102 protein-coding genes, 4 tRNA genes, 1 CRISPR repeat array and 1 riboswitch are annotated in these 115,343 nt (G+C 57.6%); of the genes, 70 read left to right on the top strand and 36 right to left on the bottom strand.

The features are described from left to right. Positions 1–3 precede the first annotated feature (3 nt). From nagB to G538_RS0100570, 3 genes are all read left to right on the top strand, one after another. Positions 4–786, top strand: coding sequence for a glucosamine-6-phosphate deaminase (gene nagB, locus G538_RS0100580; protein WP_029067781.1), 783 nt, complete (start codon positions 4–6; stop codon positions 784–786). Beyond that, positions 771–1,742, top strand: coding sequence for an ROK family protein (locus G538_RS0100575; RefSeq protein WP_029067780.1), 972 nt, complete (start codon positions 771–773; stop codon positions 1,740–1,742). Before nagB ends, G538_RS0100575 begins: the two co-directional genes overlap by 16 nt. A gap of 216 nt (positions 1,743–1,958) precedes the next feature. Continuing rightward, positions 1,959–2,432 (top strand): aminoacyl-tRNA deacylase, encoded by a 474-nt coding sequence (locus tag G538_RS0100570; RefSeq protein WP_029067779.1) that lies wholly within the window; start codon positions 1,959–1,961, stop codon positions 2,430–2,432. Positions 2,433–2,456: 24 nt separating this feature from the next. Here the strand turns inward: G538_RS0100570 and hrpA are convergent, their stop codons facing one another. Then, positions 2,457–7,022, bottom strand: a complete 4,566-nt coding sequence (gene hrpA, locus G538_RS14310) for an ATP-dependent RNA helicase HrpA (RefSeq protein ID WP_169514070.1) — start codon at positions 7,020–7,022, stop codon at positions 2,457–2,459. A 198-nt stretch (positions 7,023–7,220) separates the two neighbouring features. Between hrpA and G538_RS0100560 the strand changes: the two genes are divergently transcribed. From G538_RS0100560 to G538_RS17135, 6 genes are all read left to right on the top strand, one after another. After that, the gene (locus G538_RS0100560; protein ID WP_029067778.1) at positions 7,221–9,299 is read left to right on the top strand and encodes a COG1361 family protein; all 2,079 of its coding nucleotides are present in this window, start codon (positions 7,221–7,223) and stop codon (positions 9,297–9,299) included. 151 nt (positions 9,300–9,450) lie between these two features. Further along, positions 9,451–11,118, top strand: coding sequence for an ABC transporter substrate-binding protein (locus G538_RS0100555; RefSeq protein WP_029067777.1), 1,668 nt, complete (start codon positions 9,451–9,453; stop codon positions 11,116–11,118). Between the two features lie 9 nt (positions 11,119–11,127). Next, positions 11,128–12,081, top strand: coding sequence for an ABC transporter permease (locus tag G538_RS0100550; protein ID WP_035832710.1), 954 nt, complete (start codon positions 11,128–11,130; stop codon positions 12,079–12,081). Then, on the top strand, positions 12,074–12,883 hold the full coding sequence (locus G538_RS0100545; RefSeq protein ID WP_029067775.1) for an ABC transporter permease: 810 nt from the start codon (positions 12,074–12,076) through the stop codon (positions 12,881–12,883). Before G538_RS0100550 ends, G538_RS0100545 begins: the two co-directional genes overlap by 8 nt. After that, complete coding sequence (locus G538_RS0100540; protein ID WP_051196411.1) at positions 12,876–14,468, top strand: ATP-binding cassette domain-containing protein; 1,593 nt, start codon at positions 12,876–12,878, stop codon at positions 14,466–14,468. Before G538_RS0100545 ends, G538_RS0100540 begins: the two co-directional genes overlap by 8 nt. Before the next feature lie 102 nt (positions 14,469–14,570). Then, a complete protein-coding gene (locus tag G538_RS17135; protein WP_169514069.1) occupies positions 14,571–15,236 on the top strand; it encodes an SRPBCC family protein in 666 nt (221 codons plus the stop codon). 6 nt (positions 15,237–15,242) lie between these two features. Here G538_RS17135 and G538_RS0100530 read toward each other — a convergent pair whose 3' ends face one another. Together G538_RS0100530 and G538_RS0100525 are read right to left on the bottom strand one after the other, a co-directional pair. Then, positions 15,243–15,548, bottom strand: a complete 306-nt coding sequence (locus G538_RS0100530; RefSeq protein ID WP_029067773.1) for a DUF7882 family protein — start codon at positions 15,546–15,548, stop codon at positions 15,243–15,245. Beyond that, positions 15,548–15,940, bottom strand: coding sequence for a DUF7882 family protein (locus tag G538_RS0100525; RefSeq protein ID WP_029067772.1), 393 nt, complete (start codon positions 15,938–15,940; stop codon positions 15,548–15,550). The genes G538_RS0100530 and G538_RS0100525 overlap by 1 nt, the downstream gene beginning before the upstream one ends. A 79-nt stretch (positions 15,941–16,019) precedes the next feature. Between G538_RS0100525 and G538_RS0100520 the strand changes: the two genes are divergently transcribed. Next, the gene (locus G538_RS0100520; RefSeq protein WP_029067771.1) at positions 16,020–16,928 is read left to right on the top strand and encodes an SDR family oxidoreductase; all 909 of its coding nucleotides are present in this window, start codon (positions 16,020–16,022) and stop codon (positions 16,926–16,928) included. A gap of 142 nt (positions 16,929–17,070) precedes the next feature. Here G538_RS0100520 and G538_RS0100515 read toward each other — a convergent pair whose 3' ends face one another. Continuing rightward, positions 17,071–17,523 carry a hypothetical protein gene (locus G538_RS0100515; protein WP_029067770.1) on the bottom strand — a complete coding sequence of 151 codons (453 nt, stop codon included), beginning with the start codon at positions 17,521–17,523 and terminating at the stop codon, positions 17,071–17,073. Between the two features lie 197 nt (positions 17,524–17,720). On the opposite strand from G538_RS0100515, the gene G538_RS0100510 reads away from it, so the two are divergent. From G538_RS0100510 to G538_RS17620, 4 genes are all read left to right on the top strand, one after another. Continuing rightward, complete coding sequence (locus G538_RS0100510; protein WP_029067769.1) at positions 17,721–18,890, top strand: exonuclease SbcCD subunit D; 1,170 nt, start codon at positions 17,721–17,723, stop codon at positions 18,888–18,890. 2 nt (positions 18,891–18,892) lie between these two features. Further along, positions 18,893–21,973, top strand: a complete 3,081-nt coding sequence (locus G538_RS0100505) for an AAA family ATPase (RefSeq protein ID WP_029067768.1) — start codon at positions 18,893–18,895, stop codon at positions 21,971–21,973. A gap of 84 nt (positions 21,974–22,057) precedes the next feature. Next, on the top strand, positions 22,058–23,644 hold the full coding sequence (locus G538_RS0100500; protein ID WP_029067767.1) for a sodium-dependent transporter: 1,587 nt from the start codon (positions 22,058–22,060) through the stop codon (positions 23,642–23,644). Beyond that, positions 23,641–23,814: a methionine/alanine import family NSS transporter small subunit gene (locus tag G538_RS17620; RefSeq protein ID WP_084617924.1), complete on the top strand. Its 174-nt coding sequence runs from the start codon at positions 23,641–23,643 to the stop codon at positions 23,812–23,814. Before G538_RS0100500 ends, G538_RS17620 begins: the two co-directional genes overlap by 4 nt. 39 nt (positions 23,815–23,853) lie before the next feature. On the opposite strand, the gene G538_RS14300 is transcribed toward G538_RS17620, so the two are convergent. Continuing rightward, positions 23,854–24,279: a nucleotide pyrophosphohydrolase gene (locus G538_RS14300; RefSeq protein WP_245566755.1), complete on the bottom strand. Its 426-nt coding sequence runs from the start codon at positions 24,277–24,279 to the stop codon at positions 23,854–23,856. A gap of 62 nt (positions 24,280–24,341) precedes the next feature. On the opposite strand from G538_RS14300, the gene G538_RS0100485 reads away from it, so the two are divergent. Then, positions 24,342–25,442, top strand: coding sequence for a VIT1/CCC1 transporter family protein (locus tag G538_RS0100485; RefSeq protein WP_029067766.1), 1,101 nt, complete (start codon positions 24,342–24,344; stop codon positions 25,440–25,442). A 35-nt stretch (positions 25,443–25,477) separates the two neighbouring features. Here G538_RS0100485 and G538_RS0100480 read toward each other — a convergent pair whose 3' ends face one another. Next, positions 25,478–26,467 (bottom strand): hypothetical protein, encoded by a 990-nt coding sequence (locus tag G538_RS0100480; protein WP_029067765.1) that lies wholly within the window; start codon positions 26,465–26,467, stop codon positions 25,478–25,480. Between the two features lie 94 nt (positions 26,468–26,561). Then, the gene (locus tag G538_RS14295; RefSeq protein WP_051196409.1) at positions 26,562–27,842 is read right to left on the bottom strand and encodes an MFS transporter; all 1,281 of its coding nucleotides are present in this window, start codon (positions 27,840–27,842) and stop codon (positions 26,562–26,564) included. A gap of 90 nt (positions 27,843–27,932) precedes the next feature. Here G538_RS14295 and G538_RS0100470 point away from each other — a divergent pair, with 90 nt between their 5' ends. Beyond that, positions 27,933–28,247 (top strand): GNAT family N-acetyltransferase, encoded by a 315-nt coding sequence (locus G538_RS0100470; protein ID WP_029067764.1) that lies wholly within the window; start codon positions 27,933–27,935, stop codon positions 28,245–28,247. On the opposite strand, the gene G538_RS17130 is transcribed toward G538_RS0100470, so the two are convergent. Both G538_RS17130 and pgm read right to left on the bottom strand, forming a co-directional pair. Further along, positions 28,227–29,273 (bottom strand): phosphotransferase family protein, encoded by a 1,047-nt coding sequence (locus tag G538_RS17130; RefSeq protein WP_051196408.1) that lies wholly within the window; start codon positions 29,271–29,273, stop codon positions 28,227–28,229. The two genes, G538_RS0100470 and G538_RS17130, sit on opposite strands and share 21 nt — an antisense overlap. Before the next feature lie 428 nt (positions 29,274–29,701). After that, complete coding sequence (gene pgm / locus G538_RS0100460; protein WP_029067763.1) at positions 29,702–31,375, bottom strand: phosphoglucomutase (alpha-D-glucose-1,6-bisphosphate-dependent); 1,674 nt, start codon at positions 31,373–31,375, stop codon at positions 29,702–29,704. Between the two features lie 133 nt (positions 31,376–31,508). Here pgm and G538_RS0100455 point away from each other — a divergent pair, with 133 nt between their 5' ends. After that, positions 31,509–32,333: a DUF5926 family protein gene (locus G538_RS0100455; RefSeq protein ID WP_029067762.1), complete on the top strand. Its 825-nt coding sequence runs from the start codon at positions 31,509–31,511 to the stop codon at positions 32,331–32,333. Between the two features lie 183 nt (positions 32,334–32,516). Next, positions 32,517–33,284: a glycosyltransferase family 2 protein gene (locus G538_RS0100450; RefSeq protein WP_051196514.1), complete on the top strand. Its 768-nt coding sequence runs from the start codon at positions 32,517–32,519 to the stop codon at positions 33,282–33,284. Between the two features lie 75 nt (positions 33,285–33,359). On the opposite strand, the gene G538_RS0100445 is transcribed toward G538_RS0100450, so the two are convergent. The 3 genes from G538_RS0100445 to G538_RS0100435 form a co-directional block, all read right to left on the bottom strand. Next, positions 33,360–34,199: an alpha/beta fold hydrolase gene (locus G538_RS0100445; RefSeq protein ID WP_029067760.1), complete on the bottom strand. Its 840-nt coding sequence runs from the start codon at positions 34,197–34,199 to the stop codon at positions 33,360–33,362. A gap of 94 nt (positions 34,200–34,293) precedes the next feature. Beyond that, the gene (locus tag G538_RS0100440; RefSeq protein ID WP_029067759.1) at positions 34,294–36,705 is read right to left on the bottom strand and encodes a hypothetical protein; all 2,412 of its coding nucleotides are present in this window, start codon (positions 36,703–36,705) and stop codon (positions 34,294–34,296) included. Between the two features lie 24 nt (positions 36,706–36,729). Further along, positions 36,730–37,950, bottom strand: coding sequence for a diacylglycerol/lipid kinase family protein (locus tag G538_RS0100435; protein WP_029067758.1), 1,221 nt, complete (start codon positions 37,948–37,950; stop codon positions 36,730–36,732). Between the two features lie 55 nt (positions 37,951–38,005). Between G538_RS0100435 and serS the strand changes: the two genes are divergently transcribed. The 5 genes from serS (at position 38,006) to G538_RS0100410 (ending at position 43,805) form a co-directional block, all read left to right on the top strand. Then, positions 38,006–39,286: a serine--tRNA ligase gene (gene serS, locus G538_RS0100430; protein ID WP_029067757.1), complete on the top strand. Its 1,281-nt coding sequence runs from the start codon at positions 38,006–38,008 to the stop codon at positions 39,284–39,286. Further along, on the top strand, positions 39,283–40,089 hold the full coding sequence (locus tag G538_RS0100425) for an HAD family hydrolase (RefSeq protein WP_029067756.1): 807 nt from the start codon (positions 39,283–39,285) through the stop codon (positions 40,087–40,089). Before serS ends, G538_RS0100425 begins: the two co-directional genes overlap by 4 nt. 246 nt (positions 40,090–40,335) lie before the next feature. Further along, complete coding sequence (locus tag G538_RS0100420; protein WP_029067755.1) at positions 40,336–41,721, top strand: ABC transporter substrate-binding protein; 1,386 nt, start codon at positions 40,336–40,338, stop codon at positions 41,719–41,721. 159 nt (positions 41,722–41,880) lie between these two features. After that, entirely contained in the window at positions 41,881–42,885 is a 1,005-nt protein-coding gene (locus G538_RS0100415; RefSeq protein ID WP_029067754.1) for a carbohydrate ABC transporter permease, read from the top strand. Then, a complete protein-coding gene (locus G538_RS0100410) occupies positions 42,882–43,805 on the top strand; it encodes a carbohydrate ABC transporter permease (protein WP_029067753.1) in 924 nt (307 codons plus the stop codon). The genes G538_RS0100415 and G538_RS0100410 overlap by 4 nt, the downstream gene beginning before the upstream one ends. On the opposite strand, the gene G538_RS0100405 is transcribed toward G538_RS0100410, so the two are convergent. Continuing rightward, complete coding sequence (locus G538_RS0100405; RefSeq protein ID WP_029067752.1) at positions 43,806–44,834, bottom strand: NAD(P)H-quinone oxidoreductase; 1,029 nt, start codon at positions 44,832–44,834, stop codon at positions 43,806–43,808. It lies immediately after the preceding gene. Positions 44,835–45,005: 171 nt separating this feature from the next. Between G538_RS0100405 and G538_RS0100400 the strand changes: the two genes are divergently transcribed. The 6 genes from G538_RS0100400 (at position 45,006) to G538_RS0100375 (ending at position 51,966) form a co-directional block, all read left to right on the top strand. After that, positions 45,006–49,238: a HAMP domain-containing sensor histidine kinase gene (locus G538_RS0100400; protein WP_029067751.1), complete on the top strand. Its 4,233-nt coding sequence runs from the start codon at positions 45,006–45,008 to the stop codon at positions 49,236–49,238. 39 nt (positions 49,239–49,277) lie between these two features. Then, on the top strand, positions 49,278–49,727 hold the full coding sequence (locus G538_RS0100395; RefSeq protein WP_029067750.1) for a roadblock/LC7 domain-containing protein: 450 nt from the start codon (positions 49,278–49,280) through the stop codon (positions 49,725–49,727). 13 nt (positions 49,728–49,740) lie between these two features. Next, a complete protein-coding gene (locus tag G538_RS0100390) occupies positions 49,741–50,148 on the top strand; it encodes a DUF742 domain-containing protein (RefSeq protein WP_051196407.1) in 408 nt (135 codons plus the stop codon). Beyond that, positions 50,129–50,746: a GTP-binding protein gene (locus tag G538_RS0100385; RefSeq protein ID WP_029067748.1), complete on the top strand. Its 618-nt coding sequence runs from the start codon at positions 50,129–50,131 to the stop codon at positions 50,744–50,746. Before G538_RS0100390 ends, G538_RS0100385 begins: the two co-directional genes overlap by 20 nt. A gap of 94 nt (positions 50,747–50,840) precedes the next feature. Then, positions 50,841–50,928 (top strand) — tRNA-Ser (locus tag G538_RS0100380). 309 nt (positions 50,929–51,237) lie between these two features. Continuing rightward, on the top strand, positions 51,238–51,966 hold the full coding sequence (locus G538_RS0100375) for a class I SAM-dependent methyltransferase (RefSeq protein WP_029067747.1): 729 nt from the start codon (positions 51,238–51,240) through the stop codon (positions 51,964–51,966). Positions 51,967–52,121: 155 nt separating this feature from the next. Here G538_RS0100375 and G538_RS0100370 read toward each other — a convergent pair whose 3' ends face one another. The 3 genes from G538_RS0100370 to G538_RS0100360 form a co-directional block, all read right to left on the bottom strand. Continuing rightward, complete coding sequence (locus G538_RS0100370; protein WP_029067746.1) at positions 52,122–52,727, bottom strand: Clp protease N-terminal domain-containing protein; 606 nt, start codon at positions 52,725–52,727, stop codon at positions 52,122–52,124. 7 nt (positions 52,728–52,734) lie between these two features. Beyond that, a complete protein-coding gene (locus tag G538_RS0100365; protein WP_051196406.1) occupies positions 52,735–52,956 on the bottom strand; it encodes a hypothetical protein in 222 nt (73 codons plus the stop codon). Between the two features lie 204 nt (positions 52,957–53,160). Continuing rightward, a complete protein-coding gene (locus G538_RS0100360) occupies positions 53,161–55,440 on the bottom strand; it encodes an Ig-like domain repeat protein (RefSeq protein WP_029067744.1) in 2,280 nt (759 codons plus the stop codon). 227 nt (positions 55,441–55,667) lie between these two features. Between G538_RS0100360 and G538_RS0100350 the strand changes: the two genes are divergently transcribed. The 3 genes from G538_RS0100350 to G538_RS0100340 are packed head-to-tail and all read left to right on the top strand — an operon-like array spanning position 55,668 to position 57,022. Then, positions 55,668–56,396 (top strand): class E sortase, encoded by a 729-nt coding sequence (locus G538_RS0100350; RefSeq protein ID WP_029067743.1) that lies wholly within the window; start codon positions 55,668–55,670, stop codon positions 56,394–56,396. Next, a complete protein-coding gene (locus tag G538_RS18105) occupies positions 56,396–56,551 on the top strand; it encodes a hypothetical protein (protein WP_029067742.1) in 156 nt (51 codons plus the stop codon). Before G538_RS0100350 ends, G538_RS18105 begins: the two co-directional genes overlap by 1 nt. A 3-nt stretch (positions 56,552–56,554) precedes the next feature. Further along, positions 56,555–57,022, top strand: a complete 468-nt coding sequence (locus tag G538_RS0100340) for an MmcQ/YjbR family DNA-binding protein (protein WP_029067741.1) — start codon at positions 56,555–56,557, stop codon at positions 57,020–57,022. A gap of 247 nt (positions 57,023–57,269) precedes the next feature. Here the strand turns inward: G538_RS0100340 and G538_RS0100335 are convergent, their stop codons facing one another. Continuing rightward, complete coding sequence (locus G538_RS0100335; protein WP_084617920.1) at positions 57,270–58,610, bottom strand: FG-GAP-like repeat-containing protein; 1,341 nt, start codon at positions 58,608–58,610, stop codon at positions 57,270–57,272. 193 nt (positions 58,611–58,803) lie between these two features. On the opposite strand from G538_RS0100335, the gene G538_RS0100330 reads away from it, so the two are divergent. The 9 genes from G538_RS0100330 to G538_RS0100280 all read left to right on the top strand — a co-directional run bounded on the left by G538_RS0100330 (position 58,804) and on the right by G538_RS0100280 (position 67,926). Continuing rightward, positions 58,804–60,117, top strand: coding sequence for a threonine/serine exporter family protein (locus G538_RS0100330; RefSeq protein ID WP_029067739.1), 1,314 nt, complete (start codon positions 58,804–58,806; stop codon positions 60,115–60,117). 133 nt (positions 60,118–60,250) lie between these two features. Beyond that, positions 60,251–60,340: transfer RNA gene (locus G538_RS0100325), tRNA-Ser, on the top strand. A 617-nt stretch (positions 60,341–60,957) separates the two neighbouring features. Further along, positions 60,958–61,401, top strand: a complete 444-nt coding sequence (locus G538_RS0100315; RefSeq protein ID WP_029067738.1) for a site-specific integrase — start codon at positions 60,958–60,960, stop codon at positions 61,399–61,401. Positions 61,402–61,409: 8 nt separating this feature from the next. Next, positions 61,410–61,598, top strand: coding sequence for a tyrosine-type recombinase/integrase (locus G538_RS18495; protein WP_029067737.1), 189 nt, complete (start codon positions 61,410–61,412; stop codon positions 61,596–61,598). A gap of 418 nt (positions 61,599–62,016) precedes the next feature. Then, positions 62,017–62,637 carry a hypothetical protein gene (locus tag G538_RS0100305; protein ID WP_029067736.1) on the top strand — a complete coding sequence of 207 codons (621 nt, stop codon included), beginning with the start codon at positions 62,017–62,019 and terminating at the stop codon, positions 62,635–62,637. 1,041 nt (positions 62,638–63,678) lie between these two features. Next, entirely contained in the window at positions 63,679–64,602 is a 924-nt protein-coding gene (locus G538_RS0100295) for an abortive infection family protein (RefSeq protein WP_169514068.1), read from the top strand. 785 nt (positions 64,603–65,387) lie between these two features. Next, a complete protein-coding gene (locus G538_RS0100290; RefSeq protein WP_029067733.1) occupies positions 65,388–66,341 on the top strand; it encodes an Abi family protein in 954 nt (317 codons plus the stop codon). Positions 66,342–66,790: 449 nt separating this feature from the next. Continuing rightward, entirely contained in the window at positions 66,791–67,357 is a 567-nt protein-coding gene (locus G538_RS0100285; RefSeq protein ID WP_157544237.1) for a hypothetical protein, read from the top strand. 50 nt (positions 67,358–67,407) lie between these two features. Then, complete coding sequence (locus G538_RS0100280; RefSeq protein ID WP_029067731.1) at positions 67,408–67,926, top strand: hypothetical protein; 519 nt, start codon at positions 67,408–67,410, stop codon at positions 67,924–67,926. A 25-nt stretch (positions 67,927–67,951) separates the two neighbouring features. Here G538_RS0100280 and G538_RS0100275 read toward each other — a convergent pair whose 3' ends face one another. Both G538_RS0100275 and G538_RS0100270 read right to left on the bottom strand, forming a co-directional pair. Continuing rightward, a complete protein-coding gene (locus G538_RS0100275) occupies positions 67,952–68,362 on the bottom strand; it encodes a hypothetical protein (RefSeq protein ID WP_029067730.1) in 411 nt (136 codons plus the stop codon). Then, a complete protein-coding gene (locus G538_RS0100270) occupies positions 68,359–68,595 on the bottom strand; it encodes a hypothetical protein (RefSeq protein WP_029067729.1) in 237 nt (78 codons plus the stop codon). Before G538_RS0100270 ends, G538_RS0100275 begins: the two co-directional genes overlap by 4 nt. Positions 68,596–68,800: 205 nt before the next feature. Here G538_RS0100270 and G538_RS0100260 point away from each other — a divergent pair, with 205 nt between their 5' ends. Next, positions 68,801–69,184 carry a hypothetical protein gene (locus tag G538_RS0100260; RefSeq protein ID WP_157544236.1) on the top strand — a complete coding sequence of 128 codons (384 nt, stop codon included), beginning with the start codon at positions 68,801–68,803 and terminating at the stop codon, positions 69,182–69,184. Here the strand turns inward: G538_RS0100260 and G538_RS0100255 are convergent. Then, entirely contained in the window at positions 69,181–69,669 is a 489-nt protein-coding gene (locus tag G538_RS0100255; protein WP_029067726.1) for a hypothetical protein, read from the bottom strand. The two genes, G538_RS0100260 and G538_RS0100255, sit on opposite strands and share 4 nt — an antisense overlap. A 57-nt stretch (positions 69,670–69,726) precedes the next feature. Between G538_RS0100255 and G538_RS0100250 the strand changes: the two genes are divergently transcribed. Next, positions 69,727–70,650 carry an NADP-dependent oxidoreductase gene (locus G538_RS0100250; RefSeq protein ID WP_029067725.1) on the top strand — a complete coding sequence of 308 codons (924 nt, stop codon included), beginning with the start codon at positions 69,727–69,729 and terminating at the stop codon, positions 70,648–70,650. A gap of 113 nt (positions 70,651–70,763) precedes the next feature. On the opposite strand, the gene G538_RS14285 is transcribed toward G538_RS0100250, so the two are convergent. Continuing rightward, positions 70,764–71,333 carry a methylated-DNA--[protein]-cysteine S-methyltransferase gene (locus tag G538_RS14285; RefSeq protein WP_035832707.1) on the bottom strand — a complete coding sequence of 190 codons (570 nt, stop codon included), beginning with the start codon at positions 71,331–71,333 and terminating at the stop codon, positions 70,764–70,766. A gap of 408 nt (positions 71,334–71,741) precedes the next feature. On the opposite strand from G538_RS14285, the gene G538_RS0100240 reads away from it, so the two are divergent. Then, positions 71,742–71,814 (top strand) — tRNA-Arg (locus G538_RS0100240). A gap of 73 nt (positions 71,815–71,887) precedes the next feature. Here G538_RS0100240 and G538_RS14280 read toward each other — a convergent pair. Together G538_RS14280 and G538_RS14275 are read right to left on the bottom strand one after the other, a co-directional pair. Beyond that, on the bottom strand, positions 71,888–73,837 hold the full coding sequence (locus G538_RS14280; protein WP_084617915.1) for a BCCT family transporter: 1,950 nt from the start codon (positions 73,835–73,837) through the stop codon (positions 71,888–71,890). 349 nt (positions 73,838–74,186) lie between these two features. Further along, the gene (locus G538_RS14275; RefSeq protein ID WP_029067724.1) at positions 74,187–75,221 is read right to left on the bottom strand and encodes an immunoglobulin domain-containing protein; all 1,035 of its coding nucleotides are present in this window, start codon (positions 75,219–75,221) and stop codon (positions 74,187–74,189) included. 174 nt (positions 75,222–75,395) lie between these two features. On the opposite strand from G538_RS14275, the gene G538_RS0100225 reads away from it, so the two are divergent. From G538_RS0100225 to G538_RS0100215, 3 genes are all read left to right on the top strand, one after another. Next, positions 75,396–76,052, top strand: coding sequence for a hypothetical protein (locus tag G538_RS0100225; protein WP_029067723.1), 657 nt, complete (start codon positions 75,396–75,398; stop codon positions 76,050–76,052). An 80-nt stretch (positions 76,053–76,132) separates the two neighbouring features. Then, positions 76,133–76,205: transfer RNA gene (locus G538_RS0100220), tRNA-Arg, on the top strand. Between the two features lie 192 nt (positions 76,206–76,397). Then, the gene (locus tag G538_RS0100215; RefSeq protein ID WP_029067722.1) at positions 76,398–76,766 is read left to right on the top strand and encodes a winged helix-turn-helix transcriptional regulator; all 369 of its coding nucleotides are present in this window, start codon (positions 76,398–76,400) and stop codon (positions 76,764–76,766) included. 43 nt (positions 76,767–76,809) lie between these two features. On the opposite strand, the gene G538_RS0100210 is transcribed toward G538_RS0100215, so the two are convergent. Together G538_RS0100210 and G538_RS17125 are read right to left on the bottom strand one after the other, a co-directional pair. Beyond that, the gene (locus G538_RS0100210; protein ID WP_029067721.1) at positions 76,810–77,274 is read right to left on the bottom strand and encodes a hypothetical protein; all 465 of its coding nucleotides are present in this window, start codon (positions 77,272–77,274) and stop codon (positions 76,810–76,812) included. A gap of 45 nt (positions 77,275–77,319) precedes the next feature. Beyond that, positions 77,320–78,894, bottom strand: a complete 1,575-nt coding sequence (locus G538_RS17125; RefSeq protein WP_051196405.1) for a sigma-70 family RNA polymerase sigma factor — start codon at positions 78,892–78,894, stop codon at positions 77,320–77,322. Positions 78,895–78,930: 36 nt separating this feature from the next. Between G538_RS17125 and G538_RS0100200 the strand changes: the two genes are divergently transcribed. From G538_RS0100200 to G538_RS0100190, 3 genes are read left to right on the top strand one after another with little or no spacing between them, the layout of a single operon-like run. Continuing rightward, positions 78,931–79,944, top strand: a complete 1,014-nt coding sequence (locus G538_RS0100200; protein ID WP_084617911.1) for a metal ABC transporter substrate-binding protein — start codon at positions 78,931–78,933, stop codon at positions 79,942–79,944. Further along, entirely contained in the window at positions 79,937–80,743 is an 807-nt protein-coding gene (locus G538_RS0100195) for a metal ABC transporter ATP-binding protein (protein WP_035832701.1), read from the top strand. Before G538_RS0100200 ends, G538_RS0100195 begins: the two co-directional genes overlap by 8 nt. Beyond that, the gene (locus G538_RS0100190; protein ID WP_029067718.1) at positions 80,740–81,600 is read left to right on the top strand and encodes a metal ABC transporter permease; all 861 of its coding nucleotides are present in this window, start codon (positions 80,740–80,742) and stop codon (positions 81,598–81,600) included. The genes G538_RS0100195 and G538_RS0100190 overlap by 4 nt, the downstream gene beginning before the upstream one ends. A gap of 28 nt (positions 81,601–81,628) precedes the next feature. Here G538_RS0100190 and G538_RS0100185 read toward each other — a convergent pair whose 3' ends face one another. The 3 genes from G538_RS0100185 to G538_RS0100175 form a co-directional block, all read right to left on the bottom strand. After that, a complete protein-coding gene (locus tag G538_RS0100185; RefSeq protein ID WP_029067717.1) occupies positions 81,629–81,868 on the bottom strand; it encodes a hypothetical protein in 240 nt (79 codons plus the stop codon). A gap of 281 nt (positions 81,869–82,149) precedes the next feature. Beyond that, complete coding sequence (locus G538_RS0100180; protein ID WP_029067716.1) at positions 82,150–82,353, bottom strand: cold-shock protein; 204 nt, start codon at positions 82,351–82,353, stop codon at positions 82,150–82,152. A gap of 257 nt (positions 82,354–82,610) precedes the next feature. After that, positions 82,611–83,234, bottom strand: a complete 624-nt coding sequence (locus G538_RS0100175; protein ID WP_029067715.1) for a GNAT family N-acetyltransferase — start codon at positions 83,232–83,234, stop codon at positions 82,611–82,613. A gap of 569 nt (positions 83,235–83,803) precedes the next feature. Between G538_RS0100175 and G538_RS0100170 the strand changes: the two genes are divergently transcribed. Then, on the top strand, positions 83,804–85,153 hold the full coding sequence (locus G538_RS0100170; RefSeq protein ID WP_029067714.1) for an MFS transporter: 1,350 nt from the start codon (positions 83,804–83,806) through the stop codon (positions 85,151–85,153). Between the two features lie 22 nt (positions 85,154–85,175). On the opposite strand, the gene G538_RS0100165 is transcribed toward G538_RS0100170, so the two are convergent. After that, positions 85,176–85,391 (bottom strand): hypothetical protein, encoded by a 216-nt coding sequence (locus tag G538_RS0100165; protein ID WP_157544235.1) that lies wholly within the window; start codon positions 85,389–85,391, stop codon positions 85,176–85,178. A gap of 156 nt (positions 85,392–85,547) precedes the next feature. Between G538_RS0100165 and G538_RS0100160 the strand changes: the two genes are divergently transcribed. Further along, the gene (locus G538_RS0100160; protein ID WP_029067712.1) at positions 85,548–86,315 is read left to right on the top strand and encodes a DUF2510 domain-containing protein; all 768 of its coding nucleotides are present in this window, start codon (positions 85,548–85,550) and stop codon (positions 86,313–86,315) included. A 120-nt stretch (positions 86,316–86,435) separates the two neighbouring features. On the opposite strand, the gene G538_RS14260 is transcribed toward G538_RS0100160, so the two are convergent. Continuing rightward, positions 86,436–87,146 (bottom strand): DsbA family oxidoreductase, encoded by a 711-nt coding sequence (locus G538_RS14260; RefSeq protein WP_084617909.1) that lies wholly within the window; start codon positions 87,144–87,146, stop codon positions 86,436–86,438. A gap of 83 nt (positions 87,147–87,229) precedes the next feature. Between G538_RS14260 and G538_RS14255 the strand changes: the two genes are divergently transcribed. Continuing rightward, positions 87,230–88,186 (top strand): VOC family protein, encoded by a 957-nt coding sequence (locus G538_RS14255; RefSeq protein ID WP_084617907.1) that lies wholly within the window; start codon positions 87,230–87,232, stop codon positions 88,184–88,186. Here G538_RS14255 and G538_RS0100145 read toward each other — a convergent pair. The 4 genes from G538_RS0100145 to G538_RS0100130 form a co-directional block, all read right to left on the bottom strand. Further along, positions 88,164–89,177: a LacI family DNA-binding transcriptional regulator gene (locus tag G538_RS0100145; protein ID WP_029067711.1), complete on the bottom strand. Its 1,014-nt coding sequence runs from the start codon at positions 89,175–89,177 to the stop codon at positions 88,164–88,166. The genes G538_RS14255 and G538_RS0100145 overlap by 23 nt on opposite strands. Positions 89,178–89,307: 130 nt before the next feature. Continuing rightward, entirely contained in the window at positions 89,308–90,138 is an 831-nt protein-coding gene (locus G538_RS0100140; protein WP_029067710.1) for a carbohydrate ABC transporter permease, read from the bottom strand. Position 90,139: 1 nt separating this feature from the next. Beyond that, a complete protein-coding gene (locus G538_RS0100135) occupies positions 90,140–91,054 on the bottom strand; it encodes a carbohydrate ABC transporter permease (RefSeq protein ID WP_029067709.1) in 915 nt (304 codons plus the stop codon). Between the two features lie 93 nt (positions 91,055–91,147). Further along, on the bottom strand, positions 91,148–92,470 hold the full coding sequence (locus G538_RS0100130; protein ID WP_029067708.1) for an ABC transporter substrate-binding protein: 1,323 nt from the start codon (positions 92,468–92,470) through the stop codon (positions 91,148–91,150). A gap of 232 nt (positions 92,471–92,702) precedes the next feature. Here G538_RS0100130 and G538_RS0100125 point away from each other — a divergent pair, with 232 nt between their 5' ends. Together G538_RS0100125 and G538_RS0100120 are read left to right on the top strand one after the other, a co-directional pair. Then, on the top strand, positions 92,703–94,859 hold the full coding sequence (locus G538_RS0100125) for a beta-galactosidase (protein WP_029067707.1): 2,157 nt from the start codon (positions 92,703–92,705) through the stop codon (positions 94,857–94,859). Positions 94,860–94,966: 107 nt separating this feature from the next. Then, positions 94,967–95,935, top strand: a complete 969-nt coding sequence (locus tag G538_RS0100120; protein WP_084617905.1) for a nuclease-related domain-containing protein — start codon at positions 94,967–94,969, stop codon at positions 95,933–95,935. Here G538_RS0100120 and G538_RS18100 read toward each other — a convergent pair. Next, positions 95,932–96,192 carry a DUF4235 domain-containing protein gene (locus G538_RS18100; protein WP_169514067.1) on the bottom strand — a complete coding sequence of 87 codons (261 nt, stop codon included), beginning with the start codon at positions 96,190–96,192 and terminating at the stop codon, positions 95,932–95,934. The genes G538_RS0100120 and G538_RS18100 overlap by 4 nt on opposite strands. A gap of 185 nt (positions 96,193–96,377) precedes the next feature. Next, a riboswitch (TPP riboswitch) is annotated at positions 96,378–96,481 on the top strand. Positions 96,482–96,535: 54 nt separating this feature from the next. Between G538_RS18100 and G538_RS0100110 the strand changes: the two genes are divergently transcribed. Genes G538_RS0100110 through G538_RS14245 form a run of 3 tightly spaced genes read left to right on the top strand, consistent with a single transcriptional unit; the run spans position 96,536 to position 100,357 of the window. Beyond that, entirely contained in the window at positions 96,536–97,633 is a 1,098-nt protein-coding gene (locus G538_RS0100110) for a thiamine ABC transporter substrate-binding protein (protein WP_051196402.1), read from the top strand. Positions 97,634–97,682: 49 nt separating this feature from the next. Next, the gene (locus G538_RS0100105) at positions 97,683–99,365 is read left to right on the top strand and encodes an ABC transporter permease (RefSeq protein ID WP_245566774.1); all 1,683 of its coding nucleotides are present in this window, start codon (positions 97,683–97,685) and stop codon (positions 99,363–99,365) included. Next, positions 99,365–100,357: an ABC transporter ATP-binding protein gene (locus G538_RS14245; protein WP_051196401.1), complete on the top strand. Its 993-nt coding sequence runs from the start codon at positions 99,365–99,367 to the stop codon at positions 100,355–100,357. The genes G538_RS0100105 and G538_RS14245 overlap by 1 nt, the downstream gene beginning before the upstream one ends. Here G538_RS14245 and G538_RS0100095 read toward each other — a convergent pair. Then, positions 100,338–100,790: a MepB family protein gene (locus tag G538_RS0100095; RefSeq protein ID WP_029067703.1), complete on the bottom strand. Its 453-nt coding sequence runs from the start codon at positions 100,788–100,790 to the stop codon at positions 100,338–100,340. The two genes, G538_RS14245 and G538_RS0100095, sit on opposite strands and share 20 nt — an antisense overlap. A 143-nt stretch (positions 100,791–100,933) precedes the next feature. On the opposite strand from G538_RS0100095, the gene G538_RS17840 reads away from it, so the two are divergent. The 12 genes from G538_RS17840 to cas2e all read left to right on the top strand — a co-directional run bounded on the left by G538_RS17840 (position 100,934) and on the right by cas2e (position 113,566). After that, positions 100,934–101,080: a hypothetical protein gene (locus G538_RS17840; protein ID WP_157544233.1), complete on the top strand. Its 147-nt coding sequence runs from the start codon at positions 100,934–100,936 to the stop codon at positions 101,078–101,080. Then, the gene (locus G538_RS0100085; protein ID WP_029067702.1) at positions 101,080–102,453 is read left to right on the top strand and encodes a hemolysin family protein; all 1,374 of its coding nucleotides are present in this window, start codon (positions 101,080–101,082) and stop codon (positions 102,451–102,453) included. Before G538_RS17840 ends, G538_RS0100085 begins: the two co-directional genes overlap by 1 nt. Beyond that, positions 102,450–103,463: a CNNM domain-containing protein gene (locus tag G538_RS0100080; protein ID WP_029067701.1), complete on the top strand. Its 1,014-nt coding sequence runs from the start codon at positions 102,450–102,452 to the stop codon at positions 103,461–103,463. The genes G538_RS0100085 and G538_RS0100080 overlap by 4 nt, the downstream gene beginning before the upstream one ends. Before the next feature lie 85 nt (positions 103,464–103,548). After that, positions 103,549–104,133, top strand: coding sequence for a hypothetical protein (locus G538_RS0100075; RefSeq protein ID WP_029067700.1), 585 nt, complete (start codon positions 103,549–103,551; stop codon positions 104,131–104,133). Between the two features lie 395 nt (positions 104,134–104,528). Next, entirely contained in the window at positions 104,529–107,381 is a 2,853-nt protein-coding gene (gene cas3, locus G538_RS0100065) for a CRISPR-associated helicase Cas3' (protein WP_169514066.1), read from the top strand. After that, positions 107,378–109,051 (top strand): type I-E CRISPR-associated protein Cse1/CasA, encoded by a 1,674-nt coding sequence (gene casA / locus G538_RS14240; protein ID WP_084617903.1) that lies wholly within the window; start codon positions 107,378–107,380, stop codon positions 109,049–109,051. Before cas3 ends, casA begins: the two co-directional genes overlap by 4 nt. Then, the gene (gene casB / locus G538_RS14235; RefSeq protein ID WP_051196399.1) at positions 109,051–109,710 is read left to right on the top strand and encodes a type I-E CRISPR-associated protein Cse2/CasB; all 660 of its coding nucleotides are present in this window, start codon (positions 109,051–109,053) and stop codon (positions 109,708–109,710) included. Before casA ends, casB begins: the two co-directional genes overlap by 1 nt. After that, positions 109,707–110,843, top strand: coding sequence for a type I-E CRISPR-associated protein Cas7/Cse4/CasC (gene cas7e / locus G538_RS0100050; RefSeq protein ID WP_029067697.1), 1,137 nt, complete (start codon positions 109,707–109,709; stop codon positions 110,841–110,843). Before casB ends, cas7e begins: the two co-directional genes overlap by 4 nt. A gap of 3 nt (positions 110,844–110,846) precedes the next feature. Then, on the top strand, positions 110,847–111,566 hold the full coding sequence (gene cas5e / locus G538_RS0100045) for a type I-E CRISPR-associated protein Cas5/CasD (protein WP_029067696.1): 720 nt from the start codon (positions 110,847–110,849) through the stop codon (positions 111,564–111,566). After that, positions 111,566–112,255: a type I-E CRISPR-associated protein Cas6/Cse3/CasE gene (cas6e, locus tag G538_RS0100040; protein WP_029067695.1), complete on the top strand. Its 690-nt coding sequence runs from the start codon at positions 111,566–111,568 to the stop codon at positions 112,253–112,255. Before cas5e ends, cas6e begins: the two co-directional genes overlap by 1 nt. Positions 112,256–112,277: 22 nt before the next feature. After that, positions 112,278–113,210 (top strand): type I-E CRISPR-associated endonuclease Cas1e, encoded by a 933-nt coding sequence (gene cas1e / locus G538_RS0100035; RefSeq protein WP_029067694.1) that lies wholly within the window; start codon positions 112,278–112,280, stop codon positions 113,208–113,210. A 2-nt stretch (positions 113,211–113,212) separates the two neighbouring features. Continuing rightward, positions 113,213–113,566, top strand: coding sequence for a type I-E CRISPR-associated endoribonuclease Cas2e (gene cas2e, locus G538_RS0100030; protein ID WP_029067693.1), 354 nt, complete (start codon positions 113,213–113,215; stop codon positions 113,564–113,566). Positions 113,567–113,664: 98 nt separating this feature from the next. Beyond that, positions 113,665–115,340: direct repeats of the CRISPR family, unit length 29 nt; unit sequence ATGCTCCCCGCACTCGCGGGGATGAGCCC. Positions 115,341–115,343 lie beyond the last annotated feature (3 nt).

Below are 115,343 nucleotides of genomic sequence, written 5' to 3'. Positions count from 1 at the left end.
CCCGTGGAAATCGTCATTCACGAATCACCCGAACAACTCGCACGCCTCGCAGCCAGTGTCATCACCGACACCCTGCGCACCGAACCCCACCCCGTCCTCGGGTTAGCAACCGGCTCATCACCGCTCCCCATCTACGCTGAACTGATCCGCCTGCACCGCACCGACAACCTCAGCTTCGCCCACGCCACCGCATTCACCCTCGACGAATACGTTGGCCTACCCCCCGACCACCCCCAGTCCTACCACCAGGTCATCCGCGAAGAACTCACCACACACATCGACATCCCCGACACCGCCGTCCACTCACCAGACGGCGACCTCACCCGCATCACCACCGCAGGGGAACGCTACGAACAAGACATCACCGCAGCCGGGGGCATCGACGTGCAAATCCTGGGGATCGGAACAGACGGCCACATCGCCTTCAACGAACCCGGCTCATCACTGCGCTCACGCACCCGCATCAAAACCCTCACCAACCAAACCCGCCAAGACAACGCCAGGTTCTTCGACACCCTCAACGACGTGCCCATCCACGCACTCACCCAAGGGTTAGGGACCATCCTCGAAGCCCGCCACGTCGTCCTCATCGCCACCGGCCAAGCCAAAGCCGATGCCGTAGCCGCCATGATTGAAGGGCCACTGACCGCCGCCTGCCCCGGGTCCGTCCTGCAACTCCACAACCGGGCCACTATCCTCATCGATGAGGCGGCAGCAGCGAAACTGCAGCACGCCGACTACTACCGCACCTCCTACGAGCGGAAACCGTCATGGCAGAGGTTGTAACCGACACGCTTGTGGTAGCCCTCGACATAGGCGGCACAAACAGCCGCGGTGAAGTCCTGCGCTGGGGCAACGCCACCTTCTCCGCACCACTAGCCCAAGCATCACTGCCCACCCCCACCAACGACGGGGACGGGGCAGTCACCACCATCATCACCCTGTGCCACCACCTCCTCGATGCCCTACCCCCAGACCAACGCACCCTCGTCGCAGCCATCGGGCTAGGAGTGCCAGGGGTACTCGACACCGAGGCGGGCATCGTGCGCATGGCATCCAACCTCGGGTGGGTCAACCGGAATATCGCCGCAGAAATACACGCAGCAACCGGCATCCCCGTGTACCTCACCCACGACGTCACCGCAGCAGGCACCGCCGAACAACGCCTCGGCGCAGGGCGCGGAGCCGACGACGTCATCGCGATCTTCCTCGGCACCGGCATCGCCGCAACCATCACCACCGCCGGGCACCTCATCACCGGGGGGACCTTCCCCGACGGAACCCAACAACCCGCCGGAGAAATAGGGCACCTCCCCGTCAACCTCGACGGCCCCCCATGCGCCTGCGGGCAACGCGGATGCCTCGAACTGTACTGCTCCGCCCGCGCCATCGGACACCAATACAGCCGCGCCCTCGGCATCGACCCACACGGCGACCACGCAAAAACCTCACGAGACGTCGTCGCGAACCTCGGCACAGACCAACTCGCCCGCGACATTTGGGAATCAGCAACCCGCTACCTTGCCCACGGGCTACTCACCGTCACCGTAGCCGTCGGGGCAACCCGCATCATCATCGGTGGGGGACTATCCCAAGCCGGGCGGGTTCTCACCGACGCCGTACGCCGCCACCTCACCGAACAAACACGCGTCACCCACGTCCCCCACATCGTCACCGCTGAACTCGGCCAACGCGCAGGAGTGCTCGGCGTAGCACTGCTCACCCTGGACCGGCTTGTGTGATCTTCCCAGCCCAGCGCACATCGGGCACCCACACCCCAACAGGTGCGGGCACACAAGCACACAGCAGGTAGTGGGGTTGCAGATGTGCAAACCCCGCCGCCCGCCTATCGTAGACCTGCAGGTTTCGCCCGCCGCCACGAGGTGGGCGAACACCCGTAAGGCCGAGAAACACCACGAAACAACGGTGTTTCACGACACCAACGAGAGGCAAACACCGTGACAGACCCCCGCGAACGCGCCCGCCAAGCCTTCGAACAATCAGGGATCCCCGTGCAATTCACCGAGCACGGGCCAGTGTCCAGCCTCGAAGAAGCCGCACAAGCACGCGGCGTTGAACCCGCAGACATCGTCAAAACACTCGTTGTGCGGCGCGGAGAGGACGACTACCTGTTTGTGCTGGTGCCAGGGCACCGCCAAATTTCGTGGCCCAAACTCCGTGAGCACCTCGGGGTGTCCCGCCTCTCGATGCCCGACGCAGCCGTGGCCCGCGATGTCACCGGCTACGAACGCGGAACCATCACCCCCTTTGGTGCAACCCGCGCATGGCCAGTTATCGCAGACGCCACCATCGCCGGCCGCACCATTTCCATTGGTGCTGGAGCACACGGGGTCGCCGCCACCGTCGAAGCTGATGACATCATCATTCACCTCCACGCCGAGGTTATTGACGTCACCGAACCCGCGAACTAACCACCCTTCACCTGCAGCCGCCGGTCACGCGGAGGCAGCCGTGATGGCTTTCAAAATCCGCTTCTCTGACACGGTTTGATCGGTCCCTAAATGTTGGGCGAACATCGACACGCGTAGTTCCTCAATCATCCACCGCACCTGCGCTAACGCTGGGGGCACACCTGTTGGAGAAGCGGCTTTAGCCGCAACCGCACGCTCATATTGTTCAACAACGTTGGCGATCCGCCACGCAATTTCGTTATCTCGGTGCACAGAATCGGCGGCTTTCTCCAACCGGTGTACTTGTGCGCGGATAAACCGCACCAGGTGGCGAACCTGATCTGGTGGGGTCGCAGAAATGAACCCGTCATACACCAGTGCGTCACGCACCGAACGGATGTCCTTCAACGTTGCCAACATCGCCAGAGACGACTGTTTCTTGATCGCCACATCCAGTTCCCTGGTCGCGGCGAGGGCCGCAACAATGTCCTTCGCTACCCGGTACGTTTCGTCTTCTAATCCTTGCCGCACTGTGGCAAGAGCTTGCCGGTACGCATCGGCGTCGCGAATACCCCCAGCATCAGGTAACAACGCCTGTACTGCGGCCCGTTGCAAATCCATCACCAACACGTCGTTGGACGGGTACGGGCTGGTCGCGAACGTTAACGCTTGGGTGGGAGTCCACCGGGTAGTGATTCGCGAGGTACTCAACGAGGTTGCCTGCACAATCAACTCCACCACAGCCCGCCCATGCACGCTGCGCTGCTGGTCAGGGTGGGTTAACACATCCAACGTCACGGTGTTATCGCTACCCAAACTCAACGCAGGGTACCCGCGCACCGCGAAGCCGCCTGGCCCACTACCGTCCAAAACATCAGGCAACGTGGGGTAGTCCGCTGGCCAGGTTGTTAACGCGACCCCAGTCCCAGTGAACCCGCCCCCCGTCGTGGCACCAGCGGTGCTGGACGCCCCAGTTTCCCCCGCCGATGCCTGCTGTCCAGCCCCAGCCGTGGCATCGGCACCGGCTTGTTTGTCAGCGAGGTGGGCGGCGTTGGCGCGCGCTTCCGCGAGTGCTGTGCTGACCGCTGTGTGCACGGCGGAGGATACGGCTTCTTTGGATTGTGCGGCGAGGGTTTTCTTCAGGTGCGTCAAACTGGTCGATTGTTCGAGCACTTCTGTGACGCTGCGTTTACCCCGGTCAACGGTTGTTTCTACGGAGAACAGGATGTGCACGTGGGCAGGTAAAGCCGCTGGGTTGAACGCTTCGGGTGGGATGTCCACGTTGCGTAGCGCGTACGCGGCTTGGGTGAACACATCAGTGAACTGGGGGGCGCTGTCGCCTTGGTGGACGAGTGCTTCCCAATCGGGGTGCTGCTCGGTGATCCACGCGGCGATGGCACGCGCAGTATCAGGGGCGGGCACTAGTTCGCGCCGCCACGTTTTGGGCAGGGCTTTGATGGTTGCGGTACACAGCTCGGTGAGGAGGCCTGGGACGAGCCAGTCGAACCCGCCTTCTTCGACCCGGTTAAGTACTTGGATGGGGATGTGTACGGTCAGCCCGTCTGTGGCCGCCCCGGGTGTGTAGGAGTAGGTGATGGGGAACGTGAGGTCTTTTTGCCGCCACACGGTGGGGTAGAGCGCGTCGACGCGCTCGTCATCGACGGGTGGCAGGAGGTCGTCACGGTGCAGGTTGAGGAGGCCGGGGGTGTCGCGGCGTGCGCCTTTCCACCACCGGTCAAAGTGTGCGGCTGACACCACGGAGTCGGGGATGCGGGCGTCGTAGAACTCAAACAGGACGGTGTCGTCAACTTCGGTTTGGGTTGCCCGGGTGCGGGCGTAGAACTCTTCAACCTCGGCGATGATGTTTTTGTTGTGCCGCCAAAATCCGTGGTGGGTGGACCATTGCCCCTCCACCAGGGCGTGGCGAACGAACATGTCCCGGGCGGCGGTTTTGTCTACGTGGGAGTACAGGATCGGCCGGTCGGTGACGATCGGCACCCCGTAGAGCATCACTTTTTCACGGACCATCGCGGCGCCACGTTTTGTCGACCAGGCCGGGTCAGAGTAGGTGCGTTTCACGATGCCCGTGGCGAGTTCTTCCGCCCATTCGGGTTCGATTTTGGCGACGTCTCGCGCCCACAACCGTGAGGTTTCAACCAGTTGCGCTGACATCACCCATGCTGGTGGTTTCTTGGACAGGGGTGAGCCGGGGAAGATCGCGAAGCGGGTTCCTCGTGATCCGAGGTATTCGTTGCGGGCCATGCGTTTGGCGCGCCGATCCGAGGAGGTTTCCCGCCCTGTTTTGTGGGTGGCGACTTCGGTGGCTTCTTGCATACCGATCTGGGAGAGCAGCCCGGCCAGGATGGACCGGTGGATCGCTTCACCATTCCACACGTACCGGGTGTCTGGGCCGGTGGGCGCATCGGGCTCGTTCCGCTGCCCTATTCCCTGCGGTTCCCGCGCTCCCGTTCGCTGCGGTTCCCGCGCCTCCCCTCCATCGAAAGTGGGATTGTGCCCACTTTCCCTTTCGAAAGTGGGCACAATCCCACTTTCGTTTCGTGACGGGCTGGGGGAGGTGGCGATGGCCTCACGAACGGGTTGGGGTTGGTTCCCGCCGCCGTCGATGCCCATGCTGCGGGTCATGTCTCGTAGTTGGGACACGACGTCTTGCCATTCGCGGATGCGCAAAAAGTTGAGGTATTCGCTGCGGCACATGCGCCGGAACGCTGAGGAGGATAGCGCGCGTTGTTGGGCGCGCAAGTATTCCCACAGGTTGAGGTAGCTGAGGAAGTCCGAGTGCCCATCCACGAACCGGCGGTGGTAGGTGTCGGCGTCTTCGCGGGCTTCGCTGGGGCGCTCTCGGGGGTCTTGAATGGATAGGGCGGCGGTGACGATCATGACGTCGCGGGCGCATCCGCGGCGTTGCGCTTCGATGATCATGCGGGCCAGGCGCGGGTCAATGGGCAATTGGGCGAGTTGACGCCCCACGGGGGTCAGTTCGGTGCCGCGTTTGCCGGAGGTCAGTGCGGAGAGTTCTTGGAGTAACGCCACACCGTCACGGATGGCGCGGGTGTCTGGTTGGTCAACGAACGGGAACCCGGCGAGGTCGTTGGGGTTACGCACCACCCCAACGGACACCATGTGCAAGATCACGGAGGCCAGTGAGGTGCGCAAAATTTCTGGTTCAGTGAACGCTGGCCGTGATTCGAAGTCTTCTTCGGAGTACAGGCGGATCGCGATGCCTTCAGCGACACGACCACACCGCCCAGAGCGTTGGTTGGCGCTGGCTTGGGAGATGCGTTCAATGGGGAGGCGTTGAACTTTGGTGGCTTTTGAATACCGGGAGATGCGGGCCGTGCCGGGGTCGATGACGTACCGGATGCCGGGGACGGTCAGGGAGGTTTCGGCAATGTTGGTGGCCAGCACGATGCGCCGGTTGCTGTGTGCCTGGAATATGCGGTGTTGTTCCGCTGCGGATAGGCGCGAGAACAGGGGAACGATTTCGGTGTAGCCGGGTTGGCGGGGGTCTGTTGCTCGTGCACCGAGGTGTGATGCGAGGGCGTCGTGGGCGTCGTGGATGTCGCGTTCCCCAGAGAGGAACACCAAAATGTCCCCCGGGCCTTCTGCCATGAGTTCGTCGGCGGCGGCGCACAGGGACGTCATGAGGTCCGGGTCGTCGTTGCCTCGTTTACCGGTGCCGTCTTCGGTGCCCAATGATTCGCCGTCGAGGGGGCGGTAGCGCACTTCAACGGGGAAGGTGCGCCCAGAAACTTCAATCACCGGTGCGGGAGTGGATAACCCGGCGGCAACGGCTTCGGGGCCGCGTTCACCGTTGGGGCCAGGGGCCGCGAAGTGTTCAGCGAACCGTTGAGAGTCAATGGTCGCTGAGGTGATGATGACTTTCAGGTCTGGACGTTGGGGGAGCAGGTTTGTCAGATACCCCAACAGGAAATCAATGTTGAGGGAGCGTTCGTGGGCTTCGTCAATGATGAGAGTGTCATACGCCAAGAGTTGCGGGTCTCGCTGGATTTGTGCCAGCAAAATACCGTCAGTCATCACTTTGACGAGGGTGTCTTCACTGGACTCATCAGTGAACCGCACCTGATACCCCACGACCTTACCCAGCGTGGTGCCAAGTTCCTCAGCGATGCGTTCCGCGACGGACCGTGCCGCAATACGTCGTGGCTGGGTGTGCCCAATCTGCCCGGCACGCCCACGCCCCAACTCAAGCGCGATCTTCGGGATCTGCGTGGTCTTCCCTGACCCGGTTTCCCCAGCAACAATAATGACCTGATGCTCAGCCAGTGCGGTAGCGATCCGTGCGCGCTGCGCAGAAACAGGCAACGCCTCAGGGTAGGTGATTGTCCCAATATCAATACGCGCCCGATGCTCAGCTCGCCGCCGCAGAGCCGCAAGATTCACGTGCGGCGTACCAACAGAGTGCTGGTCACGCTGAGCGTTGCGGGCAGGACCACGCCGTGGACCACGGCGGCGGTTGCTGCTCTGAGAGCCAGCACCATTCTTGACGTTCTTCGCGTCGTTGGCAGTGGCAACTGGGGTGTCGCTACGCGGTTGGCGCTGCGAACGCTGGGGATCAGGCGGGGTGGACATCGTTTCCATTGTTGCAGGCTTGCCGGTGGCACCGCATGGCTTTATCGCACATCGCAGGGTTGTTGAGATCACACAGTAGGTGTGTGAAGGGCTCACCACGGAGCGACGTGCAGAAACACGGCAAACGTTTTACACCAGTGAACATACCGAGACTGACACCATATTCAGTCACGCACAAACAATGACGAAATCCAAATCATGAACATGCTGCACCGTCAACCAACCGCCACAGTCAGTGGCCACTACCAGCACACTGCAATGTCGCTCATCATTGCAGTTGTTGCTGCTCTCATCATCATGATGAACCCGGCGGTGCAGCATGCTCACGCCAACGAAAGCACCGCCGACTTCATCGCTGTCACCAAAACAGTGGACCAGGAAACCGTTGGTCCAGGTCAACCCTTCACCTACGAACTCACCGTGACCTGCGGTGACCTGGACTGTAGAAATGTGTGGCTCGTTGATGAGTTCCCCACAGAGTTGGAAGGCTTCGCGATCACCAACATCGACGTGCCCACACAAGGTGTGCCCTACGACATCCAATGGTTTGAAGACGGCGACCCACGTGAAACCACCCCCGAACGCATCGGCACCGCAACGACCCTGCAGGTAGCGTTCCCCACTAGCAGTGAAACAGAGGAACCCGGCGACGGTTCGACCAGTGACCCAGGTGATGGGTCAACCACCCCACCAGGCGACGACGATGAACCCCTGCTCCTGCGATCCACAATGTTCACCGACTCAGGGTCATCAGAACTAACCAGCGGGTTTTCCTTCACAATTGCCGTGACACTGGAAGTTCCCGTCAGCAGCGACATGTACAGCGACCAATTCACCGTCGTCACCAACACAGCTCACGCCAGCGCAAGCAGCAACTCCGACACCTACGAAGCTCACGACAGTGCGACCATCACCATCGGCAACACCACAGACCTCGCAGTAACCCTCGACGGAAACTGGTCCCGCAACACCCAACTCTTCGAACCCGGCCTGCAATCCACCATCACCATCACAGCGCAAAACACCTCACCTCGACCAGTCGACTACATCGGGATATCCCTCCCCGAAATCGACCTCGCCAAAGGCGCCCCCAGGCCCACCGCAGGACTATTCGACACCATGAACTTTGTCGACTTCGGTCCTGCCACCATGCCTGACGGGTGCATGACCTACAACCGCCTCGTCTCCGTTGACCCCACCGCACACGACCCATGGGAAGGCGGGCAAACCACACACCCAACCACCCTGCCCGAAGGCATCAACCCCCAAGACGTCGTAGCCCTCCACATTGAATGCATCGGTGTTATCGAACCCGGCGACACCATGACCCTGACCTACACCGTCGAACAACGCGCCACCACCCGCGACGGCACCCCCATCACCGCCACCGACCGAAACATCGAACTCACCGCAACCGCAGCAGTCGCCACCGACAACACCAGAGAAGTGCGATTCGCCCGCCTAGCCCGCACCACCACCGTGACCTACCCAGAACCACAGATCACACTGACCGGGAAACTAGCGCCACTGACTGTAGAACCCGGCAACAACATCACCGTGCCACTCGACATCACCAACGGTGAAGCCCCCGCACGCGCCATGACCATCACCGTCAACGACCCAGAGTTCTTCTCCACAGGACTCACCCTCGCAGGGTTCAACGACCCCATCACCTTCCCCACCGGCACCACCAACGCCGCACTGACCTACCACTACCGTGACGGCAGCGAACAAGACGTCACCATCGACAACGAACACACCACCCCAACACCGCCCCACACCCCTCAAGACACCACAGGCTTCACCCTCACCTTCACCGGCAACACCATCCCCACCGGCGCCACAGCAACGCTAGCCCCACGCATCTCCACCGAAGCAGTACGCACCACCGAAACACAAACCCGCACCACAAACATCACAGCCACGTCCACCACCCCAGCAGAACAAACAGCAAACACAACCCGCACACTCGAACTCGTCATCGCCCCCACACACACGCCGCCCCCAACACCCGCCACACCAGACACCACCACCCCAGACCCCATCGAAACAGCCAGCGGCAACAACGACTCAGAAACGACCAGCAACACCCCACGCGAAAAAACCACCCAACCCACTACCACCGGCACCACCCCACCATCGGCCGCCACAACGCCACTGGCCAACACCGGCACCACCCCCGCCGCCCTCATACCACTAGCCCTCGCCTTCACCCTCACCAGCATCGGCCTCATACTCACCACACGCCGCCGCCACACACCCCACCACCAGCGGTAAACCCCACCACAAAAAACATTTCGCACCCAACGACGTTGCGAGATCCTCATTACATCCGCTCCTGAAAAGCAGGTACCAGTCGCTAGGCTTGGCTACAGGCGCCCTGGCAGGACAGCCAGAACGCGCACTGAACAACACAAGGAGCCACCACATGGCGCGCACCCGTGCCCGCACCCTCAAGGTCGCAGCCCTCAGCACCGTCGTTGCACTCGCGCTCGCAGCCTGCTCATCCTCATCACAGGACACAGCAAACACAGAGCCACGTGACTCCGTGGTTTTCGCCATCGCTGGCGGAAACCTCGAAAACGGACACATGGACCCGCACTCCAGCCAACTGGACGTGTCTGCGTACGTGCAACGCAACGTGTTTGACTCCCTCGTTGCGATGAGCAGTGACGGCGAACTCATCCCATGGCTCGCCACCCAATGGACAGTCAGCGAAGACGGTCGCACCTACACGTTCACCCTGCGTGACGACGTCACCTTCCACGACGGTGAACACTTCGATGCAGCCGCGGCAGTGCGCAACTTTGAGCACATCCAAGCCGACGAAACCGCCTCAGCCCAAGCGCTAGCAATGATCGGCGGGGAGCTCTTTGACCGTGCCGAAGCAACCGGCGACTACGAACTCACTCTCCACCTCACCGAGCCGTTCGCCCCACTGCTGACAAACCTGACCACCGCCTTCACTGGGTTCTACTCACCAGCGGTCTTGGACGCACACAGCCAAGACGACATTAAAGCTGGTGGCCCAGAAGTATCGGTAGGAACCGGCCCATACAAACTCACCGAGTACACCCCCGCACAACAAATTGTGTACACGGCCAACGAGGACTACGCGTGGGGACCAGCACTCACCGACAACGCCGGCGAACCGCTGGCTGCAAACCCCGGAATCACCACGTTGACAGTGCGGATTCTCCCCGAAGAATCAGCCCGCATCGGGGCGCTTCAATCAGGCCAGGCTGACATTTCCGTTGACCTGACCGCCAATGCGCTCACCCAACTCGGTGATCTGAACTCTCAGAACGCACCAAGCCCAGGGATGCCATACTCGGCGATCCTCAACTGGTCACACGGCCACCTCAGCGACCAAAAAGTCCGCCAAGCCGTGCAAGTAGCCGTCAACCTTGATGAGGCTGTGCCCGCTGCCCTTGGTGATTCTTTCCAACGCTCTTGGTCAGTGCTCAGCCCCTCCACTGTGAACGCATTTGACGAATCAACGGTCGGATCATGGCCCTATGACCCAGAACAAGCCAACACCCTGCTCGACGAGGCAGGGTGGAGTGAACGCGACGCCGACGGCTACCGCGTCAAAGACGGCGAACGCCTGCGCCTTGAGTGGCTGAGTTGGCTGCCATTCTCCGATGAAAAACGCGCATTGGTGACGTTCCTCGTTGATGACCTGAAAAAGGTTGGTGTGGAACTCGTTCACGAGGCTGTGGAAGGACCGGACTATCAAGCCCGCTACTTCAGTGAAGAAGAAGGCATGATCCTCGACTTCGACATCACCGACTGGGGTTTTGCCTCGCTCGATGGTGACGTCATGCGTCAACACCTGCACTCTGCCGGGTACCAAAACGCCACCACCGTCGCTGACAGTGACCTAGACGCACTGCTCGAAGAAGCAGCCACCACAACCGACCCCACGCAGCGCCTCGCCTTGTACGGACAAGTACAACAGTGGAACGTGGAAAATGTTGCCATGATCCCGCTGTACTCACCGCAGTTCATCACCGCGTGGAGCGACTCCATTTCGGGTATCGCCTTCGACCGTTACGGGTGGCCACTCCTGCACGGAATCAGCGCAACCAACTAACATCACCGCATGACCCTGTCCGCCCGCACACGAACCGCCCTGCGCGGTGCAGCCCGCTTCCTTGGGGAAGCGGGCCTCGTGTTGTGGGCGGCAGTAACGTTAGCTTTCCTTGTCCTGAAAGCCGTGCCAGGTGACCCAGTAGATGTCATGCTGGGCCCACTGTCCTCAGCAACCCCTGAAGCGCGCGCAATGATTCGCGCGGACCTTGGGTTAGACAAACCTCTTCCCACCCAATACGCCAGCCACCTTGGTCGCATGGTCACCGGTGACCTTGGCATGTCCTACCAACAACAACGCCCAGTCAGTGACATCCTCACCGAGCAACTAGGTGCCACCATGGCGCTGGCCGCTGCGGCGATGGTGTTAGCGGTGGTGCTGGCGTGCGGGGCCGCGCTCGTGACCAGGCGCGGGTGGTTACGGGGGGTCGCAGATGCCACTGAACTCCTTGCCGTGTCTGCCCCCGTGTTTTGGACAGCTCTTGTTTTGGCATCGGTATTTAGCTACCAACTGGGGTGGTTTCCCATTGTGGGCGGCACCGCTGCGCAACGCGTCATCCTGCCCGCTATCGCCCTCGCTTTACCGGTTGCTGGGGTTTTGGCGCAAGTGCTCCGCCACGGCATGGACCAAGCAGAATCCCAACCCTTCGCAGTCACCGCCATGGCACGGGGAGCGTCACACCGCCGCCTCACCTCTCACCACCTGATGCGCCACGGGTTCGCCTCCACGTTGACCCTCAGCGGCTTCCTGTTTGGGTCCCTGCTGGGTGGTGCGGTCATCGTGGAAACAGTGTTCGCCCGCCCAGGGATTGGGCGCGTTGCCCTCGGTGCGATCACTAACCGTGACTTGCCTGTGGTGATGGGGGTTGTGGTGTTCTCCGGCATCGGGTTCCTCATCATCAATGCGGTTGTCGACGTCCTTGCACGTGCCGTTGACCCGCGCCTGCGAAAGGCCGCCGATGCGTAACGTGGCATTGGCCCTCGCGGCTGCGATTGTGCTGTGGCTAGGTGTCGCAATGCTCGCCCCCGCCTGGCTGACCTCGGGTGACCCGCTAGCCACCCAAACATCAGCGGTACTTCTGCCACCCAGCGCGGAGCACTGGTTTGGCACCGATCAGTCCGGGCGCGATGTCTACACCCGGGTTGTTTACGGCGCCCGCGATTCACTGCTGGTTGGTTTGCGTGCAGTTGCCATTGCCATGGTGTGCGGGGGGCTCATCGGCACGGTGGCAGGTGTTGCACCCCGATGGGTGGACCGGATAGTGAGTCGTCTGCTGGAAGTGACCATGGCTTTCCCCGAGTTCCTCCTCGCGCTCCTCGTTATTGCGGTGTTGGGAAAAGGTGCCAACTCAGTCGCATTGGGTGTCACTGTGGCGATCATCCCCGCCTATGTGCGTCTCGCTAGGGTTACCGCCCGGCAATTACGGTTCTCGGGAGCCGTGGATGCGGCAACAATCCTTGGTGTGAGTTACCCGCGTGCCGTGTGGCGGCATGTTGCACCCCAGGTCGCCGCAGGGTTACTGGGGTTGGGCATCGTCGGTTTTGGATCAGCCATTGTTACTGCAGCGGGTTTAAGTTTCCTCGGGTTGGGGATCAGCCCACCAGCCCCAGAATGGGGTGTCATGATGTCTGAGGGGAAAAACCAGTTAGCGCGCGCCTGGTGGATCACGTTCTTTCCCGGCTTGGCCCTAGCGGCCACTGTGGTCGCGGTGTCTACGCTTGCCCGCCCCCTGCAACGCCGCCTCGCAACAGGGAACGCCCATGATTGAGAACACCACACCGGGTGCGCCCACCGCTCATGTTGCTGATGAACCGTTGTTGAGCGTCACCGGCCTGCGCGTGACCGCTGGATCCCAGGCACTAGCTGCAGAGGTGTCCTTTGACCTGGACCCTGGCCACTGCATCGCGTTTGTTGGTGAGTCAGGGGGCGGAAAATCACTGACTGCCCGCGCCCTGATCAACCTGCTCCCACCCGGTGTGGCGGCTAGCGGGCAGATCACCTACGCTGGGCGACACCTCTACAGCCCGCGCCCCGCGCCGGCGCGCATCTGGCGTGCTGTGCGAGGAGCAGGGATCGCCTACATTGCGCAAGACGCCCTCGTGTCCTTAGACCCGCTGCGCACTGTAGGGGATGAGGTTATCGAAAGTGGGCTCATCCACCAGCAAGCACAACAACGCACAGACGCCATCCCTTTGCTGCGAAAAGTCGCTTTCCCCGAGCCAGAACGACACCTCACCCACCGCAGCCACCAACTGTCTGGTGGAATGCGACAACGTGCGCTCATCGCCTCGGGGCTTTCAGCTAACCCGCGCATCCTTATCGCTGATGAACCAACAACCGCTCTCGATCAAATCACCCAACAACGGATCGTGGAGTTGCTGCAGCAGATTAAACGTGAAGGTACCGCACTGATCTTGGTCAGTCACGACATCAATGTGGTGCGCCATGTTGCGGACACGGTACTCGTTTTTCGCCAAGGCAGCGTTGTGGAACAGGGGCCAACCTCCACGGTTCTTCAGCGACCATCAAGCCCCTACACTCAAGCCCTGATCGATGCCGCCCGCCTCCCCGGAGAACCCACACCCAAGCCCGTAATTGACCCAACTGCCACACCGCTCATACGGGTTGTTGGTGTCACGAAAACGTTCACTACCCGCAGCGCACTCACTACGACCACCACAACAGCCCTCGACAATGTCTCCCTTAACCTTCACGCGGGGCAAACGCTTGGGGTCCTCGGAGAGTCAGGGTCAGGGAAATCAACCCTGACTCGCATTATCCTCGGGTTAGATATCCCCACCGCAGGCGCAACAATCATGGGCCCTTCCCCTCACAACCCGGCCCACCGTGCAAAGGTCGGGTGGGTGCCACAAGACCCACTATCCGCCATGAACCCCCGCTGGCCAGTGGCCCGCATCATTGCTGAAGGTGTGAACCCTCGAGCTCCGCGGCAGGTCTCACAGCAGCACATTGATTCTCTAGCCGAACGGGTTGGCCTCAGCAGCAGCCTCCTGATGCGGCGTCCACACCAACTGTCAGGCGGGCAGCGTCAACGGGCTGTCATCGCTCGGGCACTGGCGGGCAATCCTGACATTCTTGTGTGCGACGAGGCGACATCGGCGTTGGACGTCACGGTGCAGGCCCGGATTCTTGACCTGATACATCAGGTTCAAAGCGACCTTGGGGTCGCGGTGTTGTTTGTTTCCCATGATGTGCGAGTGGTTCGCAGGATCGCGCATGACGTAGTTGTGATGCGCAATGGGCGGGTTGTGGAGGTTGGGCCAACGCGGCAGGTTTTCGATGCACCCACCCATCCGTATACGGTTGATCTCCTTCGCAGCGTGGCACCCTAGCCCACCTTGAGTGTGTGAGTCAATGCCCCACTGAGGTTTTGAATGTTGCCCACAATGTTGGAACAGTGGGTTCAGTCACGCCAGAACACGAAGGAGGGAACCATGACTACCATCGAAGCAACGATCAAGGTCGATGTTCCACTGACGCAGGCGTACAACCAGTGGACTCAGTTGGAGGATTTCTCAACGTTTATGCACAACGTTGAGGACGTCAACCAATTGGATGAAACACACAACGAATGGGTTGTCTCGGTTGCGGGAGTTGAACGCCGCTATCGCACAGAGGTGATCCAACAACAGCCAGACGAGCGGATCGTTTGGAAGTCACTCGATGAGCCCGTGCATATGGGCATTGCCGAGTTTGACGAGCTTTCACCAGAGTTAACACAAGTGCGTGTTGCACTCGATTGGGAGCCCGGCGGAGTCGTCGAAAGCCTCGGTGCCATGTTCGGTCGTGACCGTGCGGCAGTGCAGTCGGCATTGGAAGAGTTCAAGGAATTCATCGAGGGGCGTCACGATGCCACAGGAATGTGGCGAGGAACTGTGAACCCCAACGGAGAAGGCGCCATGTCAACGATGGAGCAGCAACCAACGAGCCCTGGCCCCGATTCCACTGAAGTCCACGAGGAGGAAACTCCTGAGACTCCAGTGAATCCGGGACCGTCGCACGAACCGAAGCACCGTCAGTTTGATCCTGAAACTGAGGAGGTGCTTCGTGCCCAACAGGAACGCCGCATTGATGAGTGGCGCGGTAACCAGCGGGTTTGAGTTGCTCTAGCGAGAAGCTGGCTTAGCTGGCGGTTCTGGAGTGATGATCAGGCCGCCAGCTGAGTTAGCTGTTTGAACGAGAAGAGCTATCCAGTCTCGATTGACATCAGTTGACGACAGTTGGTCGAATTCAAAGACCATCGGCACAGTGTGACTGATCCACACAGATTTCTCTTGGTCGCCTTCACGCCAACTCATGAGGAAATCCTCGTTGCGACGCATCTTTGCTGTGAGAACGATCCGCAGGTGCGTGAGCGTGCGGTCGTCGAATTCATAGCTATGTGGTGGTGTGCCGTAGTGAAAAAAAGCCATTAGTCGTCCTTTGAGGCAGCAGAAGGCACTGGGTTCAGCGGCGGCAGATCATGGTGGTCCGGCACGGGGATTTGTGATCGCCGTTGATGTATTTGCATGGCTTCGGCTTCAGAGATAACAACCAAGCCGCCTGGTGTGTGAGACTGCTCAGCCATAATCTCCAGCCACACCTGGTTGAGTTCTGGTGGCCGGGAACCTGAAAAACGAAAAGCAAGTGGTATTGCTGGTGATACCCACAATGAAAACCTTCCCGAACCTGAAGCCGGATCGGCTTTCCAGGTGAGAAAGAAGCTCTCATTGCGTCGGAGCTTAGATCCCATGGCGATCTTCACGTGAGCCAGTAACCGATCGTCGAACTCGTAGTCCTCACCGGCATAGATTAAATGACCCATGCGGTAATTAATACCTTACAGACTCGCAGAGCACAAATGTTCTGTGCAATTCCCATCCGAGAAGGAAGGTGTGAGAAACATGACGGCAGAACGAACCCACAATGGCCACCCACATTCCCAGCAGATCGAAGATCCTCGGACGCGTTTCCATTCTTCTTCCTTTCCACAGCAGGAACAAGAGCAACCTGCCACCACAGACGAGATGGCACCGCAACCGGACCATGGTGAGAAGACCTACCGGGGATCCGACAGGCTTGCTGGTCACGCGGCTCTGATTACTGGTGGCGACTCAGGCATCGGGCGGGCAGTAGCAATTGCTTATGCGCGTGAAGGCGCTGATGTTGCAATTGTCTATATGCCTGAAGAGCGTGAGGATGCGCGAGCAACTCATGAAGCAGTAACAGCTGCGGGGAGGAAATGCCTTCTCCTTGAAGGAGATGTGCGCAGTGAAGAGTTTTGCACCAACTCCGTTGAGGAAACGCTCAAAAAATTTGGAAAGCTTACAATTCTCGTTCTCAATGCCGGTTATCAAAAAGACCGCGATGGTATTGAAAACTTGCCAACGGAAGAATTTCAACGAGTATTTGAAACAAACATTTACTCGATGTTCTGGATAACGCGTGCAGCTGCTCCACACATGCCACCGGGGTCTTCAATCATTAGCACCACCTCTATTCAGGCGTTCAACCCGTCGCCGAACTTGGTCGACTATGCAATGACCAAGTCAGCGCAGGTAGGGTTCACAAAAGCGCTCGCCCAAGAGCTCGGCCCCAAGGGTATCCGAGTGAACGCTGTAGCCCCTGGACCTATTTGGACTCCACTTATTCCAGGAACTGAATGGGATGTCACCCAATTCGGTGCAGACACTCCGCTTGGGCGCGCTGGACAGCCCGCAGAGTTGGCAAGCGCATATGTATTTCTCGCGGAAAATAACGCGTCGTACGTCTCCGGCGCAGTCATCCCGGTGACCGGCGGTAAGGGGCTATAGCCGCCGAATAAACACCAATTTTTCGTGAAAAACTGAAGGGCACTGCCGCGCAATTCTCCACCGCGTACATGTGGAAATGAGGGAAGTGTGGCAGTGCCCTTGGTGGTGTCCAGCGCTCACGCCGAGAGCTAGCGTTATACGGCTATTGAGCCGATTCCAAGTCGCCTTTGAGGTCGGTGAGGAGTTGCGCAATCTGGTCGCGCTCAGCCTCTATCGTGGCGAGTTGATCGTCGCTGACTGAGTTCTTTAACTCATCGAGTTGTGCTTGGGCCTCGTCAAGGGCGGTACGCGCATCGGCAACGCGTTGTTCAGCGTTTTCCTGGCCACCTTCGAGGGCGGCTATAGCGTCGCGGGCCTGTTGGGCTGCGTCTTCTGCACCAGTTGTTGCGCCTTCAATAGCAGTTTGGGCTTCAGCGCCGAAGTTTTGCGCCTGACTCAAGAGGTCATCGCCGTGACTGGAAAGGTCAGAAGCGTGTTGTGACGCTTGGTCACGCAGATCGTCCAGATCTAAACCAACTTCAGCACACCCGGCAAGCAACACTGCGGCAAGGGCGGGCATAGTGAGGATTCCAGCGGCTTTCCAAGAACCTGCCATGGGACGTACTCCAATCGTGAGGACAGCTAGGCCGGGTTTCGAGAACGTGGCTCGCCGTGCGGCGGGGCGTCCTTGAAGCCGGTCCTTTTGATTATGACGTGACTTCCTAAGCCTTTGCTGGTTGGTATGCGGAAAATATCGTGACCACACACCACATGTTCACAGCGGGTGTCGCTCCTCCACATTACGGTGTACCTATGCGGATTCTGCACACCTCAGACTGGCACCTTGGGCGGACCTTGCACGGGGTTGACCTCACGGAGCACCACAGCACATACCTGGATCACCTCGTGGATGTGGTGGTGAGTGAACGCCCAGACGCAGTGTTGGTGGCTGGTGACGTATACGACCGGGCGATCCCCGCATTGCGTGCCGTGGAATTGCTGTCCGATGCGCTATCCCGCTTGGCCGCGCACACCCAGGTGATTCTCACTCCCGGTAATCATGACTCAGCAACCCGCTTGGGGTTCCTTTCCGATGCGTTGCATGAGCGTTTGGTGATCCAGTCGCAGGTATCGCGTTCGTGGCGCCCCATCACGATTACGGGGAGTGGAGGTGACAGCGCTCTGGTTTATGCGCTGCCGTATTTGGACCCTGACCATGCCCGCCCGGTGATGGCGGACGCCCTCGATGATGTGCACATTCACCGGTCCCATGAAGGGGTGATGACTGCTGCGTTGGACCTCATCACGCGAGACCGCACTACTCGGCCCGAGCACGCGGCGAGCATCGTGATGGCTCACGCTTTTGTGGTGGGTGGTGAACCGAGTGATTCGGAACGCGATATTACGGTCGGCGGTGTGCAATCTGTGCCCTCAGGTGTGTTCGCAGGGCATTCCTACGTGGCACTGGGCCACCTACACGGCCCACAGCGCATCTCCATGCCCGATGCCACGGTAGCCCGGTATTCCGGCTCACCGTTGGCGATGTCATTCTCAGAACGCAACCACGTGAAGTCCACGGTCCTTGTTGAGATCGAAAACGGGGTGACCCGCACTGAACTCCTTGATGCTCCCGTCCCACGCCCACTCACAGATGTGACCGGGACGTTAGAGGAACTATTGTCACCGCGATTCGCAGAACAACGTCACCACTGGGTCCGAGCCGCGGTAACTGACCCGCTGCGGCCACAGCAACTCAATCAGCGTATCCGTGAGGTTTTCCCTCATGCACTGGTCATCACGCATCAGCCACCAGCTACTACCCGCGCCGCAAACGGGCCGTTAGACATCGCAAAGGTGCGCAGCCCACACCAGGTGGCGCACAGTTTCATTACTGATGTCACTGATCACGCCCTCACCACCGCTGAAGACGCCGTGCTGGCAACCGCCATTGAACGCGCACAAGCCACAGAGGGAAGCCGATAACCATGCACATTCACCGGCTCGAATTTCAAGCAATCGGCCCCTTCGCCGGCCAACACGCCATCGACTTTCAAGCGCTCACAGCCTCAGGTTTGTACCTTCTCGAAGGGCCAACCGGGTCAGGCAAATCCACGATCATCGACATCATTGTGTTTGCTCTCTACGGGAAAGTAGCGTCCTCAGCGAGCAGCGATGACCGCATGCGATCGATGCACGCCCCAGACACACGTGACAGCTACGTGGACCTCATCATGGAAACCGGTGCAGGTATTTTCCGGGTCCGCCGCACCCCAGAACGAATGCGCCCCAAAAAACGCGGCGCAGGGCACACCAAACAGCAAGCAAGCATCCAACTGTGGCGGCTCAGCTCCGCTGACCTCGACACTCTGATGGCAGCAGCCCCAGGTGATGAACCACTCCCACCAGAGTGTGTACCAGGTGAGTTTGTCAGCAACCGTATTGATGAGGCCAGCCGCGAAATCGGTGACGCAGTAGGTCTCAACCGAGACCAATTCACCCAAACAATCGTGCTGCCACAAGGGGAGTTCGCACAGTTCCTCAAAGCCGACCCTGAGCAACGACAATCCTTGCTCCAAAAAGTGTTTGGCACCCACCTGTATGAGGAAACTCAACGACAACTCGCAGCAATGCGCAGAGAAGTGGGCACCGCCCGCGATGAAGCCAACCGGGCAGTGCGTGACGCAGCCACCCGCTTCATCACCGCAGCCCACCTCGACGACGACACCGCAACACTGTTAACAGCCGGGCTAGCAAACGCCGAAACCACCCGTGAAGCCGTGGCAACCTGCATCGAACACCTCGACGAGCAAAGTGCCACCGCGCACACTGCTTTGCAGGAGGCGCGCACAGCAGCAACGGCCGCAGACAAAAAGCTCGCCGATGCCCGCAACACAGTGGAGCGCATTAAACGCCGCCAAGTACTTACCACCCAGCACGGCGACCTCACCGACACGACGCCGCGCATCGAGAAACTACGCCACAACGTACGCACAGCGCACGCAGCAGCGCGGGTGACCCCTAGCATCACAGCGAAACACACAGCACAAGGCGCACTGACCGCAGAAATAGAGGCGCTACGTGCCCTCACCGGTGACCCAACACTTGATGCGGCATCACCGCGTGAAGAACTCGCCGCACACCGTGACGCGGCGTGGGAACAACGCGACACCCGTGCAGCAGAACGCGCCCGCCTCCAAGAGCTCCAACCATCTGGGGCGCACGTCACCACACTTTCTGAGCAACTGAGCACCACAACCACACTGCGCACACGATGCGTCGAAAACCTCACCCACGTCACCGCACAGGCAACTGAGCTACCACAACAGCGTAAGGAACTCGTTGACGCTCTCGCTGCCGCCCAACGTGCAGCAGCGTCCCTCCCTCTTCATGCCGCTGCCGTGCGTGAAACCCAAGAACTCCTCGACATTCACCAGCAGCACACCGCGCTGAATGAGGAATACGAACATGCGCGAACGAAGGTAGCCGCGTGCCTTGGACAAGTCAGGGAGGCAGCTGAGGCGGAGAAACAAGCCCGCGACGCACGCATCGCCGGTATCGCTGCGGAACTCGCCATCACCCTGCAACCCGGTGACCCATGCGCTGTGTGTGGATCCGTGGAACACCCCCACCCAGCCCAACCAGCACCGGGAGCCGTCACCCCGCAGAAGGTAGAACAGGCTGAACAGAAACGGCGAAGCGCAGAAGACGAACTCGCCACCGCCCGCAATGCGTTGACCAGCCGAGAAACCCGCATCGAACAACTCACCCAACGCCTCGCCGGGGCAACACTGCAGGACACCACGAAACGCCACAACGAAGCACTCGAGGCAGCCCACCTCGCAGGAATTGCAGAACAAGACACCACCAAGTTGCACAGCCAAATCGACGCACTGGATCAGCGTGCCCACGAGTTAAGCACTCAACGCGACACACTAGGGCAACAGATCGCAGCGCATGATGTCACCATCGCTCAGCTCACCGCTGACCTGACCTCAACGCAACAGCGACTCGATGCCGCACTTGCACCCCACCTCACGCACGAGGCGCAAACCCTTGATGCAGTCATCGACCTTGTCACGGACGCTGCCCACACAACACAAAAAATCGCCGATGCCTGGGACCGGTTGCTGCGTTGTGTCGACGACGTCGCCGGACGTACCGCAGAAGTAGCCTCGCTGGTGCACGAGGCTGGGTTCACCACTGAGGATGAAGCCACAGCTGCCGCACTCAGTGCGGAGGCTATTGACCAAGCTGAACGCGACATCTCAGAACACCAATCCGCGTTGCACGCTGTGAACCAAGCCCTCAAAGCCCCAGACCTGCAGAACCTCCCACCACTCGACACCATTGACGTAGCCGCCCTCGAACTAGCCGCAGAAACTGCGCGTGAAGCGCTATCCCAAGCACAAAACAACCACACAGGGGTAACAAACGTAGCCACCCATGCCAATTCAGCAGCCAAACTCCTTGACAGTGCACTGGTTCAACGAGACCAGGTAGGAGCAGACACCGCCGCCATTATCAGAATGGCTGATGTAGCTACAGGTAACTCCGCAGACAACCCCCGCTCCATCACGTTGCAAACCTACGTTCTGATGAAAAAGTTTGAAGACGTTGTTGCAGCGGCAAATGAACGCCTCATCACCATGTCTAACGGCCGGTATGAACTCCAACGTTCTGACACAAAGGAGGATGTCCGCACCCGTAAAACAGGGTTAGCACTCAAAGTGTTGGACCATGATGTTGAGGCAGCGCGGGACCCACGCACCCTGTCAGGTGGGGAAACGTTCTACGTGTCGTTGTGCCTGGCGTTAGGCCTAGCAGATATGGTCACCGCTGAGGCTGGTGGCATCGAGTTGGGCATGCTCTTCGTGGATGAGGGGTTTGGCACTCTTGACCCCCAAACTCTCGATGCGGTGCTCCACGTGTTGACGACCCTGCGGGATTCTGGGCGCACGGTGGGGGTGGTTTCCCATGTGGAAGCGATGAAGCAAAGCATCAGTGATCGCATCACGGTGGTGCCTTCTCCCCACGGTGGATCTACTGTTTCTGTGCGTTCCACGTGAGACAGCACTCGCAATACAACACATTCGGGCCTACCTTTGACCTAAGCAAAAATACGGAGAACCTGAAAAAGTCAAGGAGAGGCCATGGCGCGAGATGCAAAGGTCCACTCCCACAAACGAGAGCAGTGGTCGGGGCAGGCAGGGTTCATTCTTGCCGCGATCGGTTCTGCAGTGGGACTGGGCAATATCTGGAGATTTCCCGGAGTAGCCTACGAGAACGGTGGCGGCGCTTTCCTTCTGCCCTACCTGGTGGCTCTCATTACCGCTGGTATTCCTATCCTCTTCGTGGACTACGCCCTCGGGCACCGATTCCGTGGTTCACCGCCTGCGGTGTTCCGCCGTATCCGTAAACGAGCCGAGATGCTTGGATGGTTCCAAGTAGCCATCTGCTTTGTCATCATCTTGTACTACGCGGTCATTATCGCCTGGGCGGGCTCCTATGCGGTGTTTTCACTGACCACAGCGTGGGGTGATGACGCTGCCGGGTTCTTCGTCGGTGAATTCATCAAACTGCCTGAAAATCCTGACCTCCAGTTCAGTGTGGTGTCCAGTGTTGCGTTGCCTCTCGTTGCCGTATGGGCAGTGACGATCGTGATTTTGGCGCTCGGTGTGCAACGAGGGTTGGAAAAAGCGAACCTCTTCTTTATCCCACTCCTCGCGGTGCTATTCACCGCACTGGTTGTTCGTTCCCTGTTCCTCGATGGTGCTATTGATGGTCTCAACGCCTTCTTCACACCCAACTGGGGTGCGTTGGCTGACCCAGGGGTGTGGCTCGCAGCGTACGCCCAAATCTTCTTCTCGCTGTCGATCGCATTCGGCATCATGCTGACGTACTCCTCGTACTTGAAGAAAAAGTCGAACCTCACCGGCACCGGTCTGGTGGTGGCTTTCTCCAACTCATCCTTCGAAATCCTCGCCGGTATTGGTGTGTTCTCCGCACTAGGCTTCATGGCGCAAGCACAAGGTGTTGCCGTGGGAGAACTAGAAAACATCACAGGAGTGATGCTCTCCTTCGTCACCTTCCCAACCTTGGTTGCGTCAATGCCCGGTGGGCCAATCTTCGGTTTCCTCTTCTTCGCATCACTGACGGTAGCTGGCCTGACCTCACTGTTGTCACTACTGCAAGTAGTTTCTGGAGCTTTCCAGGACAAGTTTGGTTTCTCAGCCCGCCGCTCAGCGATCACCATCGGTGTTGTGGCAGCTGTGCTGTCCTTCACCTTCTTTGCCCGCCCAGACGGATTGCACACCCTGGATGTTGTGGACAAGTGGACCAACGAGGTGGGCATTGTTGGGTCCGCGATCGTCATGTTGGTCCTACTGCTGAGTTTGGGGCAACTGCGCACCCTCAGCCAGCACATCAACGCTCACTCGAGCTTCACTGTGGGGCGCATCTGGACGGTGCTTGTTGGTGTTGTTGTTCCAGCTGTTCTGCTGTGGATGTTCATCTCAGGTGTTATCAACCTGCTCTCTGAACCGTACGAGGGCTACCCCAACTGGTACAACAACCTCTTTGGGTGGGGATCGATCGCACTCATGCTGGTCTTGGCGGGAACTTTCAGCCTTATTCGTTGGCGGCGCCCCATTGATGAGTTCACCCCTGAACCAACCCTTCCTGGCGAAAAAATCTACGCACGTGCCGGTGGAGCCCACCGGGGAAAGGATGAGTCATGACAACCAGTGCCATTGTGCTGATGCTCGCCGCTTTCATCATTGTGTGGGGTGGGCTCATCGGCTCGATCATTCACCTACGTTCCGCTGACACCCCCGACGGCGATTTCGCACCTGAAGCGGGCGAGACAGCCAACCCAGAAGGGCCAATCATCGCGCCACGTGATTTGTAACCTCTAGCACCTGCGATGCATGAGGCCTTGCTGCGTAACCTAGCGGCCGATGCCCCGTGGATGCCGTGCATGTGACGGCGCGTTTCCCTGCCTCTGTGAGGTCGGGAAACGCGCCTCATTGCGTTCTAGCTTGGCGTGGGTTGCCTCAATGAGGTCAACGTCTACAGCATCTGCAAGCAACATCAGGTACATCAACACGTCCGCGAGCTCATCACTGATCTGTGCTTTGCCGTCGCCCTGGGACAGGTCAGCGCGAACATCAGCCTCACGGGTCCACTGCATCAGTTCAGCGACCTCACCGACTTCACCAACAAGAGCGAGCAGCAAAGATTTGGGGTCGTGGTACTGGCCCCAATCGCGGCGCCTTGTGAAGTCGTGCAGGGCAGCGTGCAGTTCCGTGAATCGATCCATAACAGGTAAGCCTGCCACAAGGTCACGGCTGGGGGATGGGAAAAGTTGGGACATGCGAATCACAAGGCCGTGAACCCCGGAAAACCGCTGGACACTGTCCGTGGCACACTGGCGGCATGACTTCGCCGTCTCACAACAGTGATGCCCCCGCAGCGCCTCCTACACCTCGACAGATCCGCCGTTGGCGCCGTTACCTCGCTGACGAACAGGCCGAAGGTGCGGTGTACCGCGAACTCGCTGGGCGCCGCACTGGTGAAGAGCGAGATATTCTCCTGGCTCTTGCTGAAGCCGAGCTACGCCATGAGCAGCACTGGCGTGACCTGTTGGGTGAGCACGTTGGCCGCCCTCGCAAAGGGTCGCGGCGCACCAGGTTTTTGGCTGTCCTTGCCCGCCGCCTTGGTGGGGTGTTTGTCCTAGCGCTTGCGCAACAAGCTGAGTCCCGCACCACGTATGACACTGATGCCGATGCCCCAGCACGTATGGCGGCAGACGAGCGTATCCACGGTGAAGTGGTGCGCGGGTTGGCAACGCGAGGGCGTCAGCGTCTTTCTGGCACCTTCCGGGCAGCGGTCTTTGGTGCAAATGATGGATTGGTCTCAAACCTCGCGCTGATTCTTGGGGTTGGGGCCTCAGGTGTCGCCCATTCATACGTTCTGCTTGCTGGGATGAGCGGTTTGTTAGCTGGTGCTTTGTCCATGGGAGCCGGCGAGTTTGTGTCGGTGCGGTCCCAACGAGAACTGTTGGAAGCGGAGAACCCCTCACCTCTCGCTTCACGGGCTATCGGCGACCTCGACGTGAACGCCAACGAACTGGCCTTGGTGTACCGGGCTCGGGGCATGGACGCTGATGAAGCACACACCCACGCGGCACATGTCATCGACACGTTTACTGAAACCACCCGGTTAGCAGAAGATCTAGACGCTGACCGCCATGAGGCAATCGGAACCGCGTGGGGCGCTGCTGTTTCTAGTTTCTTGTTCTTTGCTTCTGGGGCTTTGATCCCGCTGTTCCCCTATTTGTTGGGCGCTAGCGGCTTCACTGCAATGGTCATCGCGTTGACTCTCACTGGTGCGGCGTTGTGCCTCACGGGTGCCGCCGTGGGCATACTCTCAGGGGCGTCACCGTGGAAGCGGGCAATGCGCCAACTGGGTATTGGGCTTGGGGCGGCGCTTGCTACATACCTGCTGGGAACAGTCTTTGGTGTCGCGGTCGGCTAGTGCAGTGCTGAGCTGTGACCCCGCCGGTGGGGCGCTTAGTAGGTTTGCAACACAATCTGGCCATCAGCAGTAATGGACACACCAGTGATGGTTACTGTCCCATGCGGGGTGTTCGCTTTAATGCTGAGATCACGAGTCAGTTGATGCGGGGCAATATTCGCGATGTTCACGCGGGCGTGCAGTGCCCGGCCCAACTCGTGGGCGAGTTCTGCACCGCTTAAACCGCGCGGCCCAGCGTAAGTCGGAGCGATAGCTGGTGCTGTAGCCGCAGAGTGGTTGTGTGTTGACGGGATTTCTCCGGTCAGTGGCGCCAACGTGGGAATCTCAAATGGTACAGGGGTGACAGTTTGTGCCGCACTAACGTGACGGTGCCCGGTGGATTGCTGCTGTGCGGGAGCCTCATGCGGTGCGTGTGATGAGGGGCGAGGCCCTGTTAACGTGTGGATGTCCGAGGGCATATCGGAGGCTCCGGCTGGGCTCTGTGGCACTGGTTGAAGCCTGCGCTGCGGGGTTGGCTGTGCCTGCTCCGCATAACTGGGGGCGGGCATCGGCGATGAAGGAGTGATGGGCACAGCACTGTGGACCAGTATCGGAGCATTGTGGGCTGGAACGTGGGAGCTCACCGGTGCGGGAGCTTCTGAGCCACGCGCTTGACTGTGAGCAGCGTATGGGGTGTGAGCGGCAAGCTGTTCCACACGGTTAATGCGGGACTGCGGGAAACGCATCGCTGGCCCACCGGGGGCGCCCATGGAATTTTCGTAGTAGCGCAATGTGGCTTCAGCGCTGGCCCGCAACATTTCAACGGCGGTGCGAACATACCCTTGGCCAGAAGACGGCTTACGGAACGTAATGTTCAGAACTTCATCGGCAGTGTAGCCGTCCGCGTGGAGTCGCCCAGTCTGCTCATAGTGTTGGAGCGTCCCGATGAGACGGTTCATGAAGGCATCGACCTGCTCGATGCTGGTAGCGCTGCGCAGCGAAAGATCAAAGAACCGCGCGTTGGTTGCCTCCTGTGATGTCAACATGTTTTCAGAGTATGGCGGGCCAATTGCTCAATGAATGGGGAGCGATCCCCGTATCGGCAGTAACCTGCGGAAGCGTGATGTGGGATCAGTCACCTCACGGCGTGGTGAGGTCTCTTTCGGGGATTTCGTCAATGAGTCGCTCGGTCACTGTTGTGCTTTTACGAATAATCCCAATGGACGCTACCGCAACCACCACAGCCAATGCCGCAGAAGCAACAACAACACTGAAACCAGCGTGTGCTCCATGAGTATCGATTTGGGTGCCGGCAAGTGAGGACCCGGCTGCAACACCAACACCAAGAGCTGTGCCCACCCAGGTGAAACCTTCAGTGAGCTGGCGAGGTGACACCACAAGCTGGACCATGGCGTTGACGTTGATGAGGGTGGGGGAGATAGTCAGGCCAGTGACAAACATGACCCCGGCTAAAACCCACAGGTTCGTGGCAACAAAAAACAGTGATGCCCCAATAGCAAGCCCAATAATGCCAACAAGGTATCGCAACCACACCGCTGATGCCCATTGGCGTGCCCCATAGGCTAGCCCAGAGGCGCACGAACCTAACGCGAAGATCCCCAGGATGACCCCGCCCAGAGCTTTGTTTCCTTGTTCTTCAGCGAATGCGATGGTGGAAACATCTGTTGCACCGAAAAGCGACCCCACTCCGATGAACACGAGAATGAGTGACACCATAGCGGGGCTGCGCAGCACCGAGCGGTTTGTGTCTGCAACGTCGTAAACGTGCAGTGGTGGCTCAGTGTCACGTTGGCTGAGGAACCAGAACCCACCAATCACCATCAGAACAATAGGCACGATCAACCCCGCGTAGAACGCAACACTGGCAGCGAGCACAGTTGCTACGACGGGACCGATCACAAAAATCATCTCGTCGATAGCGGCCTCAAGCGAGTACGCAGTGTGTAGTTTTTTGGGGTCTTTCACAACGTGTGACCAGCGAGCACGTACCATGGCACCCACAGAGCCAATGGTCATGCCTGATGTGATCGCGAACAGGTAAAGCAACGGAATGGGCGCATGCATAACCGTTGCTGTGATCAGTGACGTCAGAGACAACGCAGTGGCGGCAACGGCGGGGCGCATCACACGCGCTTGACCATATCGGTCAACCAGGCGAGCTAACTGGGGTGAACACACCGCTTGAGCGATGATGTAGGCCGCTGAAATCCGGCCACCTAATTCATAAGAATCGAACGCTGACTGAATCATCAGCACAATCCCGATGCCCACCATCGACATCGGAGAACGCGCTAACGCACCAGCAACGGAAAAGCGGGCGGCACCAGGTACCGAATAGACGACCGCGTACGGGTTACGCGACGTGGCCACAGGGCCATCTTGAGGGTGTGAGTGTGTCACTATCTTAGTGTGCCATTGAGGTGAGACAAATATGCTCCGATTTGCGCGGGCATATCTGTGGTTTACGTCCCGTTGAGGCAAGATGGAGGCATGGCTGACTCTACTGACGAGATTGACGTTGTTCAGGTTCCCGAGAATAACCGTTTTGAAGCGCGTACTGCACAGGGCGTCACGGCGGGATACATCACCTACCAGGTGCGTGGTGAAGGCCTGTTCAACAAGGTTCTGGTGCTGCCTCACACCGTTGTTGACCCACAATTTGAGGGGCGTGGGATTGGTTCCCGGCTGGTCCGTGAAGCGTTTTCGTGGGCACGTAAAATTGGGGCGAAAGTTGACCCAGTGTGCCCCTTTGTTGCGACTTACATTGAACGCAACCCGGTGTATTCAGATCTCCTCGAGGCGTAACAGAATCTCAGCTAGTCCGCGCTGCACCGTTTCGCTGTACCCGGCCACCCAGTCGCCCTCATAGTGTCGGAACGATAGTTCTGTGGTGAGGAGAGAAAACATGTACAACCGGTAGAGCAAAAATCTCACTACTGCGCTGTGATGTTCTGATTCGCTGACCCCAGCAGGGCACTGTTCCGTTGCTGGTGCTAAAGCTTGACCACCGCTGAGGCGTGCTTGAGTACTGTAGCGTTGCCAAGTTGTGTTGGGGAGTAACTGAGTGCCAAGTTGGTCCATGCCCACAAACTCAAACAGCGGGTCACCGTAGAGGGCCCTTTCCGCATCGATGATCCCGGTGATATTGCCGCGCTCGTCCAAAAATACGTTCCCAGGCCACAGGTCAGCGTGAATGAGATGTGCGGTGGTTACCTTGTCGAGGTGAGGACTGTGACGCTCCCATACCTGCCCGATGCGTTCCGTGGGAACGAGGGCTTGGCTGCGGTTGGCATCGTCGAGTACTGCGGTCAACGCTAAACCGAAAGCTCGTGTCCAGGTTGTGGCGCTGAGGTCTGAGTGTGGGTATCCAAAGCGGTCGCCGGTCACCCTGTGTAAGGACGCTGCGTACCGGTGAAGTTGAGCGGTGATGTGCGGGGCGTCCCACGGGTGCTCGGGGCAAGACGCCCAAGGTTGGCCGGTGAGTTCTTCAGTGATGATCACATCGCCAGGAACGACGGTGTGGGTGGTGTCGCTGTGTAGTAATCGGGGGAACAACAACTGAGGGTGGGCTTCCCCAAGGTGGAACATATCGCGTTCGGTGCGCGTCGCTGCGCGTTCGTACGTTAAAACTCGGGTGGGGTCACTGGGGCCAATTTTCACGATCACCCGGGTAGGGGTGCCAGCGGTTGTGCGGGGTTGTTGTGTGGTTGGTTCTGGGGTGAGTGTCACCCGGAACGTGGTTGCAAACAGCCCGCCAGTCATTGGTTCAACGTCGATGGGTGAACCCAAAGTGTGGGTGAGTTCAGTAATCTGACGTGCGGTGATGCTCATGGAATCCATGATAGTGGACAGGGTATATGGCGTAGTGGTCACAGGGCTGGCCTTCGTCATTGAGGGCGATTAAGTTCATGTGTGGGCGGTGGTGAACATCGGCTGCAACCCCACCACGGTATGCGAGATCCCGTGGTGAGCAGAGTCAGCGTATGGGGCACTGTCTCTGCGTGGGAGAGCGAAGACCATCATTGGGCAGCCACAGCACACGTTTCTCACCGCCGCCCACCAAGCTGCTTCACCTCGACACACGTGAAGCGATGCCCATGCGCAGCGTCCAGCGCATGGGCATTTCCTTTTGTGTTGAGGCTTTTTCGCTCTAGCGCTTCGATGCGCGATAGCCCGCCGCGTCAATAACCTAGAGGCTTACAGCCACCGGCCTGCAGGAACCGGGTGAATTTCCCGCAGGCCGGAGCGTTATCTGGGTTTTAGTTCGCTAAAGCTGCACTGACGACAGCTTTAGCTTCGCTTTGCACAGTGGCCAAGTGATCTGCTGAGACAAATGATTCAGCGTAAATCTTGTACACGTTTTCTGTGCCGGAGGGGCGCGCTGCGAACCAAGCGTTCTTGGTGGAGACTTTCAAACCGCCAATTGACGCACCATTGCCTGGGGCGGTGGTGAGTTTCTCAGTGATAGCTTCACCGGCAAGGTCAGTAGCTGTGACCTGCTCAGGTGAGAGGCGTGCCAGTGTGGCTTTTTCCTCCAACGACGCAGGGGCATCTACCCGGGCGTACCAGGACTGGCCATACTGTTCGGTCAGGTCGCCGTGGTGTGCGGATGGGCTCTTGCCCGTCACAGCAGTGATTTCCGAAGCGAGCAGCGCTAGCAAGATGCCATCTTTATCGGTAGTCCACACAGTGCCGTCACCGCGTAAGAAGGAGGCACCTGCTGATTCTTCACCACCAAATCCGACTGAACCACCAATCAGACCGGGAACAAACCACTTAAAGCCCACAGGTACCTCAAGCATCTGGCGGCCCAACCCGGCGGCAACCCGGTCAATTAACGCTGAAGACACCAGGGTTTTGCCAATAGCAACATCAGTGCCCCACTGTGGCCGTGCACCGGAATACAAGTAATTAATAGCTACAGCAAGAAAGTGGTTAGGGTTCATCAAACCACCGTCAGGGGTGACAATCCCGTGCCGGTCAGCGTCAGCGTCGTTACCGGTAGCGATGTCATAGGGGCTGTCGCCGCGCATCGTCTCGACGAGAGAAGCCATGGCGTAGGGAGACGAGCAGTCCATGCGGATCTTGGCATCCCAGTCCAAGGTCATAAAGCCCCACCGTGGGTCTACCTGGGGGTTCACCACGGTCAAATCGAGACCGTAACGTTCGCCGATAGCTCCCCAATATTCCACTGCTGCCCCACCCAATGGGTCAGCGCCGATGCGCAACCCAGAGGCGCGAATCGCATCGAAATTCAGCATGTGTGACAAGTCATCAACGTACGCAGAGAGGTAGTCGTGACGCCCAACCACCGGGCGCTTCAACGCTTCGTCGAGTGACACGCGACGAACCTTGCCTACGCCCTGACGCAAAATGTCATTGGCGCGGTCGGCGATCCACCCTGTGGCGTCAGAGTCGGCTGGTCCACCATGCGGCGGGTTGTATTTAAAACCGCCATCACGGGGAGGGTTATGTGACGGTGTAACAACGATGCCATCAGCCAGCTCGGGGCCACTGGTCCGGACTCCCTGCGCTGTTGTTGCACCATTGTGCAACAAAATAGCGTGTGACACGGCTGGGGTGGGAGTGAAGGAATCACGGGCATCAATCATGACGTTAACGTCGGCGGCAACCAACACCTCAACCGCTGTTTGCCACGCTGGAAGAGAAAGCGCGTGAGTGTCGCGCCCAATGTACAGCGGGCCGTTTGTTCCCTGGCGGGTCCGGTACTCCACAATCGCTGCAGTTGTCGCAATGATGTGAGCCTCGTTGAAAGCCCGGTCGAGGGATGAACCCCGGTGACCTGAGGTGCCAAAAGTTACTTTCTCGGACACATTGTCAGGGTCTGGGGTGAGGTCATAATAGGCGCTGACCAGCGCGTCGACATCGATGAGATCTTCTAGGGTGGCGCGAGTGCCTGCACGGGGATCCATAGTCTTCATCTTGGCAGACTCTCGCGCCTGATGGGATAGGAAAAAGGGGGAGTTGCAGATAAATCTGGAGGAGGTTTTCTGAATGTCCACACATGAGGTGTGTACCGCCGCAGGCTGGCGGTAGGCTTGGGGTATGGCTAAGAACACCGTTGATTTTGTTGTGCGCCCACTTGAGGGCATCCCTGCTGAAGCTGACCTAGTAGCAATGCGTGAGGTAGTCCCCGCTGCTACCGTCACCGCGAAAACGACAGAGGAATACGGTTCGCGAGAGTTCGTGTTCACCACGTTCCTCCCCGATTCCTGGCCCGCGTTGCACCGTGAAGACGGAACCGTCCTGCTTGCGCTTCAAACGTTGGCGGGCTCCGGTGACCTCTCCCGCGACCTCGCAGCGAACCTGCTCGACGCTTTTGACCTCGAACCAGGCAGCCCCCTTGTGCGTTCTACCCTCCCTGGCCCAGGCCCGCGGTTGCAAGACATCGTGGATCTTACTGGCAACTGGACAGTAGAGATGCACAACAACGTGGACTACTGGGTTGACCCCGCTAAAGAGATCACCCCAGAGATCCGTAAGAGCCTCGATGAAGCAGCAGAGTCAATGATTGACACGGTACGTTTGCCGTCTGTGAATTCCGCATACTGGAGCCGTATGGGTTCCAAAGAGTTCCTGCGTTGGTCCATGCCATACAGCGAAGACCAAGTGATCAATGCGATTGCCCGCTTGCACGCACGCCGTGAGTCAGCAATCGGTGATGCCCGCTTCCTCGGCGCATTCCGCACCTGCGGCATCGTGATCCCAGTGTGGGAGTTGGCACGCGGTAGCGAAGCTGACGACATCGACAAGGATGTTGCGGCTTACTGGCCAACCCTCAAAGCAGAAATTGAGAACAACGAACCTCTCGATGCTGCACAGCGCCGCGCGAAGGCCGGCATCGTGTCACGGCAGGTCACTTTGCGCTAAAGCGCAACGCACACACTTGTGCATATTCCCTCAACGAACCGTGTGGGCTTGCCGATACAACTGGCAAGCCCACACGTTTGGAACTACCTTAGACAATTACCAAGGTTCTTTAATGATCAAGGCAAGGAATCACTAGTGTCAGGTAAGAAGTCGCCAGAGCTGCACACTGGGAACACCCCAGCGGTGCGGAAGAGGCGAGCAAAATCCGAATCCTCACAGGCCGACGAACGCGAACTCACCCGGCAGCGCGTCGCCGTTGTTATCCCAGCGAAGGATGAGTCGCGGCGCATCGCCCAAACAGTGCGCGCCGCGAAAGCGATCCCCCACGTGGATCTTGTTCTGGTTGTTGATGACGGCAGTGAAGACAACACCCAAGATGTTGCCCGTGAAGCGGGGGCCGTTGTTGTTCGCCATTCCCACAACCGTGGCAAAGCTGCAGCAATGGAAACCGGCGCCGCAGTTGTTGCCATGCGTGATGCACCCGGGCGCCTTCCACGACTGCTCCTCTTCATTGATGGGGATCTTGCCGAAACTGCCGTGAACACCGCTCCACTGGTGGATCCAGTGCTTGCCGGTGAAGCTGACGTCTCCATCGCTCTCCTGCCACCACAGCCAGGTGCTGGTGGGCGTGGGTTTGTTGTCGGAGCTGCACGCAAAGCCATCACAGCGATGACAGGGTGGACCCCCACACAACCACTGTCTGGGATGCGATGCCTCACCCGGGAAGCTTTCGAAGCGGCGACACCACTGGCACGCGGCTGGGGCGTCGAAACCGGAATGACCATTGATCTCCTCAGCCAGGGATATGTCGCTGTTGAAGTGCCATGCGACCTCAAGCACCGCCCTTCCGGTAAAGACTGGAAAGGTCAGATGCACCGTGCGGCACAATACCGTGACGTGAAGGTGGCTATTGGTTCCCGGCGTTTGCGTGGAGTGACAAAGAAGCGCTAATCGCCCTTGAATTTGTGACACGAAAAGGCGGCACACCACATGGTGTGCCGCCTTTTCGTCGTTGCGTGATGGGGGTTAACTACTCTGCAGGAACCCGAGGAGAGCCGAGTTCACCTCGTTGCTGTGCGTCCACAACAAACCGTGTGGGGCATCGGGAATCTCAACGTACTGGGCATCAGGCAGGGCCGCTGAGAACCTACGACCAGTAGCCTCAATCGGCAAAATACGGTCCCCAGTGCCGTGAATGATCTGGGTCGGAACATCAATGGCGGTGATGTCTTCGCGGAAGTCTTCAATCCACGTGTAGGGGGCAAGCGCCGATGCCTCAGCCCCTGATTGCCCCGCCAGCAGGTGGTGGTGGCGCAGAGCTTCCTCACTGAGCCGGTTGCCCAACGTTTCATCAGTGTTGAAGAAGTCGTTGAGGAACTCAGTGAAATGGGCGTACCGGTCCCGGCGCACAGACGCGGAAAACTCGTCAATGAACGCGGTGTCGATCGCCCCGTCAGGATTGTCATCAGTGATGAGCAAAAACGGTTCTAGGGAACCGATGAAAACGGCGCTATGCACTCGGGCGCTGCCGTACTGGTGGAGGTATCTCGCGATTTCGCCGGTCCCCATGGAGAAACCAACGAGGGTGACATCACTGAGTTCAAGCGTGGTCAACAGGGCATCCAAGTCAGCGGCAAACGTCGTGTAGTCATACCCGCGTGAAGGTTTGGTGGACTGCCCAAAGCCGCGGCGATCATAGGTAATAACCCGGTAGCCTGCGGCGAGTAGGGCAGTGGTTTGTTTTTCCCAACTGCTGCCATCAAGGGGGTAGCCGTGAATGAGAACTACGGGGTGGCCTTCGCCTATGTCGGTGTAGTGCAAGTTGATGGACTGGCTGTTTTCTTGCCCAACAGAAATGAAACTCATTGTTTCTCCTCGTTGTGTGGGAGTCAGTCGAAACTACCTGATGTTCCACCACGGTGGCCTACGGCATCATCCACGCTACGACGTACAGCAGGATTCAGCGCGGCGAACGTGCCTCTTGGCTGGTCAACCCGGCTTGCTGGATGCGCTTCGTGATGCTGAGAATCCACCGTGCATACGTGGCGATAAGCAGTGGCACAAGCACCGCTAACCCGATAGCGACAATGACCACACCTGAGTCATTGACCATGGTGCCAATGGCCAAGGCAACGTATACGGCGTTCACCGTGGGTAAGAACAGGGGAGTGTCTGTGGCGATTTGTTTTAAGGGCACCCCACCGGTAAGCCAGTGGTACGGAGCGAGTTGACCTGTTTCTTTTGCAGCAAGACGCACTGGCCGGCCAAGCACAATGAGCAGCACCAAGATCGCAGTGATCGCAACCAGCGATAGGGGGTTCGTGAAGGTGGAGAAGTTCGCACCAAGTTTGCGCCCTACGACGTCAAAGAACCCACCGGCAAGCACTGTGTCAACAAACATTCCCAGGTGGGTGCGGTCATCGGCGGGGCGTAGCCAGTCAATGATGGCGAAGGATGACACCACAACAACTGCGCTCACCATCACCATTGCCACGCGGCGGAAGTTCAACTTCACGCCACCTGCCCATAGAGTCAGCAGAGCGAACGCCGGGAAGAGCGCGGGCGGGCCACCAAAATCGGCGCCCAATGACGGTAAACCGTTGAGTAACGTCGCAGTGATCCCGATGATAGCGACCGTCAGCGCAGCGAGACGCCGCCGCCCAGCAACCACCAAACTGTTGGCCAGTGCCCCAGCCAGCAACAGGGTGCTGGTGGCAAATAGGGCGAATGCTTGGTTGTTGAAACCGTAGAATCGGCCACCCACCATGGGCTGCACGCCCATGAGCGCTGACATTTGCAAACGAGCGCCGGTAGCAACATCAATAGCCAATACCGCAACAGTTATAGCTGACACCACTGCGATAGGGCCAAACCGCCAGCCACGCCACAAGGGCGCTAGGGCAAGGGCGACAACCCCTGCAATGATCGTGAGAGTTATCGCAGTGAGGGTCAGTGTCGGTGTTGGTGTCCGCCACCAAGGAACGAGGTTAGCCAGAAGAGTCGCTACTGGAATAGTCGCGATTGCTATGCCTGCGATTTGGCACCCAATGAGTAGTCCTCGGGAGTGGGAGGTGACCCAGTTAGCGCCTTTAGAGATTCGGCGCAGTGACCGCCCAGAGAAGATGTAAGAAACCACAGCAAACAGTGCGATATTGACAACGCAGAACAGTAAGAAGAACGGTTCCACTATGGGGCGGGTTGCCAGTGTGTGGGTTTCTTCATCAACCAGAGAAGCGATTCGGTCTTCGGTTGTTCCGGCAACAGTGTGGGAACTGATGGTTGATCCCACGAAAGTTGATGACCGGTTAGCCCCAAGCAGCGAATGCACCGTAACCGGGAGATCGCTGGACTGGTTGAACCCATCCTGCTTTGTGGAGGGAGAAGTTAGTAAATTCCCCTCAACACCTCGCCCAGCCATAGCCAACACTGACAACCGTGGGGCGCCCGTTGGGTCAGACAACGACCCCAGAATAACTGTCGTGTGGTCAAGCTCGGGGTCAGCTGCACGGATTGCCTGCAAAGCAACGTCAACCCGTGAGTCAATCTCAGTTAACTGAGCCATCACAGATGGGTCAGTTGCAGAAGTGCTCCGCCCGATGCGCAAGTGACCAACATCAGCAACGACAAGACGCTGATCCCCGTCAACACTGTTCAGTGCACTACGCATCTGCCCGTACAAGGCATCAGTTGTCGACAAACGCGAGAAGAACGTGCCCCTCACGGTGCCCTCGCTGTCCGCAAGAGCAATAGCAGCCCCCGGACCAACAGCGGCTGTCGAAACACCAGCATCAGACAAACTTTGCCCGAACGTCCCCAACTGTGCGCTGTACTTTTGCTCTGCAACGGCATCTGTGTAGGTGTCCCAGGTGGGGACTGTTGCATTTTCCACTCCAGTAGGTGACCCTGCCGACTCTGCTGGTTCTTCCAAGTAACGGCATGGCCCCCCCGCGCCATTCAGGGCGTCACCAGCACGGTTACCAGCGCTCAACGCCAACCAGCCATCTGCTGGGCATGTGGAGGGGCGCACATTGCGGACAACGAGGTTGCCAATGGCGCCAGATCGAGCGAACTGATACAACGACGGTGTGGAGTCCTCAGAGACATCAGCCCACCGAATACCACCAGTTCCCAGGAACACTACCTGGTGGTAATCCTGCGTGGAATCCTCGCTTGCGCTCCCTTCGGCACGGACGCCATCAGTAGCTAACCCTGTGTGAAGAGAGCCAGCTGAAGGCGCTGCAACACCGGCAACCCCGCTCATCAGGACAAACGCGATGGCGAGAAGCATCGCGCCGGCACTGACACTCAGACGCATCAGTGATGTCAGGGCATAGGGGCGTTCGGACTTGAGGCCGTGTGGGGAGTGCTGCACCAGACCAGCCTAGTAGATGAGCCGCTATCCAAGACGTGGCAACGGTGAACGTACAGTGAGCGCTTGCGGGTCAACCCATGTACGCACCCGGCGTGCTCGCCCAATCACGTCACCATCAACCTGTGCTTGAGCGCCTTGATCCACCGCGAGTTCCGTGGTGTGTGCCCGTGTGTGATCAATGCGCCCCACTTTGTGTTCGAGGGTGTTTGTCATGCCAAACCCCTGCATGACAACTTCACCAAACAGTTGGACCCACCCAGCGATCCCGCCACGGGTATCGATGGCAGCAATGTCGTGGATGCCGTCATCAATCACAGCATCCGGGATCAAAGTAATGCCACCGGGAAGGCGACCACAGTTCCCCACCATAAGCGTGCGCAACTGTGTTGACACAACCTTGGCGTCATCAAGGGTGATGTTGATAGCGAGTCGCTTACCGTTCAAGTGGCGAACACCAGCAACAAAATAAGCAATCCAGCCCATGCGTGCTTTCAGTTCATTGTCCGCGTCTGCAATCATTGCGGCGTCAAAACCAACCCCCGCAATGACAAGGAAAAGATGTTTCTCGAGTTTTGCTGGAGCAGTTTCGGATGAGTCCGCTCGCAGGGCGGCACGGTCTCGTGCGCCTTTGCGACGTGCTGTGCGGGCTTCGTGGAGTGCGTGGGCTTGAGCTGATTTGTCAGTTTCAAGGACCTCTAGCCAGCCCACGTCAATTCTCCGGTCAACACCGTCGAGGAGTACATCGAACGCGTCTTGACGGTTAGAAATGGGAATATCGAGGTTGCGGGCAAGGAGGTTCCCAGTCCCCAGGGGAAGAATACCCATGGGGGTAGTTGTGCCCGTCAAATACGTGGCAACGGCGCGGACGGTTCCGTCGCCGCCAACAGCGACAACGATGCTCGCCCCAGCAGAAACAGCCTCGCGGGCTTGCCCAGTTCCGGGGTCCTCAATGGTTGTCTCCAACCACAATGGAGTGGGCAGGCCTTCCGCTTCACAACGCAGCAATAAAGCGGTTTTCAAGTCCTGAACACCAGGTTTTGAGGGGTTGGCGATGAACGCGATGAGAGGGCGTGGGGCTGGTGGTTCATCATCGTCAGGGCCGGTCTTTGCTGAGCCTACGAGGCGAGCCAGAGCCTCTTTGAGTCTGTTCAGTTCACGGCTATGGACAATGACAAGGACACACAGAATGACAGCTGTGATCGTCAGTGCGATCGAAGCGGCCAGTAACCACTGCTCAGGGTTCATAGACCAACCGTAGCCGCTTTGGCATTCTGGTGTGCATGGTCGGTACTCTTGGAGGGTGATTGATCTACGCATCCTCCGCGAATCTCCCGACCTTGTCCGCGCCAGCCAGATTGCCCGTGGCGCTGACCCCGCGATCGTTGACACGATCCTCGAAGCGGATGCGCAACGCCGCTCATCCCTCGCAGAGTTTGAGTCGCTACGAGCGCGCCAAAAGAGCATCGGTAAAGATGTTGCACGTGCTCAAGGTGACGAGAAAGCGCGTCTCCTAGCGGAGACGAAAGAGATCGCAGCGCAGGTCAAAGAACTTAACCAGGCACAAAGCGAAGCGCAAGAGCGCCTGAACGACCTGTTGTTCCAGGTTGCCAACATTGTGGAGGGTGCCCCCAGTGGAGGGGAAGCTGACTTCATTGTGCTGCGCCACGAAGGGCAGCCCCGTGATTTCGCAGCTGAGGGTTTCGAACCTCGCGACCACTTGGCGTTAGGTGAAGGCCTCAAGGCCATCGACACTGAGCGTGGTGCGAAGGTTTCTGGCTCACGGTTCTACTACCTCACCGGTATTGGTGCACGCCTCGAGCTGGCGTTGTTGAATGCTGCCGTTGATCAGGCTGTTGCTGCTGGGTTCACCCCGATGATCACACCAACGATTGTGAACCCAAAGATTATGCGGGGCACTGGTTTCCTTGGTGCACACGCCGATGAAATCTACTACCTCGGCGCGGATGACCAGTACCTGGTTGGTACCTCAGAGGTTGCCTTGGCGGGGTATCACTCCGAAGAGATCGTTGACCTGTCAAACGGCCCGCTGCGTTACGCAGGGTGGAGTGCGTGCTACCGCCGCGAAGCAGGGTCACACGGCAAGGACGTTCGCGGCATCATCCGCGTGCACCAGTTCCACAAGGTCGAAATGTTCTCCTACTGCACCCCCGCTGACGCGCAGGCGGAACACCAGCGTTTGTTGGCTTGGGAAGAGGAAATGCTCAAAAAGTGCGACCTCCCATACCGGGTGATCGACACGGCAGCCGGTGACCTGGGTTCATCTGCGGCACGCAAGTTTGACTGTGAAGCGTGGTTGCCCACTCAGGAGCGTTACCTGGAACTGACATCGACCTCAAACTGCACAACATTCCAGGCCCGTCGTTTGGGTGTGCGTGAACGTGTCGAGGTGGATGGTCGCCAAGAAACGCAGACTGTTGCAACCTTGAACGGTACCTTGGCAACAACTCGGTGGATCGTTGCGATCCTTGAGAACCACCAGCAGGCTGACGGTTCGGTACGGGTTCCAGAAGGGCTACGCCCATACTTGGGTGGCCTTGAGGTGCTGGAGCCCACTGCGTGACCAAGACGACGCCACTTCTCGTTGGCTTAGACATCGACGGGACCATCATGACTGCCGACGAGTTCATCTCGTCGGCAGTCCGTGAGGCAATCACGGAACTGCGGCTCCAAGGCCACCACGTGGTGTTGTCCACGGGACGTCCGTTAGTTGCGGTGTTGCCGGTGCTGAAGGACCTTGGCATCGACTCTGGGTGGGCTGTGTGTTCGAACGGTTCGGTGACAGCCCACATTGACCCCCGTCAGCCGGGTGGCTTCGTTCTTGAGCATGTCATGGAGTTTCCTGCAGGCCCAGCAGTTGATGCGTTGACCCGCCACTTGCCCGATGCCGTGATTGGTTTGGAGGAAGTGGGCGTCGGTTATGCCATTTCCCAGGATTTCGGGTCAGCACGGTTGCATGGTGACCACACTGTTCGTGACGTTTCCCAGATGCGGACAATGACCACGCCGCGCGTCGTTGTGGCGCGTGCCTCGCACGCGCCACAGGAATTTCGTGCCCTCATGGCTGACATGGGGTTATGCGATTCGTATTACTCTATCGCTGATGAGCACTGGATGGATCTCGCTCCACAGGGCATCACGAAGGCTTATGGGTTGGAACGATTACGCCGTCAGTTGCAAGTCTCCCCTGAGCACACGGTTGCTGTTGGGGATGCTGATAACGACATCGAAATGCTGCAGTGGGCTGGGCGTGGCGTTGCGATGGGGCATGCGGAGGCTTCAGTGATCGCTGCAGCGGACGAAGTGACCTGGCCGATTATTGACGACGGCTTGGCGCCTGTGTTGGAGAGTTTGCTGACAACCTGACAGTCCAGCGAAACCAAACTGTTATGACCTGCAAGAAAGTATTTTACAACGCTGTAAAACGCACGATAATGCGACTTCTGGACTTTCTTTACAGGCGAACTACATTGTCTTGATGGAATCGTTACCACGAATAACCCTATTTCGAGTTGCAGAACCCCCCTTATGCCTATTCGATGAGTGACATAGCGCACAAGCGTGCAGGTGCTGTGCGCTCCGCACATCAAAGAGGACGTGAGGGAGAATCCCATGACATCTATCCGGCGGCGCTCAGTGGCTACCCTGGCAACAGGAATGGCTGTGGCGCTCACGCTTGCCGCATGTGGCGGAGGCGATAGCGACAACAACAATGCTGAAGAACCCGGTGGCGGTGACGCGGATTGCACAGCATACGAAAAGTATGGTGACCTCAGCGGCACAACCGTTTCGGTTTACACCTCCATCATTGCTCCCGAGGACCAGCCTCACATCGACTCCTACAAGCCGTTTGAAGACTGCACCGGAGCGACCATCAACTATGAGGGATCAAAAGAGTTCGAAGCTCAACTCCTAGTGAAACTCCAGGCAGGTTCCGCACCGGACATCGCCTACATCCCACAGCCAGGTCTTCTAAAGACCATCGTGGAAAGCTACCCCGACCAGATCGTTGAAGCATCAGCGGGCACCATGGCAAACGTTGAGCAGTACTATGCGGCGTCCTGGAAAGAATACGGCACCGTTGAAGACACCTTCTACGCAGCACCACTTGGTGCCAACGTGAAGTCGTTTGTTTGGTACTCCCCACAGATGTTCAACGACGCAGGCTACGAAATCCCACAAACCTGGGACGAACTCCTCGCCCTGTCCGACCAAATCGTTGCCGACCACGGCGCTGAAGGTGTTAAGCCATGGTGTGCAGGCATCGGCTCAGGTGACGCAACCGGATGGCCAGCAACTGACTGGCTCGAAGATGTCATGCTCCGAACTGCTGGGTTCGAATCATACGACGCGTGGAGCAAGGGTGAACTGAAGTTCTCTGACCCTGAGGTGCAAGCAGCACTCACCGAAGTTGGCAAGATCCTCAAAAACCCTGACTACGTCAACGGTGGACTAGGTGACGTGAGCTCTATCGCCACAACAGAGTTCCAAGACGCTGGGTTGCCAATCCTCGAAACAGGGCTGTGCTACATGCACCGCCAGGCTTCGTTCTACGCAGCGAACTGGCCAGAAGGAACTGACGTGTCACCAGAAGGAGACGTGTTCGCGTTCTACTTCCCAGGTGTATCTGAAGATGCACGACCAATCCTCGGTGGTGGAGAGTTCGTCGCAGCATTCTCCGACCGCCCAGAAGTGGCCGCATTCCAAGAGTTCCTCGCCAGCCCAGAGTGGGCCAACGCCAAAGCTATTGCCACACCAAACGGTGGATGGGTAACAGCGAACTCCGGTCTTGACCCAAACAACTTGGTGTCAGAGATCGACAAACTGTCGTTCCAGTTGCTGTCAGACACCAGCCAAGAATTCGGTTTCGACGCATCTGACCTGATGCCAGCAGCAGTTGGACAAGGTGCCTTCTGGACAGAGATGACCGCGTGGATTGCAGAGGACAAAGCAGACGACGCAGTCCTGACCGCAATAGATGCGGCATGGCCTAACTGATCCGTGGCCTCAGCTTCGCTCCGACACTGCGATGAGTGAACCTGAGCCAGATCACTAACGCGCTGATGGGGGCTCACCACGGTGAGCCCCCATCACCGGCTCACAGAGAGCCACACGCGTTGGGTACCTCCCCTGTCCCGCCAACCATGGAGGTTAGCCATGGACCTCTTGTACGCCGACACCACTGGCGGCAAGTTCCTCCTGATGTTCATTGCGATAGCAATATTTGTGCTCGTCATGGGTGCAATTCTTGTCATCGTTGAAAGAATCCCACGAGCGCCCCGTTGGGTAGTAGTCGCTGCCTTTACCGGACCAGCACTCCTCGGTATCTCATTTGGTTTGATCTACCCAGCCATCATCACCACTCGTAGTTCGTTCTATGACGCACGAGGCCAAAACTTCATTGGCATCGACAACTACGTCACGGCTTTTACCCGCCCAGAGTTTCAACAAGTTCTCCTCAACACTGTTGCCTGGACTGTCATTGTCCCGCTCGCCTCAACTGCTATTGGCCTGATTTACGCGGTCCTCGTTGACCGGGCACGCTTTGAAAAACTCGCTAAAACACTGCTTTTCATGCCCATGGCTATTTCGCTGGTGGGCGCATCGATCATCTGGAAGTTTGTTTACGAGTACCGCCCAGTCCTTGAAGGAGTGGCACCAGACCGGCAACCCGCCCAGATCGGTTTGTTAAACCAAATATTGGTGTGGATGGGGCTTGAGCCAGTTCAGTTTTTGCTGAATGGCCCATGGAACAACATCTTCCTCATGGTTGTGATGATCTGGATCCAAGCCGGTTTCGCCATGACAATTTTGTCCGCAGCGATCAAAGCGATCTCCACAGAAACTATTGAGGCTGCCCGCCTTGATGGCGTTAATGGAATCCAACAATTCTGGTACGTCACCGTCCCTAGTGTGCGGCCCGCACTTGTTGTTGTGCTCACCACCATTGCTATGGGAACGCTGAAGGTGTTTGACATTGTCCGCACAATGACTGGTGGTAACTACGGAACACAGGTTGTCGCCAACGAGTTCTATACCCAATCTTTCCGCCAACAGAACCAGGGGATGGGAGCTGCCTTGGCTGTGCTGCTCTTCGCCTTTGTGGTGCCGCTCATTATCTATAACGTGCGGCAGATGAAGAAGTCGGAGGAGGTCCGATGAGCACATCAACACCCCAGGCCCCCATCCCAGCAACACCTGGAAAACTGGTAGACCGGCTCGATGCCCGTGCTGGACGAACTCGATCAACACTGTCCACCAAACTTGCATCAGGTTTTGCGCTACTCATCGCAGTGGTGTGGACAATCCCTACCTTTGGGCTCCTCATTACATCCTTCCGACCTGACGGGGAGATTAAAACATCAGGCTGGTGGACATGGTTCACCAGCCCCAGCATCACCTTGGAAAACTACGCTGAGGTGCTCACTGGTTCGCGATTCCAACTGTCAACGTTCTTCGTTAACTCGTTTGTGATCACGATCCCCTCAGTGGTCATCCCGATCACGCTGGCGTTGCTCGCAGCGTATGCCTTTGCGTGGATCGACTTCAAAGGCCGCAACATCTTGTTTGTCGCTGTTTTTGCACTGCAAGTGGTACCCATCCAGGTGACCCTGATTCCACTGCTCACGCAGTACGTGAAGTGGGGACTCAACCAAACATTCTGGACCGTGTGGCTGTCCCACTCGATCTTCGCGTTACCGTTGGCGATCTTCCTGCTGCACAACTTCATGAAGGATATTCCGCGGGAACTTGTTGAAGCTGCACGTGTTGACGGTGCCGGCCACGTGAAGATCTTCTTCCGGGTACTGTTGCCACTCTTGGTGCCAGCTATCGCATCGTTCGCGATCTTCCAGTTCCTGTGGGTCTGGAACGACCTGCTGGTGGCGTTGACGTTCGCTGGAGGCCAACAAAATGTGGCGCCGCTGACTGTGCGGCTCGCTGACCTTGCTGGAACGCGTGGTCAAGACTGGTATCTGCTTGCTGCAGGTGCTTTCGTCTCGATGGTGGTGCCAGTCATCGTGTTCTTGGCCCTGCAACGCTACTTTGTGCGTGGCTTGCTTGCTGGCTCAGTGAAGGGCTAGCTACCAGGGGCGAAGAACCAGTTTGCCAAACACATCTCCACCAAGAAGCTGCTCGTGCGCACGGGCAGCTTCTTGCATGTCCCATACCTGGTGGGCGACTGGGGCGATGGTTCCAGCAGCAAAGAGAGGCATGAGGTCACGCCGCACTCCGTCAACGATGGTGGCTCGTTCCTCAGCAGGTCGTGAACGCAGTGTCGTGCCGTGGAGTGAAGCGCGTTTAGTGAGCAGCGTAGAGAGCTTCACTGTTCCTGTGGCACCTTTCTGCATCCCGATAATGACGAGTCGGCCCCCCACGGCGAGGGAATCGATATTTGCTCCCAGAAGCGACGCGCCAGTGACATCAAGGACGATGTCCGCGCCATGACCGCCGGTGACTTCACGTACCAACCCAGGGAGAGCATCGGCGAAAGTCGATGCCCCCTCGGAGTCCGTGTACTGGCCGTACGCGAAAGCGTGGGCTGCACCGAGGTCGAGACACCGTTGAGCGCGCTCCGGAGTGCGAGCTGTAGCGATGGCAGTTCCACCAAGTGCGGTGACAATCTGCACGGCCAAAGACCCCACACCTCCGGAACCACCATGAATCACCACGACATCCCCTGGGGTGAAGTGCGCCACATTCACGATGTTGCTCCACACCGTGCAAGCGGCCTCCATGAAGGCCGCAGCCGCGATTGCATCGATCTGATCTGGGACTATAATGAGCGACCGGGCATCAGCTAGCACAAACTCACCGTAACCGCCTGCCGTAACCAGGGCCATGACGCGAGTGTCATGGGATATGCTGCCCACACCCTCACCAGTAGCCTCGACTGTTCCAGCGACCTCGAGTCCCGGAATGTCGCTACTTCCCGGGGGTGGCGGGTAGTGACCCTGTGATTGCAGGAGATCCGCCCGGTTGACGCCGGCAGCATGAACTCGCAGGAGAACTTCACCCGGTCCAGGGATGGGGATATCTACCTCGGATTCTTGAAGGAGGCTGCCCGAGGGTGAAAGTATCTGAAAAGAATTTGGGGCTGTAAGTACACGCATACCTCGAAGAATACCCATTCAGCGTTGCTCAGATGGGTGAAAAAAACATACTCTTAGGCGTTGAACTCATACAGTTACCCTAAAGGGGCAGTACCGAGCTGCCGATGGTCCTTTAGCGGTTAAGCACGCGGGCTCGCCGTGATGCAGACAAGAATTTGGGAGGGATCAGGGATGCTGAAGCGCTTGAACGTGCAGAACAAGATCCTTGCGACCCTGGCTGTTCCGATCCTCGTTATTGTTGCTGCGGCAGCGGTCTTCTCCGGGTTGACCATTTCCGCCTGGCGTGAAGCGCAACAGACACGTGACGTGGTTGTGCTTGTGGACACCGGGCAATCGCTCATCAAGGTCATCCAGAACGAACGATACTGGGCGATCGAAACTCGGCGAGGATCTGCCGGGGCTCAAGAGGAATGGGAAGCCGCGATCGAGGCGCGCAACAGTGCGCTCGACACTGTGGGTGCCGCACTCAGCGAGGTCAACACCTCGTCACTGTCCGATGACGTGACGGCAGCTATTGCCTCATCACTGCGCAACACACGCGTGTACCTTGACTCGGCCGCCGAGCAAGTACGACGTGGTGCAGCAACAACACAGGTCACCTCACAGGCCTACACCGAAGCAGTAGATGGCATCCTGCGCATCTCTGAAGAACTTGCTAACACAGCAACCGACCGCCGCGTAGGTAACGCAGCGCAGGCGTACGTTGACGTCGCCCGGTACTCCGACAGCACCATTGCTGAGATCCCACTGATCTCCGAAGCGTTGGCCATTGCTCGTGAAACAGACACCACTGTGCGTGTCTACCGCGAACTCGGGCTGACAATTCGTGTGACAAACTCTGAGCGTGAAACCGCTCGTGCAACGCTGAGCCGTTTGAACAACGTCAACATCAACAACATCGGTATCGCGAGTGCGCAGTACACAGCTATCCGCCAGTACCTAGCCAACGCCAACGCATCCGCGATCTCGGGACCCCTTGCAGAACAGTGGGGCGACCTCGCTCAGGCTGAAGTCGACCAGATCGACCCAATCGTGGTGGAAACCACCACCGAGCTGAAGAACTCCGCAGACGACTCGCTCACCACTGCGCAAACCGAAGCGATCCTGACCTTAGTACTCGTGGTCGTCGTATTCGGTGCGTCACTGGCAATTGCGTACGTCACCTCACGCTCCATCACCAGGCCGCTGAAGCGACTCACTGAATCCGCTGAACGAGTCAAGGACGAACTCCCCACACTGGTTGAACAAGTTGCTATCCCTGGACAGGGACCAGAACTCGAGTTCGAAGCGATCGACATCGACTCCCGAGACGAAGTTGGCCAGCTGGCCGCAGCCTTCAACTCGGTGAACTCCACAACCATTGAGGTTGCCCGTGAACAGGCTGCACTTCGTGGTTCGATCGCGGAAATGTTCGTTAACGTGGCCCGTCGTGACCACATTCTCCTCAACCGCCAACTCGGCTTCCTCGACGAGTTGGAACGTGCAGAAGAAGACCCGAACATTCTTGCCAACCTCTTCCGCCTCGACCACCTCGCAACGCGTATGCGTCGTAACTCCGAGTCGCTCCTTGTGCTTGCGGGAATTGACTCTGGTCGTCGCGTACGTCAACCAATGCCAATGTCAGACGTTGTCCGTACAGCGTCCTCTGAGATCGAACTGTATGACCGCATCCAGCTGAACCTGCAGTCCGACCCTGCGATGCTTGGCCACAACGCACTGAACGCAGCGCACCTCATCGCTGAGCTCCTGGAAAACGCAACAAACTTCTCTGAGCCCAACACCCCGGTTGAAGTAACCACAGACGCCGGTCGCAACTTCGTGACCGTCACCATCCGTGACTACGGCCTTGGAATGTCTGACCAAGACATCCAAGACGCCAACGCACGTGTGGCCTCCAAGTCAGCAACCGACGTGATCGGTGTGCAACGAGTGGGTCTGTTCGTGGTCGGGCGTCTTGCAGACCGTCTCGGTGTGCACGTTGCCTTCTCCCGCCCAGCAGACGGTTCCAACGGAACCATCGCCACCCTGTCCTTCCCATGGACGCTCTTCACAGACGCAGCGTTCCAGGAATACCAAGGACAGCCAGGCCAAGGCGCGGCACAGCCGATGCCACAACCAGGCGCCCAGCCATCAAGCCAATTCGCCACACAGACACAGGGATACCCCGTTGAGGAGCCCCCTGTTGTCAGCGCCGTTGACCTCAATGCACTGACGGACGGTCAAACCGGTACAGGAATGCCGCGCCGTAAAGTTCAAGGTGCTGAACCAACTGGACCACAACCAGTCCAGTCACACCAAGGCTTTGCACCGCGCCAGGACTATTCCGGCGCCCCACAAGCACCTGCACAACAGGCGCCAATGCAACAGCAGCAACCTGCTCCGCAACAACCACAGCAGCAGCCAGGTCAACTCCCTGCACGTGGCGGTGGCGGCCTACCAAGCCGTGGCGGTTCTGCCCCCATGCAACCGGCACCAGCTGGCTCAGGTCTACCATCACGCGGTGGCACATCAGGCGGCCAAGGTGTTGGAATCTCGCCCGACTTCGGAGACAACTCCCCGGAGATCGTGCTACCACCTCTGGCTACACCAACCCGCAGCGTCAACTTCGGTGACGACGCTGGGGCACCGTGGCAGCCACAGACCATCCAAGAAGCGAAGCCTCTGGTTACCCGCCGTCCTGCTCGTCAGGAAGAGATCGTTGAAGAGCCACTGGGCCCCGATGCTGCCTTGGCACACCAACCAGAACGCCGTTCAGCGATGTTCTCCAACTTCCGCTCCTTCACAGCAGCGCAGGAGAACAACGGTGGGGCACAAGCACCGTCAGCTGGATCACCGTTTGCGGTAGCCCGCGACGACGATGACGCCACACAGGTCATTGACCGCGTGCAAGACGACGCAGAGCCACGTGACGTCGCCGAATCATGGCAAGCACAGGAATCCCGTGAGCAGTCAGCGCCAAGCGCACCTGCTCAATGGGGTGGCGGACAGCAACAAGCTGGGGAAAACCTCAACACCGGACGTGTTGACCTATCCAAGTTCGCACACCTGCCAACACGAGCATCTCGTGCCCGTGCCGCATCGGACCCACAGCCAGGCGCACCTGCGTCCGCTCACTCCGTCGCTGCTGACGCTCCGGTTCCTCAAGAACCCAGCGGTTATGCTCCCAACCCGGACATGATCATCCCTGGGCTCGTTGAGGAAGCACGCGAAGCCGTTCAGCAGACCCACCAGCAGCAGACTCCGGCGCAATACTACCGATCAGCTGCCAGCGCATACTCTGCACCAAGCGCCCACGAGGCCTACGATGCACACGAGGACGGCAACTACGGGCAATCACTGCCCCCACAGAAGCCAGAATCGGTGTACCAAGCGTCCCAACAGGGTAGCTACCAGCAGCACACGCACGGTGGTGGCCAGTCATACAGTGACCAACAAAACCAAGAGCAGGCCGCAGCACCATGGCAGGCTCAAGGCCCATCCGGTCACGAACCGATTGCCCGGCCACAGTTCGCGCCAGTATTTGGTGCAGGAGCTCCGGTTCAAGAAGCCGCAGTACCGCACTTTGCTGACGTTGTATCTGACGCTCCAGCCGACGACGCCAAAGACAAAAAGAATGGCATTCGCGGTTGGTTGCGCAAGGGTAAATCCACACCAACCTCTGAGCACCCCACTGTGACACGGAACGAAAACTTCAGTGATCCACAGTTCGGCGGGCAGCAACAGTTCACCACTCCGGGGAACGGCTACGACCCTGCCGGGGGCCAGGCGCAGCACACACCATCACAGCCTCAGCAGGCTCGCGATGGGTATGCGCCATTCGGTCAACCTGCAGCACCGGCACACAATGTTCCGCAGGTTCCTCAGCGGGTGTCGAGTTTCGGGGCGGCTTCAGCGCCGCACGCAGCATCGGCACAAGCAGCACCTTCACAGTTCAACGCAGGACAAACCCAAGCATGGGAGCCCTCCTTCGCACCGAACGTGCAAGAGTCCGCTGCACAAGAGTTTCCGCAAGGCGGTGTTGGTGTCACCCAGTGGCAACCACCCACCGACCTCACAGTGGACGTCAACTCGGCTTTCGCGTTGAAGTCCACAATCCAAGAGCAGGCACTGGCTGAACTGAGCCAGCTGTCCGCTTACCGCCCAAGCGAGGTCAACACAAGGGAAGCAGAGTCACTTGTACGACGTGTTCGTAGTAACGCGTCACCACAAGCTCTCACTGACGACCCGACCACGCAGAAGATCAGCCGCGACGCGTCTGAACTTCGGGCACGCCTCTCAGCGTTCCAGTCAGCGACAAGCCGGGGGCGAAGAGATGGTGCATCTGGGGCGCGGACCCAGACAAGCCAAGGAGATGACCGAAATGGCCAGTCGCAACGTGTGCCAGACTCCGCCTCCCATTTCTGAGAGCACGTTAGCCGTTGACACACTTTTGAAGGAGATAGCATGAGCACGCTCAGCACCGAAGCAACAAACTTTGGTTGGTTGCTGGACAATTTCGTGCGGACCGTCCCAGCCACCCGCCACACCCTTGTGGTATCGGCAGATGGCCTGTTGATGGCAATGTCCGACAACCTGGACCGCACAAGCGGCGACCAACTCGCCGCCATCGTATCGGGAATGTCGAGCCTCACCCGTGGGGCTTCTCGTCAACTCAATGGTGGGGCCGTGCGCCAATCCATCGTTGAGATGGACAACGGCTTCCTGTTCCTCATGAACGTATCCAACGGATCAGTTCTGGCCGTCGTCGCAGATTCTTCTTGCGATGTTGGCCTGATCGGTTATGAGATGGCTATGCTCGTATCACGAACAGAAGCAACTCTCACACCGCAACTGATCTCAGAGATGCGCGGCTCGTTGCCAGTTGACGGAGCTACTCGCGCGCAAATGGGATAGATAGAGGATAGTCATGACTCGTCATTCGCTCCGGTTGCCTGAAGATGGCAATCACTACGAGGCTGCGACGGTGCGGCCTTACGCGGTCACCGGCGGGCGTGTACGATCAGCTACGTCTAACCTGCCGCTAGAGACCTTAGTTGAGGTCAACCCAGGCGCCGTAGACTCGAGCGGACTCACCCCCGAAAAACGCGCAATCCTGGATCACGCGGCACGCAATTATGTGTCGATCGCCGAGGTTTCTGCTCTCTTGCGGATGCCCTTGGGTGTGGTTCGGATTCTCATCTCAGACTTGGCTGACGAGGGGTATCTCAAGATACATACCTCAACGCCTGTAAACGTTCATACTGGTCACGGTCAGAATCCGGCCATGTCCTTGAGTGTGTTGGAGAGTGTTCTCAATGGTATATCAGCCCTCTGAGACGGCCGTGGGGCAGGATCCTACCAAGGCTCCTGCGGCTCCCACAGTCGTCAAGATTGTCGTGGCGGGTGGATTCGCTGTCGGTAAAACCACCTTTATCGGATCCATCTCGGACATTGAACCGCTGAACACAGAAGCGGCAATGACTGAGCACTCCGTTGGAGTGGACGACGCCGGTGGCGTCACCGACCGCAAGACCACCACTACGGTTGCAATGGACTTCGGCCGTATCGAGCTGCCCGGCTCCCTCTGGCTGTACCTGTTCGGTACACCAGGACAGGACCGCTTCCTGTTCATGTGGGATGACCTTGTACGCGGCGCCATCGGCGCTGTTGTCTTGGTCGACACCGAGCGACTCGAGCAGTGCTTCCCTGCGATCGATTACTTCGAATCTCGAGGTATTCCGTTCGTGGTGGGCATCAACTGCTTCGACGGTGTTGCGAAGCACCGCATCGAGGACGTACGCGAGGCTCTTCAGATCCCCGCTCACGTTCCGATGCTCTACACGGACGCACGTTCACGTGCTGCCACAAAGCAAACCCTGATTCAGCTTGTTCAGCACGCCATGGAGCGACTCCAGGCTGCTGCCCGCAGTTGATAGCTTGCATGCACTAGTTGTGACGCATGATGGAGCCGGATTTCGTTTTCTGGCCTTGGACGTGGCACAATAGTCAGGCGCCCCTTGGGCGTATGGAAGTGTGGCAGAGCGGCCGAATGCGCCGGTCTTGAAAACCGGTAGACGGTGACCCCGTCTCGCGGGTTCAAATCCCGCCGCTTCCGCAGAATGATGACCTCCGGTCTCTTGACCAGCAGAAACGCTGGTTCAGGGGTCGGGGGTCATTTTTTGTTTCTCGGGGGCCCTGCCATATCCTCTTCACCCTTGCTCCCCCATGCATGCCCTTCCCCTCACTTCCTGCCGAGATCCTAGATCTCGGTGCGACATCCTTGTTGTGGGTGAGGATCTCATGTCGAGATCTAGGATCTCGGTGTTAATGCGTAGCGTGATTGTGAACATCCACTAGAGGTTGCTTTAGGAGAGTGATGTCGTCGGCTAGCGTGGCTAGTTCATAGCCACTAGCGAGGGGCAATATGGGCGCCGATGCCTATGACAGCTTTGCTGTCGATTACGACACCGAAAACGGTGTGAGTTTATTGAACGCCTACTATGAGCGGCCCGCAGTGTTGGGAATGATCGGGGACGCGCAAGGCCGGCACATACTAGATGCGGGGTGTGGTTCTGGCCCGTTGATGGCTGAGCTCATTGAACGAGGCGCCGATGTCACAGGTTTTGATGGCAGCCCAGCAATGATTGACCTCGCGCGCCGCAGACTGGGTGACGCTGCCACACTCGGCGTCCACGACTTCGCCGAACCGCTGCCGTACGAAGATGAAACATTCGATGATGTCGTTGTGTCGTTAGTGCTGCATTACCTCAAAGATTGGGATGCGCCGTTAGCAGAGATATGCCGCGTTTTGAAACCTGGTGGCCGATTTATTGCATCCGTTAACCACCCTTTCGTACGCCAGTTCAATGATCCTCAGCAGGACTACTTCGCAACAAAGCAGTACAGCGAAGAGTATGAATTTGATGGGCATCCAGCTGTACTGACGTTCTGGCACCGCCCGTTACATGAGATTGTCCGAGCCGTGGTTGGTTCGGGGCTGGACTTGCGTGTGCTTGATGAACCGGCACCATCACCTAGCACTCCGATCGACGTCATGCCACCACGGATTGCGAGCGGTGAACGTAGCGCTTTCCTGTCTTTTTTGTTTCTTTCCGCTCAAAAACCCAGAATGCAGTATAGAGAAGGTGTGTGACCCCGCCCTTTAATGAGAGCAGACCCTTCCTCGAGTCCACCAGCCGCCGAGATCCTAGATCTCGGTTCGACATCCTTGTCGCGGGTCAGGATCTCAGTGCGAGATCTAGGATCTCGGCATGATTGAGGGGGGGCGAAGCGGGGGAAGGGGGAGGCCTAGGCGCTTGTGCTGGTGCGGTTAAAGAACCAGTGGACGATGCGGGTGACCGGACCGATTTGAACATCGGTTGGCCAAGGCGGCGTTGGGTTGTCGGGTCCAGCTGCCACGGCTAGGACCGTTGAGCGGGCTTGGTCGGGATCAACTCCGATGCTCCGGAGGAGGCGGGCCGCGCGTGCGGAGGGTTCTAGCACGGCAAGCCAGAGCACTGTGCTGTCTAGTTTGCTCTGTCGTGGCAGGTGCCCGGCTTTACGGAGTTGCCCCCACTTGGTTGATGCTGCGTTCAGTGCAGTCTGTAGTTCAGGTGTGTGCCGGTGCTGTGGGGTGCGTTGCGGTTTTGGCGCGTCGGCGATTTGGGTTGCGACGGTTGCGAGCCCGAGGTTGTGGAGGAGAGGGGCATCGTCGCTTGCGTTGACGATGGCGTGATGCACAGTGTCGTAGTTCAAGGTGCTGTCTATGGCGGATATCGCTTCGTTGACGGGGCCTGCTGTGAGAAGGAGCCCGAGAAGGATGTGTTCGGAACCATAGACGTGTGCGCCAAGGCTTGTTGCTTCGCGCTGCGTTGCATCCATGACGTCAGTGAATGAGCTGTCGTAGATCAGCATAAGGCTCCTATTGTTTGGGGCTGCGGGTGCGGCCGTGCTTCTTGTGGACGGATTGTCGGGTTACTTCTAGGTTGGTTGCTACCTCTGCCCAGGACATTCCTGCAGCGCGGGCGCGCGCTACATGCAGGTCTTCTAACCGTGATGCTAGGCGGCGCAGTGCTACGACTGTGCGTAGTCCCTCAGCAGGTTCAATGTAGGTGGCCGTGGATTCCATTTCTTCAACATCCATGGTGTCAGCCTAGGTTGACACCATTCACACTGTCAACCTAGGCTGACAGTGTGAATGGGTGAAACGGCATATTGCTAACAGGAATCTGGAAGTTATTGGCGCTCTTGGCTCCGTGAGTGGCAGCATCCCTCGATTCGTGTTGAAGAACGCCACAGGGCCGCTGCCATGTGCTGGCAGCGGCCCTGTGAAACAAAAAGTGCAGTGTTACTTCACGCGGATTGCAACAGTTTTCTTCGCACCAACGCGTTTGCTGGTGCTGCCGATAACCACCCGGTACTTCGTGGTGGACGCAGTCGTTGAGCGGTGTGACAGGGTGTTCTTTCCGGCTTTGAGTTTCTTCACGGTGCGCCACGAGCCGTTGCTGTACCGCTGGAGGACACCTGCGTGGGAGATCGTGAAAGTGTCTTTGTAGGTCGCTTTCTTCTTCACGCTACGGGTGCCGCCTTTGAGTCCCGTGATGGCAGCTCGTTGCTTTTTGACTGTGAAGTCGCGGCGTAGTGTAGTGGCGGAGTGCCCGCTGTCTCCTGCATAAACAACAGCCAGCCGATGCTTCCCCAGCTTGAGTGACTTGGGTAGCTTAACCGTCGCGCGGCCTTTGTTGAGGGTCACGGTGCGGTATTTCTTGCCGTCAATGTTGATCTGGGCTTTACCGGTGGGAACGTTGTTCGCAGCAACGCGAACGCTGAGCGTCGCTGCTGTTCCGACGGTTGTGTTTTTTAGTGCTGTTTTGACGGCCGGTTTCGCTTTGCTCACGGTGAGCGTGACGTTCCGTTTACCGGGGGTAATCCGGTCTGATCCTGTGTAGTGCAGTTCAACTGTGTGTGTGCCAACCTTGAGGTTTTTTGGCAGGTCGAGCGTCACTTTGCGTGTTCCGCTGGTGGGTAGTGTTTTGCTCGCTACTGTTTTGCCAGCGATCTTCGCTTCAACTTTCCCGGCGACACCGAGCGTTGCAGTGACGGTAGCGGTGACTTTCGGAGTTGCGCCAAAAGCTGCCTTGGGGTTGGCGGCGCTAACTGTGGGTTTCGCTTTCCCGGGGCTGATCGTGACGTTTGCCGTACCGGCGGTCATTGAGTTGACCTTTACGGTGTAGCCACTGCCCCAACCGGTGAGTGATTCCCCAACGCGCAGTGTCGCCCGCTTAGGGCTACCTGATGAGGTGGGGAATGTGTAGAGGTTGTTTTCCTCGTCGAGCAGGGTGACCCTAACCCCGTTGCCCATGGCGATGTTGTATTGGGCAACAAGGGCGTTTGGTTGCAGGGTGTAGAACGATTTGGCATCGAACCCAGCACCGTTGCGGTATTCCACGAAGATCCGGTATCCGCTAAATCCATCAACAAAAGTTGCTCCGCGTACCCCACTTGAGGCGGTGACAGCGTTGAGGTTGAGTGTCTGGCCGGTGTAAGGAACACTAACGATGCTGCCAGACGGTGCGACTTTCAGGACGTGTTGGTAGGCGGGGTCAAGGAATGACGAGGGGAAGCCATCGCCCACGCCACCAGCCATTGGGCCGAAGAAACCGTAATACTCAGCTTGATTGAAGGATGTGCTGCTGGGACTTAGTGAGTATGAGGTTGCGAGGTTGGAGTGGCCGAGTGAAAAGTTGTGACCTAGTTCGTGGATAGTTGTTTCAGCAGAGGGGCCATAAACGGTGACTAGTCCACCGGAGGATAACCCGGCTTCTCCGACGGTTCCTATTCCAAGTGTTTCACCGGAGCATGGGGGCCCGATTAACACGAGGTGGTGATAGTCCTTCCACGTGTACCCGCTCGCGGTAGCGGCTGTTTGCCACGTTTTCCAGGGGTCGGCTGTGCAGTAACCGTTGATGGTGGTTGTGGTTGTCTTGACGACATTGATTGCGCCAACAGTCCCGAAGGTTGCAGCTTTCCAGTAAGTGGAGGCTGTTGCGATGTTGCCCTTAGCGGTTGTGGTGTTGGGGGCGGAGCCGTCTGATCGCACGATCACGAGGTGGACCGAATGGGTTTTACCAACAGTGGTTGCCGCAGCGACTGGTGCTGATTCAAGGACCGTGACCGATGCTGCGCTGAGTTCCGTGGTGGAGTTGTCGGCGAGTTCTTGAACGTCTTGTTCAGTGGCAACGTCGCCACTATCAATGATGTCTGGGGAGACAGCGTTGGCGGTCTCTTGGGGAACAATAACCTCAGCGGTGATGTCAGCCCCGACCTCATCGGTGGGGACGTCCTCCGCGTCGAGGGGGAGGAAGGCGTTGTCCACTTGGATCGCGTAGGCCAGGCGACTTTCTTCGCTACCGTGCTCTGATTCGTGACCACTGTCGTGGTCGTCACCGTGGATCACAGCGGCACGCAGGGTGCCTTCTACCGTAACGATTGACGAGTCGCCACTGCTGTAGTCGCTTGTCCCCGTTGCAGTAGCAGCAGCGGGTACGAGCCCGGTGCACGCTAGTGCAACAATGATGGCCGCACTGACTCGTTGTGTCAGGCGATTGGTTGTGGCGTGCTTATGCACGGAAGCCCCCTGGAGGATGGTGACACTGCGACTCATGGGTGAGCGAGTCACACTGGAGTTGACAGACAAATCGGCACGCGCTGCCTATCTTGTAGAAGATTAGCGCCACCTAGGGTGTCTTCGACTGAATGTGATGGGAACTTGACCCTCTTCTGACGTGATTGAGGCGTCATTGCCCGGTGTTATGCTGAACAAACTCGAGTTAACGGACTGGCAAAGGGATGATAGTGGGGCGCTTCTTTTTCGCAGCCGTGGGAGTCATCGGTGAATTGATGATCACCGTGGGTTTGTTGCTCGGTGGGTATGTGTTGTGGAACGTGTGGTGGGATTCTAACCAGTCTGCTGCTATTGCTGAGCAAGGCGTTGCAGATTTCTATGAGACCGTTGAGGCTGCACCAAAGACTGCTGCGGAACTGAACACGGATGATCCGCCGCCTGTTGATGATGCGCCCGGTGATGGCGAAACCCTTGGTGTGCTGATTGTTCCCGCCTGGTATGACCTGACAAACAATACGATGCCCATCCGCGAGGGAACCTCGGATGCTGTCCTGGATCAAGCGGCAGCTGGTCGCTATAGCGACACTGCAATGCCAGGTGAGGTGGGGAACTTTGCGTTGGCGGGGCATCGGCGAACTCACGGTAACTCGTTCCGGTTTGTTGACCGGTTGGAGCCGGGGGATCAGATTATCGTTGAAACTGCGACTACCTGGTATGTCTATGCGGTTACCGAGGATTACGTTGTTACCCCGGACCAGTCAGATGTTATTGCACCAGTTCCGCGTAGTCCTGGGGTTGATCCGACGGAGCGTTTGCTGACCCTGACAACGTGCCATTCTCCGTCGATGGGGGAGTGGGGGAACAGTCACCGGTGGATTACGCATGCAAAGTTTGTTGGGTGGATGGACCGTGAGGACGGTATGCCAGAGCAGGTCCTGAATGATCCAGGGGTGATGTGATGTACGGGTTATTGTGGCGGGCTCTTCCTGGTCCAGGGTGGGCAAAGTTCATCCAAGTTCTTGTGCTCTTGGGCTTGCTGTTTTACGTCCTTTTCACGTGGGTGTACCCGTGGATTTCTGACACGTTTGTGGGGACCGACCCCAACTTTGGGTAAGTCATGATCACCCATGACGCACTACTCGGCATGTGTTTATCGTTTCCGGGGGCTTTTGAGGACCACCCGTTTGGTGCCGATTCAACCGTGGTGAAGGTACGAGCCGCGCCAGGGCGTCCCGCAAAATTGTTTGCGCTCCTCATGCCGGGTGAACAGGCAACCCGGATAAACCTCAAGTGCGACCCGGAGCTCGCTGAGTATCTGCGCCGCCAGTACCAGTGGGTGTTACCGGGGTATCACATGAATAAACGGCATTGGAATACGGTCGTTGTGCCACACAGGGCAGCGACAACACCGACACCGCACGATGCTCCCCGCGGGGAATCAGCAGAGCCCACTTCCGCTGTGGCGGGTGGAGTGACAAAATCCCTCATACGTGACCTTATTGAGGACTCTTACGACCTTGTGGTTGCGTCGATGCCCCGACGTGACCGTGTTCTCCTTGACTGGCCCCCCACGAAAAGCGGGTGAATTGGTGGGTTCATGTGAAAGATCGGTGTCTTCGGGTATTTAGTCACACGTAGACCTCACACTTGCGCATTACCGTGAGTTTTATGGGTGACCACCTCCCTCAAGGTTCCTGATGTCACCCAACCACATTGCCGCGTGTCACGTGGCGCTGAGCCACCGGTGGTCGACCTGGGCCACGGTGTCTAAGAAACTGCGCGGAGGCTTTCGAGCCTCCGCGCGTTTGTGTGTGCTGTGTTTTGCTATCGGGTTAGAACACAAGCCTGGCGCTGGGAATTGTTCCCATTTTTTTGGCGGCACTCCACGAGTTTTTCCCCTTGCCGAGGTAGACGTACGCTGTTTTGCCTTTCACGCGAATAATGTCTCCACGGCCATCACCGTTGATGTCGCCGATGGAGAACACTTTGCGCCCTTTCCACCCTGATGAATACTGCTTGCTGCGGGAGAACTTTGCTACGCCTTTCTTACCCGCCATAGTCACTAACTTGCCGTTGGACATCACCATGACAAAGTCGGCGCGTTTGTCCCCAGTGATATCACCGGTCCCCAAGAGGCGAACTACTTTCTTACCGTCACGAGCCACCACTCGTGGAGCTTTGAGATTCCCGCTTTTTGTCATCGGGTACACCAAGACCTTGCCGTTTTTGTGAACAGCCACCAAGTCAGGGATACCGTCCCCGGTCACATCCCCGGGCGAAGCAAGGAGGCGAATATTCTTCCACCCCGACGCGATCTTACGTTTCGCCTGTAGGGGGCCAGTCCCCGTGCCGCGGTGCAGGAAAACACTACCGGCCTTGGTGACTGTCACAATGTCATTCGCGCCATCTTTGTTGACGTCCCCCACTGCTGTCCCGAGCCGAACTGTTGACCAAAATGTGCCGGTGTCAAAGGTGCGAGTGTGAAAAACTTTGGCCCGCCCATCACCATAAACACCGCGTAGTTTCCCAGCGGACGTCACTACCAGCAGGTCCGCGAGATTGTCCCCGTTGTAGTCCGCTTTACGGAGTGCACCAGAAGCCGGGGCAGTCATCACCCCGGTAACTTTCTTCCCCTTCGACAAGCGAACCCGGGGGTACGCAGCGAACCGCTGTGTCACCCACACGGTGCCCTTGGATTCCACCGAGGCGATACCAAAGTGCGTGAAGTCGGCACGGTAAATATTCTTCTTGTGCCCCGGTGAAGCAAGCCACGCATCGAAAATCCGTTGAGCGGTAACGGTATCTCCGGCTTTCGCTAGGTTTTCCCCCACAAAAGTCCACCCATTTTTGAACCCTTTTTTCAGGGCCTTGTCGTGAGCTAAAGACTTTTTCGATGCCATGGACCGTGACCACTTATGCGAACTATCGCTAATGAAGGCGGTCGGGGTGAGGGTCGACAAGCCAGCTTTTTTACGTGCATTGTTGGTCAGTTTCAGGAGTTCCTGGGTGAGCGTGGGGAGCTTCTTCACCTGCGCGCTACTCAACGCAGTGTCTCTCCCGCTGAGTGAGGAAGCCTGAGCAGCAACCGGCACACTCGCCAATGACACAGTCAAAGCTACCGCTGTGACTAGCGCGGCAATTCGCCCTCGTAACCCGCAGGTACTTCCTCGCACGATGCCCCCAACAGCCGAAACAGGATCACTCGCTACTCACATCGTCACCCCGGGGAGAAATATTCGCTTTCTGAACAGCAGAGTTAACCCGGTGTTGGGCAATAAACGGCGACACTGTGTCAAAACGATAACGAACGACGGTGTCGGGACTCATGTCCCGACACAACGTCACGTCAGCAGGCATGATGGATACGTGGATGGGGCATATGTAGACGAATCACGGTTTGAACCAGTCGAGCTCATCCGCGCCTCCAGAACGGTGGTGCGCGTGGGGTTGATGCTGCTGACAGTGGGCAGCGGCAGTTACCGGGTCAAAAATTCTATGAGCCAAATGGGTGCTGCACTGGGGATGTCCTCAGTGCAAGCACAAGTGACCGTCAACGAAATCACCGCAACCTGCCACCGAGGCGAAATCTACCGCACCGAAATCGCCCAAACACGCGCTATCGGTGTGAACTCGCAACGCATCAAACAACTGCAAAACTACTGCGAATCACTCACCCCACTTGGCGAGCATGCCGACTCACACGTGCTCAATGAACGCCTCAAAGAAGTTGAACAGCACCTTGACGCCATCGAGCGCCAACCACCGCTGTACCCCGCGTTCGCCAACGCACTGTTCGCCGGTGTAGCCTGTGCCGCGTTCGCGTTCCTCAACAACGGCGGCCCGGTAGAAATCAGTGCGGTGTTTGTGGCCGCCAGCCTTGGGCAACTAGCACGCCGCGCATTCCTGCACCGAGGGTTCAACCAACTCGCAGTCACCATGGTCGCCGCAGCCGTCGCATCGGGCGTGTATTTAGCGATCTCAAACGCACTCTTCGCCACCGGGGCAGTAGAAACCCTCCACGACTCCGGGTACGTCTCAGCTGTGCTGTTCCTCGTCCCCGGGTTCCCCCTTATGTCCGCGTCACTGGACTTATCGCGCCTCGACTTCTCCGCAGGAATGTCGCGGCTAGCGTACGCTCTGCTCATCATGATTTCCGCGGCCCTGTCCGTGTGGGCGGTCTCCGCAACATTCGGGTTGGAACCAACACCCACAGAACCTGTAGCCCTCTCCGCCTGGGCGCTTCTGGCATTCCGTATGCTCGCCTCCGCCGGCGGCGTGTGGGGCTTCGCTATGATCTTCAACTCCCCATGGCACATCGCTCTCTGGGCCGCATTCATTGGCATGATCGCCAACGTGCTGCGCCTCGAACTTATCGGGGTTGGGTTTGTCCCACAAGGTGCCGCATTCTTCGCAGGGCTCACCGTGGGTGTACTGGCCAACATGATCGCCCCACGAATCCGGGTTCCACGCCTCACCCTGTCCGTACCAGCCGTCGTCATCATGGTGCCCGGCGCGGCAGGCTACCGGGCCATCCACTACCTCAACTCCGGGGACACCCTCCAAGCGCTCGCGTACGGCGTTGAAGCGGTATTCATTGTCATAGCCATTGCGATCGGTTTAACGATGGCCCGGTCAGTGACGGACCTCAACTGGCTGCGCCTAGGCCGCGAACAACACTAGCCCGATGCACTCCAGCCGCGTGCGGTGCGCCCTGCGGTGTGGCGGTGGGCTGTGATCAGCACTGATCACCTGTGCCGTTTTGCATTCTGAGGCTTCCACCCGTTAGTCTTGACTCGCTTGCACATGCAAGCGAGGAGACGTGCGAGAGTGGCCGATTCGGGCACCCTGCTAAGGTGTTAGGGGGGCAACCCCCTCGAGGGTTCGAATCCCTCCGTCTCCGCCAATAAACGCAGAACAACCCTTCGAACAGCAAAAATGCTGTCGGAGGGTTTTTTGTTGCCTATTTATTCTCCTTTTCCGGTCAAAGCCTTAAGTAAAGCCGCATCAAAGGCAAGCGTCTGACTGAAATCCTTAGTCTCCACCGAATGCTTACGGCAATGATGTTGCGTAGTTAACTAGTCCGCATCACTGAGCTGCATATCAGCCACCTGCCAGCGAATGGGAGTGGGTATTCTTCGTGCCAACGGCAACGGCATCACAATCGCCACCGAGTCTATGGAGCGCAAGGCTTTCCTAATCGCCAACCGTCCATTAAGTAAGCGCCAGAAACCTAGATGAACTCGGCAGAGTGAAGGCCGGCATCCTCCTCTCAAACCGCGGGCAACTTAAAGCACGCTCCACAGACAACGACTTCGCGCGCGCCGTAGATTAACTCAACACACTGGAGGTCCAGAGATGGTATGACAACCTGGACCGTGCGCCAAAGACGAAGAGGGACCTGCAAGCACTACTGTCTGTGGCGTTGTAGCGTGAAGCAGCATGACGGGGTGGTGCGATCACTAGGAACGGTGCGGAGGGTGGGAGCTGGCACAAAAATAGACCCGTAAAACCTGAAAGACCGTGTTCCTTACTCAGCCAGAAGAAACCGCTGTGCTCGAAGCGATTGAGGACCCAGACAGCCGCTTCTTTGTGGAGTTCATGCTCCAGACAGGCATGCGCATCGGGGAGTCCTCAGCGCAAAAGCCAGACCACCACGAGATCGTGCAGTTCCCAGTCCGCCAACCAGACGGCTCCATCGAAATTGAAGAGCGCGTCCAGGTGATCGTGCTCGAGGCATTCGAGCGCCACGCAGGAAAAGGCGTGGGAACGCCACTTGGGTCGCCGAAGACGCGGAAGGGTACGCGGAGCATCACACTATCCAAGAAGTTCGGAAAACGGTTTTTGCAGTACATCGCGAAGAAAAGCCGGGACAGTTCGTGTTTACTCGGACAGGAACTGACCTGCCAATATCGTCCGCGTGGTTCTAGGACAACATTTGAAATCCGGCGGTTGATCCGCTGGTAAAGTCTGGTGTGCTCCGCAGGCGCGCTACTGCGCACGACCTGCGGCACACTCATGTCTTAAAGCTAATTGCTCGGGGAGCGACGATCAAGGCTATTCAAGACCGAGTAGGGCACGAGGATTTCTCAACTACGGCAAACACCTATGGGCATCTTGAGAATACGGCAGACATGATTGCAGCGGACTTGCTGGACCTCTAGCGGCTCCTTATCGTTCCGGGGTTAATTTTTTTCCACAGGAACGACGAAAGTGCACCCAGGCTGCACTTGGAATCTAGGGGTTGTTGCAACACCTGGTGGCTAGGTGGTCAATAGTAAGTCACGCATTCGCTCGGCTGGGGTTTCGAGCTTCGTCCCATTTCTCGATCCTCGCGGGAAGCAGCCCCAGCCTGATCTGTTTTCATCATCGAGCGGCAGCAGACGCTCGCGTTCGGGCGTCTCATTCCTACGGTAGGCAAACCGCCACCGGAAGCACCTCATGTGAGCCGCTGGAAGCTGGAACCGCCCAAGCCAAGAAAGCCTAGAATACAGAACAAAGGTCCTATGAAAGCGGATATGCATCAGAAAATTAGCATGCTATCCTAAACGGGCACGATGACCCGCAAAAGAAAGGAAAACAATGAAGTACACCCTTCTACGCCGAACAAGGACAACTGCAGTAGTTTCCGCAGTAATTGGAAGTTTCCTGATGCTGACACCCGCTGCTGCCAGCAATGCACAGTTCGACGTGGTTGCCTCCAGTGAGGCGCCGTCAGGCAGTTCCGACATCGACGATATGAGCCGCACTCAAAGCGAAGACCCAACACTGGAAAACTTCGTCCCGTCGCCATCTGACCCACGCTACAACCAACCACAGCTGCTCTCCGCCCGCGGCTGGCAGGGCATTGGAGGATTCACAGTAGATGTGAAGGGGGTTCCAATCGGAATCCCGAAAATTGAACTTTGGCACTACATCACCGGCAGTGGAACGAAAGTCTCAGTCGAATCGGTCGAGGTTCGCGCTAAAACGGGGAATGTCTGCAACTATCACGTCTCTTTCCAGAATCGCTATGGGGGCACGATATACAGCACGGCTACCACACCAGTACGGTGGAACTGTGTATATATCGGGCGCGTCAGCCCGATGATTCATAATCCTGCAGTAAGAGATAAGTCTCTTACGTTAAAGCGAGGCGTACAGTGCGCGAGACTTTTTGTCGACGGGGTGTTCGCCGGAGAGCAATGCCACAGCATTAGTTAAAGGAGGGGTTGCGCAGCAATGAGCCGTCAAACAAAGTTCTATACGCTGTTATTCGCCGCCTCTCTCGTGTCTGGAATAATATTTTCAGTCGCATCTCTAAATTTGATGCACAACATTGAGGGTTTCGCCAGTGCTGGCCTGCCAATAGACCCAGACCAGGTTGCGCAATCGAATGGGCGCGCAAGAATTGCAATAGCTTCGCTAGGGCTTTCGATACTCGCCCTCGGTGTCTTAACTTGGCAGCAGCGAGCCGCGCAGCGCCGCTAGAAGCGGCCACTCCTCTGGCTCAGTCAGTCGTGGCGGTGTGCTAGCGAGAACCGCGCACTCCGAACGCAAGCGCCCCCACTCTTCACGACCGCTAAAACGCGCCGTTGAGTGGGGGCCTTCTTTAGTTCGAATTATGATTCGAACCGGTGCGAAACCGTCCGCCAAACTTGTTGGCCTCGCCAACAAATGACAGATATAGGTCCGATGTAGGTCAGGGCAGGTCTGGGCAGATCCGCATGATTCCAACGGCTTCCGATTGAACGAGAGCGTCTCAAAAGGTGGAATAGAGTTTTCGAATCCCTCCGTCTCCGCCATAACGTACAAAAAGCCTCTGATCAGTGTAAATGCTGTCAGGGGCTTTCTTGTTTCCCGTCTATTCTCCAATTTCCGGTCATAGCCTTGAGTGGAGCAGTATCTAAAGCAAGCGTCTGACTGAAAGCATCAGTCTCCACAGAGTGCTTACGGTATTGACAACGTGGAGTTGGCTCGCTCGCACAAACAAGCTGCAGAGCAGTTGCCTTGACAGATGATATGTCGGGCATCAAGACGAACAGCCTGCGACTGCTTGATGTTAGGAAGAGGCGTCAATTGTAGTGGGTGAAGATGCAGATACTGTGGCCTGTGTAGTGGCTAACAGAGTGGACGAAATGAACTGTTTGGTTGTGCTGCTTGTGGTGGATGTGGAATGTTGGTTGTGTCCAGTCACTTCCATCATTTGTTAGGTGCCTGTTCCTCTTCCACTCGACACTCGGGAAATTAGTAGATACTCAAGCGTTGATTACACTCGCAACTAATGCACAGCATCCGATGGGAGCGTTGAAAAGGCTTGATATGTGGCGTGTCGCCCTTCATGAATTTTTTTGTTCCGCGATTATATTGAGCATGACGAATCAGTTCAGTGGAGACGTGCAAAGACTCATAGCGAAGTTTTTCTTTGATGGTTCCGGACCAAGCCATTCTTCGTTGACGACTGCGTTTATCGGAGTCGGTTTTGGCCCTGAAGAAGATGACTATCAGCGTGGTGTTCAGGGTATTAACAAACAGAGACGCGTGACGAACGCCCTTTCTTTCGCTGACCGGCGCGGAAAACTTAGACCGCTTATTGAAAACCTTCTCAGTGAACTTAGGGTTGATGGGGCTTTCGGCAAGGTCGACAATAAATCGGAACAATTAGTTGCACAACTGAGGACGGCGTTTCTTCGATCGGGATGGACGCTTGATAAAGACGGTCATCTGTCGCCGCTTGGTTCCATAGACCTCGATACAGCCGGTCGGCCAGCTCTTGAGGACCAACTGGCAAGACTGCAGCGAAATAGTGAAGACCCCGGCCTTCAGATTGGAACTGCGAAGGAGTTGCTGGAAGCAGTTGCGAAGTTTGTCTTGGAGGCGGCGAGCATGGGCGAAGCGGCCCACAAGATGGATTTCCAGCCCTTAATTGGACTGGCTATTGAACGCCTAGATTTACACCCTAAAACTGTGGATTCGAACCTTCCTGGAGGTAGGGCCGTTAGGGAGGTGCGCCAAGCGGCTAGGCAGGTTGCAATCGCAGTGAATGAGTTGCGCAACGCTCAGGGTACCGGTCACGGTCGAACGCTCCCTACAGGTGTCAGCCCTGAAATGGCACGCTATGTTGCTCGTGAAGCTGCGAGCCTTGCAGATTGGCTGTTGTCCGAGTTAAAGACACAGTACGGTCAATAGGCCTGAACCATGCCCACTGTCGCTTTCCCAGACCTGCGGCAGGGGGATCGGACTATTTTGGTCTTTTCTCGTCTGCGATCTGATTTGCTCGGGCTGACTGAGAGCACGGCTGCTTCCATACTTTGGCGTGAGCCGCTCGTTGCTGTGCAATTCAGACTCTCTGGCCTAAAGATGTTCCGCAGGCGATCTTGTTGACCGAAGGGTTTCGGTCAACAAATCTGCCCAGCTTACACGCCACCGATCTCCCACTTATTGTTCGGCGGGTAGTTGTTGAGAACAACGGTTTGGCATACCTAGTACCACGACGCTTGCCATGAAACGGCCGCCAGGGGGACAAACCTCATCCGATGGCTGCAGGCTCTGCCCCGCACTGAATGGCTCATTGTCATGAAAACCTTGGCTCCTTTATCGCTGTCGCATTGCCAGCGATCGCTTGCGCGGATACTAGTTCACTCATTGGCGATGCGATGCTAGCGGTAGCTACAGAGAAAGAACGGGCGACGGGTCCGAGCGCGGAGGGCGATGGTAGAGGCTGGTACTGCGTTTTCGCGTTAGTTATCGTTTTGAGACTGTGATGCCCGACCCCAGAGTGAGACGTTGGGCGGCGAACTCGGAGTGAGAGGCGGGCTGAGTGTGAAAGGTTTTTTGTGATCCGGACCCTATCGCCAAAGTCTGGACCTCGAGGTATATTGAACTCAATAGTCCCCTCCCGGCCTCTCTACGATGCTCACTGCGGAGGGTCCTTTTTTGTGTTTTTTCCATGCAGCCATCGATATACTGCACAGGTGGAGACCTTTAAGTCCTATTCGCACCTACCGGCGCTCAGTGTTCCTGAGCGTATTGAGTATCTGCGAAAACAAGGCTTTATCGGAAACGAGGATACTTCCACTGAAGATGAAGAAGCACTGAGTAGAGTCGTTTTTCACTTCCTGATGGGGTACGCAAGAAACTTCCGCAAGAAATTCGGAACTACGACACTCCAAGAATTACTCGAGATATATCAGCTCGATCAGCAGGTTTCCCTGAAAATTTTTGAAGGTGTCCAAATGGTCGAGCGTAGGCTTCGACAGTGCTATGTCGAAGCCTACGTCAAGAGATTTTCGCCTTATGGCGTTTATCTACAAGATGACTCGTATCAGTTACTAAATATGGATGGACAGTCAGTTGCTGTCCAGATTCGGCGGCAAATTCTCAGAAGTTCGGAATCGTACATCCAGCACAAGGCTGACCCACTCTGCCAGAAGTGGGGTATGACTAGGAAGGAGCTCGCGGGCTCTCGAAATACTGCACGACAGATCGAAGCGTTAGTGGAGTTACCGATCTGGGCGACGATCGATTGGTGGAGTTTCGGGACTCTCGCAAAGGCGATCTCCTCTTTTCGAGGACCTGTTTCTAGCGTCGCGGACGATGCATTGCTTTGGAAGGGGATCGCTGGGCAATGCGGAGTATCGCAGCGAATCTTTATCGGTCAACTTGAGGGCGTCACGGTTCTGAGAAATTTGGTTGGACATCACAACCGCCTTTGGATGCGGCCTTCAGTTTCAACGCCAAGGATTCCAAATATCTATAGACAAGAGAACCGTTCAACCCACCCCAAGTCTATGTACGTTCCCATGCTGACGTTGGCAAGTTTTCTCGAGGGAATGGGGCATGGTAGAACGTTCAAAAATGAGTTAGATGAGTTGCTTGCAGAAAACCTGCGCTACAAAGAAGGCATACGACAAATAGGCGCAAATTAGTACGAAAGCGACTTCGGCAGTATGATGCCACTGGTCCTCAAGGCAGGCCTTGAGCGATTCGCGTGGGGCCGAATTGGGGTAGGTTCAGAGTGAACTGCAACCATAGCGCTCGAACAAGATGGAACCGTGAATCACCACGGTCATCCGTCCCCCCCGCCTGTTCCCTACTTTTAATCGCAAACATTACTATTCGGTATGCACGTTACTCGGAAGGTTTATGCAGGTTCAGTCAAGAAGACGCACCAGGACGCAACGTTGATACAACTGGCGGTTCGAATCCCTCCGTCTCCGCACTGGAATACAGAACAACCCTTCGACCAGCTAAAACGCGGTCGGAGGGTTTTTTGTTCTCCCTACGCCTCCATCTTTCAGCGAAGTCGCGCATGTGGCGAAGCGTCTGTCCTTAGCAGGCACCTTAATTCCACACGGAATAGCGTAAAGTCTGCTCTGTGAAGAGAATGAATGATTTAGGTGTTTTGAAACGTGCTAACGCAAAATGGGTTCTGTTGGCGGCGTTGCTGTTACTCGCTGTGTTGTTGACCCTGACTGTTTTCAGTTCATACCTTCCAGCGAAGCGTGGTGGTCTGATTCAAGATTCCTCGGCTGCACTGTGTCTGCCCAAAATTGAAAATGCCCCGCTGCTGGTTGCTGTGACAATACTTGACAATGTAGATGGCTCGGATGATGTCTTCCTTGATGCAGTCGAGTTAGTGAACGCTGAAGGTATAACGATGGTCGGGGCATGGGTGCTCCCTATCGAGGACTGGTCACAGAAAATAGTTAATGGCGACACCCTCGACACCGCCCTCCTTGCTAACTACCCGGAAATTAGCACACACACGCCACCCCGCGTTGAAGCTGGTGCTTCGTACGGGCTCGTTGTGGCAGCCGAGTCCGACAACGAGGGGGGCTCATACGAGCGGACGCGGGTCAGGTATCACAGTGACAAACGCGCTTACTACAGTATTCATGACACGGACGTCTCCATTCCGGCGCCTGGAGAAGGTTGCTCATAGGGGGTGCTGTGCCTTTAGCGGAGCATTTATTCACTTTGGAAGGTCGCAACATGGCAACGCGGATGTTAGTTTCTCGCAGAACAATGCTCTGGACTGGAGCTGCACTTCTGATTGTCATTATCGCCGTGGTGCTCATGAGAGGCTTTTTGCCGACATCAATCACCATTGATGAAGTTGCTGATGGTTCGGTGGAGAGTGTTGAACTGTTTGAGTACACCTACGGGGTGATCTCACAGGAGGTTTCGCGGACTGTCATTGATTCGCCAGATGTGGTTCCTGAACTAACCCGCGCTTTTGTTGACATGCCAGCGTCAAGTTTTCGGGCAGCAGAGCACGAACTCAAGGGGAGGCCAGCAACAGCGTATCGTTTCCACCTTGCAAACGGCGACAACGTCGAGGTTACACAGGTGTTTATTGACGAACAGAATGTTGCAGTGTTTTGGCCTGATGGGAGCCTCTACACATCAAAGTGGGGGCGCCCTTTCGAGGGGTTCTACGACGAGTTAGGCACAACGGAAACGGTATCAGGAGAGTTCATTCCCGTAGCAGCATTACCGGATCAGCAGTAACGAAGCTCATTGGAGGGAGTGGTCTTTAACGCGCCGTGCCAGGTTCCTCAGTGGTTGTGATGGTCCCGGTAATAAGCCGCTCGCGCAGGTAATACGCTGCTAGGGCGAAGAGCGCAAAGGCGATAAGCGGGAAAGCAATACGAGCACCCGTTGCAAGCATCAGATTGTTACCGGCCAGGAACAAACCGATCATCGCCCCGCCACCTGCTGCAAGTGAGGTTGCGCGTCGCCGAAAAGCCTCTGGCCTCTTACGCCACAGAAACTCACCACCCATCACACCAGCAATGGCGCCCAAAGCGGTGACGAACCCTAAGACGCCGTAGTACAAGGCGAGGAACACTTCCCAACCGCTACCAAAGCTGCTTACTGCACCAACGAGGGCGCTCAGTAGCGTAGTTGTTGAGAGAATCCCTAAGATTCGCAAAAAAATAGTCATGATGCCTTGTTCTGTGGGAGCAAACGTTTAGCTGTGCTCTGAATGGCTTGCAGCGGGTTCTGTTGCTTTGGAAGAAGATGAGCATGCTTCTGCAGCGCAGGCTCAATGGATTCTTCTGTGGCAACAGCGTAGAACGTTTCATCAAGTTCGTCCCACAACGCCTCGTCAGCTTCGCTGAGATCATCATCGCTATGAGGGCGAAAACGTGCATATTCCCTTTCGCCTCGAAGCATCAGTTCCGCATGCTTATCGAGGCCAAAAAACGAAAAGCATCAACCATGTGCTTGACCATAGGGTCGTCCTCGAGAGCTGAGTTTTCGACCACGCCACCGATGAAACCGCCGTTCCCGCCCAACTCCACACAATGTTCACCGGTGACTTTACAGAACTCCTCTGACAAAACGACCATGTAGGTGAAATTCATACTACGATCCGAGTATGCGATCAATCCGTTTTGCCTCAGTGATTGTATGTTCCATGGTTCTCATTGCCGCCTGCAGTTCACCTACCGTCTGGGAAGGGCCGCAAGGGCAGGTGACAGAGGAGCCAGGTTCCTCTCACTGCGACGAGGACGGGGTGTCATTCCTGCGCCTCAATGAGGGACGGTTCGCCAGTGATCCGCAAAACTCCCTGTATGACCAGGGTGCAGTAGAAACGGCATTCGAACCGGACGCTACACTGCCTCCAGATGTTGTGGACACCTTATTACGCGACGGCGACCGCCACGTTTGGGTGGCGGTCGCCGCGACAGAGATATTTGTTGTTGACGGTGACACCGTGGAATTGTGGCCCCGGGTCAGTGAAAACTATGGATGTGATTAATCCCGATCAGGTGAAGCCTCACCGTCTGGCGCGACGGTCGATTCCTGTACACCAGAGGGCTGTGGAGCACGCTCGCCTGCTTGTGCTGCAGCTTGTTCTGCCGCTCGTTGTTCCAACGCATCAAGCCGTTCCACAAGGCGCGTTAGCTGTCTGCGTTGCTCTTGGTTGCGGTCAAAGTCGTAGCGTGCGCGTTGCAGGAAAGCGTAAATAGCTGACAACACAGCGATAATCGCAGCGATAGTGAGCAGGGCTGCCAAGCCCATCCACAGTAGTGAAGGTGTACCCCGTGACGGGGTGCTCTCGTACCGGGAGTACAGGTAGTTGTAGTTAGCTTCAAGAAGTCGGGATGCTAAGAAAAAGCCGAGAGCCCACATAAGGAAGGCGGCTCCGGCGGTCCGCACATCGCGCCGGACTGGGGGTGTGCCGTAGGTCATCACACCATAGTGCTCCTCGGGCGGAGTAACAGCGATGGGTTGTTCACCCATGAGTGAAAACGCTCACCGAATGGAATAGGGGCGGCGGCTACGTCGTTGGGGCTGGGTATGAAGGCATGGACATACTCAGAATTTGGCGGACCAGACAATCTACAACTCACTGAGCAGGAGATCCCGCAGCCGGGGCCTGGCACGGTGCGCATTAAAGTACACGCGGCGTCGGTGAACCCGGTGGACTGGAAGATCATGGCCGGTGGCCTCAACGAGGTGATGCCTGTGGTGTTCCCCTCCACGGTGGGGTGGGATGTTGCCGGTGTAGTTGAGGCTGTTGGGTTCGGTGTGGACGAGTTCGCGGTGGGTGACGAAATCCTCGCGGACAACATGCAGGACTTTGTGCAACGCGGTTCGATGGCACAGTATGCGATTGTGCCTGTGCGTCTTGCGGCCCACAAACCGAAGGAGCTGAGCTTTGTGGAGGCTGCGTCGTTGCCTCTCGCTGGGCAAACGGCACTACAGGGTGTTGATCACCTGGGCTTAAGCGAAGGTGACACTCTCCTTGTGCACAACGCCTCGGGCGGGGTGGGGCGTCTCGCTGTGCAGTACGCCGTGCACCGAGGTTTGCGTGTCATTGGGACAGCGTCTCCATCAAATCACGATGCGTTACGTGCGTTGGGTGCGCACCCTGTCGCGTACGGTGATGGTGTTGTTGACGCGGTGCGCGCACTGGCCCCTGAAGGCGTTGATGGCGTGTATGACGCAGTTGGTGGCGTCACTGAGATTTCCGGTGAACTGATGAAGTCAGGTGCACCGATCATTTCCATTGCAGACCCAAGTGTGATGTCGCTGGGTGGTGCGTGGCTGTGGGTGAAACCTAACAGTGCTGACACTGCGCGGCTTGCTGACTTGGCTGCACGAGGCATCGTGAAACCACAGATTGACACGGTCTTCCCCTTCGCCGATGCGCCAGCAGCGTACCGTCACAACATGGACGGACACACACGTGGAAAAGTAGTTGTGGACATGACCGCATAAACCCACAGCGAGATCATAGAAACAGCAGGCAAAACCACAACGGTGGGGTGAGACAGAGGAAACTCTGTCTCACCCCACCGTTGTGTGTGTCACGGATGGTGAATGTGGTGGTCCTACAGCAAGACCGTTGCGGCGCGGGCATGTTCAGCGCCTTCAAGGTCAAGTAGGTGGATTTTGTACGACAAGTTCGCGTTGCCTTGCCCACCCATGTACCCGCCCAAGGACCGGTCGGCGCGGAGCACCCGGTGGCACGGGACGATGATCGGGACAGGGTTACTTGCACACGCCCCACCCACGGCACGCACCGCTTTGGGGTTGTTAATCGCCTCCGCTACCTCGGCATAACTTTCTGTCATGCCGTAAGGAATGGTGGAGATGTGCTCTAAAGCTTGGCGCCGGAAACCTTTAGAAAGCGCACGATATACAGGAACATCGAATTCTTTACGGTCTGCAAGAAAGTACTCGCCTAATTCGGTAGCTGCCTGCTGAGCTAACCCAACTCCCTCTAACCATTCGTCTGCAGGAGGGACCATCTCACCGGCCATCCGCAGCATGCCAGCAGTACGGTGCAGTTCCCGTTGGACATCAATGTCGTCCGTAAGAAACTCCAAACGCACCACTCCCTTCTGCGTTGCGATGACCAATAATCGCCCCACTGGAGAATCAACAACCACCCAGTTCATACCCCACAACCTTCCCATTCAGCCCCCGTGACAACACTGATACCTTCACCCTACTGCGCGTACCTGACAACAACCTATGAACCGGACGCAATCTGTGGAAAATGGGTCACGCCAACACCGTTGACGAGCGCACCACACCACGGCACGCAGTAGTGCGCTCGCGTCCGTGAAGCAAGGCATCAGTGGTCATAGTTCAACTGTGCCCGGTGTGGTGGGAGTGGGGCATCAGGCTGAGGTGTTGACATCATGCGGGTGCATGCTACTCCACGGGGGTGGATGAGAGGTGTCTGTGTCGTTCTCCAGAGGGATGCCACCCCGAAGGCCGTAGGAGAGTGTCCAGCATCACCCTGAAACAGTTTTGGGTTTACTGAGGAAAGCAGGTAATGTTTTCTCTGGTCAAGCGACCACGCGTTCGTAGCTCAACGGATAGAGCATCTGACTACGGATCAGAAGGTTGGGGGTTCGAATCCCTCCGAGCGCACAGTAAAGAAAGGGCCTCCCTCACCAGGGAGGCCCTTTCTTGTTGTGCCTGAATGTTGTTCGCTACCCGATGCTTACACCGGTTGCCTTTCCGGTTCACGTGGCTCGGGAGCATCGTCACCAGCACCAGCACCAGCACCAGCACCTGATGTAGTGCGCTGGTGGGTGTCAGCGACGGTATCACTGGTTGGCGCGTCTGACGTCGCCTCCACGTACCATTCCGTCAACGCAGGGTCATCACTATCAAAGCTTGCCCCGGCGCCCTCGTCTTCAGGGACCTCGTTGACGGAGAACACAAACGCGTCGCCATGTTCATCAATACCGCGACGTACACCTTGCGCGATAGCTTCTTGGGCGTAGGTGCGCCGAATAATGAAGGGGTCTGTGCGTAGTTCTTTGGCCCACGCGATCATGACACCAATGATGATGAACGCGAAGGGCAGTGCAGTAACCACCATGATGGATTGCAGCCCGGATAGTGCATTGTCGCCGCCGGCGAGGAGTAAGAAGGTCGCGATCAGGCCAAGCAACAGACCCCACGTGATCGTGACAGGTGCTGATGGGTTGGGGCGCCCAGACTGAGACATCGACCCCATCACCACGGATGCTGAGTCTGCTGCAGTGATGAAAAAGATGACCACAGCGATCATCGCGATGATCGAGGTGAGTGTTCCGAACGGCAGGTTCGCGAGCATCTGGAAGAGTACTTCCTCACCAGAACCGCCGGTCATCAGTTCTGAACCGTTTTGTGTCATGGAGATCGCGGTGCCGCCGTAGATGGCAAACCAGACCAGTGAAATCACTGCAGGGACGAGAACAACTGTTGTGACGTATTGGCGTAGGGTGCGGCCTCGTGAGATTTTCGCAATGAACATCCCCACGAATGGAGTCCATGACACCCACCATGCCCAGTAGAAAGTTGTCCATGCGGAGAGGAATGCGTGAGATTCCTCGCCCTGGTTAGGGTTTCGCATCAGCATGGTGCCAAGTTCGGTCACGAAGGACACCGCTGAGGCTGGGATGAGGTTTAGTAGAAACACTGTGGGGCCAGCGATCAGCATGAAGGTTGCTAACCCAATGGTCAGGCCCATATTGATGTTTGACAGGGCACGGATTCCGCGCTTGACACCAGAGACTGCTGAAGCAATAAACAGTGACGTGAGGAGTGCGAGTGACCCGATGAGGAACATGTTGCCCTCAGGAGTGAAACCGCTGACCAAAATGAAACCACTCTGGATTTGAAGCGCCCCAATCCCTAGCGAAATCGCGGTACCAAAGAGCGTAACGATGATCGCAAAGACGTCAATGAGCCGCCCCGCAAAACGGTTCGATGCGTTGGGGAATACTGGTTCAAACAGTGCGGAGATCAGTGGTGCCCGGCCGCGCCGGTACGCCGAGTACGCTAGGGCTCCGCCGAGTAACGCGTAGAGCGCCCATGCGAGGGGCCCGTAGTGCAACGCTGTTTGCGCCATGGCGGGGAGCATAGCGTCAGGGCTGCCAGGTTCAGCCTCAAACCCCGGTGGGGTGTTGAGGTAGTGAGTGAGTGGTTCCATGGGACCGTAGAACAATAGGCCGATGCCCAACCCCGCGGCGAAGAGCATCGCCACCCAAGAGCTGGTGGAGTATTCGGGTTCTTCGTCGTCTTCACCGAGGCGAATGCCACCTGTACGCCCATAGCCAATAGCAAACATGAAGATCGTGACGGCAATGACAAGCCCGGTGAACAACCAACTGAAATGATCGATCACCCAGGTCAGCATTGTGCTACCTGTGGTTTGGATGGAGTCAGGGGCGATGATCGCCCACACCAGAACTGAGACGGTTGCTGCGAACGCGATGATGAACACGGACCAGTTGGTGGGGAAAGCGATACCTGTTTTTTCCACACCGATACCGGGGATGAGACCGGGGTGTACTACCTGTGGGGGAGTGACAGCTTTGCGCAGCACAGTAGTGACTGTGCTGGCGCGTTTTTCAGGTTCGTCGGTTGGGCGTTCTCGTCCATTGGTTTTTTGTTTACTCATGATTACCTCAGTGTGACTTTTCTGCCGTTAGCGGTCGGCGGCTTTTGCCAAATCGTTACCACATTACAGAACGGTCATTGAGGGCTCAACAATTTGCGTGGGTTCGTGAGACCACCCACATTGCTTGCCGTGACGCATGGAAGGCATTATTTAGGCCAACTATGTGGTTGCGTTTTGGCGGCAGAAAGGGCGCGAGTGGGCTCATTAGCTGTCATGGTGGCCGGTCGAATAGTCAGTGAATAGGCAAGAAGTAGTCAAGGGTCCAGCGCATGTTTGCGCTGGACCCTTGACGAGTCACACCTGGTGGTGAACAGAAGATCACGCGGCGAAGCGCGGCCTTCCTAGCGGGTCAGTAACCCTTAACAATCTGGTAGTAATCGCCACCACTGCTGTAGTCAAAGATGACCCAGAAGCCGCCCTTTGCCTCTGTGGCAGAGATCGTGCTCTTCAGAGTGAAGGTCTTTTCTTTGCCTGACCCAATGGCTGCTGAGGTTGGGATGGTGGAAGTGACCGCGTACTCGTTGCCGCTCTTCCCCACATAAATCACCTCAATGTCGCGCCCTGGCTTCACACTGGTGCTATTTGCGTTGAAGACTGTCACCTTCGCGGTGGCAGTTCCTGATGCGTGTGATGTGCTCGAGAAGCCAGCTTCCCAGTTGGCCAAGGAGAACCATTGGTTGGCCAACATGGGGTCAGTTTCAGTGGAGTCAACAAAGAGTCCAGCTGGCTTGGAGGTCTTTTTGCCTGCTTTGTTCGTGACCACAACGCGGTAGCCGTTGAGCTCGTGTTTGCTCCGTGCGGTGAAGGAGTACGTCGCCTTCGTAGCGCCAGAAACGTTCTTCCAGCCAGAGCCGTCATTGACTTGCCACTGGTACTTCAGTGAGCCGCCGGTTGCTTTGGTTGTGAACGATACTTTGCTACCAGCTTCAACGTTGACGTTTTTTGGCTGGGCGCTGATCTTTGGGGTGGTGACCACGGTCAGCTTCGCTGCTTTGGAGGTCACCTTGCCTTTGGTGTTCGTCACAATGACGCGCACTTGGGAGCCATTAAGTTTTGTGGTGGATTTCACCGAGTAGGTGGCTTTCTTGGCTGATGCGCCAGTGGCCTTAACCCACTTGGATGACCCTGGCTTCTTGATGTACCACTGGTACTTCAGTGACTTGCCAGTTGCTTTAACAGTGAATTTTGCTGCTTTACCATTGGCCTGGGTAAGGGCCTTGGGCTGCGCAGATACCTTTGGTGCCCCAGCTTTTGCGGTGACCAGGATGACCGATGTTTGAGCCGTGGTGGTTGGGGTTGCGGTGGCGGGGGCGGCCGCGAATGTGGTCGCGGCAAGTGCCAGGGCGAGTCCGGTGGACACGACCCGACGACGGATTTGTTCCATTTTTTCTCCTCATTAGGTGGATGAGTGAATAATACATTCTGCGCTGTCCCTGTGAAACGTATTTTCGCTGGTGAATAGACGAATTCTTGGTGACTTCATATGGTGAGAACGCCCCATCCATGCGAAAAGTCCTGTACGAATGTCTCGGTTATCGGACTATAGTTAAGTGATCCCATGTTTACGGCACCCTTTGGGCTGCCCGCCATGGAGCGCCACAAGCGCATAAGCACACCCACACCCTTACAAGAAGGTGACGAATTGAAGCGCGTATCCGCCTTGCTCCTGATCTCATCACTCGCGTTCCTTGGGGCTTGCTCCAGCGACAGCAACGCTGAGGAGAAGGGTGCTGAGAGCGCCCAGGAGTCCTCGTCCGCACCAACGGACCCCAACGTAAAACAGTACGAACTTGCCTCCGGTGAAACAGTTGAGGTCAAGCGCCTTGACCCACTGCCTGAGAACGTCCTCGCAGACGTTCAGAGCCGTTTTGACACCAAGCTCTACGAGCCAGACATCACTGCCTACAACAAGGCAGTGGAAGAGGGCTCACTCTCTGAAAGCCAGGACAACTACGCTGCATTCAAAACTCTGTCCACAGAGGTTGGTGCTGACACAGGCAAGTACGTTGCCGGTGTGATCCGTGTTGTTGCTGATTGTGACTCAGACCAGGTTGTGACATGGGCATTCGCCTCACAGTCCACCTCGGCAGCGCAGCCTGCGCCATGCAACGCTGATGACGCTCTTGCTGCTGCACGTCAGTCCGCTGAGGACTACGTTGAATCAGCAATGGGTGGCCCAGAAGCTTGGATCATCATTGAGCAGGACGCAAAGTAACTCTCGCCACGTAAACGGCGAATAGTGGCGGGCTGGTTTCCCAGTCCGCCACTTCTTTAGGTACACTAACTGATGTCAACGCGTTCGTAGCTCAACGGATAGAGCATCTGACTACGGATCAGAAGGTTGGGGGTTCGAATCCCTCCGAGCGCACGATGTATCAACAGCCTCTGCTGCATCACCTCCGGGTGGTGACGCAGGGGCTGTTTTGTTATTTCTGCAGGTAGTTACCGTTTATCAGTTTCGAGACAGCACGGTCACCATGGGGCCTGTTGAGCACTATTGGTAACAAGGTATACATTAGTGACCTGCCCAGTCGAGCACTTTCGAATCCGGTGATTCACCATGGAACACACAACGTACGTCCCAGATCCGTATTCACGTAACTGCCCCTCACGGCAGTTGTTGGACCGCATTGGTGACCGATGGACAGTGCTCCTTGTTGGTGTGCTGAGCACCGGCCCTCACCGCTTCAATGAGCTACAGCGCAAAGTCGATGGTATTTCCCAGAAGATGCTCACACAAACATTGCGGAATCTTGAAAGAGACCACATTGTGCACCGTGAGGTCTACCCGGAAAGCCCGCCGCGTGTCGAATACTCGCTGACGGAAGCGGGCCGGTCTCTATGTGGTCCGTTGAAGAGCCTAGAAATGTGGGCGGTTGCTCACTATCAGGCGATGCATGGTGAAGATTCTCCGCTCCTGTTCCCCTAAGTGTTCCCTTAGAGTAGTAAACGGGCCCTCACCAGCACATCATTCAACACGTCGAGGTGAACGGTGAGGGGAATGCAGCTGACCCCAAAACAAGGGGCAAAAGCGTGACATCCAGATGTTCACACAAGTTGTCGATCTCATCGACAACCAGTGCACACCGTAGGCAAGTGGTCAGGTGAACCTCTAGGGTGTCTCGCTGTGGGGGATGAACGGTGTCGGACAAGTATTGCGGGATAGAGGATAGGACATCGCTGCACAGCGCAGGGGTGCGTGAGTGCCGCCGCATGAGGTCGAGCCATGAAGCTGTAAACGACTCTCGAGCGGTGATGAGTCGCAGCGCCACGGCGTCGTGAGGAATTCCTAAAAACTCTGCAATGGTGTGCGAGGGGAGGTGTTCGATTTCGTGGTACCACAACAGTGCGCGTGCTTCACTACTCAACGTATCGAAGGCTTGAGCAGTTACTGACTGGCTGGCAGTGATAGGACACAAGTACGGACTGAGGGCCACGCGCTGTTGTCCTTCCGTCATGTTGTTCTACCCGGTATGAATCAGTTAGGGCACATCAATGGTGAGAGTTGCGAACGGTTGCCCAGCAGTAGAGAAATCGTCTTTGCTCGCATAAAAGCGGTACGTCATGGTGTCTTTCCCCGTGTCACTGAATGTGTCAGCGATGGGTGTTCCCCAGTTGCTATCTCCTCCTGCGCGAACTTTCCCGACCTCTACGTTGTTCTCATCAAGGATCGAAATGAATGCGTAGTAGGGTGCGCGCCCTGCGAAAGACACCGTGGGGTTGTTTCCATTTGTCTGTTGAACTGTCGGCGTAACTTCTTTGGCGCTTGAGGATGAATCATTGCTACTGCGATCAAAGTCGCTGTTTTTGTTGCGAGATTCATCGCGTTGAGAGTTATTGCTGGAGTTGTCGTTACGCTGCGGCTGCTCGTTGGTGTTGTTGGTCGGGGGTGTGGCGCCGCCGGTGTTGTCTGTGGTGGTTGCTGGTGGAGTGTCAGGTTGTTCGCCCGATGCTTCGGCATCGGTATCTTCTTCAGGTTCTTCCTCGACGGGGGGAGTGGAGTCCGCGGATGCGCCGAAGAGAGCGTCATCGAGGTCGCTCACTTCTTCTGAGGAGTCGTATTTGGAGGCAAGTGAGAAGTTCGGCCCGCCGTAGTCTGGCCGAGACACCTCAATGATTGCGACTGGAGCAGAATCTCCGCCAAAGCCCGGAAGAGCTGTGCCAGCGAGAACTCCTGCACCTATTCCTACCCCCACTAAACCGGTGGCGGTTACCGCCCCAACGATCCGCAGTGGGGCGATTGTCGCTGCTTTAGCGCACAGCGACGCCCATAGTCCTTGACCAGCGCTGCATTCGGTTGCTGCAGTACTTTTTGTGGCCAGCAGGCTAGCGGCTAGGGCAGGCGCGAGGAAGAGAGGGACAAGGGTGGTGCGTAGTCGCGAGGCGACTTGTTGAACTTCTGCGAGGAGTTGCGGGCAGGTAGGGCATAAGTGGAGGTGGCGTTGCATCCGCTGTGTTTGGCGCGGGCTCAGCGATGCTCTGGCGTGGGTAGCGATGCGTTCGGTGGCCCAAGCGCATTCACCTGCCTGCGGTGTGGCTGTGACGTGGGTTTGTAACCAGGCATTGCGCAGGCCCTCGCGGGCACGGTAAGCAAGTGCTGCTACAGCGTTGGCGGATATTCCCATGACTGGCGCGAGTTCGGAGGGGGCCATGCCTTCGACCTCGGTGTACCACAGCACGGATCGCCACTCTGGGGGCAGGGAGCGAAACGCGGAGACCACGTTCTCGTTGTAGTCGAATGCTTCAGTGGTTTCTTCCCAGATGTCTGGAAGTTGTGAGTTGGGTGCGGGGACGACGGGTTCTTGCCAGGACGTAATGATGTGCTTGGCGAGAACGTAGAGGTATGGCCGTACCGGGCCGTCAACGGTGTCGCCTGCTTGGAGGGCGGCGAGGAGCCGGGTGAAGCATTCTTGGGCGACGTCTTCTGGGTCACAGGTTGGACTCAGTGAGCGGGCGGTGTTTTGCACAGCTTCAACGTGACGGTTCCACAGTGCCTCGAAGGCGTCGCTGTCCGCGCGGGCAGCCTGACGCAGCAGGAGGGTATCGGATTTGGTCACGAATGATAGTCTCGCGCACACTTGCAGTTTATGGCTATGAGAACTAAATTGTTCGGACAGCCGAACAATTATTCAGCAACAGAGGGCAATGTGCCAAAGAACCGCATAAAAACAACGATTCTAGGGGTTTTCGCTGCCATGGCGGCGACAATTCTTAGCGCCTGCACGGGTACTTCATACCAATCAACAACCCCACCCGACACAGCCGAAAGGCTTTCAACCACCGCTGATGCGTTACACGTGTTAACAACTTTCACGGTCACTGCTGACATGGTGGCCCAGGTAGGTGGTGAGCACGTTGTAGTGCAATCACTCACGCCACCCGGTGCTGAAATCCACTCATGGGAGCCCAGCCCACAAGACCTCGCTGCGGCATCACAAACCGACCTGATTATTCGTCACGGGCTAGGGCTGGAATCCTGGTTCACCCGGTTCATGGACGACTTAAACGTCCCTTTCATCACCGTGACTGAGGGGATAGACCCCATGCCTATCGTCCATGGTGAGTATGCAGGCGCAGCAAATCCACATGCGTGGATGTCACCCGACAACGCAGAGGTGTATGTCGAGAACATCACTGCAGCTCTCAGTGCATATTCTCCTGAACATAGTGCTGATTTTGCCGCAAACGCCCACCAATATGTTGCGCGCTTGCGGGAAGTATCGAGGAATATCGACTCTCGGATGGCGGAGCTACCTCGTGCACAACGCATCCTGGTGACCTGCGAAGGCGCATTCAGCTACCTTGCCCGCGACCTCGGCTTGCGCGAGTACTACATTTGGCCAGTCAATGCCGAACGCGAGGCAACCCCACGCCGGGTGGCCAGCGTGATCGACGTGTTGGCCGCCCAAGACATACCAGCGGTGTTTTGTGAATCGACTGTGGGAGAGCGTCCGATGCGCGCAATCGCTGAAGAAAGTGGGGCACGGTTCGCAGGAACCCTCTACGTGGATTCGTTGACTGACAGCGATGGTCCTGCCCCGACTTACCTTGACCTGCTGACCTACAACACAGACCTGATTATTGAAGGGTTGTCCGCTCATGAGTGACCAGCACACGGCACCGCTGCTTGAGGTTCGAGACCTCCACGTGAACTATGGAAATGTTCCAGCACTCACCGGTTTGTCTATCACCATTCCCGCAACACAGCATCGTTCCTCAGGTGCCTCGCCTCAGGACAGAACGATGCGAGGTGAGCAGCCAGGTGGCTCAATCACCGGAGTGGTGGGGATGAACGGGTCAGGGAAGTCGAGTTTCTTTAAAGCTCTTATGGGTGTTGTGCCATCCACCGGAACCATCAACATTGCGGGGCAGTCTCCACGACACCTTGTTCGCCGGGGAGCGATCGCGTACATGCCGCAAAGCGAAACGGTGGAGTGGAACTTTCCGTTAAGCGTTGCTGATGTTGTGATGCAAGGGCGAATACCTCATCAGGGATTTATGCGCCGCCCCCACGCCAGCGACCATCAGCGTGTCAGTGAAGCGCTAGACACGGTGGGGTTGGCGGAATACGCGGACCGTCAGATCGGAGATCTCTCCGGAGGGCAACGCAAACGAGTGTTCCTGGCACGAGTTTTGGCCCAAGAGGGTGTCCTGAACATTCTTGACGAGCCTTTCGCTGGGGTTGACCGCCGCACTATCCAGGAAATTATTGGGGTTCTGCGCCGTCAAGCCCAAGCGGGGGCGCACATCCTTGTGTCACTTCACCACCTCGACACGGTCCATGAGTTGTGTGACTCGGTCATTCTTGTTCACCGGAAAGCGCTATTTCACGGCCCTCCAGAGCAAGCGATGACCCCGGAGAACCTTGCCCGTGTTTTTCTTGCCGATTCAGGAGCCCCCGCATGATCGATCTCTTGGTGGATCCATTTACCTATGTCTTTATGCAGCGTGCACTAGCTATTGCGGTGGTTGCCGCGTTGGTGTGTGCGGTGTTGTCATGCTGGCTGGTCCATTTGGGGTGGTCGTTGATGGGTGACGCGATCTCTCATGCTGTACTCCCCGGCGTGGCGTTGGCCTACATTGTGGGGTGGCCATTTGCGGTTGGGGCGGTAGTGTTTGCGCTTCTTGCCGTGGTGCTCATTGGTGCCGTGCGCACCACCTCGATTATTACGGAGGACACGGCAATGGGGGTGGTCTTCACTGGTCTCTTTGCCTCTGGGCTGGTGTTGATCTCGGTGTACCCCAGTGAGGTCGATGTCACCCACGTGTTGTTTGGCAATATTTTGGGGGTGACCGCCTCAGATCTCATCCAAGTGGTGGTTATTGCCCTTATTGTTCTTGCGGTTTTGCTTGTCTGGCGCGCCGATTTCACCCTGTTCGCTTTTGATCCGGTGTATGCGGCGGCGATTGGTTTGCGTGTTGGCGTTTTGCGGTGGGTGCTTTTAGGAGCGTTGGCGCTCACCACCGTCGCTGCGTTGCAAGCGGTAGGGGTAATACTTGTCGTTGCTTTGCTGATTACACCAGGTGCCACAGCATTGCTGTGGACTCGCAACTTCCGCACGATGCTTGTGCTTGCTCCGATTGTGTCGGTATCCAGCGCGTTGGTAGGGCTGTATGCAAGCTACTACGCGGATGTTTCCTCTGGGGCAGCGATCGTTGTTGTTCTGTGCATCCACTTCGTTGTGGCGTGGATCGCAGGCCCACGGCAAGGTTTACGTCAGTGGGCAGCGACGAAGCGAAGCAGGCGTCTTTTGGCGGGATGACGCCGTGAGGCGGGGGTGCGGAACTGGGTTAAGTGCGCGCGGCGGGGCGCTGCGGCAGGGGGCTGGCTGACTCTTCGGTGCGGCGAGGAGCAAAATCCGTCGCGGTCATCACGTCGACAACGGTCTCTGGCGTGTAGAGAGCGGTGGGGGAGAGGAATCGATCGGTGGTCTGCAGGTCGATGAGGTCGAACCGTCCTGCGAAGCGCCCGCCGAGCGAAATCCAGGTTTTGCCGCGTGGAGCGATCTCGCCTGTGCTGTGGGTTTTCATCGTTCTCAACCGTAGAAGGGAATTGCCAAGTGCTCAAGGTTTTCATGGGTGAAGAATTCGATTTTCAACCATCATGCCTCAGCTGGTTTCTCTTCGTCAGATTACGGCTATGTGGGTGAGAAACCAAATCTGACCAGTACTGATACTCGCCCTAGTTACGCGGAAATTGTCTGGTTTTAAGGACGGAGCCCGTTTTTAATGGAGAGATGTTCCCATCGTGGAAACGACAATGCCGGCCCCACCCGAAGGTGGAACCGGCATTATCTGCAGATCTTGTCAGATCAGGCTGCGCGGATGTTCTCCGCCTGCAGACCCTTAGGACCCTGAGCTACGTCGAACTCGACGCGCTGGTTCTCTTCGAGGGTGCGGTAGCCGTTGGTCTGGATTGCTGAGTAGTGCGCGAAAACGTCAGCTGAGCCGTCTTCGGGGGCGATGAAACCAAAGCCCTTTTCAGCGTTGAACCACTTTACGGTTCCAAATGCCATTTTTTTCTCCTTCAAGAGATGGATTGACGCCCTCCAGGTGGAGGCCAGGGTCGTCACAGTGTCGTCGTCCAGCTCTTGAAGAACAAGAACAAACTGTCTCAGATGGCTGAGAGTCATGCAGACGTGCGAGGCACAGCAACTTCGTTCCCAACTGTAACGGTGTTTTGCCTCCACCGCTATACCTTTCCCCTACCTCACAATTTTGAGGGCTGTTCGGGACTTTGTGCAGGTGACGCAAAGATGACTTCACGGTGTCCTCAAAGTGGCTTGCCCAAGGTCAGTCCAGCCGCATCTTGATCAAGAGTGGTGAAGCCAAGATGGCGGTAGAAACCAATCGCGCTCGGGTTCGACGAGCTCACCCCCAAGTGCACCCCGCGCGCCCCTGCTGCGCGTAGTGAGTCGAAGAGCGTCTCAATGAGACGCCGTCCCATGCCCCCGCCTTGGGCCTCTTGAAGAAGGTCTATGTGCAGGTGAGCGGGGTATTTTTCAAGAATTTGCGTGGCGGCGGTTGGTTCCCACGACGTAATGAGCGACATGACCTCAACATCGCGACGGGTTAAGGCAGGGGAGTCTGGGTGGCGTTCCGGTAAGGCCGCAATGACCTGCGGCCACCAGGTGGTGGGGAGGTGTTTTTCGAAGGTGTGGGTGTCCGGAACGCCTAGGACATAACCGACCGGTCGGTTGCCACTCGATATGGCAAAACAGTGCAGCGGGTGAAAAAGAATATAGGGTCCCACATACACATCACCCAGCAAGTTGGGGAGGGTGAACTGGCTTGTGGCGTCATTGCCGTAGTCGCCAGTGCGTAGACAGATGTCGTAGAGAGCTTTGCGGTCGTCGGGGTCGCCGGGCCGGACCCGCCGAATAGTCAGATCACTCATGCTTCAGCCTAACGCTGACGCGGACGTGTGCTCAGTATCAGCCATCTCAGCCACATGCTGACGCCAGCTCAGAACCAACGGGAGTGTTCAAGAGTCATCATGATGCTGCCTGCCCATGTTGAACCAACCGCCGTAGCGCATCGGGCTGCTCTCATGTGTGGCATGTTTTGGCACTGTGTGGCATGTCCAGGACATGCCACATGGTCCCCAAACATGCCACATGTGGTGGGTGGGCGTGTGCGGGGATGTGGTGAGAGGGGATCCTGTGGGGCGAGGATGTGGGTTGGGTAGTGGGAAGAAGATGAGTGCGCCTGAGGGAAAGAGGGCATAAAAAGGCGGGAGGAGCCCGCGCTTCCTCCCGCCACTGAGAACGTCCAGACACCGTACAGAGGGGTCAAAAAACGGTGTCGGCTTCGCTCTCACGTCAGAACTTGTTGACGTTATTAATCTTGGCAGGTTAGGAACCCGACATTGCGGGCCCAAGGTCCCAACTTCACAACAACATGCCACTGAACCAGCCTGAAGAGTGAGATGGTGCTCGCCTATGATGGGCGGGAAAGGGAGTGATGATGGCTGCTTCGGCCCCAACATATTCGTCGCGCAGAGCCTACATTGTTTGGGCTGCTGCCTCCGCTGCCTACATTGTTGCGGTTGTTCACCGCACTTCGCTGGGGGTCGCTGGGCTTGAAGCGGCTGCACGGTTTGATGTTTCCGCAGCGACCCTGTCGCTCTTCACTGTTGTTCAGTTGGTTGTTTACGCTGGTGCCCAAATCCCGGTAGGGATCGTGCTGGACAAAGTGGGGCCGCGCAAACTTATTGCTATCGGTGCAGCAATGATGGGCATCGGGCAATTGGGTATGGCTTTTGCAGATTCGGTGACTCTCGCGTTGTGCGCCCGCGTTCTTATAGGTGCTGGTGACGCGACAACGTTTGTGTCTGTCCTGAAAATCATCGCTGCGTGGTTCCCACCCCGGCGTGCCCCGTTGTTGGGGCAACTCACGGGGCAGATTGCGCAGACGGGTCAGATCATTTCTGCGGTGCCGTTTGTTGTGGTTCTGCACAGCTTGGATTGGACCATTGCGTTTTCTCTGCTTGGTTTCCTTGGGGTGTTGTCGTGCCTGTGGGTCATCACGTGGGTGCGCGACCGCCCAGATGCCCCGTTAACGACGCGTGCTGGTGTGCGAGTCAGGCCTATTGATTTAGTGCCAGCAGTGCCAGGTGTTCGCCCATTAGCTGGGGCGATGCGCACCCCTGGTTCGTGGTTGGGGTTCTGGACTCACATGATTACCGGGTTTAGTTTTAATGTTTTTGTTTTCCTGTGGGGTTACCCCTTTTTGCTGCGTGGGCAAGGGCTGACCCAAACTGAGGCATCAAGCCTCTTCACGCTGATGACCGTGACTGCGATGGTGTCAGGACCACTCATCGGGGAGTTTTGTTCCCGTCACCCGTTGCGACGGTCCTGGCTAGTTTTCACTGTGACAGCTGCACTTGTTGCGGCGTGGCTCATGGTGTTGGTGCCTTCTACGCCCCGCCCACTGTGGCAACTCGTGGTGTTTGTGATGGTTTTGGCTGTGGGCGGCCCAGCGTCGCTCATTGGCCTGGACTACGCGCGGACATCAAACCCTGTGGAACGCTTAGGTGTGGGCTCAGGTTTAGCTAATATGGGCGGTTTTGTCGGCGGGTTCCTGTGCATTTTTGCCATCGGTGTGGCCCTTGACCTGGTGGCGCCGGGCGGTGACTACACGTTGAACGACTTCCGTGTCGCTTTCGCTGTCCTGGCAGTGCCATTTGTTGTGGCGTTTATTGGTGTCCTGTTGACGCGCAAACGTACGCGGCAAGAATACGCGCTGCGAGGCATCGTGGTCCCGGGTGTGCGCGATGCGTGGCAGGACTACCGCAACCGCAACCACAAGCGTTGAGGTGAGGTGAGGTGCGCTGAGCTCAGTACGGCAGGGAAAGCTTGGCGTACACAGCAAAGGCAATGGTGGCCAGCAGTAACCCCATGATGGGGAAACTCAAGTGCACCTCTTTGCGGTACCACGGCACGTGGCTCTGCGCTGAGTGTGGGGCATCGTCAGGTGCGGTTGGCTGCGCTTCTGGGACGTTTGGGTCATCAACCGCGGCGGGAGGCGCATGCTCGTCGGGTTCAACATTCACCCTTAGATTGTCGACCAATCGGTTGCCTGACTTGACTGCAATGCCCATCAACCTGTGGATGAAAGCTGTGGATGACGCCGCACTGCGGGTGAGGCAGCGGTGAACGCGGACCATTAAGATGGAGTGACACACCCCCCAACTTCAAGGACTTTTTCCATGTCAGCGACGTCCCCCGGCTGGTACCCAGACCCACAGAACCCTTCCATAATCCGGTTCTACGACGGGAAAGAGTGGACGAATGAGACTGCTCCAGCTCCGGCTAATGGGCAGCTCTCCTCAGAGATCATTGCGCGTGGCCATCAGATTATGGCCACTCGGAGCGGAAGGTCGGCGGCGTCAGCATCAGCTGTGGGGGTTCCGTACACAGGGGCGGCAAGCGCGGCCGGGACCAACGTCGGGTCATCAAGTACGGTCTCTCAGCCGTACAGCGGGTTCACTACTGATGGCGGCGTTAACGATGCAGCGGCTGACCGTAAAACACCAGGATGGGTATGGCCAGCAATTGGAGTAGCTGCGCTTGCCAGCCTTGGGGTTGTCCTCGTCGCTCCGGCATTGCTTTCTGATTCTGGGGGATCAACTGGCGGCTCTGATTCGGAAACCTACGTAGCTGCGTCTGACATGACGGACGACTACGCCTCTCTTGAGCTCACGAACTCGTACACCTGTGAAGACCTGTTTGATGAGCTGTTCCTCGGTGGCACATTTGAGGACACAAACGGTGAAGCCGTGGTTGGCGCGTCAGGCCCACGCCTCGTTGAAGATGCTCGCGCAGACTTTGAACTGCCTACTGACCCAGAAGACTACTCACTGATCTTCACGTGCAGCGGGACCGCTGAATATGCAGACGGTGAAACGAAAGACGCCCAGTTTGAGTTGAGTGCCTCGTCAGACCGTAACCTCTGGGTGGTTATTGACCCTCGTTAGGGCGCGGGTAGGTAACGCCTCCTGTCGTGCTTGTGCGTCGCACAAGCACGACAGAAGATGTACGAGCAGTGGGCTGCACCTCGATGAGGTGCAGCCCACTGCTCTGTAGTGCGGGAATGTTTAGATGGCGCACCCGTCCGGGCCACACGTATCGGCAGTATCGGAATGGCCAATGGGGGTGAGCGGCTGTGGCTCATCTTGGGCGGCTCGGGTGAGCGCCGCGAGGAACACGGATGGGTCTTGTGCGCCGGAGACCGCGTACTTTGTGTTGAACACAAAGAACGGCACACCGTGGATGCCAAGTTCGCCAGCCTGGGCGATATCAGCGTCCACAGCATCGGCGTACTGCTGTGTTGTCAATGCCTGGCGGGTCACCTCGGGGTCTAGGCCAGCCTCGGTTGCGAGTACAACAAGAGTGTCAATGTCTCCAACGTGTTTGCCTTGTTCAAAGTATGCGGTGAGTAGCAGTTCCTTCAGGGCGCCTTGGTGGCCGGTGTTTTTGGCAAGGTGGAGGGCCTGATGCGCGAGGCGGGTATTGGTGTGGCGCAGGGTGTCGAAGTTGTACTGCAACCCTTCGCTTGCTGCTATTTGGGTGACTTGGTCAAGCATCGCGGATGCTTGGTCAGGGCTGATGCCTTTGTGTTGGGTGAGGAAGTCGACCTCGGACCCGTTGAAGTTGGTGGGGGTGTCGGGTGCCAACTCAAAGGAGTGGTAGGTGATGTTCACGGTATTAGGTGCGAACTCTGCGAGGGCTTTTTCAAACCGGCGTTTCCCGATGAAGCACCAGGGGCATGCGATGTCTGACCAAATGTCTACTTGTACTTGTTTCACGTCACCATAACCAGTGTGTTGGCGAGGTCATTCCCACACACCTAATACTTGACGCTTCAAGTAATTGGTGGTCCACTGGAACCATGACCACACAACACCCCGCTGCACCCCATGCCACGGCATCACGCTCCACAGCGCCCTCCCCAAACCTCCTTCCCGCAGCAACCACCATGGACGCCGTCACCCTGTACGTGCGCGACATCGACGCCATGATCGCGTTCTACACCAACGTCATCACCCTCGATGTCCTCATCGACACCACCACCCACGCCAACGACGCCCGCACCGGAATAGTCACCCTCGGGCGCGGAACCACACCCATCATCGTGCTCCGCCACGAACCAAACCTGCCCCAACCCACCCGCACCGAAGCAGGGCTTTTCCACACCGCGATCCTGTTCCCCACCCAACGCGACCTCGCCCGCGTCCTGCTATCAGTCGCCCAAAAAGCCCCACGACTCTTCACCGGGAGCGCCGACCACCTCGTCTCCCAAGCCTTCTACCTCAACGACCCCGAAGGCAACGGAATCGAACTGTACTGGGACCGCGCCAGAGACCAATGGCAATGGAACGGCAACCACGTTGTCATGGACTCCCTGTGGCTCGACCCCAACGGGTTCATCACCGAACACCTCGGCGACACCCCCGCCGATGCCCCCCACACCCCTGCAGGCGAAGCGCAAGTAGGGCATGTGCACCTACAAGTCGGAGACACCGACGCAGCAGCCAGCTTCTACTCAGCGATCCTCGGATTTGAACCCACCGCCCAGGTGCCCGGTGCACTGTTTGTTGCCGCCGGCGGATACCACCACCACATGGCCATGAACACGTGGAACTCACGCGGCGCAGGACCACGAGCATCAAGCCTAGGGCTCGGCGAAGTGTCCATCATGGTGCCGCACAACGACGACATTGCGGCACTCAGCGACCGGCTCAAGCACCACCGGATCACCGCCGCACACACCGGGGCGGCCCTCACTTTTGAAGACCCGTGGCGCAACCGCTTGGCAGTGAGCGTTACACCGAGTCGCGCTCAATAAGCTGAGTCGGCACCGTCACCGCAGCATGCTCCTTGCCGTTAATCACATCAAGAAGAATACGAATAACCTCAGCAGCAATACGATCAAACGGCTGACGCATCGTGGTTAACGCAGGCTGCAACTGCCCAGCAAGCGCATGATCATCAAACCCTGCGACAGCGACGTCGTCGGGAATGCGCCTCCCCAATTGAGCTAGTGCAGTCATCGCACCAGCTGCCATCAAATCCGACGCAACAAAAATCCCATCCACATCAGGGCGACGCTCCAACAGTTTCATGGTGGCCTCATACCCTGACCGCCGCGAATAATCGCCATACGCAACCAGCGAATCATCGTAGGCGTCACCCAACGCCATCCGGTACCCGTCCAACCGGAACCGCCCCCCAGGAGTATCAAGGGGACCCGTGATGGTTCCAACGCGCTCGCGGCCTTTGTCGAGCATGTATTGGGTCATACGGCGCGATGAGGCAAGTTCGTCAACGGCAGCCCACCCGATCCGGTCTTCGTAACCTAAGGGCATGCCGCAAGCCACAACAGGAATGTCTTTGGCGAGGAGGTCACCAACAACTGGGTTGTCCTGGTGGGATGACACCAGAATCACCCCGTCAACGTGCCCTGAGGCAATGTACTCGGTGTTGCGGCGGCGTTCGGAGGGGGTCCCGGCAACCATGAGGAGCATCGGGATTTCCAGTTCTCCGAGTTGCTCAGCGCAGGAACGCAACAAAATGGAGAAGGTGGGGTCCTCGAATAGGAGGTGTTGTGGTTCAGTCAGGAGAAACGCAACGGAGTTGGAACGCCCCGTGGCTAGTGACCGGGCGTGCTGGTTCATGGAGTAGCCGGTCGCTTTGATGGCGGCTTCCACTTTGGTGCGGGCGTCGGGTGAAACCCAGTGCCCGCCATTGATGACGCGTGACACTGTGCCACGTGAAACGCCTGCTGCTGCCGCGACATCGCGGATAGTAGGGCGTTTCTTTGAGTTAGGGGACGGCATGTCGTTCTCCACACAGACACTCTAGGGGAGAACTGAGTGTTCTCGCCCAACGGGGTAACAGGACGTGTCATGCACGATGCCCGCCAGCGATCTGTGAAGCGCGGGCGGGCATCGTGCAGGGCGGCTGGTCTTATCCCTTGACTGCGCCGCCGAAGTCGACCTTCCAGTACCGCTGAAGGAGGAAGAACAGGGCGATCAGCGGGATGATGGACAGCAACGCACCGGTGATCACGGAGGTGTACATCGCTGGTTGGCTTGCGCCCTGGTTGAGTAGACCAGACAACCCTACGGTCAGTGGGTAGAGCTGGTCGTTGCCCAGCATGATGAACGGCAACATGTAGTTGTTCCAGATCGCAACAAACTGGAACAAGAAGATGGTGACCAGGGCGGGCAACATCATAGGCATGGCGATGGTGAAGAAGGTGCGGGCTTCACCTGCGCCGTCAGTGCGGGCTGCTTCGATGACGTCTGTGGGCACTGATGCGCCAGCGTAAATGCGGGCGAGGTAAATGCCGTATGGCGAAATGATCGAGGGGAGAAGCACCGACCAATATGTGTTGGTCATGCCGATCTGCGCGAACAACAGGTACTGGGGGATAGCAAGGACAACGGCGGGTACGAGAACACCGGCGAGAAGGATCTTGAAGATCATGTCTTTACCACGGAACGTGTACTTCGCCAAGCCATATCCGGCTGCAGCTGACACCAGGGTGGACAGTGCGCCACCAACACCTGCGTACAGTGCTGTGTTGGCCATCCACTTCCAGAACAACCCGCCACGGTAGGCGCTCAACTCGCTGATGTTGTCCAGCAGGTGAGTTGAGGGGGCGAATGTGAAGGTGGAGAACAGTTCGTTTGCGCCTTTGGTGGACGCGGTGATAACCCAGATGACGGGTAGTAGGCAGTACAGTGCGCCGAGCAGGAGAATCCCTGTACTGAGGTAACTGGGGCGTTCTTTCATGTCAGGACTCCTGGTTAAAGGCGCGGTTGCCGACGAGGCGGAGGAAGCCGAAGCTTAAGAGGAAGGTCGCAGCCGCAATGACGATGGACGTTGCCGCTGCGGAGTAGATGTCATCGCGCACAAATGCGTCGCGGTACACCTTCATCAGCGGAGACCATGTGGTGGAGATTGAGTTCGACAACGGGCGCAGTGTGGTCGGCTCAGCGAAGACCTGCAGCGTTGCGATCAGGGAGAACACGAACGTCATGATGAGTGAGGGGATGACGATCGGAATTTTGATGCGCCAAGCGACTTGGCGTTCTGTTGCCCCGTCAATACGGGCCGCCTCATACAGTTCGCTGGGGATGGCTCGCAGCGACGTGTAGATGACAATCATGTTGAACCCGGTGCCGCCCCACACAGCGATGTTCGCGATAGCGAAGATCACGAGGTCATTGGCGAGGAGCGAGGGAGCGTCTAACCCCATTTTGTCGAACAGGTAGTAGAACGGGGACACCGCAGGCAGGTACAAGAAACCCCACAGCAGGGAGGAAATCACTGCTGGCACGGCGTATGGCAAGAAGATCGCTAACCGTGAGAAGTTTCGTGCTCGGGAGCGCCCGGAGTCCAGCAGCAGCGCGAACAGGAGCGCCATGCCGAGCATCGTCGGGACAACGAGCAACCCGTAGGTGAACACTCGAATAACGGAGTCCACGAAGTCAGGGTCTGACAGGGAGCGCGCATAGTTGCTGAACCCAGCCCACACTTCGGTGCGGCCACCAGAGCCGAGCCCTAGCCCGGAGACTTTTACGCCTCGGAAACTCAGGTACAGCGCGTAAACGATGGGGAGCGCCATGATGCCAACAAAAAGGGCCATGGCTGGTGCGAGGAAAAGATACGGTGCTGCTTTGAGCCCGAGCGGTTTGTTGCGATTCACGGGGTGTCCTTATGGGTCCAGGTGAGCGCAGGAGCGAAGAGCCGAGGGGGAACGGCCATCCGCTCCTGCGCTGGGGAAGGGTGAACTGCGGGCTTACTGGACCGTGAAGCCTGCGTTCACCATGTCGTCAACGACGATGGTTTGGATGTTCTTCACAGCCTGCACGAAGTCGGCTGCTGTCTTTGATTCTGTGGCTTTACCGAACTCGTCGTTGTAGGCAGAGTAGGCGGTGTTCACGTTAGGACCAAAGGTGAATGGTGCTGCTGTAGCAGCAGCTTCAGCAGCAACGTCGTAGAAGTTTGGCTGGTTGGAGAAGAACTCCGGTGCCTCAGTCAGTGCTGATGCGGCAGCGTTTTGTGCGGCTGGGTAAATACCGGCCTCGGTGACCATGGTGGCCACCGCGTCTGCGTCAGTGTTCAACCAGGTGGCGAACTTCGCTGCTGCTTCTGGGTGCTCAGACTGTGTGGAGACTGCGGTGGATGACCCACCCCAGCTACCGGTTGCTGGGGCTGACGCGTCCCACTGTGGCATAGGGGCAACTTCCCACTTGCCTGCGGTGTCGCCTGCGTTACCAGACAGTACCCCTGGTGCCCACACTGCGGAGAGCCAACCCACCTCGGAGCCGTCGTTGAGGGCGGCATTCCATTCTGGGGTGTACATGGGCTTGTTGTTGATGACGCCTTCTTCGACGAGTCCGCCCCAGAACTCAGCAACACGCTGAGTGGGTTCTTCGTCGACGTGAACACCCCACGCTTGTGCTTCGAGGTCCATGGACCACCATGAGGCACCAGCTTGTGTGGCCAGGCCGGTGAACCAGCCCGCGTCGTTCGCGGAGAAGGTACCAAGGTACTGCTTGGAGTCGGCTTCGTTGATGGCGCGTGCGGCATCAGCGTATTCGTCCCACGTGGTGGGGACCTCAAGGTCAAGTTCTTCAAAAACGTCTGCACGGTAGAAGAACATCATTGGCCCGGAGTCTTGGGGCACGGAGTACACGGCGTCGCTGCCGAGTGTCACGGCGTTCCAGACACCTTCGGAGAATTCGTTCTTCGTGGTGTCATCAACGTACTCGGAGATGTCTGCGAGCGCGTCTGATGAGACGAGTGTGGGGATGACTTGGTATTCCGCTTGCATGAGGTCGGGTGCGCCGGACCCTGCCTTGATGGCGGTGAGGAATTTGGTGACTGCGGCGTCACCACCGTCTTGTTTGTTGACGGTTACTTGGATGTCGGGGTTTTCTTCGTTCCAGACGTCGACGACCTTTTCCATGTTGGGTGCCCAGGTCCAGTAGGTGAGTTCTACTTTTTCGCCTGAGCTGGTGGAGCCGCCGTTGTCGTTGCTGTCTGACCCGCACGATGCCAGGGTGATACCCAGCGTTACTGCGAGTGTTGCTGCTGCGGCTTTCTTCATTCCGCGCATGTGATCCTCCTTGATCGGTGACCCATGATGGGGTGGTTGTCGATGTCACTGGTCGGGGGATGCGCTGTTGCACCCGGGCTGTGACCGGTCACAGACAATAATGTTGCACGCTTGCCCCGATGTTGGCAAGTGCCGTTATCTTACTGGTACATTTATGGGCGTTGAGGCTGTGACCGTGCACAGCGGAGTGCTCAAGCCAAGTTGCCGTCGCGCAAGAAAAGAGATCTACCCCATGCGTTTCGATTCCCAGTTCGAGCCCAATGCCACACCGCTGAAAGGCCTGAACGCCATCACCTACGGCGGTGACTACAATCCCGAACAATGGCCACGCGAGGTGTGGTTACAAGACGCCACCCTCATGCGACAAGCCGGCGTCAACCTGGTTTCTATCGGGATCTGGTCCTGGGCGAAACTCGAACCACGCCCAGGAGAGTTCGACTTTGCCTGGCTCGACGACCTCATCGCCATCCTGTGGGAACAAGGCATCCACGTTGACCTAGCCACCCCCACTGCCGCACCACCAGCGTGGTTCTACAAGAACCACCCCGACGCCCGTGTCATCACACGTGACGGCACCGTCATGACCAACGCGTCCCGCGGAATGCCGTCACCCTCGGCGCCTGCCTACCGTGAAGCGTGCGCTCGCATTACTCATGCCCTGGCGCAGCGGTATGCCAGCCACCCGGCGTTGGCTCTGTGGCACGTTCACAACGAGTATGGTGCCCCTGTGTCGGATTCTTACGATGACCACTCGGTCGCTGCGTGGCGTGAGTGGCTGAAGGAGCGCTACACCACTCTTGATGGTGTCAATGATGCGTGGGGCACAAGTTTTTGGGGTCAAACCTATTACGAGTGGGATGAGATCCCTGCCCCGGCGCAGTCTGCGACGGTAACTAACCCGTCGATGCGCCTTGATTACCAGCGTTTCACCTCTGACGCGTTGTTGCAGTGCTTCATTGCTGAGCGTGACATTATCCGCCAGTACTCTGATGCGCCGATCACCACCAACTTCATGGCGTCGTCATGCCCGGCGATGGACTTGTGGGCGTGGGCGCAGGAGTGCGACATTGTGTCCAACGATCACTACCTGACTGCTAGCGACCCGCGCAACTATGTGACGCTGGCGCTTGATGCTGACTTAACCCGGTCCATTGCCCGCGGCAAACCGTGGTTGTTGATGGAGCACTCCACTTCGGCGGTGAACTGGCAAGACCGCAACGTGGCGAAACTTCCCGGTGAGATGCTGCGTAACTCGCTGTCTCACCTGGGGCGTGGTGCGGACGGCATCATGTACTTCCAGTGGCGCGCTGCCCGTTTTGGTGCGGAGAAGTTCCACTCCTCGATGATCCCTCATGCTGGGACATCAAGCCGTGTCTACCGCGACGTTTTAGCGCTTGGGCGCACCTTAGAATCCCTCACAAGCCACGGCATGGTGGGTAGTGCAACGCCAGCTGACGTGGCGATTTTGTGGGATTGGGAGTCTTTCTGGGCCCAAGACCTTGAGTGGCGTCCCTCAGTTGATGTGTCGCACCGTGAGCGGATTGTGGCGTTCTACAACCAACTGTGGAAAGACAAGATCACCACTGATTTTGTTCACCCTGAAGCTGACCTCAGCGGGTACAAATTGGTCCTTGCGCCTGCGTCTTACTTGATGACTGATGCTGCTTCAGCGAACATCGCCCAGTATGTTCGCGGCGGCGGTCGGTTCCTCGCCTCGTACTTCTCGGGGATCGTCAATGAGAATGACACGGTGCGCATCGGTGGGCTCGCAAAAGCCCTTGAAGACGTGTTGGGCGTCAAGGTTGAGGAGTTTTTGCCACTGCGCGAGGGTGACGCGGTCACCCTTAACGCCGACCTACTGGGTGTGACCGGCACCCTCACCGGTGATGTGTGGGCTGATGACATTGTGCTTGATGGGGCGAAAGACGTTGCCACGTACACCGACGGTCCAGCACCTGGGGGAGCGGCAATTACCCGCCACGAGTTTGGGCAGGGTATCGCATGGTATGTGTCGACTCGCCTACACGCTAGCGACCTCGCGGCAGTGTTGGATGCGGTGTATGCCGATGCGCACCTCACCCCAGAGCGCACCTTGCCTACTGAACTGGAAATTGTCACCCGTGAATCAGCTGATGGGCGGCGTTACATTGTGGTTCTCAACCACACTGATCACGAGGTGACCGTGCCAGTCACGGGCAACCACGGGGTGCTCACCGGGGTGTCCCTTGACGGGGCCACTGTCCTGCAACCACCGGTTGTTGGGCGCACCGCACACAACCGCGGTGAGACCACTCACCGAGATGACACCGTTGTGCTCCCAGAGCCAGTGGCAGTTACCTCATCAGGTGTGGCCGTGACCGCAGGGGGAAGCGCGATCATCCTCCAATGACCGCGCCGCGCCCGTCCAGGGCGTAAGCGTCACGGCCATCGGGGTGGGGAGTGTGCACAGTGCTCCCCACCCTTTATTTTTGTGCCCCAGCAGCCGATCTAGTAGGTATGTCAATGACGGGTGAGGGCGAAGCTGGCGCACATCCACGTGCACATTGGGTGGCCCGGCGACCTCACAGTGATGATGGTGCAGGTGACGGGCAAGTCACCGCCGATGCTTTGATGGCGTTGGGCGGTCACCAACAGTGGGTGTTGCATGACTGCCCGTGGCCGGGGCGACCGTTGGCGAACATCGACCATATTGTGGTGGGGGTCAGCGGCGTCCATGTTCTTGACACCAAAAATTGGTCGGGTGAGGTCGCTATCTCTGCGCAGTCAATCACCCACAATGGGCATGACCGTCAGGGTGCGTTGGCGTCTGTTCGCACCCAGCAGCAGGTCATCCAGGCGTTAGTTGCCGCAGTACGCACAGACATGCCTGACCTACCAGAGGTTCCTGTGGTGCCGTACCTGGTGCTCACCGGGCGCACCGGGGTGTGCGCGCAGGTTGATGGGGTGTTGGTTGTTTCTGTTGACCAGGTTGCACGTGTCATCGCTGACGGGCAAGTTTGTGTGCCTCAGCGAGATGTCCCTCAATTGGCGTTTCGCCTCATTGAGGGGTTGGATTTGGACCGTGAACTGACGTTATTGACGTTGAAAGAAGCCAGAAAACAGGGCAAACCACGCCAGGCGTCAGGGCAGGCGGGGCACGGGGTATCTGATGAGCAGCCCAACCGGTTTCTCCCGCAACGCCCCGTGCGGTCAGCGATGCCCCGTAGCGCAGAAAAATATGCAGACTCTCACCGCCCACAAACTGACACCCCAACGAATGAGGTCCTTGACGGAGTGGTCATGGGGAGCGACCTACCAGGGGCTGCACCCGACCCACTGCAAGGCGCGGGGCAACGCGGGTGGCGTAGGGCTGTGCGTCGCGGCGGGAAAGTTGCCGCTGCGGTGATTGTGGTGTGGTTTATTGCCGCGAATGCGGGTGTAGCCGGTGACGTCACCCAGTGGCTGGGTGACGTCCTACGCGGTTAGTTCTTGGGGCGAAACTTTGTGACCACACGACGTGAGGATCGTTTTGCGACGATCTGGGTGACGGATGCTGCTACCGCTGATACGGCGGCGAAGGTCACCACAGACGCGATGCGGGCATCGTCGTCGTCAATGTTGTGCGAAAGACCACCAGTGGTTTTGTCCCAGATTTTTTCGACTGCTTTCTGAGCTGCCCAACCGGCGGCAAGTGACAGGCCGATCATGACGATCTTTTCCGTGGTTGACTGGTCCTTAGCCACGTGTTGCTCCTGTTCATTGGGTGTTGGTGTACGTCCCCATCCTGACATACTGCGCCACCTCCTGCGCCCGAAACCCGTCACACACACCGGTAAATACCTCTCCTGCCACCCGATGCCCACCGGCCAGTGTGAGCCACAAGGCACCGAACGCTGGGGGAGGGTGGGTGAGACGCGGCTATCATGGTGGGGTACGACAGGGGAGCGCATCACGCGCTGAGAGTGCCACATGTGGCAGACCCTCGAACCTGATCCGGTTGATACCGGCGTAGGGAGTCGGGCTTCTCGCCATGACGCGCAGCAGCGTCATGGAACCCCTCCTTAGTATTCCTTGGGAGGACACACCGTGACCACATCACGATTGCGCAGTATCACTGCAACAACAACCCTGCTGGTGTTAGCTGGAACGCTAACGGCCTGTGTGCCAAGTTCCGATTCCACACCCAGTGGAACACAGTCACCTGCGGCAGGCGGCGACACGGAGGGGACAAACTCCACCGTCACCGTTGTGGTTCATGATTCGTTCCAGATCAGTGACGAACAAAAAGCAGCATTCACCCAGTCCACCGGGTATGACCTCAACGTGGTCACCAATGGTGACGGCGGGGCGTTAGTGAACAAACTTGTCCTCACCAAAGAGTCCCCGCTGGGCGACGTCGCCTACGGGGTGGACAACACCTTCGCGTCACGGGGAATCACCGAAGGGGTGTTCGCGCCTTACACCTCACCAGCCCAGTCACCCACCGGCGCTGACCTGGCAATCCCCGGCGATGACACCCTCACCGCCGTGGACTACGGGGATGTGTGCCTCAACCTTGACCCCACCTGGTTCAAGGACAACAACATTGACGAACCAACCAGCCTCGATGACCTGACTGACCCGGTTTACAAAGACCTCACCGTGGTGACGAACCCCGCGACCTCATCACCGGGGTTGTCCTTCATGTTCGCCACCATCGGCCAGTACGGTGAAGAGGGCTACCTGGACTACTGGAATGACCTCAACGACAACGGCCTGAAAATTGTGGACGGCTGGGAAGACGCCTACTACGTAGACTTCACCGGTGCAGGTGACGGCGACCGACCCATCGCGCTGTCGTACGCATCGTCGCCAGCTTTCACGGTCACCGATGACGGCACAGAAACCACCACCACCGCGATGCTTGACACCTGCTTCCGGCAGGTGGAGTACGCCGGTGTCCTTGCCGGTGCGAACAACCCCGAAGGCGGTCAAGCTTTCATTGATTTCCTGCTTGGCGACGACTTCCAAAACACCATCCCCGACGCCATGTACATGTACCCCGTCACGGACAGCGCAACCCTGCCCGATGCGTGGTCCCAGTTCGCGCCAGTCCCACCAAACCCCATTTCACTAGACCCAGCACTGATCGCCACCAACCGTGACGCCTGGATCAAAGACTGGAACGCGCAGATCATTGGCTAACACACCTGTTGTTGCCCCCCACACCGCCCCACGTGCTGCCCCGCACATCGTGGGTCAGGCGCGCACCCGTGCGGTGCGCCGCCTCGTGGTGTGGGGAGGCGCAGCAGCCATCCCCCTGATCTTCTTAGGAGTGTTCTTTGGGTGGCCAGTCACCGCGCTCATCGCGCGCGGTTTCCTCACCGACGGTGCCCTGGACCTCAGCGGATTCGCGGACGTCCTCACCACCCCACGCACCTGGCGACTCCTTGGCATCACCCTGGCCCAAGGGGTTGTCGGGACACTCGTGGCCGTGGCATTAGGAATCCCCGGCGCCTACATTTTGTACCGGTGCACCTTCCCCGGGCGCACCATCGCCCGCGCCTTGGTGACCATCCCCTTCGTACTACCCACCGTTGTCGTCGGTGTCGCCTTCCGGGCCCTACTAGCCCCTAACGGACCATTAGGGTTCCTCAACATTGACGGCACCTTCACCGCCGTCGTCGCGGCACTCGTGTTCTTCAACTACTCCGTCGTGGTGCGCACAGTCGGTGGCATGTGGGAAAAAATAGACCCCCGCACCGCAGAAGCAGCCAGATCCCTGGGAGCATCACGCACCCGCGCACTATGGACCGTCACCCTGCCACAACTGATGCCCGCCATCACCTCCGCCGCAGCAGTCGTGTTCCTGTTCTGCGCCACCGCATTTGGCACCGTCATGGTCCTCGGCGGGCAAGGCTACGGAACCATCGAAACCGAAATCTGGATGCAAACCGTCCAGTTCCTCGACCTACGCACCGCAGCGATCCTCTCCATCCTCCAACTCACCGTCGTAGCCCTCGCCCTGTGGGTCAGCGCCCGCGCCAGAACATCGCGCGAACGCGCCCTGACCCTCGTATCAGACACCACCGCGCAACGCCCCCTCAACCTGCGCCAAGACGCCGCCGCACTCACCATCACAGCCCTGACCGGCATCGGACTACTCGCCTGGCCACTACTGAACCTCCTCACAGCAGCGTTCCGCGACCGCAACGGCAACTGGACCCTCAACAACTTCACCGCCCTGGGCACCACCGGGGAACGCAACGCCCTGTCCGTGACCGTCTGGGAAGCGCTCTACAACTCCCTCGTCATTGCGTTCTACGCCACCCTCACCGCCCTCATCATCGGCGGACTCGTGGCCTACGTCGTATCCCGGCGCCCCACATCACCCACCGGAAAAAACGCCATCACCTGGCTCGACGCACTGTTCATGCTGCCCCTTGGTGTATCAGCAGTAACCGTCGGATTCGGGTTCCTCATCACCCTCGACCGGCCCCTCGGATTCAACCTCGACCTACGCTCCTCAGGGCTACTCGTCCCACTCGCACAAGCCGTCGTCGCCACCCCACTGGTCGTCCGCACCGTCCTACCCGTCCTCCGAGCAATCGACCCCCGCCAACACCACGCCGCAGCAACACTGGGCGCACCACCCTGGCGAGTAGCACTCACCATCGACTGGCCCCACGCCACCCGCGCCCTGGGACTCGCAGCAGGCATGGCCTTCGCCGTATCACTCGGCGAATTCGGGGCCACCTCATTCCTCGCCCGCCCCGACACCGCAACCCTGCCCATCGTCATCTTCCGGCTCATCTCCAAACCAGGAGCAGAAAACTACGGCATGGCACTAGCAGCCTCCGTCATCCTCGCCCTGGTCACCGCCGCCATCATGATGCTCGCCGAACGACTACGCACCACCACCGCAGGAGAGTTCTAATGGCACTGACCATGGACAACATCACCGTTCACTACGGCACCACCACCGCAGTCAACGCCGTCACCCTCACCGTAGGAGACGGAGAAATCCTCGGCCTCCTCGGCCCCTCCGGGTGCGGAAAATCCACCCTCCTCCGCACCATCGCAGGCCTAGAAACCGCCACCACCGGGCACATCACCTGGGACGGACAAGACATGGGCAACACACCCGTCCACCAACGCGGATTTGGCCTCATGTTCCAAGACGGCCAACTCTTCCCCCACAAAAACGTCGGCGCAAACGTCGCCTACGGGCTCACCATGCGCAACATCCCCCGCACCGAAAAACGACACCGAGTCACCCAACTCCTCGAACTCGTCGGACTCGCCGGAGCCGAACGCCGCGACATCCACACCATGTCAGGCGGAGAACGCCAACGCGTCGCCCTCGCCCGCGCCCTCGCACCACGCCCCGCAGTACTCCTCCTCGACGAACCACTCTCCGCACTCGACCGTGAACTGCGCGAACGCCTCGCCGTCGACGTCCGCGCCATCCTCCGCGCAACCAACACCACCGCCGTATTCGTCACCCACGACCACGACGAAGCCTTCACCGTCGCAGACCGAGTAGCCATCATGCGCGCAGGCGAAGTCCTCCAAACCGACACCCCCGAAAAACTCTGGCGCTCACCCGCCACCCGCAGCGTCGCCGAATTCCTCGGCTACGAAGCAATCATCAGCGAAAGCCCCTTCATCGGGTACGCCCCAGGCCACCACACCATCACCGCAACCCACACCAGCCCTGCCACCCCGGGCGACTCAGCCCCTCACAGCAGCCCTGCCAACCAAACACCACTCACCGGGATACTCACCGACCGCATGTTCCGCACCGGACACCCCATGGGCCGAGTCACCATCCCCACACTCGGAACCCTCACCTGCAACATCGCCCAAGGCCTCGACCCACAACTCGGCGACACCGTCACCCTCACACCTACCCCACCAACTCACTAAACGCCTTCGCCTGAGCCCGCTGCGACCTCCCCGCCTGAGCATTCAAACCCTCACACCACGCCGGATACACCCGAAAACCACGCTTACCACCACCCCCGTGCGACGACACCACCCCCAACTCGCGCAAATGCTCGACCGTAAACCGAAACACCCCAAAACGCCCCGCGAACTCCACAAAAACCAACAACCCATCCACCCCATCATCATCAGGAAAAGGCTCCGTCACCCCGCCCTCACCCCTCCGCCACACCGCAACAAAAGCACCAGGCTTCGACGCAGTAATACGCCCAGTGCGCACCCGCCACCGCTCACCACCAAAAACAGCAACCCCAGACTCATAATCACCACGCTGCTCCTCAGGAACAACCACAGCACCCACCCCATGCGGCGCCAACACCACACCACGAAAACGCTCAAAAGCAGAAAAAATCATTCACCAAGTCTAAGGACACAACCACCCGCTAACATTGACCACACAGCACCCGCACCAAACGGGAACTCAACAACAACAAACTGAGTTACAGAAGCTGTACACAACAAAAAACCACCAAGAAAACACGAAAGACACCACGAAACATGAACCCCACCTCCGAAGACGGCGACTATAGCGCCCCGGAAGACCCCTCTCATAGTCAGCCCCACACCAAGCTGACCCCCGCCAACGCCGCCCACGCACCACGCGCAACGGCTAAGGCACGCAACACCCCGCAGGCAGGTGCCTAATGCTCTCTGACATCCTCAACCTGCTCCTCGGGCTCCTCGTCATCGCGATCATCATCGCCGCCAACGGATTCTTCGTAGCCCAAGAATTCGCCTACATGTCCGTTGACCGCTCACGCCTCGGAGCCCAAGCAGACGCCGGAGACGCCACCGCACAACGCGCCCTCTCCGTCACCCGCCGCACCTCCTTCATGCTGTCCGGCGCACAACTCGGCATCACCATCACCGGCCTCCTCGTCGGATTCGTCGCCGAACCACTCGTCGGCCAAGCACTCGCAGGACTCCTCGGAGACACCGGAATCCCCGCCGCAGTGTCCATCACCGTCGGAACGGTCCTCGCGCTCGCGGTCTCCACGATTGTGCAGATGATCTTCGGTGAGTTGTACCCGAAGAACCTCGCCATCGCGAATCCCGAACCCCTCGCACGGGCACTAGCCCGCCCCACCGTCATCTATTTGGCGGCTTTTGGGTGGCTCATCACCGTGTTCGACCACGCCGCCAACGGGCTGCTCAAACTGTTGCGTATTGAACCCGTCCATGACGTGGATTCTTCAGCCACAGCAGCTGACCTTGAGCACATTGTGGCCGATTCCCGCAATTCCGGTGACCTGCCAGCGGAACTGTCCATGATCATTGACAGGATCCTTGACTTCCCCACGGAAGACGTTGAGCACGCCATGGTGCCGCGCGGCCGCGTAGGCACCGTCGAACCGCACACCACGATCGCTGAGGTGCGGATATTGATGGCTCGCGAACACACTCGTTACCCGGTGATCGGGGACAACGACGAGCCAGTGGGAACCATTCAACTTGTTGACGTGTTGCGGGCGCCGCAGGGTGCAACGATCGCTGATGTTATGCGTGAACCAACCGTTGTGCCCACCTTGATGTCGCTGCCCGATGCTCTGGCAGCGATGACCGCAGACAAAAACCAGTTGGCCTGTGTTGTCGACGAATACGGTGGGTTTGCGGGAATCCTCACCATGGAAGACCTCGCCGAAGAAATCGTTGGTGAAATCACTGACGAACACGACGATGAGGTCACCGAATATGTCGAACCAGAAGGTACCGGCATGTGGCGGATGAGCGGTGACGTTCACATTGACGAAGCCGAACGAGCCATTGGCCACGATCTGCCAGAGGGCGACTACGAGACTATCGCAGGCCTCATCATCGCTGAACATGGGTCGCTGCCAGACGAAGGAGATGTCATCACCATCGACATCCCTGACGACCCAGCCGATTCCATTTTGGATCAACCGATTAGCCGTTACATTGACGCCCAAATCCTTGCCGTCGAGCGGCACGTGCCCGCGATTGTGCGAATTGTTCTCCGTGAAGAGACAGTCACTAATGATGAGGAGGTTGAGCGATGAACAATCCATGGATTGTTGCCGCAGTCACCGCGGTACTAATTATTGCTTCAGCGTTCTTTGTCATCATTGAGTTCGCGCTCCTCGGGGCGCGGCGCCACCGGTTGGAAGAAGAAGCCGGGGAATCACGCTCAGCTCGTGCTGCCCTGCGTTCCATGAACGAGCTCACCATCATGTTGGCTGGTGCCCAACTGGGTATCACCGTGTGTACGTTCGCGCTTGGTGCAGTCACAAAGCCAGCCGTTGACAAGTGGCTTGGCCCTATCTTCACCGACTGGGGGATGCCCTCAGCGACAGCAAGTGTCCTGTCCTTCGCGCTGTCCCTGTTCTTTGTCACGTTCCTCCACCTTGTGGTCGGAGAAATGGCGCCAAAGTCATGGGCGATCGCTCACCCCGAGCGAGCATCGAAAGCCATTGCGGTCCCAGCACGCGGATTCATCGCTATTTTCCGACCACTCCTCATGTGGATTAACCACATGGCGAACCGGCTTGTTGCCGCCTCAGGTGTAGAACCTGTTGACCGGGCTGCAGCTGGTGGTTACGACGTAGCAACGATGCGCCACCTCGTGGAGCACTCCGCTGAGATGGGTTCATTGGAAGAGTCCGTGCGTAGCCCCCTTGCTGGTGCTATCGACCTGGAAACGATGCGTGTTGACGCGCTCGTTCGCCGTGACACCCGCCCAACATCGGTAACAGTTGATGCAACTGTCGCTGACGTGCAGGCCGCTTCACAGCGCACCGGGCACCTTCGGATCCTGGTTAACGCAGAACCTGGGGAAGAGCTTCGTGTACTCCACGTGCGTGACACCCTCTTGGAAGCCGCTGAGTCGCCAGCGCGTCCACTTGCCCGCCCAGCACTGGTATTGCCAGCAGGAACACTCCTCCACGAGGCGTTAACAAGTATGCGGCGAGCCAGCGAACAGCTCGCTGTTGTGCGGGACGGTGACACGGTGATCGGCGTGATCACACTGTCAGACGTGATGAAAAATGTACTACCCACCGCATCTGTGTAATTGATATGTGGTGACGTGATGGTGGTGCTGAATATCCGGCACCACCATCGTTGACCGGACGAAAAGGGCGTGGTTCACTCGCAACATGAACCACGCCCTTTTTCGCGCCCGTGGCTGGGTTGTCTTCGCCGTTTTTTGTGTTGTTGTAGTAGCGCTTGGCTACGTTGCTTATCGCCATGAAGAAAACCTTGACCGAATGCCGAACGTTGAGCGCGCCTTTGTTGACAGTGGTGATAGTGCAGATATTGCACACATTAAGGAAATTGTTGACGATCTTTTAACAGACGCAACACTGCCAGGGCGAATTGACAATGCAACATCGCTGGAACGTGAAGAAACGTTGCGCAACGTTTATACCAGTGAAACGGAAATAGCTGAAACAGCCCGGATTTACAGCGACGGTGTTGTCGATGTGCATGCTGGCGGTGATTCACAATCGGCTTATGTTCATAACGAGATGCGGATCAAACAGTTTGACGGTGTGCGGGTCACTGGTGACAGCGCTTATGTTCTTTTTCATGGGGCGCAGAAATACACAATGCTTGATGGAAGCCACACTGAAGACCCTATTTCGCAATACAAAATCCACTTGCAACGCTCGAATGACACACAATACGGCTGGCTCATTACACAGCAAGCCTCGAGTTTTGTTGAGGTTTCAGGGTACTAACGGGATCGGTGAACAACGATGATTTTTATAGCTGTGCTGTTAGTGCTCTTGAGCTGTTGGGTTGGCGCAGAGTGGGGTGCCACAAGTGGAACCAGTGAAAGCGGTTCACGGTGGAGGTTGACCCTCTCGATGGTCGCGCTCTTTGCAACAACTGTGTATTTCGGTTCTGCGGGAGAAACCACCTCGCCACTGCAAAAAGCAGGGCTGATACTCGTTGCCATTCTGTGTGGTGTAGGAGCCTACGCGGTGGCTACGCGAAAAAGTCTTCCCGCTCCGCAGTAGAAAGAAAACTCAGCGCGCGACACGGGTTGAGGTCGTTGACGACAGAAGTACCCATAGTTATATTGATCACAGCTAAAGCTTAGTTTCTTCGCCAAAGTTGGAGAGTGGTCGATGTGGACATCCAGAAACTCTGGGCCAAGTCCGACACAGACCAAAATGGCAACCTTAGTTGGGCTCCTCTAACAGCGCATATTCATGACACAGAGAACGTTGCGACACTCTTGATCAGTCGCTGGGTTGATGCACATACACTCGACTACCTCGCCCAGCGGAGTTCAACGACTCCCCAAAACTTCAGCAAGTTAGCTGTATTCCTCGCCGCCGTGCATGACATTGGTAAAGCGACTCCTGCTTTCCAATGCATGCCGTTGAAAAAGAAATCAAACGAAAAGTTCGGCGCGCGGCTCAGCGTCTTCACTGATATGTATCACGCTGGAGTATCACATCTAGATCTGACACCCGACGAAGCCAGATCTTTACCCCACAATCATGCCTCATTCCATATTTTGGTCGCGTGGTTGCAAGAGCGGCATGAATGGGAAGTGCTCGATGCGCGCACCCTAGCAATAGTTGTTGGGGCCCATCATGGCGGGTTCCCACAAAAAATAGATTTCCTTGATGCCCCAACCGTGGGTGAGTCTGAACTACTTGGCGACGCTGAATGGAAATTGGCGCAGTACAAAATCCTCGACACTGTTGCCCACCGGACCGAAGTTGGCGCGTTTTTGACGTACAACTCATTCCGGCTCTCAGGAGAAGCCCAAGCTTTCATCACTGGGCTAGTGATCGCCTCTGACTGGCTTGCATCAGACTCTCGGCGCTTCAAACTATGGCCCGATGGTCAGAACGTTCCTGAGAACAGCCATGGTGGAGAGCGATTACATGCGGCGCTCAAGGACTTAACGCTTCCAGCACCGTGGGCACCGCCGCACCCCCCATCTAATACCGGCCAATTCCTAGCGCGACGTTTTGAGCTACCAGCACATGCCACACCAAACGCCTACCAGGAGGCGCTACTTACTGAAGTGCGACAAGCGCAAGTACCGGAACTCTACATTCTTGAAGCTCCCACTGGGAGTGGAAAAACTGAAGCGGCTCTCCTCGCAGCGGAGGAACTCGCTGCACGTTTCGGACTAGCAGGCATCAACCTTGCCTTACCAACGCAAGCGACCACTGATGCAATGTCCCGCCGGGTATTACGGTGGCTTTCAACGATGTCTGCCCATTCGGACAACGTGGGGGACCAGCCAGTTTTCGATTTCCAGCTCATACACGGCGCGGCTGACTTGAATAAAGAATTCCAGGCTTTGCCGCTTCCTCCTGACACCACTGGGATGTTCGATACTGAGTACACACATGACCCGGTCTACGTAAACCCGTGGACTGAGCGTGCAAAACTGCGATTACTCGCCGGGTTTACCGTCTGCACTATTGATCAGATCCTCATGGCTGCGTTGACCGTGCGTCACAACGTTTTGCGGATCCTTGGATTGTCGCGCAAAGTCCTCATCATCGATGAGGTCCACGCCGCAGACACCTACATGATGAAGTACCTTCTGCGCGCGATTGAATGGTGTGCAGCATTAGGTGTTCCGGTGATTTGCATGTCCGCAACGCTCCCCACCTCACTGCGAGACAAGCTCCTTACTGCATATGAGGATGGTCGAAAAACACCTGTGAAAGGGACTCTGCGTACCATCGGGCGCCGGTCACGATCGACGAATGACACCCCAGTTTCACTCGAAGTTCCGGTGTACCCGCGTCTATCGTCCACGCGTAGCGCCGATTGCGGGGCCCACCACATTGTCGGAAAAGAACCCACAAAAAATGTGCGACTCACCGTGTCACCGTTCAGCGATGAGGAGATCGCGGATTATCTGGGTGAGCGGTTGTCCGAAGGCGGAAGGGTCCTGATCCTCCGTAACACCGTGAAATCGGCCGTGAGTTTGTATGACGTGCTGCAGCAGCGCGGGTTGCCGGTATTTCTGTCGCATTCACGATTTATTGGTGCGCATCGTGCAGATAACGATGCGCGTGTACTAGCTGACTTTGGCCGACACATTGCAGATGCGGGAGAGACAAAAATCCTGGTAGCGACACAAGTTGCAGAGCAGTCCTTGGATATCGACGTTGATCTTCTCATCACCGACATTGCACCGTCTGACCTCTTGTTCCAGCGTATAGGCCGCCTGCACCGCCACCCAGAGCGTCCACGCCCCTCCGGTTTCACTACCCCTGAATGTGTGGTGACGTCGCTGTTGTTCCACGAAGCGAAAGCGCCGGAGTTTTCCAACGGCTCAGATCTCGTTTACAACAAGTATTTGCTCCTCAACACTGCAGCCATCATCCAAGAGCGATCGCTTCACAGCGCAGTAATTTCGGTTCCTGAAGATGTTCCCTCATGGATTCATCACACATACGATGCGCCTCTGGCTGCCCCGGCAGGGTGGGAGAAATCCCTCACTGATGCTCAACGAACCTTCATTGCTGTGCAAGAAGGGAAGGGGCGTACTGATTATGTTGTGCAAACTCCTGTGACTCGTGACCCATTGTGGGGCTTTACCTCCGTTCATCTCCAGGGCTCGGAGGAGGAGGTTCAAGCGAAAGTGCGTGACGGGTTGGAGAGCATCGAAGCGATCCTCATCATCAATGATCACGATGACTTGAGATTGCTGAATCCACCAGCGGGCATTCAACCGGACCTGAATATCGACCTCATTCCAGGTGAAGAGCAAATCTGGTGGATGCGCAGAAGCGTGGTGCGCATACCCGGTTATGTGACGGCGGGGGCGTCCTTGGACAAGTTTCCCGGTCAGTTAGAGAGCTTTTTCCCAGCAGCCTGGCAACACAGTGCCCTGCTGAAAGGGCGACTTTTTGTTCTTCTCGATTCCCAGTATTCCGCCGCCCTTGAGCAGCAACGCCTGACGTATTCACAAGAGAAAGGACTCCAGGTGAGTCGCATATGACAAGGCAATATGACCTGAGACATGAAGAATGGATACCGGTTCTTCGCGCCGACAACACCATAGGAAACGTAGGACTTATCGAGGCGTTTCGTCAGGCCCCGCAGATACGAGGACTTGCGGTGGAAAGCCCACTACAACGGTTCGCAGTGACTCGGCTCCTGTTGGCGATCCTCCATCGCAGCGTGAAAGGACCGATAGATACTGACCATTGGGTGCAGATTCGTGACAGTTGGGCAGAAGTTGTTGAGGCAGTTGAGGACCACCTTGACGCATTCTCCGGCCATTTCGACTTACTCCACACGCACACGCCGTATATGCAGGTCCCAGACCTTCACACCACAAAAGGTGAGTTCAGTGGGCTGGAGCGGCTTGTTCTCGATGTTCCCTCGGGGGAACAGTACTTCACAGTGCGGTCAGGTTCGGGGCTAGACAGGATTAGTTTCGCTGATGCGGCACTGTGGCTCACTGCACTCCACGCGTATGACGTCAGCGGCATTAAAAGCGGTGCAGTGGGGGACCCACGCCAAAAGGGTGGGAAAGGGTATCCGATTGGCCCAGGCTGGGCAGGCCAACTGGGTGGTATTCAGGCCCGCGGGGACAATCTCAAAACCACCCTGCTCTATAACCTCGTGATTCCCGAAAACATTGGCCCCCACTTTGCAGGTGTGGACTTCACGGCAGATGGGGATGTGCCGTATTGGGAGCGCCGTCAACGAGAGCCGGAGAGCTATAGTGCAGCTCCACGCTTTCCGGATCCGGCCGACTATCACTCAAACTTTGCCACTGGCCCACTGGACCTGTACACCTGGCAAACTCGGCGGGTCAGGCTTATTGCGGATGATTCAGGGATCACCCACGTGCTGGTCTCCAACGGGGATAAGATCCTGCCCCAAAATATGCACGCCATGGAACCTCACTCGCAATGGAGATACTCCGACCCGCAAAGTAAAAAATTCAAAACAACAGTCTTCATGCCTGCCGAGTATGATCCTGACAAATCAGCATGGCGAGGCTTGAGCGCATTACTCGCACAAGCCCCTGAAGCTCGCAAAGACAGTCCGCGGGCTGTTCGGCCTGGGGTATTGGAGCACCTCGGGGCGCTCGCTTATGACGGCCACATTGGGGTATCGGCGCTTTCCTTCTCAACGGTCGGAGTTATTTTTGGCGCCCAGCAATCATCAATCAGCACAGTGGTTGATGATCACCTCGAATTAGCAACTGCACTACTACCAGCTGACAACAAAGAATTACGCCAACTGGTGGTTGAAGAACTAGACCGGATCGAAGGCATAGCTTTTCGGATCGGAATCTTCGCCCGCGACTTAGTCCATGTAATTGGGGACAACTCCGCAGAGACCGCCCAAGCCCGTGCCAAAGGTGACTACTACTCCCGCTGTGACACTGTTTTCCGCACCTGGCTTAGTTCACTATCCGATCCAACAGCGCTCATCGACAGCGCAATGCAGCTTGAAGAACAAGTACTCAACGTTGTGTACAGCCTTGCAGATGATGTTCTCGCGCAAATGCCACCGTGGGTCGTGGTTGGGCGTGAAGACCCGTCCGATTCCTCTCAATGGATCTCCGGTGCCATTGCTCAACGACGGCTTATCGCTGGCGCACGGAAAATCCTCACTCATGTAACACCACCGGCCAGCTCTGGAGGTCAATAATGACAACCCCCGACTCTGACACTAAGAAAACGTCCTTCCACGAATTTGTGGGCAAGAAAGTAAACGAACTGTACCGAAGTAGTGCCCACTCATCAACGAGTAGAGGCACCCTCGCTGCACTGCGGAGAGCGGCCGGGAAACGACCAGGCGAAACCCCGGAAATCTGGGACATCACCATGTCAGGGCTAGCAGAATACGATCAAAATCCGTGGGTGCGACGCCTCCAACGCAGCGCCCCAGAAGCCCCGACGCCCCATGAATCAGCTGCGCACATTGTGCTGTGCCTGTATGCAACGCACCAGCAATCACAAGCCAACAACATGAACGACCCAAATACCCCACTGGGGCGCGCGATCCAACGACTCCATGCAACGGGGCGCGAAAGCGGCGGACTGAACAAGAGGTTCACCGCACTCGCAACCTCGCAAGACATTGATGAGGCCGCCTTCCACCTCAGGGGAATCGTGACACTGCTACGCCGTCAGAGCATTCCTTTGGACTATGCCCAACTCGCACGAGACCTTGTGAATTTCCAAGACCCCGAGCGCAGGGGCCAAGTGCTTCTGCGGTGGAGCAGAGACTTCCACCGAACACGCGCCGATACGCAAACCGCAACCCCAGAAACCGCTACGGAAACCCTTGAAGGAGAAAAACGATGACTGCTCTCTACGTTGAAATCCACGCACTACACACTTTGCCACCCAGCAACATCAATCGTGATGACACGGGTTCCCCAAAATCTGCCATGTACGGCGGTGTTCGCCGGGCCCGTGTCTCCAGTCAAGCGTGGAAACGAGCCATCAGAACTCACTTCAACGCCACTATTGACCCGGCAGATCGTAGCTACCGCACAACTCACTTGGTGGAGAAAATCGCAGGCTACATCACAGACATCAACCCTGAACTGAACGAGAAAGCTGGTGACTACGCGAAAAAGGCGCTCGCGGCTCTTGGCTTGAAAACAGCTAAACCCAAAGGTGGTGAGGAGCAGGACTTCGAGGTGACTGGTTATCTCGTTTTCATGTCCGCTCACCAACTCAGGGCAATCGCCGAGAATGTCGTGGCATCCATCCAAGATGACGGCTCATTGGCATTGGATAAAAAGTCACTTCTTGCTCTGACAAAAGGCAAGCACTCAGTAGACATCGCACTTTTTGGTCGCATGGTTGCTGATGTTCCTGACATGAACCTCGATGCGTCTGCCCAAGTGGCGCATGCATTAGGTGTGTCACGTCTCGATACGGAGTTTGACTTCTTCACTGCTGTCGATGACGCGAAAGCCGAGCAAAGCGACGCAGATAAAGGCGCTGGCATGATCGGAACAGTGGAGTTCGCGTCCACAACCTTTTACCGCTACGCAACGGTGAATGTCACGAGCCTGACGCAGAGCTTGGGGGAACCTGAAGCAGCCAAAGCAGCGGTGTTGCAGTTCGTTGACTCATTTGTGAAGTCAATGCCTACAGGAAAGCAAAACACTTTCGCTAACCGTACGCTGCCAGATGGCCTTGTCATCACTCTACGCACTGACCAACCCGCATCCTACGTTGGTGCCTTCGAAGAACCACTGACCCCCCTACCCGGTGAAGCGTTGTCAACCCACGCGGCACGCACACTGGTTGAGTATGCATCGTCGCTTTCAGAGGCGTACGGAACCACACCAGAAGTAACACTGACGCAAGGTGTTGGAACAGTGGGGGAGACTCTCAGCTCACTAGGAGCAAAGCACTCACTCCCAGACTTGCTTTCCACCCTCGATCAAGAGCTATCACACCGACTCGCCATTCAAGGCTGACCGATGCCCACACTGCTTATCCGCTTATCGGGGCCACTACAGGCGTGGGGAACCTCATCACGCTACGTGCACCGCCAGACCGACCAACATCCCAGTAAGTCTGGGATCATTGGCCTCCTCGCAGCAGCACAAGGCCGCCGCCGCACCGACAACATCGAAGACCTCGCACAACTGCGTGTGGGAGTGCGTATCGACCAGCCAGGACGCCTAGAAAGGGACTTCCAAACCGCGCGTTCCGCGGATGGGAAACGCTCGATGCCATTGTCATACCGCTACTACATGGCTGATGCCGTATATGTCGCAGGCATTGAAAGCGATAGCGCCGAGCAACTCGAAGAAATCGCGGAAGCCCTGCGCAGCCCTCAATTCGCGCTTTTTCTTGGGCGACGTTCCTGCCCACCAGATAGGCCTGTGCTCATTGGGGTAGTGAATCTCCCATTGCTCGAAGCGCTCACAGAAGCGCCGTGGGAAGCGACAAAAACCTACCTGAGAAAACTCAAAACTGAGCACAAAAAACTCGACGTCATTTACGATGCCCAAGATCAAGAATCAGCGGGCTACGTGCGAGACCACCCGGTGAGTTTCGACCCAGCGCACCGGCAATACCAGTTGCGTGCCGTGCAGCGGCATGAGGTTCTTGCCCACAACCCGCACTACGTCCCATCCCGAGGAAACAAGGCAACAGTGCCTCCTTCCCACGAGCCATTGGAGGGCCTCCTCTAATGTTCATTTCTCGAATGTCATTAAACCCTTCACGGCGCGAAACCCGGCGCTTACTTGGAAACCCACAAATCATGCACGCCACGGTAATGGCATCATTTCCGCCTGCCGCTCACGATGTTGCTGGTGACCAGAGAATCCTGTGGCGAGTGGATACCTCACCTACCCGCCACGACCTGCTAATCGTCAGCCCAACACCGCCTGACCTCACCGGAATGGTGGAAACTGCTGGGTGGCCAACCGCTGAAACCTGGCAAACACGGGAGTACAACCAACGCCTCAACACACTAAAAACCGGCCAACAATGGGCTTTCCGGCTCATGGCTAACCCGACACACACGATTGCCTCTGGCAACGGGAAACGCGGAAAGAGAGTCGCACATGTGACACCAACCCACCAACTTGCGTGGCTAGAACACAAAGCAGAGGCCCACGGGTTTACGTTGCACCCACTCACGTCAGCGACCCAACCAGGTGAAACAAACCCACTTGAAGCTAGCGCCCTCATCACCAAGGTCACGGACTGGCGGTTCGCTCGACAACGAAAAACTGTCACCCTCAAAGCAGTGCAATTCGATGGTGCACTCGAAATCACCGACCCCGATACATTCAAGCAAACGCTGACAAACGGTATCGGTTCCGCAAAAGCATACGGTTGCGGGCTCATCACCATCGCACCACTCAAAAACTAACCAGCTCAGAAAGGAAAGAACAATGACACTGCCTGGGGGACGGCCGCCAACCTCACAAGAACTGGTCCGTGCCCAAGACAGGTTGTCATTCATCTATCTACAGCACTGCACCATCAGCAGAGATTCAAGCGCCATCACCGCAACTGACGAACGCGGCACCGTTCATATACCCGCCGCGTTCGTCAGCTGCCTGCTCCTAGGCCCAGGAACCCGCGCCACCCACCAAGCCATGAGCCTCCTTGGAGAATCGGGGGCAAGCATCGTCTGGGTTGGAGAAAACGGTGTCAGATTCTATGCGGGCGGGGAACCCATAGCCCGCAGCTCACGGCTACTCATTGCCCAAGCAGAAAAAGCTAGCCATGAACGGAAACGCCTGGCAGTGGCCCGCGCCATGTATGACATGCGATTCCCCGGTGAGGACACAGCAGGTTTAACCATGCAACAACTACGCGGTCGCGAGGGCGCCCGCGTCCGACGTAGGTACCGTGAAGAAGCAGAACAACACGGAGTGACATGGAAAAAACGGGACTACACGCCCGGAGATTTTGAATCCGGTTCACCTATAAACCAGGCGCTCACTGCAGCGCACTCAGCGCTATACGGAATCGTCCACTCAGTGATCGTCGCACTCGGTTGCGCACCGGGCCTCGGATTTGTGCACACAGGGAACTCACGTTCCTTCGTCTATGACATAGCGGACCTATATAAAACCGACCTGAGCGTACCAGCGGCTTTTAGTGTTGTTGCCAGCGGAAATCCTGATATTTCGACAGCAGTCCGGCGCGAAATGCGGGACCTTTTCGCAGGGCAAAAGGTACTTGAAACTTGCGTCAAAGACCTCCAGAACCTCCTTGTTGGTGAGGAACTAGAAGAAGCTGAAACACTTGCCGATGTGGTTGCGCTGTGGGACCCCATAGGCAACCGTGCAGCAGGCGTCAATTATGGATGGGACTAACCATGACGGTCATCGTACTGACTGCAGTTCCACAATCACTGAGAGGGCAACTCACACGGTGGCTCCTCGAAGTGTCAGCTGGCGTTTTTGTAGGAAAAGTTTCCGCACGGGTCCGCGAGCTATTGTGGGCCCGAGTCAAAGAGCACATCGGTACGGGCCGCGCCCTCATGGTGTGGCAAGCCCGAACCGAGCAAGGCCTCGATTTTCTGACACACAACCATGACTGGCAACCAACAGACTTTGAGGGTGTCACGTTGATGCTCCGCCCACGCAAAGACGAAAGTTCCTCACCATCACAGGCATCGGGGTGGAGCGCAACGACTCAACGCCGGCGGTACGGACAGAAACCCACCTAGCACGATGGCGCGATACTTTGTGAGGTCGGGCGACTATTGTCCCGCTACAATCGAAGGAAGAACGACTTGACGGCCAGTATTTCTGCTGGTCGTCAAGTATGCTCCCCGCACTCGCGGGGATGAGCCCACAGTAACAACCAGCGTCCATTGGACAGCAATATGCTCCCCGCACTCGCGGGGATGAGCCCCATGAGTGACTTCATTGACCACATGGAAACAGATGCTCCCCGCACTCGCGGGGATGAGCCCCGAAACCACCTTGCGGTCGGCAATGACCTGGGATGCTCCCCGCACTCGCGGGGATGAGCCCGTTGCCCTTGTCAGCAAGACAACAACCACACGATGCTCCCCGCACTCGCGGGGATGAGCCCTCTCTCCTTCGAGAAACCCAAGTCTCGAAAGAATGCTCCCCGCACTCGCGGGGATGAGCCCTGGTTACACACCGTTGACGTGCGGCAAAGCGCATGCTCCCCGCACTCGCGGGGATGAGCCCTCCGGCGCTCTCTAAGCCTGGTGCTGGGGCGGATGCTCCCCGCACTCGCGGGGATGAGCCCCGGTATTATAGATTTCCGTTTTTCTTATAATGATGCTCCCCGCACTCGCGGGGATGAGCCCAAACGATCTTTAACGACCTGCAACCGGTATGCATGCTCCCCGCACTCGCGGGGATGAGCCCACGCCGGGTTTCTGGGGCGTTGGCGACTATGTATGCTCCCCGCACTCGCGGGGATGAGCCCGCCGTATACATGGTGCCGAGGTTAGGAGTACAATGCTCCCCGCACTCGCGGGGATGAGCCCAGCACTACTCCAGTGGTCGCCATAGCCCCCAGATGCTCCCCGCACTCGCGGGGATGAGCCCGGTTCTTTCACGGTCGCAGACATACCAGATGGATGCTCCCCGCACTCGCGGGGATGAGCCCCCATGGAAAATCAGATGAAAAGAAACCCACATATGCTCCCCGCACTCGCGGGGATGAGCCCGCCTATGAGCGCTTGAATCACAGGGGCGACAGATGCTCCCCGCACTCGCGGGGATGAGCCCACCACTGGACGTCGCATGCTAAACAGGTTGTCATGCTCCCCGCACTCGCGGGGATGAGCCCCGGTTTAACTCGGTGATCAGCTGGATCAGAGGATGCTCCCCGCACTCGCGGGGATGAGCCTGGTATATGGGACTCTCTGAGGCAGGCGCGGCGATGCTCCCCGCACTCGCGGGGATGAGCCTGCTTGTTTTTGCCTACTCCTGGCAAACTTCAAATGCTCCCCGCACTCGCGGGGATGAGCCCCCCGAACGGCAAACAACGAAACGCCGCCCACCATGCTCCCCGCACTCGCGGGGATGAGCCAATGAGGGTAACCCATTCCCATTGCCCTGCGTCATGCTCCCCGCACTCGCGGGGATGAGCCTACTCGACGCTGTGGGCACAAGTGATTCGGCCCATGCTCCCCGCACTCGCGGGGATGAGCCCTGGACAGAGTTGACCTGGGCATAGTCGTCATAATGCTCCCCGCACTCGCGGGGATGAGCCCGACGGTTGCGTCGTTGAAGGCGGTTTCCCAGTATGCTCCCCGCACTCGCGGGGATGAGCCCCTGTCGGGTGGGTTTAAGCTCACGGATGCTTTATGCTCCCCGCACTCGCGGGGATGAGCCCCGGTCCTCAAGGCGATCCAACCGCGCCTTCGCATGCTCCCCGCACTCGCGGGGATGAGCCTTCGCGGCACCTGCCCGCAAACGCACCCCAATAATGCTCCCCGCACTCGCGGGGATGAGCCCTCA

It is taken from the genome of Jonesia quinghaiensis DSM 15701 (assembly GCF_000423205.1).
Classification (GTDB): domain Bacteria; phylum Actinomycetota; class Actinomycetes; order Actinomycetales; family Cellulomonadaceae; genus Jonesia; species Jonesia quinghaiensis.
This window is presented reverse-complemented; position numbering and strand designations above follow the sequence as displayed.

Bases quoted from the DNA above. Each gene is read 5' to 3' on its own strand.
- G538_RS0100575 (WP_029067780.1), top strand. From the start codon at position 771: ATGGCAGAGGTTGTAACCGACACGCTTGTGGTAGCCCTCGACATAGGC.
- hrpA (WP_169514070.1), bottom strand. From the start codon at position 7,022: ATGTCCACCCCGCCTGATCCCCAGCGTTCGCAGCGCCAACCGCGTAGC.
- G538_RS0100560 (WP_029067778.1), top strand. From the start codon at position 7,221: ATGAACATGCTGCACCGTCAACCAACCGCCACAGTCAGTGGCCACTAC.
- G538_RS0100555 (WP_029067777.1), top strand. From the start codon at position 9,451: ATGGCGCGCACCCGTGCCCGCACCCTCAAGGTCGCAGCCCTCAGCACC.
- G538_RS0100550 (WP_035832710.1), top strand. From the start codon at position 11,128: ATGACCCTGTCCGCCCGCACACGAACCGCCCTGCGCGGTGCAGCCCGC.
- G538_RS0100545 (WP_029067775.1), top strand. From the start codon at position 12,074: ATGCGTAACGTGGCATTGGCCCTCGCGGCTGCGATTGTGCTGTGGCTA.
- G538_RS0100540 (WP_051196411.1), top strand. From the start codon at position 12,876: ATGATTGAGAACACCACACCGGGTGCGCCCACCGCTCATGTTGCTGAT.
- G538_RS17135 (WP_169514069.1), top strand. From the start codon at position 14,571: ATGACTACCATCGAAGCAACGATCAAGGTCGATGTTCCACTGACGCAG.
- G538_RS0100530 (WP_029067773.1), bottom strand. From the start codon at position 15,548: ATGGCTTTTTTTCACTACGGCACACCACCACATAGCTATGAATTCGAC.
- G538_RS0100525 (WP_029067772.1), bottom strand. From the start codon at position 15,940: ATGGGTCATTTAATCTATGCCGGTGAGGACTACGAGTTCGACGATCGG.
- G538_RS0100520 (WP_029067771.1), top strand. From the start codon at position 16,020: ATGACGGCAGAACGAACCCACAATGGCCACCCACATTCCCAGCAGATC.
- G538_RS0100515 (WP_029067770.1), bottom strand. From the start codon at position 17,523: ATGGCAGGTTCTTGGAAAGCCGCTGGAATCCTCACTATGCCCGCCCTT.
- G538_RS0100510 (WP_029067769.1), top strand. From the start codon at position 17,721: ATGCGGATTCTGCACACCTCAGACTGGCACCTTGGGCGGACCTTGCAC.
- G538_RS0100505 (WP_029067768.1), top strand. From the start codon at position 18,893: ATGCACATTCACCGGCTCGAATTTCAAGCAATCGGCCCCTTCGCCGGC.
- G538_RS0100500 (WP_029067767.1), top strand. From the start codon at position 22,058: ATGGCGCGAGATGCAAAGGTCCACTCCCACAAACGAGAGCAGTGGTCG.
- G538_RS17620 (WP_084617924.1), top strand. From the start codon at position 23,641: ATGACAACCAGTGCCATTGTGCTGATGCTCGCCGCTTTCATCATTGTG.
- G538_RS14300 (WP_245566755.1), bottom strand. From the start codon at position 24,279: ATGTCCCAACTTTTCCCATCCCCCAGCCGTGACCTTGTGGCAGGCTTA.
- G538_RS0100485 (WP_029067766.1), top strand. From the start codon at position 24,342: ATGACTTCGCCGTCTCACAACAGTGATGCCCCCGCAGCGCCTCCTACA.
- G538_RS0100480 (WP_029067765.1), bottom strand. From the start codon at position 26,467: ATGTTGACATCACAGGAGGCAACCAACGCGCGGTTCTTTGATCTTTCG.
- G538_RS0100470 (WP_029067764.1), top strand. From the start codon at position 27,933: ATGGCTGACTCTACTGACGAGATTGACGTTGTTCAGGTTCCCGAGAAT.
- G538_RS17130 (WP_051196408.1), bottom strand. From the start codon at position 29,273: ATGAGCATCACCGCACGTCAGATTACTGAACTCACCCACACTTTGGGT.
- pgm (WP_029067763.1), bottom strand. From the start codon at position 31,375: ATGGATCCCCGTGCAGGCACTCGCGCCACCCTAGAAGATCTCATCGAT.
- G538_RS0100455 (WP_029067762.1), top strand. From the start codon at position 31,509: ATGGCTAAGAACACCGTTGATTTTGTTGTGCGCCCACTTGAGGGCATC.
- G538_RS0100445 (WP_029067760.1), bottom strand. From the start codon at position 34,199: ATGAGTTTCATTTCTGTTGGGCAAGAAAACAGCCAGTCCATCAACTTG.
- G538_RS0100435 (WP_029067758.1), bottom strand. From the start codon at position 37,950: ATGAACCCTGAGCAGTGGTTACTGGCCGCTTCGATCGCACTGACGATC.
- G538_RS0100420 (WP_029067755.1), top strand. From the start codon at position 40,336: ATGACATCTATCCGGCGGCGCTCAGTGGCTACCCTGGCAACAGGAATG.
- G538_RS0100415 (WP_029067754.1), top strand. From the start codon at position 41,881: ATGGACCTCTTGTACGCCGACACCACTGGCGGCAAGTTCCTCCTGATG.
- G538_RS0100410 (WP_029067753.1), top strand. From the start codon at position 42,882: ATGAGCACATCAACACCCCAGGCCCCCATCCCAGCAACACCTGGAAAA.
- G538_RS0100405 (WP_029067752.1), bottom strand. From the start codon at position 44,834: ATGCGTGTACTTACAGCCCCAAATTCTTTTCAGATACTTTCACCCTCG.
- G538_RS0100400 (WP_029067751.1), top strand. From the start codon at position 45,006: ATGCTGAAGCGCTTGAACGTGCAGAACAAGATCCTTGCGACCCTGGCT.
- G538_RS0100395 (WP_029067750.1), top strand. From the start codon at position 49,278: ATGAGCACGCTCAGCACCGAAGCAACAAACTTTGGTTGGTTGCTGGAC.
- G538_RS0100390 (WP_051196407.1), top strand. From the start codon at position 49,741: ATGACTCGTCATTCGCTCCGGTTGCCTGAAGATGGCAATCACTACGAG.
- G538_RS0100385 (WP_029067748.1), top strand. From the start codon at position 50,129: ATGGTATATCAGCCCTCTGAGACGGCCGTGGGGCAGGATCCTACCAAG.
- G538_RS0100375 (WP_029067747.1), top strand. From the start codon at position 51,238: ATGGGCGCCGATGCCTATGACAGCTTTGCTGTCGATTACGACACCGAA.
- G538_RS0100370 (WP_029067746.1), bottom strand. From the start codon at position 52,727: ATGCTGATCTACGACAGCTCATTCACTGACGTCATGGATGCAACGCAG.
- G538_RS0100365 (WP_051196406.1), bottom strand. From the start codon at position 52,956: ATGGATGTTGAAGAAATGGAATCCACGGCCACCTACATTGAACCTGCT.
- G538_RS18105 (WP_029067742.1), top strand. From the start codon at position 56,396: ATGTACGGGTTATTGTGGCGGGCTCTTCCTGGTCCAGGGTGGGCAAAG.
- G538_RS0100340 (WP_029067741.1), top strand. From the start codon at position 56,555: ATGATCACCCATGACGCACTACTCGGCATGTGTTTATCGTTTCCGGGG.
- G538_RS0100305 (WP_029067736.1), top strand. From the start codon at position 62,017: ATGAAGTACACCCTTCTACGCCGAACAAGGACAACTGCAGTAGTTTCC.
- G538_RS0100280 (WP_029067731.1), top strand. From the start codon at position 67,408: ATGGCAACGCGGATGTTAGTTTCTCGCAGAACAATGCTCTGGACTGGA.
- G538_RS0100275 (WP_029067730.1), bottom strand. From the start codon at position 68,362: ATGACTATTTTTTTGCGAATCTTAGGGATTCTCTCAACAACTACGCTA.
- G538_RS0100270 (WP_029067729.1), bottom strand. From the start codon at position 68,595: ATGCTTCGAGGCGAAAGGGAATATGCACGTTTTCGCCCTCATAGCGAT.
- G538_RS0100260 (WP_157544236.1), top strand. From the start codon at position 68,801: ATGCGATCAATCCGTTTTGCCTCAGTGATTGTATGTTCCATGGTTCTC.
- G538_RS0100255 (WP_029067726.1), bottom strand. From the start codon at position 69,669: ATGGGTGAACAACCCATCGCTGTTACTCCGCCCGAGGAGCACTATGGT.
- G538_RS0100250 (WP_029067725.1), top strand. From the start codon at position 69,727: ATGAAGGCATGGACATACTCAGAATTTGGCGGACCAGACAATCTACAA.
- G538_RS14285 (WP_035832707.1), bottom strand. From the start codon at position 71,333: ATGAACTGGGTGGTTGTTGATTCTCCAGTGGGGCGATTATTGGTCATC.
- G538_RS14280 (WP_084617915.1), bottom strand. From the start codon at position 73,837: ATGAGTAAACAAAAAACCAATGGACGAGAACGCCCAACCGACGAACCT.
- G538_RS14275 (WP_029067724.1), bottom strand. From the start codon at position 75,221: ATGGAACAAATCCGTCGTCGGGTCGTGTCCACCGGACTCGCCCTGGCA.
- G538_RS0100225 (WP_029067723.1), top strand. From the start codon at position 75,396: ATGTTTACGGCACCCTTTGGGCTGCCCGCCATGGAGCGCCACAAGCGC.
- G538_RS0100215 (WP_029067722.1), top strand. From the start codon at position 76,398: ATGGAACACACAACGTACGTCCCAGATCCGTATTCACGTAACTGCCCC.
- G538_RS0100200 (WP_084617911.1), top strand. From the start codon at position 78,931: ATGAGAACTAAATTGTTCGGACAGCCGAACAATTATTCAGCAACAGAG.
- G538_RS0100195 (WP_035832701.1), top strand. From the start codon at position 79,937: ATGAGTGACCAGCACACGGCACCGCTGCTTGAGGTTCGAGACCTCCAC.
- G538_RS0100190 (WP_029067718.1), top strand. From the start codon at position 80,740: ATGATCGATCTCTTGGTGGATCCATTTACCTATGTCTTTATGCAGCGT.
- G538_RS0100185 (WP_029067717.1), bottom strand. From the start codon at position 81,868: ATGAAAACCCACAGCACAGGCGAGATCGCTCCACGCGGCAAAACCTGG.
- G538_RS0100180 (WP_029067716.1), bottom strand. From the start codon at position 82,353: ATGGCATTTGGAACCGTAAAGTGGTTCAACGCTGAAAAGGGCTTTGGT.
- G538_RS0100175 (WP_029067715.1), bottom strand. From the start codon at position 83,234: ATGAGTGATCTGACTATTCGGCGGGTCCGGCCCGGCGACCCCGACGAC.
- G538_RS0100170 (WP_029067714.1), top strand. From the start codon at position 83,804: ATGGCTGCTTCGGCCCCAACATATTCGTCGCGCAGAGCCTACATTGTT.
- G538_RS0100160 (WP_029067712.1), top strand. From the start codon at position 85,548: ATGTCAGCGACGTCCCCCGGCTGGTACCCAGACCCACAGAACCCTTCC.
- G538_RS14255 (WP_084617907.1), top strand. From the start codon at position 87,230: ATGACCACACAACACCCCGCTGCACCCCATGCCACGGCATCACGCTCC.
- G538_RS0100145 (WP_029067711.1), bottom strand. From the start codon at position 89,177: ATGCCGTCCCCTAACTCAAAGAAACGCCCTACTATCCGCGATGTCGCG.
- G538_RS0100140 (WP_029067710.1), bottom strand. From the start codon at position 90,138: ATGAAAGAACGCCCCAGTTACCTCAGTACAGGGATTCTCCTGCTCGGC.
- G538_RS0100130 (WP_029067708.1), bottom strand. From the start codon at position 92,470: ATGCGCGGAATGAAGAAAGCCGCAGCAGCAACACTCGCAGTAACGCTG.
- G538_RS0100125 (WP_029067707.1), top strand. From the start codon at position 92,703: ATGCGTTTCGATTCCCAGTTCGAGCCCAATGCCACACCGCTGAAAGGC.
- G538_RS0100120 (WP_084617905.1), top strand. From the start codon at position 94,967: ATGTCAATGACGGGTGAGGGCGAAGCTGGCGCACATCCACGTGCACAT.
- G538_RS14245 (WP_051196401.1), top strand. From the start codon at position 99,365: ATGGCACTGACCATGGACAACATCACCGTTCACTACGGCACCACCACC.
- G538_RS0100095 (WP_029067703.1), bottom strand. From the start codon at position 100,790: ATGATTTTTTCTGCTTTTGAGCGTTTTCGTGGTGTGGTGTTGGCGCCG.
- G538_RS17840 (WP_157544233.1), top strand. From the start codon at position 100,934: ATGAACCCCACCTCCGAAGACGGCGACTATAGCGCCCCGGAAGACCCC.
- G538_RS0100085 (WP_029067702.1), top strand. From the start codon at position 101,080: ATGCTCTCTGACATCCTCAACCTGCTCCTCGGGCTCCTCGTCATCGCG.
- G538_RS0100080 (WP_029067701.1), top strand. From the start codon at position 102,450: ATGAACAATCCATGGATTGTTGCCGCAGTCACCGCGGTACTAATTATT.
- G538_RS0100075 (WP_029067700.1), top strand. From the start codon at position 103,549: ATGAACCACGCCCTTTTTCGCGCCCGTGGCTGGGTTGTCTTCGCCGTT.
- casA (WP_084617903.1), top strand. From the start codon at position 107,378: ATGACAAGGCAATATGACCTGAGACATGAAGAATGGATACCGGTTCTT.
- casB (WP_051196399.1), top strand. From the start codon at position 109,051: ATGACAACCCCCGACTCTGACACTAAGAAAACGTCCTTCCACGAATTT.
- cas7e (WP_029067697.1), top strand. From the start codon at position 109,707: ATGACTGCTCTCTACGTTGAAATCCACGCACTACACACTTTGCCACCC.
- cas5e (WP_029067696.1), top strand. From the start codon at position 110,847: ATGCCCACACTGCTTATCCGCTTATCGGGGCCACTACAGGCGTGGGGA.
- cas6e (WP_029067695.1), top strand. From the start codon at position 111,566: ATGTTCATTTCTCGAATGTCATTAAACCCTTCACGGCGCGAAACCCGG.
- cas1e (WP_029067694.1), top strand. From the start codon at position 112,278: ATGACACTGCCTGGGGGACGGCCGCCAACCTCACAAGAACTGGTCCGT.
- cas2e (WP_029067693.1), top strand. From the start codon at position 113,213: ATGACGGTCATCGTACTGACTGCAGTTCCACAATCACTGAGAGGGCAA.